This window comes from Kosakonia sp. S57 (assembly GCF_016516575.1).
GTDB classification, from domain to species: Bacteria; Pseudomonadota; Gammaproteobacteria; order Enterobacterales; family Enterobacteriaceae; genus Kosakonia; species Kosakonia cowanii.
Genome location: NZ_JACVUL010000012.1, coordinates 1 through 115,343 on the forward strand (window position 1 = coordinate 1; position 115,343 = coordinate 115,343).

Consider the following 115,343-nt stretch of genomic DNA (forward strand, 5'->3'; position numbering starts at 1 on the left):
CAAGGGGAGCGCGGCCGCTCCCCTTGTCCCGTTCACCGCACCGGTGATAAACAAATCCCGCCGCACGCATGGTGAACGGAACCCTTCCCCCCATCCAACATGTAAGCCCCATTGCCGGATGGCGCTAACGCTTATGCGGCCTACGAACCTGATCCTGCTGAAGGTTATAACGGCGCGGTCTGCGCCTCGACCACCGCTAACGCCACCATATTGACGATCCGCCGCACGGAGGCGATCGGCGTCAACACATGCACCGGCTTCGCCACCCCCATCAACACCGGCCCAACGGTCACCCCTTCGGCGCTGGAAACCCGCAGCAGGTTGTAACTGATTCGCGCGGCTTCTACGTTCGGCATAATCAGGATATTCGCCGTTCCCTTCAGCGGGCTGTCGGGCATTCTGTCCTGACGAATCGACTCATCCAGCGCCGCATCGCCATGCATCTCCCCGTCTATCATCAACTCCGGTGCCCGCTCGCGCACCAGCGCTAAGGTCTCACGCATCTTCACCGCCGCTGGCGCATTGGATGAGCCGTACTGGGAGTGCGAAAGCAGCGCCACGCGCGGTTCAATACCGAAACGACGCACCGTCTCCGCCGCCAGCAGGGTGATCTCTGCCAGTTGATCGGCGCTCGGATCTTCATTCACGTAGGTGTCGGCGATAAAGGTGTTGCCGCTTGGCAGCAGCAGCGCATTCATCGCGCCTGCGGCATGCACGCTGTCGCGATAACCAAAGATGTCGCGCACCACGCTGAAGTGCTCATGGTATTCACCAATGGTGCCGCAGATCATCGCATCCGCTTCACCGCGATGCACCATGATGGCACCAATCACCGTGGTGTTAGCAATCACCGCGCGCTGCGCCTGCTCCTGCGTTACGCCCCGGCGCTTCATAATGTTGAAGTACTCCGTCCAGTACTCTTTAAAGCGCGGATCGGACTCGTTATTCACAATCTCAAAATCCGCCCCGGCGCGGATTTGCAGCCCCAACTTCTGAATGCGCATCTCAATTACGCTCGGGCGACCAATCAGGATCGGCTTCGCCAGCCCCAGCGTCACCAGCTCCTGGGTGGCATGCAGCACGCGCGGCTCCTCCCCTTCCGTCAGCACCACGCGCTTCGGCGCGCTGCGGGCCTGGGAGAAGATCGGCTTCATAAACAGGTTCGTTTTATAGACAAACTCGGCGAGCTTATCGACATAGGCGTCGAAATCGCTAATCGGGCGCGTCGCCACGCCGGACTCCATCGCCGCTTTTGCCACCGCTGGCGCGATTTTGACAATCAAACGCGGGTCGAAAGGTTTCGGGATCAGATAATCAGGCCCAAAGCTGAGATCCTGATCGCCATAGGCCGAGGCCACCACTTCGCTCTGCTCAGCGTGTGCCAGCTCGGCAATGGCATGCACCGCCGCCAGCTTCATCTCTTCGTTGATCGCCGTTGCGCCAACATCCAGCGCGCCACGGAAGATGAAGGGGAAGCAGAGCACGTTGTTGACCTGGTTGGGGTAGTCCGAGCGGCCGGTGCAGATGATCGCATCCGGGCGCACCGATTTTGCCAGATCCGGCAGGATCTCCGGCTCCGGATTGGCCAGCGCAAGGATCAGCGGCTGGCGCGCCATCTCTTTCACCATCTCCGGGGTCAGCACTTTTGGCCCCGAGCAGCCGAGGAAGATATCCGCGCCCGCCACCACTTCTGCCAGCGTACGTTTGCCGTTGTCCTCCACCGCATAGGCGGCTTTGGTCTCTGCCATGTTTGGCTCGCGGTCTTTGTAGATCACCCCTTTCGAGTCACAGACCACAATATTGTGTTTCTGCATACCCAGCGCCACCAGCAGGTTCATACAGGCGATAGCCGCTGCGCCCGCGCCGGAAACCACCATGCGCACGTCAGAGAGGTTCTTTTCCACTACCCGCAGGCCGTTGAGAATAGCGGCAGTGCTGATGATCGCCGTGCCGTGCTGGTCGTCGTGGAACACCGGAATGTTCATGCGCTCGCGCAGTTTCGCCTCAATGTAGAAGCACTCCGGCGCTTTAATATCTTCCAGGTTAATGCCGCCGAAGGTCGGCTCCAGCGCAGCGACCACATCGATCAGTTTGTCGGGATCCTGCTCGTCAACTTCGATATCGAACACATCAATACCGGCGAATTTCTTAAACAGAACGCCTTTGCCCTCCATCACCGGCTTACCGGCGAGCGCGCCGATATTGCCAAGGCCGAGCACGGCGGTGCCGTTGGAGATAACGGCCACCAGATTGCCGCGCGCGGTGTATTTGTAGGCTGCCAGCGGGTCTTTCTCAATTTCCAGACAGGGAGCGGCAACACCGGGCGAGTACGCCAGCGCCAGGTCGCGCTGCGTCGCCAGCGGTTTGATAGGGGAAACCTGAATCTTACCCGGGCGGGGAAACTCGTGAAAATCGAGGGCACTCTGTTTTAATTGGTCGTCCATTAGATGTTCCTTTCACGTTGCTTTCAGCGTCAAGAGTGTTAACGCGTGATGACACTCCAATGCACCGACCAGTATGGCCTTTGTCAGCGGCGTAAACTTTGAAGGTCGCCATACTCTGACCATCGCATCAACAAAACCGTTACGTATATCTCCCATCTTTGTTACCTACCGCAAAACCCCGTAAAGGGCTGCGTCTGCTATGCTTTTTTGTTATGCAGCTCTCATCCTGACAACAGCGCGATGCGACGCGCGTAAATAACACACTGCTTTTTAAGGAGTTATCTTCATGAATTATTTAGACGGCCTGAAACAGTTCACCACCGTAGTGGCGGACAGCGGCGACATCGAATCCATTCGCCATTACCAGCCGGAAGATGCCACCACCAACCCCTCTCTACTGCTGAAGGCCGCAGGGCTGGGGCACTTTTCCCATCTGGTCGACGACGCGCTGGAGTATGGCAAAGCGCGCGGCAAAACCCAGGAGCAGCAGGTCGCGGAAGCGAGCGACAAACTGGCGGTCAATATCGGTGCGGAAATTCTGAAAAGCATTCCGGGCCGCGTCTCCACCGAAGTCGATGCGCGTCTCTCCTACGACAAAGAGAAGAGCATTGCTAAAGCACGCCGTATCGTTGAGCTCTACCAGGAGCAGGGAATCGATAAGTCACGCATTCTGATCAAACTCGCCTCCACCTGGGAAGGTATCCGCGCGGCGGAAGAGCTGCAAAAAGAGGGTATCGACTGCAACCTGACGCTGCTCTTCTCCTTTGCGCAGGCGCGCGCCTGTGCCGAAGCGGGCGTCTATCTGATTTCGCCGTTCGTTGGGCGCATCTACGACTGGTACAACGACCGCAAACCGATGGATCCCTACGTGGTAGATGAAGATCCGGGCGTGAAATCGGTACGCAATATCTATGACTACTACAAACAGCACCGCTACGAGACCATCGTGATGGGCGCCAGCTTCCGCCGCGTCGAGCAGATACTCGCCCTCGCCGGCTGCGACCGTCTCACCATCTCGCCTGCCCTGCTGCAAGAGTTGCAGGAGCATGAAGGCACCGTCGAGCGCAAACTGGTGCCGTCGTCCCAGACCTTCTCGCGCCAGGCGAAGATGACCGAAGCGGAGTTCCGCTGGGAACATAACCTCGACCCGATGGCGGTTGAGAAACTCTCTGACGGCATCCGCCAGTTCGCCGTCGACCAGCGCAAACTCGAAGATCTGCTTGCTGCCAAACTTTAACCTTTTGCCACGGAGTGAACTATGTCCCGTAAAGAGCTTGCTAACGCCATTCGCGCCCTAAGTATGGACGCGGTGCAAAAAGCCAATTCCGGCCACCCCGGTGCGCCAATGGGGATGGCGGATATCGCGGAAGTGTTGTGGAACGACTTTCTGCAACACAACCCGGCCGACCCGACCTGGTACAACCGCGACCGCTTTATTCTCTCCAACGGTCACGCCTCGATGCTGCTCTACAGCCTGCTGCACCTCAGCGGCTATGACCTGCCGATCGAAGAGCTGAAGAACTTCCGTCAGTTGCACTCTAAAACGCCGGGCCACCCGGAAATTGGCTATACGCCGGGCGTCGAAACCACCACCGGCCCGCTGGGCCAGGGGCTGGCGAACGCCGTCGGTCTGGCGATTGCCGAGCGCACGCTGGCGGCGCAGTTTAACCGTCCGGGCCACGACATTGTCGATCACTATACCTATGTCTTTATGGGCGACGGCTGTCTGATGGAGGGGATCTCCCACGAAGTCTGCTCGCTGGCGGGCACGCTGGGGCTGGGTAAACTGATTGGCTTCTACGATCACAACGGCATCTCCATTGATGGCGAAACCGAAGGCTGGTTTACCGATGACACCGCCAAACGCTTTGAAGCCTACAACTGGCATGTGATCAGCGAAGTGGATGGTCACTCTGCGGAAGCAGTGAAAAAGGCCATTGAAGAAGCGCAGCAGGTGAAAGATAAGCCGACGCTGATTATTTGCCGCACGGTGATTGGTTTTGGCTCGCCGAACAAAGCGGGCAAAGAGGAGTCCCACGGTGCGGCGCTTGGCGATGAAGAGGTGGCGCTGACCCGCAAACAGCTGGGCTGGAACTACGGCCCGTTCGAGATCCCGCAAGAGATCTATCAGGCGTGGGACGCCCACGATCGCGGTGCGAAAGCCCAGCAGTCGTGGAATGAGAAACTGGCAGCATGGGAGAAAGCGTACCCGGATCTGGCGGCCGAGTTCAAACGCCGCATGAGCGGTGGACTGCCGGAGAATTGGGAGCAAATCACCTCCGAGTACATCAATAACCTGCAGGCCAACCCGGCGAAAATCGCCAGCCGTAAGGCGTCGCAAAACACCCTGAACAGCTATGGCCCGGTGCTGCCGGAACTGCTTGGCGGCTCGGCGGATCTGGCACCTAGCAACCTCACCATCTGGTCAGGCTCCACCTCGATTAAAGAGGACGCGGCCGGGAACTATATTCACTACGGTGTGCGTGAGTTCGGTATGACGGCGATTGCTAACGGCATCGCTCACCACGGTGGTTTCGTGCCCTACACTGCCACCTTCCTGATGTTCGTTGAGTATGCCCGTAACGCGGCGCGTATGGCGGCGCTGATGAAAGCGCGGCAGATCATGGTCTATACCCATGACTCTATCGGTCTTGGCGAAGATGGCCCAACCCACCAGGCGGTTGAGCAGATTGCCAGCCTGCGTCTGACGCCAAACTTCAGCACCTGGCGCCCCTGTGACCAGGTGGAAGCGGCAGTCGGCTGGAAACTGGCGATTGAGCGCCACAACGGCCCGACAGCGCTGATCCTCTCGCGTCAGAACCTGGCGCAGATGGAGCGAACCCCGGAGCAGGTCAAGGCGATCAGCAAAGGCGGTTATATCCTGAAAGATAGCGACGGCAAGCCGGATCTGATCCTGATTGCTACCGGCTCTGAAATGGAGATCACCATGAAGGCCGCTGAGCAACTGAGCAGCGAAGGCGTGAAGGTGCGTGTGGTATCGCTGCCTTCCACGGATATCTTTGATGCTCAGGATGAAGCATGGCGCGAATCAGTGCTGCCATCGGATGTCAGCGCGCGCGTGGCGGTGGAAGCCGGGATTGCCGATTACTGGTACAAGTATGTTGGCCTGAAGGGCGCGATTGTCGGCATGACCGGCTATGGCGAGTCCGCTCCGGCGGAGAAACTCTTCCCTTACTTCGGCTTTACCGTTGAGAACATCGTGGCGAAAGCCAAAGCGGTTCTTAAGAAGTAATCTTCAGGCGCGCCCGCTTCGGCAGGCGCGCTTTCTCTTATTTCACTACCTGCAACGCTTCGCTCTCTTGCGGCGTGACAATCTCTTCCTGCTTCTCATCCCACAGCGCTTTTTTCACCAGCACAAAGCCCGGATGCTGCGGATCGCGCTTCACCAGCGCGGCAGCGTCGTCATCTTCCTGCACATTGCTGTTATAGGGGAAGGAGGGCACAGATTTAACCCACTCTCCCTGCTGGATATCGTAGACGTAGACCACGCTCCACGCGCTGGTCCACCACTGCGGGAAGATCACCACCCGATCGCGACCGCTGTCGTCAAGGCCGGAGAGCGTCTCCACGGTGGCGCCAATACACTGCGGCAGCGTGGCAGGTTTTATCGCCGGGTTGCTGCTCCACAGCGAGCAGTCGCAGTCGCCCTCTTCTGTACAGCTGCCGCCGGAGTGCGGATCGCGGGCGCTGACCCACACAGTCTCTTTGTTGATACCGTCAAATTTGCCCCTGGTCAGCGCGCCCTGCACCGCCGACTCTTTCTGATTCAGCCGCGTGAGCAGATCCGTTTCACCGCTGATGCGCCAGCCTGCTGGCTGATGGAGGAAGGTTAACTGCGCGGGGTAATTTTTACGCTTGTCCGCTTCCAGCCCGGCCTGTTTGACAAAGTCGACCTCGACATCGCCCGCGCTGTTTTCGTTGATATCAAGCGTGGAGATAATGCTCTGGCTAAAGTGCGGCGCGCGGTCAGCAAACGCCTGCTGTTTGTGCAGCACCGCGTCGCGGGAGAGGTTTTCGCCAAACCAGCGCACCTGGTCGGCATAGAGATCGCCCGCGTCGGCCTTGCCGTTAAGGTGGCTGTTCCAGCGCTCAACCTGCGCGGCGATGGCCTTATTGTCGGCGGCGGTAAGTTCAGCTCTGGCAGGCAGAGCGGCGATAAAAGCCAGGCTTAAGGCAAGCCATGGCGTAAACAGAGGTTTCATTATTCCCTTCCCGATTGCGGTGTGCGGGCGGATTATAATGAGCGCGGGGCGGTTTCGTCACTCGCTTATCGCGTGACCCACAAAGTTGGCCATGAATCGGGGCCGTGCCAGCTGTCGCAGGTTGGCTCCTGGGCGTAACGCACGAGGCGGAAATTCTGCCCGTCGAAACGCCAGCGGCTGGCAACGCCGCAGTCTGCGAGGCCTCGCCCTTTCGCCAGCGTCGTCAGCTCGCGGCTCTTCTCATCAAACGAAGCATTCATTAGCTCCATCTCGCTGTTGCCATTATCCGGGGAGAACGGCAGGCGCAGGCGCACCAGGCGGGAGATAAAGGGTTTTTGTCGCGAGACAAGCCAGGCGAGATCGACCACGTTGTAAGCGCCCGCTTCGCAATCAATCATCAGCAGCGCTTTGTCGTTGGTCAGGGCGTAGACCCGTACCTGGCGGCGCGCCGGGTCGAGGGAGCACTGGGTATTGCTCATTCGCCAGTTGCCGTAATCAAGCAGATCGTTGAGTTGCTGGTGGGTTAAGGGCGCGGGTGCCACATTGGGGTGAACAACCTCTTTTAAGGCGGGCGCGGGCGGCACGCTCAGCGGCGGGCTGCCCCCTTTTTTGATCCACGCGGTTTTACTGCCGACGCGTTTTTGCTGCGCGTCAATAAACAGCAGCGCGGCTTTCAGCCCGGCGAGCGAAATTCGGCCCTGGCCGCTTTGCAGGGTGATGGCCTGCCCATCCTGGATGGTCTCCAGCAGCGCGGCAACGGTTTGCGGGTTGCTGGTCATCAGATGCCACGGCGCGATCTTCCACTCCGTATTGATCATTTTCAGCGGTTGCCCATCAAGCAGCAGACGCCCGGCAATCGGCGGCGCTTTGCCCGCCGGAATACCGATGCCGCCAAGATCGATGCGCAGTGCAGCATCGGCGCGTGCCCCGGCGCTGCGCTCAAGGCTCATCACCAGCCCGGCGTGTTCGCCGGTATTGCGCGCTACGCAAAAATTCTGGTTATTACAGGTTACTTGCCAGTCGGAGAAGGTTTTCTGTGCGGGCGCGGCCCATAGAGCGGGTGCGGTGCAAAGACCGAAAAGGAGAGTGAGTACGCTGCGATAACGCATGAATGGTGCAACCCCGGAAGAATAGACGCAAAACTGGCGTATCTTTACTCCCGCGGTTGACCGGCTCAATCGGATTTATCGGATAGCTTCATGCGAAAGTTGGTAGGGGGTAGCAAAAGTGCGTCACGCCATCAGACCGGAAGTTTGCAGATACTGCAACAAAATGACCGCTTTACCGTCGCGGATCTCACCGCTTGCCACCATCGCCAGCGCCTGTTCAAAGGGCAGTTCCAGCACTTCGATATCTTCATCTTCCACGCCGCCGCCGTTGTTAGTGCGCTGCGCATCGCTATATTCGGCGACAAAAAAGTGCACGATTTCGGTTACGCCGCCTGGCGACATATAGAGTTCGAACACTTTACGCACCTCACCCACCTGATAGCCGGTCTCTTCAACCGCCTCTTTGCGAATGCACACTTCCGGCTCGTCGTCGTCCAGCAGACCGGCGCAGGCTTCGATCAGCATGCCGCTCTCGTTGCCATTCACCCAGCTGGCGATGCGGAACTGGCGGATAAGCACCACGCTCTGTTTTTCACGGTTATAGAGCAGAATGGTCGCGCCATTACCACGATCATACACTTCGCGTTTATGGCGGATGACCTCGCCGTTCTGGCGCGTCAAATCGTAGGTGATATTGCGCAGGACAAAGTAGTTTTCGGAGAGGATTTTATCTTTAATCACATTGATTTTTAGCGACATAGCAGGCTCCAGAAGAGAAACAGAATGGCGCTATAGTACGCGTCCGGGCCTGCTTTGTCGCCGTGCGGTTACTGTTTCTCCGGCGGGTTAATCCCGAGCCACGCCATCATCCCCTGCGCGGCATGACGCCCCTCCGCCATTGCCGTAACCACCAGATCGGCACCGCGCACCGCATCGCCACCGGCAAAAATCTGCGGGTGAGTGGTCTGATAGCGGTAAGGGGTGTTGACGCTTGCGGCGATGCGCCCCCACTCATCCACCTGCACCCCAAGGCGCGACAACCAGGGCATCGAATGGGGGTTGAAACCAAAGGCCATAATTACCGCATCGGCGGGCATAATAAACTCGCTGCCCGCGATCGCCACCGGGCGACGGCGGCCTTTCGCATCCGGCTCGCCGAGCTGCGTGCGCTGCAAGCGTATGCCGCTCACTTTGCCCAAATCATCCACTTCAATGTTGAGCGGCTGGACGTTGAACTCGAAGTTCGCCCCTTCGTCGCGGGCATTTTTTACCTCTTTTTTCGAGCCGGGCATATTGGCTTCATCCCGGCGATAGGCGCAGGTGACCTGTGCCGCGCCGTGACGCAGCGCGGTGCGCACGCAGTCCATCGCCGTATCGCCGCCGCCCAGCACCACCACGTTCAGCCCGGCGGTGTCGACAAACGGCTCATCCGCCGTGGTCTTAAGCCCCATCAGCTGTTTGGTGTTGGCAATCAGAAACGGTAACGCATCGTAGACGCCGGGCGCATCCTCATTAGGCAGGTTGGCTTTCATCGAGCGGTAAGTGCCGACGCCGACGAACACCGCGTCAAACTCTTCCAGTAGCTGCTCCATGGGGCGATCTTTGCCGATTTCGCAATTAAGCTCGAAACGGATGCCCATCGCGCTGAAGATTTCGCGCCGCCGCATCAGCAGGGATTTGTCGAGCTTAAAGGCCGGAATGCCGAAAGTGAGCAGGCCGCCGATTTCCGGGTGGCGATCGAAGACGGTGGCACTGACGCCGTGACGGGCCAGCACGTCGGCGCACGCCAGCCCCGCAGGCCCTGCGCCAATAATCGCCACGCGTTTATCAACGGGCTTTACTTGCCTCAGGTCGGGCCGCCAGCCCTGCGCCAGCGCCTGATCGGAGATGTAGCGCTCAATATTACCGATGGTGACCGCGCCGGAAGTATCGCGCAGGGTACACGACCCTTCGCAGAGGCGATCCTGCGGGCAGACGCGGCCAGTGATCTCCGGCAGGCAGTTGGTCTGGTGCGACAGCTCCACCGCCGCGGCGATATCGCCCGCTTTTACGCGCTCAATCCACTGGGGAATATGGTTGTGCAGCGGGCAGCGCCATTCGCAGATACTGTGCTCGCCGCAGGTTAAGCAGCGCCGCGCCTCTTGCTGCGCCTGCGCGGGTCGAAACGGCAGGTAGATCTCATCAAAGCCGCTTTTCCGCGCCGCGATCGCCAGCTTATCCGGCTCGCCGCGCGCGGCGGTACTGCGCAACTGGCGCATTTTGCTGTCGTTCTGCGCCGGAACATTGTGCCACGGCAGCGCCTGCTGGCTGGCGGTGCGCAATCGCCGCGCTTTCGCCATATTTGCCAGCGCTTCAGCGTTAACTAAGGTGAGCGCATCCGCCGGGCAGTTCTCCACGCAGGCCGGGCCTGCTGCGCGCTGCGCGCAGAGATCGCATTTATGAGCGGTGGCTTTTACCTGCCCTTTTACCGAGGTGACCAGCACCTGCATCGTGCCGAACGGGCAGGCGACAACGCAGGATTTGCAGCCGATGCATCTCTGCTGATTCACCTGCACGGTGTCATCGACGCGGGTGATGGCACCGTTTGGGCAGTTGCGCGCGCAGGGAGCCGCTTCACAGTGGTGGCAGGTCACCGCGCTGTTCTGCTGGGGGTGTTTGACGACGGTAATACGTGGGTAGAACGCATCAGGGGTAAGGGGATGTTGCTCGTCGTTGTGCGACATAACGCAGGCCACTTCGCAGGCATGACATCCAATACAGTGTTGGCTATTCGCCATAATAAAACGGTTCATGGCACCCTTCTTGATTGGCTGGATAAACCTTATCTTTTATATGACTACTCTATTTACCGGGGTGCCTGCGGGCAGGCAATGTCCATTTGCCCAGAAAGGTTATCTATTTGTCACGAACATGTAGCAGATCAATTTATCTCTGCTTTTCAGAAAAGTAGTAGCCCTGCGCATTTGCGCCGGATGGTCTACAGTCCCTGTAACCGTTTCTCCGCCGACGGGGTTGGTGGCGAAAGCTGGATGAAGGTAAAGAATTGACGCTGAGAGCGGGTCCGCGCAGAAGAAAATTTGGCTTAAATGCCGATCTGCCTCGTGATGCCTCAATCGGGCATGATAATTTACACTTTCTCCTTTATTTCTCCACGATTGGTGTCGCTATTACCGCTACATTGAGGCGGTTATTCTCACCCTAATCATGCGCAGCAATATGAGGTCCTGTTTCTGATGGCGAACTTTTTTATCGATCGCCCCATTTTCGCGTGGGTGCTGGCGATCCTGATCTGTCTGACCGGGGCGCTCGCCATTAGCTCACTGCCCGTTGAGCAATACCCCGATTTAGCGCCGCCAAATGTGCGCATCACCGCCAACTACCCCGGTGCGTCGGCGCAGACGCTGGAAAACACCGTCACGCAGGTGATTGAGCAGAATATGACCGGGCTCGATAACCTGATGTATATGTCCTCGCAAAGCAGCGCCACGGGCCAGGCGTCGATCACCCTGAACTTCCGTGCCGGTACCGATCCCGATGAAGCGGTGCAGCAGGTGCAAAACCAGTTGCAGTCCGCGATGCGCAAGCTGCCGCAGACCGTGCAGAACCAGGGGGTGACGGTGCGCAAAACCGGCGATACCAACATCCTCACCATCGCGTTTGTCTCCACCGACGGGTCGATGGATAAGCAGGATATTGCCGACTATGTGGCGAGTAACATTCAGGACCCGTTAAGCCGCGTCAACGGCGTCGGCGATATCGACGCCTACGGCTCGCAGTACGCCATGCGCATCTGGCTCGACCCGTCGAAGCTCACCAGTTATCAACTCACCACCGGCGATGTGACCCGCGCTATCGCCTCACAGAATGCGCAGATTGCCGTTGGTCAACTGGGTGGTACGCCCTCCGTTGACCGCCAGGCGCTGAATGCCACCATTAATGCGCAGTCGCTGTTACAAACACCGGAGCAGTTCCGCGCTATCACCTTGCGCGTCAATCCTGACGGGTCAGAAGTGCGTCTCGGCGACGTGGCAACCGTTGAACTGGGCGCAGAGAAGTATGACTATCTCAGCCGTTATAACGGCAAAGCCGCCTCCGGGCTTGGCGTGAAGCTGGCCTCCGGGGCGAATGAGATGGAGACGGCAGAGCTGGCACTCCAGCGGCTTGATGAGCTGTCGCACTACTTCCCTCACGGCCTTGAGTACAAAGTGGCCTATGAAACCGCCTCGTTTGTTAAAGCCTCAATCATCGATGTGGTGAAGACGCTGCTCGAAGCGATTGTGCTGGTGTTTGTAGTGATGTACCTCTTTTTGCAGAACTTCCGCGCCACGCTGATCCCGACTATCGCCGTGCCGGTGGTGCTGCTGGGCACCTTTGGCGTGCTCTACTCCTTTGGCTACAGCATCAACACCCTGACGATGTTTGCGATGGTGCTCGCCATCGGCCTGCTGGTGGATGATGCGATTGTGGTGGTGGAGAACGTCGAGCGCATTATGAGCGAAGAGGGTCTTTCGCCGCGCGAGGCGACGCGCAAGTCGATGGGGCAGATTCAGGGTGCGCTGGTCGGCATTGCGATGGTGCTCTCCGCCGTGTTTGTACCGATGGCCTTCTTCGGCGGCACCACCGGGGCCATCTATCGCCAGTTCTCCATCACCATTGTTTCTGCGATGGTGCTCTCGGTGCTGGTGGCGATGATCCTGACACCTGCCCTCTGCGCCACGCTGCTTAAGCCGTTGCATAAAGGCGAGCAGCACGGGCAGAAAGGCTTCTTCGGTGCCTTTAACCGCGTCTTCAACCGTAATGCCGACCGCTATCAAAATGCGGTGGGTAAAATCCTGCACCACGCTCTGCGCTGGATCCTGCTCTATCTGCTGCTGATTGGCGTGATGGTGCTGCTGTTTATGCGCCTGCCGACCTCGTTTCTGCCGCTGGAGGATCGCGGCATGTTTACCACCTCCATTCAGTTGCCGAGCGGTTCAACGCAGCAGCAGACGCTGAAGGTGGTGCAGAAGGTCGAAAAGTACTTCTTCACTCATGAAAAAGAGAATGTGCAGTCGGTGTTCGCCACCGTCGGCTCCGGCCCCGGCGGCAACGGGCAAAACGTTGCCCGGCTGTTTATTCGCCTGAAGGACTGGGAGTCGCGCGATACCACGGACGGCAGCGCTTTTGCCATTATCGAGCGCGCCACCAAAGCCTTTAGCCGCATTAAAGAGGCGCGCGTCTTTGCCGGTAGCCCGCCGGCGATCAGCGGCATGGGCAGTTCCGCCGGGTTTGATATGGAGTTGCAGGATCACGCCGGTGCCGGTCACGACGCATTGATGGCAGCGCGCGACCAGCTGATCCAGCTAGCTTCGCAGGATCCAGCTCTGACCCGCGTTCGCCACAACGGCCTGGATGACAGCGCGCAGTTGCAGATTGATATCGACCAGCGCAAAGCGCAGGCGCTGGGCGTCTCGATTGATGATATCAACGACACGCTGAAGACCGCCTGGGGCTCCAGCTACGTTAACGACTTTATGGATCGCGGCCGCGTGAAGAAGGTCTATGTGCAGTCGGCGGCGAAATTCCGCATGCTGCCGGATGACATTAATCTCTGGTATGTCCGCAATAGCAGCGGCGGAATGGTGCCCTTCTCCGCCTTTGCAACCTCGCACTGGCAAACCGGCTCGCCGCGTCTTGAGCGCTACAACGGTTATGCGGCGGTAGAGATCGTTGGCGAAGCCGCACCGGGCGTCAGTACCGGTACGGCGATGGATGTGATGGAAAAATTAGTGCGTCAGCTGCCGACCGGCTTTGGTCTTGAGTGGACGGCGATGTCCTATCAGGAGCGGCTCTCCGGCGCGCAGGCGCCTGCGCTTTACGCCGTCTCGTTGCTGGTGGTCTTCCTCTGTCTGGCCGCGCTGTATGAGAGCTGGTCGGTGCCCTTCTCGGTGATGCTGGTGGTGCCGCTGGGCGTGATTGGCGCGCTGGTAGCAACCTGGATGCGCGGGCTGGAGAATGACGTCTACTTCCAGGTGGGGCTGCTGACGGTGATTGGCCTCTCGGCGAAGAACGCGATTCTGATCGTTGAGTTCGCCAACGAGATGAATGCCCGCGGCGAAGATCTGCTCGCCTCGACGCTGCACGCCTGTCGCCAGCGTCTGCGGCCCATCCTGATGACCTCGCTGGCATTTGTGTTTGGCGTGCTGCCGATGGCGACCAGCACCGGTGCTGGCTCAAGCAGCCAGCACGCGGTCGGCACCGGGGTGATGGGCGGGATGATTTCCGCCACGGTGCTGGCGATCTTCTTTGTCCCGCTCTTCTTTGTGCTGGTGCGCCGCCGCTTCCCGCTGAAGGCGAAACCGCGCTAATCGCGGGCAACAAAAAAGGCGACTGGATTCAGGTCGCCTTTTTTACGTGGATATTATTATTAAGCCGTCACTGCTCAATCATTCGTCTGAAATTATTTACGAAGCATGCCTTCGATAAAATCTTTCCAGTTCCCCATTTCGTGTTCAATCATAACTACCTCTCTTATTATTACGGCCATTCTACTCAATGCCCGGATGCGCTGTGAAGCTATTTAAACCAATCGAATCAATCGCTCTTTACCGGGCATTTCTCTTTGGCTTGGGCTTACTATGCGCCGCTCTGCGGCCTCATACTGTGATTAACGGCAATATTTCCCAAAAACTTGAGGGCTAAATGAAATGGCGATCACATTGTCAGATAAATCTTTAGTTTTGTTATTAGGCGATGAGCTAGCACCGTTCAAAAGTTAATTAACTAAAATTACTCAACTCACCGTTAAGTGAATTATTATTACCACGCGAATGATATTCGAATTAGATTCCGTTATTCTAATTTTCTGTTCGAATAAGGCAAAAAAGAGACAAAAGGATTCAACATGATCACCATGTACGGCATCAAAAATTGCGACACCATCAAGAAAGCCCGCCGCTGGCTGGAGGCTGAGCAGGTGGAGTACCGCTTTCATGATTACCGCGTCGACGGGATTGATGCAGATCTACTGCGCCCCGCAGTCGCAGAGCTTGGCTGGGAAGCGCTGCTGAATACGCGCGGAACCACCTGGCGCAAGCTGGATGAAGCGCAGCGCGCGGCAGTCGTTGACGCCGAAACGGCGATTACCTTAATGGTTGAAATGCCAGCAATTATCAAACGCCCATTGCTCTGCGCGCCCGGTAAGCCTATGCTGCTGGGTTTCAATGAATCCAGTTATGGGAAGTTTATTCACGAGGTGTAGTTTATGTCATGCCCGGTTATTGAGCTGACGCAGCAGCTTATTCGTCGCCCTTCTCTGAGTCCCGATGATGCGGGATGCCAGGCGCTGATGATTGAACGCCTGCGCGCTATCGGTTTCACCGTTGAGCCGATGGATTTTGGCGACACGCAGAACTTCTGGGCATGGCGCGGCCAGGGAGAGACGCTGGCGTTTGCCGGTCATACGGACGTTGTTCCGGCGGGCGATGTCGATCGCTGGATCAATCCGCCTTTCGAACCCACCATTCGCGACGGCCTGCTGTTTGGCCGCGGCGCGGCGGATATGAAAGGCTCGCTGGCAGCGATGGTGGTTGCCGCCGAGCGTTTCGTGGCGCAGCACCCGCAGCATAAAGGCCGCCTCGCCTTTCTTATTACCTCTGATGAAGAGGCCAGCGCCACCAACGGCACGGTGAAAGTGGTTGAAGCGCTGATGGCGCGCAACGAACGTCTCGATTACTGCCTGGTGGGCGAGCCGTCGAGCACCGAAGTGGTGGGCGACGTGGTGAAAAATGGCCGTCGCGGCTCAATGACCTGTAACCTGACCATTCACGGCGTGCAGGGACACGTAGCCTATCCGCATCTGGCGGACAACCCGGTTCACCGCGCGGTACCGATGTTAACCGAACTGGTGGGCATCGAGTGGGATCGCGGCAATGACTACTTCCCGCCGACCAGTATGCAGATCGCCAACGTTCAGGCCGGCACCGGCAGCAATAACGTCATTCCCGGCGAGCTGTTTGTGCAGTTTAACTTCCGCTTCAGTACCGAACTGACGGACGAGATGATCAAAGCGAAGGTGCAGGCGCTGCTTGAGAAGCATCAGCTGCGCTACTCCGTGGAGTGGTGGGTTTCAGGCCAGCCGTTCCTCACCGGACGCGGCAAGCTGGTGGATGCGGTGGTTAACGCCATTGAGCACTATAATGAGATTAAACCGCAGTTGCTGACCACCGGCGGCACTTCCGATGGCCGTTTTATCGCGCGGATGGGCGCACAGGTTGTCGAGCTTGGGCCGGTGAACGCAACGATTCACAAAATTAACGAATGCGTAAACGCCGCAGATCTGCAACTGCTGGCGCGGATGTACCAGCGCATTATGGAACAACTCATCGCCTGACGGGCTGGAGGTTCGCATGGATTGGCTGTCAAAATATTGGTGGATTCTGGTGCTGGTTTTTTTAGTCGGCGTCTTGATAAACGTGATCAAAGATCTTAGCCGCGTCGATCATAAAAAGTTTCTCGCCAACAAGCCGGATCTGCCGCCGCATCGTGATTTCAACGATAAGTGGGATGACGAGGATGACTGGCCGAATAAGGACCAGCCGAAGAAGTAACCTTTCACCCCCGTTTGGGGGTGAATCTTTTATAGCAGCTCAATGATGTCATCATCGTTCGGCTTGCCGCCGCTTAACGCCTCATCAAAGTAGTGCTTCGGCACGGTGTACTGCAAATGATGCAGCGCCAGCGCCATGCTGCGATCGTCAATCGCGTGCCCCAAATCCTCAACGATATCGAGCGTGATATCGCCGCCTAACGCCGCAACCGCCTCTTCCGCTTTCACCGCCCAGGCCAGATCGATCACCGGATCGTCGCCGCCGTGGATCAGGTGAATGGTATTGGTGGTGGCAACCCGTTGCGGCAGGCTGGCGTAACGACCGTTAAAGGCAATGACGCGCGAGGCGAGATCCGGCTGCGCTTTGATCCCCTCCAGCGCCATAATCGCCCCCTGCGAAAAGCCAATCAGCGCCGTGGCAAGCGGGCTGATACCGCTCTGCTGCTGCCAGTAGCGGACCACCTCAATAAACTGCGGCATCACCGCATCGACGCGCTGCTGGCGGTTCTCTTCACTGATATTGCCGACGGAGAACCACTGGCGACCGGGAGCAGCACCGCTCGCTTCAACGCCGCCAATGCTGACAATCAGCGCGTCGGGAAAGGCTGGCGCAAACCAGCGGCCAATCTCGCCCATTGAAACCGGGTTATCGCCGACGCCGTGGAACAGCAACAGCAGTTGCTTAGCAGGGCTTGTCGGGCGTTGCACAACAAAATGGGCATCTTTCATCAGGATCTCCTTAACGTGTCAGGTGCAGTCTACGCCGGACGAAAAGAGTGACAATGCCATTTAACTGATGGAGATCGTTAAAAAAACTGTCTGGCCTGCACCTGCTTTTTCAGGGTGTCTGTACGCACTTCATCACTTGCCCGTAGCGCCAGACCGGCTTCGGTGCGCTGCTGCGCCAGTAGCGCTTTGCGCCCCGGTAAGCCTAAACGCGCGCAGAGCTGCGCCTCGCGCTCAGAGTGGACAAGCTGGCCACGCAGCGCCGGGAGCGGTAAACCGCTTGCGGCAAGCAGGCGTGAAAGTGCGCCAGTGGCGGCCGAGAGCGGGCGATGGGCAAAAGCAAACCCGGCCAGCTCCAGCCAGTCCTCATCATTAAGGGTAGACCCCAGGGCCGGTGGCAGGTCTAACTTTTCCCCCTGCCAGTGAGAAAGCCACGGGAGATCGCGCGCCAGACGCTGCTGCTCATGCTCCGCCAGCGCCTGCCCGGCCTCGCTTAACGGCAACAGCGCCATGGCGGTAAAGCAGCCGCTGCTCGCCTCTCGCTGGCTGCCAAGGCGCACCAGCATAAAGCCGCAGCGCTGCCAGAAGTGCCACAACGCCTGGGTAAAGCCAAAGCTGACCGACAGATAGTCGCAGTTGCTGTCACGCGCCTGCGCCACCAGCGCGCGACCAATGCCTTCCCGCTGGCAGTGAGGATGCACGGCAATGCGGCTGATGCGCCGCCCGCGCAGCGTCGCGGCCAGCGGGCTGCCGCCGTGCGCAGCGAGTGATTGCGCCACCAGGTTGCCGCGCGGGCGGCGAAAACCGGCCCATATCGCCTGGCTTAATTCAGGCGATAAACCGCCCTCCTCCACCAGCCAGAGCGCGCCGACGATATTCTGCGCTTTTTTCGCCAGCCAGAAGTGCTGGCCTGGCGCATCCATCATGCGCCGCAGATCGAGCGGCGAGGTGCGATAGTGGGCGCTCGCCAGCAGGCGATAAAGTGCCGCAGGCTGTGCGGGATCGCGCTGCCAGGCGCTGGCGGGCAGCGGCGCCACCGTGAGCGGGCCGGTGGGTTTATCCGTCGTAACATCGTCATCAAGCAGCAGCAGGTCGGCCACCGCGCGCTCAAGGGGGCAACCCGCTGCCCAGCGCAGAGGCGTGGTTAACGCACGGTGGCGCAAGTACGGGAAACCGGCACAAAACTTGAGTAAAAAGCCCTGTCCGGTGCCTTCGTACCCCTGCACGGTGGTGGTTAACAGCACATGGCTAAAGGCGGCGGTCAGGGTATGCAGCAGCGGGCCAGGGATCGCCGCGGCTTCATCGACAATCAGCCAGCCGGGCTGGCTTCCCTGCTGTTTTATCCGCCCGGCCAGTGCATCAGGGGCGATAAAATCAAACTTTTCGCCCGCGTAGTGCGCAAGCACATCGGTGGCGGCGCGCGTCGGCGCAGTCACTACAGCGGGTGAAGTTAAGGTTGCGATATGCATTCCGGCGAGCGCGGACTTACCGCGTCCGCGCGGCGCGGTTACCACCATCACGCCAGGCGGCATCTCAGCCAGTTCGGCCAGGATCGCCGCCTGCTCGCGCTGCGGCGCACCGCTGGCGGGATGCCAGCCAGCGCGGGGTGGAAAATCAGGAATGGGTTGCTCGTCCCCTTCACGCCAGAGCAGCGTCTGCCCGTCGTGAAAAAGGGTGCGGCTGAAGTGGTCAACAAAAACCGGCGTGGGGATGGGATCGGCGGTGTCGCTCCAGCGGCGGCTGTCAGCGTCCGACTGCTGCGCCCAGCGATCGAGCGGCGGAACCAGCAGCAGCAGCCAGCTTCCCGCTTTGAGCGTGCCGCTGAGGGCGGCAAAAGCGGCAACATCAAAGCCGTCGCGCGCATCAAACACCGCATGGCTAAACTCGCGCCCGAGCAAAGTGGTGAGCGCGCGCGGCGAGCAGTGCGGCGGCTCGTCGCCCTCTTCACCCACCCACAGCCAGTCACCGGGGAGCGCATCGCGCAGTTTTTCTGCCCGATCGGCACACCACGCCGCGCTGCCGGAGAGCACCAGCAGGCGGCGGATCCCTTCCCGCGCCATCTGCGCGCTCAGTGTAACCAGCGATTGCATAGTGAGGGCTTACAGACGCCCGCTAAAGGTGTCGCACTGCGCCGGATCGCCGCTATCCATGCCGCGTTTGAACCAGCTGTAGCGTTGCGCCGAGGTGCCGTGCGTAAAGCTGTCCGGGATCACGCGACCCTGGCTGCGCTGCTGCAAACGGTCATCGCCAATTGCCTGCGCCGCGTTCAGCGCCTCTGCGAGATCGCCCTCTTCCAGCACGCCCTGCTGCTGCATGCTGTGGCCCCAGACACCGGCATAACAGTCGGCCTGCAACTCCATGCGAACTGAGAGTGCATTGACCTCTTTCTCGCTGGCGTTCTGCTGCAACTGGCGCACTTTCGCCTCGGTGCCGAGCAGTTTTTGCACGTGGTGACCCACTTCATGGGCGATGACGTAGCCCTGAGCGAAATCGCCACCCGCGCCGAGTTTGTTTTTCATCTCATCGTAGAAGGAGAGATCGATATAGACCTTGCTGTCTGCCGGGCAGTAGAACGGCCCCATGATTGACTGACCCATGCCGCAGCCGGTATTGAACTGATTACGGTAGAGCACCAGCTTTGGCTGCTGGTATTGACGCCCCATTTTCTGGAACAGCTGCCCCCAGGTATCTTCGGTTGAGGCGAAAATCACGCTGGAGAAGCGCGCGGCCTCATCCTCTTTCGGATTAACCGCCGCCTGCTGTGACGACGGCGCGCTGACGGGTTGCCCGGTCAACATGCCGGTTAAATCCACGCCGTAATAACTTGCTACTACCACAATCACCAGCAGGACTAACCCGCCTTTGCCCCGCGGCAGGCGGAACCCCCCGCCGCCCATTGAGGGGCCGCCCGACTGGCTCCGTCGGTCTTCTACGTTGTCACTCTCTCGTCGCCCTTGCCAGCGCATACTGCCTCCCTATGCCAATAATGGACTCTGTGTATATATGATCGTAGGCGGTTAGGGAAGGATTACCACTGGGAAAAAGACGTAAAAAAACCAGAGGATGCAGGCACCCTCTGGCTGAGACGTTAATTTAGGGGATCAGTCCAGTTTCACGCCCAGGCGGTGCGCGACGGCTTCATAGGCTTCGATCAGCCCGCCGAGGCTCTGGCGGAAGCGGTCTTTGTCCATTTTATCCAGCGTCTCTTTGTCCCACAGGCGGCTGCCGTCCGGGGAGAACTCATCGCCCAGCACCACTTCGCCGTTGAACAGGCCAAACTCCAGTTTGAAGTCGACGAGGATCAGGCCTGCGTCATCAAACAGCTTTTTCAGCACGTCGTTGGCTTTGTAAGAGAGCTCCTTCATGCGCGCCAGGTTCTCTTTATTCACCCAGTTGAAGGTTTCGCAGTAGGATTCGTTGACCATCGGATCGTGCATGGCGTCGTTTTTCAAAAACAGGTCAAACAGCGGCGGATTAAGCTCAATGCCTTCTTCAATGCCCAGACGTTTCACCAGCGAACCCGCGGCGCGGTTGCGGATCACGCACTCGACCGGCACCATATCCAGCTTTTTCACCAGACATTCGGTATCCGAGAGCAGTGCTTCCATCTGGGTCGGGATGCCAGCTTCGGCAAGTTTGGTCATAATGAAGTGGTTAAACTTGTTGTTCACCATCCCTTTACGATCAAACTGTTCAATGCGCGCGCCATCCCCTGCTGACGTATCGTTACGGAATTCGAGCACCAACAGATCCGGGTTTTCGGTACTGTAGACGGTTTTCGCTTTGCCGCGATACAACTCAGCTTGCTTTTGCATTTTATTACTCCAGGTGTGATTACAAGGCTAATTGCACTATCTTACGCCGACGCACACGTTTGCGTCACGCTGATAAAAAAAGGCCGGAGGTATTCCGGCCCTGGATCTTACTGGTTAAACGCGGCCTGGAAGGCAGCGACTAACGCGTCGTTCTGAGATTGCGTCAGGGTATGCCCCTTCGGATCGATAAACTGGAGGCTGCTGCGGTTATCAAGGTCGCCGACCTGCAGTTTATAGTCGCCGGAGCTTAGACCCGGATCGCGCGCGCCGAGTGCCTGCCAGCCGCTGTCGGAGAGCGGTTTGTAGGTCACGGCCATGCTACCGGTAGAACGGGTGCTGTCGGTCACTTTCATGCCCACTTTTTCCAGCACGTTCGGCAGGCGCTGCCAGACGATATTGAACGGACCGCGCACCACCAGCATCGGCAGACCGGTATCATCCGCGCCGCTCTGCACATCGAGCGTAGTCACGCTGCGCTTCTCAGCGGCGTTCTGCGCATCGGTGGCGGTTTTATCGAGGCCAGCGGAGATAACGTTCAGCATTTCGGTGCTGTAGCGCTGCAGCGATGCGGTATCAGCAACCGGTTTACCCGCCTGCTCCAGGTTCACCAGCTTGACGACAACCGCCTGCTGATAGCCCTGCGGTTTCACCGCGATTTGATAGCGACCGCGATACTGTTGATCTTCATCCTGACGGTTCCACTCAACCCAATCGGTAGTCAGGGTCTGTGCGGCATCGTCGCGTTTGGCGATGGTGAAGTTTTTCGCCTGAATCAGGCTAACAACCTGCGGCCATAAGGTATTGCCGCGACCATTTTCTACCATCAGCGTGGCGGTATCGCCGTTGAACTGGGTACGCGCACCGGTCACCAGCGCCAGCGGCTGTGCCGGCGGGCGAATGTCCAGCGCTTTACCAACGGCACCGCTGCCGCTGGCGGAAGGGACATTGTAGTCCCCAGTCTGCACCGGCAGGATCAGCCCGGCTGGCGCATGAAGCTCAGCAAGCGGCGTAGCATCCAGATAGGATTCATCTCCGCTGACCTGACGCTTGTAACGTGAATCGGAATTGCAGGCGGCGAGCAACATCACAAGTGAAACACTCGCTACCTTCGCCAGGCGCGACTTCTGTACTGAGTAAGCCATCAAATCTCCCTAAACTTTACAGCAGACCGGCATGCTTAAGCGCCGCACGAACCACCTCACGACCGTGGTCGGTAATCGGTGTCATCGGCAAACGCAGCGTATCGGTTGCCACAAGTCCCAACTCCTTACATGCCCATTTGACCGGGATCGGATTGGGTTCGACAAATAGTTTGTTGTGTAACGGCATCAGACGCTGGTTAATCGCGCGGGCATCGGCAAACTGCCCTTCAGCGGCCAGTTTGCACATCTCGGCCATTTCGCGCGCCGCCACGTTAGTGGTGACGGAAATTACACCGTGACCGCCGAGCTGCATGAAGTCCATCGCAGTGGCATCATCGCCGCTCAGCAGGATAAAGTCGTCTGAAACCAGCTCTTTGATCTGGTGAACGCGACTTAAGTTCCCGGTCGCTTCTTTAATACCGATAATATTTTTGACTTCCGCCAGACGGCCCACGGTTTCCGGCAGCATATCGCAGCCGGTGCGCGACGGCACATTATACAGAATCTGCGGCAGGTCAGTATGTTCGGCGATGGCTTTGAAGTGCTGGAACAGACCTTCCTGCGTCGGGCGGTTGTAATAGGGGGTAACGGTGAGGCAGCCAACGATGCCGCTGTTATTGAAACGCTGCGTCAGGCTGATGGCTTCGGCGGTGGCGTTTGCGCCCGTGCCGGCAATAACAGGAATGCGCCCGTCAGCCAGCTCAACCGTCAGTTCAACCACATCGGCATGCTCGTCGTGGCTAAGGGTTGCGGATTCGCCGGTAGTCCCTACCGAAACGATCGCCGAGGTTCCACTGGCGACATGATAATCAATCAGTTTCTTCAGGCTTGACCGGCAGACTTTACCTTGCGAATCCATCGGCGTAATAAGCGCAACAATACTTCCCGTGAACATGGGCCATCCTCTGTGCAAACAAGAGCCTCAATGGTACGTGCGGTGCCGTAAGAAAAGCAAGAGACCTGACGGTCTGTGGCGGTTGTATGCCGGTTTTTTTTATGCTTTCCTTATGATTACCTCATGTTTGACAGGAAGCTCAGGTTTGACAACCTCATCACAACACTTTTTGGTTATCACTGCGCTGGGGGCCGACCGGCCTGGCATTGTGAATACGATCACACGCCACGTCAGCAGCTACGGCTGTAATATCGAAGACAGCCGGCTGGCGATGCTGGGAGAAGAGTTCACGTTTATCATGCTGCTTTCAGGGTCGTGGAACGCCATCACCCTTATCGAATCGACCCTGCCGCTGAAAGGCGCCGAACTGGATCTGTTGATTGTGATGAAGCGCACCGAGGCTCGCCCGCGTCCTGATATGCCCGCCACCGTTTGGGTGCAGGTTGACGTACCGGATTCGCCCCATTTAATTGAACGCTTTACGGCGTTATTCGACGCTCACGAGATGAATATTGCCGAGCTGGTTTCCCGTACCCAGCCCGCCAGCGTCGATGGTGTTCCGCAACTCTTTATTCAGATTACCGCCCACAGCCCCGCCTCGCGGGATGCATCAAATATTGAGCAGGCGTTTCGGGCGCTCTGTACAGAATTGAATGCGCAAGGCAGTATAAACGTCGTCAACTATTCTCAGCATGATGAACAGGATGGAGTGAAGCAATGAATCCACTGAAAGCCGGTGATATCGCACCGAAATTTAGCTTGCCCGATCAGGACGGTGAACAAGTAAATTTAGCCGACTTCCAGGGACAGCGTGTTCTGGTCTATTTCTACCCGAAAGCCATGACACCGGGTTGTACCGTCCAGGCCTGCGGCCTGCGCGATAATATGGATGAGCTAAAAAAAGCAGGCGTAGAAGTTCTCGGTATCAGCACTGATAAACCGGAAAAACTCTCCCGCTTCGCCGAGAAAGAGCTGCTCAACTTTACCCTGCTGTCCGATGAAAGCCATGAAGTGTGCCAGCAGTTTGGCGTCTGGGGTGAGAAGACCTTTATGGGTAAAACCTACGACGGCATTCACCGCATCAGTTTTCTGATTGATGCCGCTGGCACCATCGAACATGTGTTTGATGATTTCAAAACCAGCAATCACCACGATATCGTCGTGAACTGGTTAAAAGAGAACGCCTAAACGTCCCCTCTTCTGCTGCGGGCAACCCGTCAGGGTCGCCCTCCTCTCTTGCTCTTCCTGCCGTCTTATCCGCTTATCACTTCATCTTCGCTGGCCAGCGAATCCGGCCACGCGTGGATCACCGCTTTGATCAACGTTGCCAGCGGAATGGCGAAGAAGACGCCCCAGAAGCCCCACAGGCCGCCGAAAATCACCACTGACAGAATGATCACCAGCGGATGCAGGTTGACCGCTTCCGAGAAGAGCACCGGCACCAGCAGGTTGCCATCCAGCCCCTGGATAATCAGGTAGACCGCAAAGCAGCTCCAGAACTCGGTGCCCAGCCCGAACTGAAACAGCGCGACGCCAACCACCGGAATGGTCACCACAAACGCGCCGATATAGGGAATCAACACCGAGAAGCCCACCAGCACCGCCAGCAGCAGCGAGTAGTTGAGGCCAAAGAGAATGAAGCCAATCCAGGTGGCAACGCCGACCACCACCATCTCCAGCACTTTGCCGCGAATATAGTTGGTGATCTGCTGATTCATCTCTTTCCACACCTGGCCTGCCAGCCCGCGATTGCGCGGCAGCACGCGGCGCACGGCGCTCAGCATCTGCTCTTTATCCTTCACCAGGAAGAAGACCATCAGCGGCACCAGCACCAGATAGACTGCAAGGGTAAGCAGCCCGACCAGCGAGGCGAGGGAGTATTTCACCACCGAGTCACCCATCGATAGCATGCGCGAGCGCATATTCTCAGCCATCGCATCGATGATGCCCGCATCCATCAGCGCGGGATAACGGCGCGGCAGGGTGGCAGCAAAACCGGAGAGCTTGTTTAACATGCCGGGCATATCACGGATCAGGTTGATCCCCTGCTGCCACGCAATCGGCATCACCACAAAAGCCATCACCAGCAGAATGCCGACGAACAGCACCAGCACGATGCTTGCCGCCCAACTGCGCGAGCAGCCAATGCGCTGCAGGCGGGCCGTTGGCCACTCCAGCAGATAGGCAATCACCAGCGCAACAAGCAGCGGCGCGAGCAGGCCGCTAAAGAAGAAAAGAATGGTAAAACCGGCAAGCAGAATAACCAGCAGGGCAATCGCTTCGGGATCGCTGAAGCGACGGCGATACCACTGCGTCAACATTTCGAGCATAACGTTCCTTATTTCGCCTCACTGGCGGACGTTCAGAACGGGAAGTTTATCGAAATGTCACAAAAAAGACTTCGCTTTTCGTTCCCTTTGCGGGAAACATATCATTGCCGTGAATAAGATTTTCAATGACCATTAACGCGGCTACACTCGCAGGGCGGGTAAGCCGAATGGAACCCGGTTATCGTTGTGTCACCTCCAACACAGGAAAGAGGTTATGTTCAGGCAGTTGAAACGAACGCTGGTCGCAACCCTTATCGCCGCCCTTACCGCAGGCCAGGCTGCGCCGGTTTTTGCAGACTCGGCAGATAGCCTGCCGGATATGGGCACCTCGGCTGGCAGCACGCTCTCCATCGGCCAGGAGATGCAGATGGGCGACTTCTATGTGCGCCAGCTGCGCGGCAGCGCGCCGTTGATTAACGATCCGCTGCTGGTGCAGTACATCAATTCCCTCGGTATGCGGCTGGTCGCGCATGCCTACTCAGTGAAAACCCCTTTCCACTTCTATCTGGTGAATAACGACGAAATTAACGCCTTCGCCTTCTTTGGCGGCAACGTGGTGCTGCACTCTGCCCTCTTCCGTTACACGGATAATGAGAGCCAGCTCGCCTCGGTGATGGCGCACGAAATTTCCCACGTTACCCAGCGCCACCTTGCGCGGGCGATGGAAGATCAGAAAAGCAGCGCGCCGCTCACCTGGGCAGGCGCGCTGGGGTCGATTCTGCTGGCGATGGCCAGCCCGCAGGCGGGGATGGCGGCGCTGACCGGTACACTGGCCGGCACGCGGCAGGGGATGATCAGCTTTACGCAGCAGAACGAGCAGGAGGCGGACCGCATCGGCATTCAGGTGCTGCAACGCGCTGGTTTTGATCCGCAGGCGATGCCGACCTTCCTCGAAAAATTGCTCGATCAGTCCCGCTACTCCAGCCGTCCGCCGGAAATTTTGCTGACGCACCCCCTGCCGGAGAGCCGCCTGTCGGACGCCCGCAACCGCGCCAACCAGATGCGCCCGGTGGTGGTGCAATCTTCTGAGTCGTTCTATATGGCAAAGGCCCGCACCCTGGGCATGTATAACTCCGGCCGTAACCAGCTGACCGACGATCTGCTCGATAGCTGGGCGAAAGGCAACGTGCGCGAGCAGCGCGCCGCGCAGTATGGCCGGGCGCTGAAAGCGATGGAGGCGAAAGATTTTGCCGGGGCGCAGAAACTGTTGCAGCCGCTACTGAGCGCGGATGCGAACAATGCCTGGTATCTCGATCTGGCGACGGATATCGATCTTGGCCTGAATAAAAGCGGCGAGGCGATTAAACGCCTGAATGGTGCCAGCGGGCTTAAGAACAGCCCGGTGCTGCAACTCAACCTGGCGAATGCTTACTTACAGGGCGGCCAGCCGGCGCAGGCGGCGCAGATCCTCAATCGCTACACCTTCACCAACAAAGACGATATCAACGGCTGGGATCTGCTGGCGCAAACGGAAGCGGCGCTCGGCAACCGCGATCAGGAGCTGGCGGCTCGCGCCGAAGGCCAGGCGCTGATCGGCAGGCTCGACCAGGCGATTACGCTGCTGAGCAGTGCCAGCGCGCAGGTGAAGCTTGGCAGCCTGCAACAGGCACGCTATGACGCGCGAATCGATCAGCTGCGCCAGATGCAGCAGCGCTTCCGCCCGTATGAAAAGATGTAATCAGGAGAGAAGATGTCAGACGCAGTAAAAATCTACCATAACCCCCGCTGCTCCAAGAGCCGCGAAACCCTCAGTCTGCTGCAAGCCAACGGTGTTGAACCGGAGGTGGTGCTCTATCTGGAGACACCGCCGGATGCGGCAACGATCAAACAGCTGTTGCAGTGGCTTGGTATGTCGAGCGCGCGGGAGTTGATGCGCACGAAAGAGGATCTCTATAAATCGCTCAATCTCGGCGACAGCGCGTTGTCCGAAGCGGCGCTGGTGCAGGCGATGGTGGAGAACCCGAAATTGATCGAGCGGCCCATCGTGGTCGCCAACGGTCAGGCGCGCATTGGCCGCCCGCCGGAAAGCGTAATGGAGATCGTCGGGAAAGTGTAATTGCCAGGCCGTAGGCCACATGCTTTTGTACGCCGGATAAGGCGGTACGCCGCCATCCGGCAGAGGAAGCCACAGTGCAGTGCCGGATGGCGCTCACGCTTATCCGGCCTACGCATCAGACCACAAGCCCTGGTAGGCCGGATAAGGCGGGCACGCCGCCATCCGGCAGAAAAAGCCACAGTGCAGTGCCGGATGGCGCTCACGCTTATCCGGCCTACGCAACAGACCGCAAGACCTTGTAGGCCGGATAAGGCGGCACGCCGCCATCCGGCAGAAGAAGCCATCGTGCAGTGCCGGATGGCGCTCACGCTTATCCGGCCTACGCAACAGACCACAAGCCCTTGTAGGCCGGATAAGGCGGTACGCCGCCATCCGGCAGAAGAAGCAACTACAGCTGCAGAATATCTTTCACAAACGGGATGGTGAGCTTGCGCTGGGCGGTGATCGAAGCGCGATCCAGCTGATCGAGGGTGTCGAACAGCGTGCGCATCTCGCGATCCAATCTTTTCAGCAGAAAACGGCCGACATCTTCCGGCAGCTCAAAGCCGCGAATGCGCGCGCGCAGTTGCAGCGCCTGCAGTTTGTCCTCATCGGAGAGCGGCTGCAGCTTGTAGATCTGCCCCCAGTCGAGACGCGAAGCCAGATCCGGCAAGCCGAGATTGAGCTGGCGCGGCGGCCTGTCACCGGTGATCAGCAGGCGGGTTTTGCCCTGCTCCAGAATGCGGTTGTAGAGGTTAAAGATCGCCATCTCCCACGGCTCATCGCCAGCGATGCATTCGATATTATCGATGCAGACCAGCGAGAGATGCTCCATCCCTTCCAGCACTTCCGGGACAAACCAGGTGCGTTTATCGAGCGGCACATAGCCCACGGCATCGCCGCGCTGGGAGAGTTCGGCGCAGGCGGCATGCAGCAGATGGCTGCGCCCGGCGCCTTCGCGTGACCAGAAATAGATATAACCGCTGTGCGCCTCGCGCAAAACGTTTTGTAACGCCGCCAGTAAGGAGGGGTTATCACCCGGCCAGAAACTCGCAAAGGTTTCATCATCGGGTAAAAATAATGGCAGGGAGAGCTGTGCCGGCGTGTTCAGAGGTACCTCAACAGGGCTTACAAAAAACGCAGTGAGTCTATCATAAAAATCGACGCCGTTTGAACCGGGCGCGAGGCCCGGTTCAATTCTGTGCGCTACTTACGGTTTCGCCTGCTCATTTTCTGGCGCATCCAGTATCACCTCTTCCGGACGCAGCACGCTAATCAGCTTGAAGATCAGGCTCAGGCCAACGCCGACAATGGTCGCCAGCGCCATCCCTTTCAGCTCTGCCGCGCCGATATGCACCTTCGCACCGCTAACGCCGATAATCAGGATCACCGAGGTGAGGATCAGGTTTTGCGCTTTGCTGTAGTCCACTTTCGACTCAATCAGCACGCGGATCCCCGAAGCCCCGATCACCCCGTAGAGCAGCAGCGACACGCCGCCCATTACCGGCACCGGAATGATCTGGATCGCCGCCGCCAGCTTGCCGACGCAGGAGAGCAGAATGGCGATAATCGCCGCGCCGCCAATTACCCAGGTGCTATAGACGCGGGTAATCGCCATCACGCCGATATTCTCACCGTAAGTGGTGTTGGGCGTCGAACCGAAGAAGCCGGAGATCATCGTCGACAGGCCATTGGCAAACATCGAACGGTGCAGGCCCGGGTCGCGGATCAGATCGCGTTTGACGATATTGGCCGTCACCACCAGATGCCCGACGTGCTCGGCAATTACCACCAGCGCCGCTGGCAGAATGGTGAAGATAGCGAACCACTCAAAGCGCGGAGTGTAAAAAGTTGGCAGCGCGAACCAGTGCGCCTGGGCGATAGGTGTGGTATCGACCACGCCCATGGCGAAAGAGAGCGCATAGCCCGCCAGCACGCCGATCAGAATCGGGATAATCGCCAGAAAACCGCGGAACAGCACCGAACCAAAGACCGTCACCGCCAGGGTCACCAGCGAAATGGTGATGGTTTTGCTGTCAGCGCTCTGTCCGTCTGCGGGCAGCAAGCCGGCCATATTCGCCGCCACGCCCGCTAACTCGAGGCCGATCACCGCCACAATGGCACCCATTGCCGCAGGCGGGAACATCACATCCAGCCAGCCGGTGCCCGCTTTTTTGACAATCAGCGCCACCAGGCAGAAGAGCACGCCGCACATAATGAAGCCGCCCAGCGCCACTTCATAACCCAGCGGCAACAGCAGCAACACCGGCGAAATAAAAGCAAAGCTGGAGCCGAGGTAAGCGGGGATTTTCCCTTTACAGATAAAGATATAGAGCAGCGTGCCGACACCGTTAAACAGCAGCACGGTGGCCGGGTTGATATGAAACAGGATTGGCACCAGCACGGTTGCGCCAAACATAGCGAACAAGTGCTGCAAACTAAGCGGGATCGTCTGCAAAAGCGGCGGTCTTTCACTCACCCCGATAGCACGGCGCGTCATAGTGTTTTCCTCTGAGTGTTGTTGTTAATCTCCCCGTCCGGTGCGGCGGGCAGTGTTCTGTTTCCCAAAAAAAAGCCGACTATCAAAGTCGGCTTTCATTGTGTTATCAGTTACTTCGTCCCAAAAATCTTATCGCCGGCATCGCCGAGCCCCGGGATGATGTACCCCTGCTCGTTAAGACCCTGGTCGATAGATGCGGTATAAAGTTCGACATCCGGGTGCGCTTTCTCAAGCGCGGCGACGCCTTCCGGTGCAGCTACCAGCACCAGCACTTTAATAGTAGTGCAGCCGGCGTTTTTCAGCAGATCGATGGTGGCGATCATTGAACCACCGGTCGCCAGCATCGGGTCAACTACCAGCGCCATACGCTCGTCGATGTTCGATACCAGTTTCTGGAAGTAAGGCACCGGCTCCAGCGTCTCTTCGTTGCGGTAGATACCGACAACGCTGATGCGCGCGCTTGGCACGTGCTCCAGCACGCCTTCCATCATCCCCAGACCGGCACGCAGGATCGGCACCACGGTAATTTTCTTACCCTTGATCTGGTCGATCTCTACCGGGCCGTTCCAGCCTTCGATAGTCACTTTCTCGGTTTCCAGATCCGCAGTAGCTTCATAAGTCAGCAGGCTGCCTACTTCTGAGGCGAGTTCACGAAAGCGTTTGGTGCTGATGTCGTTCTCTCGCATCAGGCCCAGCTTGTGTTTGACGAGTGGGTGTTTTACTTCCACGACCTTCATACTCTTCTCCTTCCGCTGACAGGTGGCAACCACAAAAAAAATCGCCGGATTATACCGCTTTTTTCCCGTTTCGCTACAGGCAGCCGCTTGATCGCGATCAATTCAGCTGGAGAAGAGTATAAAACAATAATCGACGGCGCCCTGCAACAATGGACTCGCAAACGTTTGCCTTGGCTGTTAGAATTGCGCCGAATTTTTATTGCTACCGCTAGAAAACGCGTGGGGACAGAAGCAGTGACCGATAAAACCTCTCTCAGCTATAAAGATGCCGGTGTTGATATTGACGCGGGCAATGCTCTGGTAGACCGAATCAAAGGCGTGGTGAAGAAGACCCGTCGCCCGGAAGTGATGGGCGGGCTGGGCGGCTTCGGCGCGCTGTGCGCGTTGCCGCAAAAATATCGTGAGCCAGTTCTGGTTTCCGGCACTGATGGCGTAGGCACCAAACTGCGTCTGGCGATGGATCTGAAACGTCACGACACTATCGGCATCGACCTTGTCGCGATGTGTGTTAACGATCTGGTGGTACAGGGCGCAGAGCCCCTCTTCTTCCTCGACTACTACGCCACCGGCAAACTGGATGTCGATACTGCTGCCAGCGTGATTAACGGTATCGCCGAAGGGTGTTTGCAGTCCGGCTGCGCGCTGGTCGGCGGTGAAACGGCAGAGATGCCGGGCATGTATCACGGCGACGATTATGATGTGGCTGGTTTCTGCGTCGGCGTAGTAGAAAAATCAGAGATTATCGACGGTAGCAAAGTCGCCGATGGCGATGTGCTGGTTGCCCTTGGCTCCAGCGGCCCGCACTCCAACGGCTACTCGCTGGTGCGCAAAGTCCTCGAAGTGAGCGGCACCGATCCGCTGACCACGCAGCTGGAAGGCAAATCACTGGCCGATCACCTGCTGGAGCCGACCCGCATTTACGTTAAATCCGTGCTGGAGCTGATCGAAAAGGTTGAGGTTCATGCGGTTGCGCACCTCACCGGCGGCGGTTTCTGGGAGAACATTCCGCGCGTACTGCCGGATAACACCCAGGCCGTGATCGACGAATCCTCCTGGCAGTGGCCGGCGGTGTTTGACTGGCTGCAGAGCGCCGGTAACGTCAGCCGTCACGAAATGTACCGCACCTTTAACTGCGGCGTTGGCATGGTGATCGCCCTGCCCGCGCAGGAAGTGGATAAAGCGATTGAGCTGATGAATGCCAAAGGTGAAAAGGCATGGAAAATCGGTATGATCAAAGCTTCTGATTCCAGCGAGCGTGTGGTCATTGAATGAAAAACATTGTGGTGCTGATTTCCGGCAACGGCAGTAATTTGCAGGCGATTATCGACGCCTGCAAACAGAAAAGAATCAACGGCACCCTGCGGGCAGTTTTCAGTAATAAGGCCGACGCGTTCGGCCTTCAGCGTGCGCGGGAAGCGAATATTCCCGCTCATGCGCTGAGCGCAGATCAGTTTGCCAACCGCGACGCGTTCGATCGTGAGCTGATGCAGGAGATTGACGCCTACGCGCCGGATGTTGTGGTGCTGGCGGGTTATATGCGCATCCTCAGCCCGGCGTTTGTTGCCCACTACGCCGGTCGCCTGCTCAATATCCACCCCTCCCTGTTACCGAAATACCCCGGTTTGCATACCCACCGCCAGGTGCTGGAAAACGGCGATGAGGAGCACGGCACCAGCGTGCACTTTGTCACTGATGAACTGGATGGCGGCCCGGTAATTTTGCAGGCGAAAGTGCCGGTGTTTGCGGGTGACAGCGAAGAGGATATTACTGCCCGCGTGCAGGCGCAGGAGCATGCGATCTATCCGCTGGTGGTGAGCTGGTTTGTCGAGGGCCGCCTGACCATGCAGGAGGGCGGTGCCTGGCTTGATGGCCTGCGTCTACCGCCTGAAGGGTATGCAGCAGACGAATAATTGCGCGTTTCCCCGGCTGCGGCTTTCGCAGCCTGGCTCTATTCTGTGCCGGAGAGGCGAAACCATCTCCGGCACCTCCCCCTTCCCTCACCACTCCGCACTATTTTTCATCACGTTAAGCAATAAAACTGATTACTGTCATACTTTTTTGCCACAGTTGGACATCTGCTAACAAAGCTCGCCATAATAAGTTGTCTTATACGAAGGAACGCCAGCAACGTTCACCTGCAAGTCGAAGCACCGCATGTGCGAGCGGGAGTGGCCGTGCTTCGAGAAAGAACCGGAGTGTAAACAGGAATGGGTCAGGAAAAGTTATATCTCGAAAAAGAACTAAGCTGGTTGTGCTTTAACGAACGCGTGCTTCAGGAAGCCGCGGACAAAAGTAACCCCCTTATCGAACGCATGCGTTTTCTGGGGATCTATTCCAATAACCTTGATGAGTTCTATAAGGTCCGTTTCGCCGAGCTTAAGCGGCGGCTGATCATCAGCGAAGAACAGGGCGTGGCGACCAATTCACGTCATCTGCTGGGCAAAATTCAGTCTCGCGTATTGAAAGCCGACCAGGAGTTCGACGGGCTCTATAACGACCTGCTGCTGGAGATGGCACGTAATCAGATCTTCCTGATTAACGAACGCCAGCTCTCGCAAAACCAGCAAAGCTGGCTGCGCAGCTACTTTAAACAGTACCTGCGCCAGCACATCACGCCGACGCTTATCACCCGCGAAACCAATCTGGTGCGCTTCCTGAAGGATGATTACACCTATCTGGCGGTAGAGATCATTCGCGGCGACGATATCCGCTACGCGCTGCTGGAAATTCCCTCAGACAAAGTGCCGCGCTTCGTCAACCTGCCGCCGGAGACGCCGCGCCGCCGCAAGCCAATGATTCTGCTGGATAACATTCTGCGCTACTGCCTGGATGATATCTTTAAAGGCTTCTTCGATTACGACTCGCTCAACGCCTACTCAATGAAAATGACCCGTGACGCCGAATATGACCTGGTGCACGAGATGGAGTCGAGCCTGATGGAGCTGATGTCCTCAAGCCTGAAACAGCGCCTGACCGCCGAGCCGGTGCGGTTTGTTTACCAGCGCGATATGCCGGATGCGATGGTTGAGATGCTGCGCGAGAAGCTGACCATCTCCCGCTACGACTCGATTATTCCCGGCGGGCGTTACCACAACTTTAAAGACTTTATTGGTTTCCCGAATGTCGGCAAAGCCAATCTGGTCAACAAACCGCTGCCGCGCCTGCGTCACGTCTGGTTTGATAAATTCCGCAACGGTTTCGACGCCATCCGCGAGCGCGATGTGCTGCTCTACTATCCCTACCACACCTTTGAGCATGTGCTGGAGATGCTGCGCCAGGCGTCGTTCGACCCGAACGTGCTGGCGATCAAAATCAACATCTACCGCGTGGCAAAAGATTCGCGCATCATCGACTCGATGATCCACGCCGCACACAACGGCAAAAAAGTGACCGTGGTGGTGGAGCTGCAGGCGCGTTTTGATGAAGAGGCCAATATTCACTGGGCCAAACGGCTGACGGAAGCGGGCGTGCAGGTGATCTTCTCCGCGCCAGGCTTAAAAATTCACGCCAAGCTGTTCCTCATCTCGCGTATGGAAGGCGAAGAGATCGTGCGCTATGCCCATATCGGCACCGGTAACTTCAACGAGAAAACCGCGCGCATCTACTCCGATTACTCGCTGCTGACCGCCGATGCGCGTATTACTAACGAAGTGCGCCGGGTGTTTAACTTTATTGAGAACCCCTATCGACCAGTGCAGTTTGACTATCTGCTGGTATCGCCGCAAAACTCGCGCCGCCTGCTTTATGACATGATCGACGCGGAAATCGCCAACGCGCAGAACGGTAACCCGTCCGGCATTACGCTGAAGCTAAATAACCTCGTCGATAAAGGGCTGGTGGACAGGCTCTATGCGGCGTCCTGCTCCGGTGTGCCGGTGAACTTGCTGGTGCGCGGCATGTGCTCGCTGATCCCCAATCTTGAAGGCATCAGCGACAATATTCGGGTGATCAGTATCGTTGACCGCTATCTTGAGCACGATCGCATCTATATTTTCGAACATGGTGGCGAAAAGCGCGTCTGGCTCTCCTCTGCCGACTGGATGACGCGTAATATTGATTACCGTATTGAAGTGGCCGCGCCCATTCTCGATCCGCGCCTGAAACAGCGGGTGCTGGATATTATGGAGCTGCAATTCAGTGATACGGTGAAAGCCCGTTATATCGACAAAGAACTGAGTAATCGCTATGTGCCGCGCGGGAATCGTCGTAAAGTACGCTCCCAACTAGCGATTTACGACTATATCAAATCCCTCGAACAGTCCGAATAATCTATGCCGATACAAGAGAAGATGCCACGACCGGAGGAGTTCGCCGCGGTCGATTTGGGTTCCAACAGTTTCCACATGGTGATTGCCCGTGTGGTGGATGGCGCGATGCAAATCATCGGGCGCCTTAAGCAGCGCGTGCATCTGGCTGACGGGCTGGACAGCAATAACATGCTGAGCGAAGAGGCGATGGAGCGCGGGATTGCCTGCCTGTCGCTGTTTGCCGAACGCTTGCAGGGCTTCGATCCGGCCAGCGTCTGCATCGTCGGTACGCATACGCTGCGCCAGGCATCGAACGCGACAGAGTTCCTCAAACGCGCCGAAAAAGTGATCCCCTACCCGATTGAGATCATCCCCGGCAACGAAGAGGCGCGCCTGATTTTTATGGGCGTTGAGCACACGCAGCCGGAGAAAGGCCGCAAGCTGGTGGTCGATATCGGCGGTGGCTCGACGGAGCTGGTAATCGGCGAAGATTTTCAGCCACAGCTGGTTGAGAGCCGTCGGATGGGCTGCGTCAGCTTTGCCCAGCTCTACTTTGCGGGCAGCACCATTAACGGTGAAAACTTCCGCCGCGCGCGCATGGCAGCAACGCAGAAGCTGGAGTCGCTTGCCTGGCAGTACCGCATTCAGGGCTGGAACGTGGCGCTTGGCGCCTCCGGCACGATAAAAGCGGTGCATGAAGTGCTGATCGCACTGGGCGAGAAGGATGGCATTATCACTCCGGAGCGGCTGGAGAGAGTGGTCGCGGAAGTGCTGAAATTTAAGAGCTTCAGCGATCTTACCCTGCCGGGCCTCTCCGATGAGCGCAAAGTGGTATTCGTGCCGGGTCTGGCCATTCTGTGCGGTGTCTTCGACGCGCTGGCGATCCGCGAACTGCGGCTCTCCGACGGCGCGCTGCGTGAAGGGGTGCTGTATGAGATGGAGGGGCGTTTCCGCCATCAGGACATCCGTAGCCGCACCGCGCAGAGCCTGGCAAGCCAGTACAATATCGACCGCGATCAGGCGCGTCGCGTGCTGGATACCACCACGCTGATTTACGATCAGTGGCAGGCGCAGAACCCGAAACTCGGCAACCCGCAGCTGGCGGCGCTGCTGAAATGGGCGGCGATGCTGCATGAAGTGGGGCTGAATATTAACCACAGCGGCATGCACCGCCACTCGGCCTATATTCTGCAAAACAGCGATCTGCCCGGTTTTAATCAGGAGCAGCAGCTGATGATGGCGACGATGGTGCGCTACCACCGCAAAGCTATCAAGCTCGATGAGATCCCGCGCTTTACGCTATTTAAAAAGAAACAGTTTTTACCGCTGGTACAGATCTTGCGTCTCGGCGTGCTGTTGAATAACCAGCGCCAGGCGACCACCACGCCGCCGACGCTGCGGCTGAAAACCGATGACAACCACTGGACGCTGAGCTTCCCCCATGACTGGTTTAGCCAGAATGCGCTGGTGCTGCTGGATCTGGAAAAAGAGCAGGAGTACTGGGAAGCGGTAACCGGCTGGCGGCTGAAGATCGAAGAGGAGCAGTCCCCGACCGTGGCGGCGTAAACCGCCACATTCGCTACTCTTCGACCAGCGTCTCCAACGGCGCGGGTTTGCCAATCAGATACCCCTGAAGATAATCGATACCCAGCGCGACCGCCGCGCTGCGTATCTCTTCACTCTCCACATACTCCGCCACCACCTGCATCTTCTTCATCCGCGCCAGATGGCAGATCGAGGCCACAATCTGGTAATCGAGACTGCTGGCGACAATGTTGCGGATAAAACTCCCATCAATCTTCAGAATATCCGCCGACACGGTTTTCAGCCTCGCATAGCTGGCATAGCCGGTGCCAAAATCATCAATCGCCACCCGGCAGCCCATCTGTTGCAGCTGCGATAAGGTATTGATCGCCTGCGCCAGGCTCGGCAAAGCATTGCTTTCGGTGATCTCAAAAATAAGCTGCCACGGCTCAACGCCGTACCTCTCAAGCAGGCTGAGCACCTCTTGGGCGAAGTGCGTGCGGCAGAGGGAGGAGGGAGAGAGGTTAATGGCGAAACGCTGGCCGGGAAGCGCCTCGTGGTGCTGCGCCATAAAGCGCAGGACATGCTCCGTCACCCACAGGTCAATGCGCGATGAGAGGCCAAACTCATGAGCCACCGGCAAAAAGAGATCGGGCTTGATGATCTCGCCGCTCTCCTCGCGCATCCGCAGCAGGATTTCATGATAATCGTCGCCGCGCACGCCCTGGATCCGCTGTGCCATCAGCACAAAATGGTCCTGCTCCAGCGCCAGTTGCAGGCGGTTCATCATCTCCACTTTGCTTTTCACCCCGCGCTGCACGTTCGCTGCTCCGCGGTTTTGCAGGCTTTCCGGGTGGTGGGTCGCCAGCGACAGATCGGCAATCGTGCTCAGCTCCCCCAGCAACATATAGAGATGTTTGACCGGCGAGCGCACATAACAGTAGCTAAAGCCGACCTGCGGCTGGAGCGGCATCTCATCCCAGACGAAACGAAACTGTTTGACCCGCGCATCCAGCGCCTCGATGCGCGTCTGGTGTGATTGGGTATTCAGGCGAATCACCAGATCGTGGCCGGAGAGCTGGTGGACACTCTCTTCTGCCGAGAGCAGCGGCTTAAGCCAGTCCGCCATGTGCTGTTTGTACTGAATACGCAGCCAGACGCCATAGTTGCGCCCGAGCAGCTCCAGCTCCGGCACGCGTAAAAAACAGAGCACCGACCAGGGGGTATCGGCAAGCGATCGGCTCAGGGCGCGCAGGTTCGGCATATGGGTGACGGGGTCGATATAGGCCAGCCGCCGGGCGCGATCGTGCACCTGCCGCTGGCGGGTCGCCATAATCGCCATCGCGAGGATCATAAAAGAGAAGACCAGATAGCTGGAGGAGGCAATCGCCAGTTGCACATCCCAGGTTGGCGAATTGGGCAGATAGTGATAGTAAAAGTGAACCGAGAGCACCAGCAGCGGTGTCCAGATAAAGAGCATAAAGCGAAAGCCGTAACGCATTGAGCCCCACAGCATCACCGGCAGCAGCAGCGACAGCGTGTAGTTAGTGCTGAATATCGAGCTGTTATTATTCAGCGGGCGCAGCAACAGCAGCAAAATGGCGGTGATAATGCCTAACCAGATCAGCAGCTCTATACGCGTAACTTTTCGGTCGAACTCGGCGCGCAGCTGTGAGAACCAGGCAATCGCATAGCGCGGATGGCGCAAAATACGGATCACTAAATAGCTAAAGGGCACGCCGGTGATGGCCCCCACCAGCAGCGCCTGGTAGTTAATCAACGTGGGCACATTGAGCGCCAGCGCCCCGCCCTCATTAACCGCAACATCAAGATTCAGCCAGACCCCCAGCTCAAGCAGGATCAGGTAGAGCGTGGCGGGGCTGAGCACCTGCCAGAAGACCCGCTGCGTCATCTGCCGCGTCGAACCATAGGCAATTTGATGGCGACGGGCGACAAAAAGCCGGTAGCCGAACCAGCTTAGCAGCAGCGGAATCAGCATATGCACGCATCGCTCCACCACGACGAACGGGCCAGCAGAGGCATAATGCCAGGTTAAGGCGATGATCACACCCGGCAATGCGGCCCAGCCAAAGAATGTCATCATGGTGGTGAACAGTGCCATCGGCAGGTAATAGAGCATCACCTCCTGACCTGAAATAATGGTGAACGTATTTGCCAGATTAACGAGCGGGTAGAAAACGGGGGTGATGATAAGCGGCAGCGCCCACCATCTGTCTTTGTATCTGTTGTAACTTCTTATCAATGACATAATCACTCAGCAAACCCGCATAACGCGAGAGAGGTGGTTAAGACAGGTTTCCAGTCTCACTACACGAAGCCCAAACAGCGTGGCAGTGCGCAAATGATAAGAAATTTAAGAGGTCAATGCGGAGTGACAATTGTTTTAGATCAAGTAATCCGCCTCGACGCGGTTATATTCGGCTGATTATTACCAATCTCGCGCTTTTTTATTTAAGGTGTAAATAATTAATTTATCTTATATAAAGTGTGGTGATATTTTATTCACACTGTTTTTGCGGCAAGCATGATTGATCTTAATAAGAGAGTGTGACTTAATGTCCCCGTCGCCCGTTGTTCGGGTATTCCTAAGGAACCATTGTGAGTCAGGCAACCAGTATGCGAAAACGACATCGATTTGACAGTCGCATGACCCGTATCGTACTTCTTATCAGCTTCCTCTTCTTCTTCGGCCGTTTTGTCTATTCCTCTGTTGGCGCCTGGTATCATCATCAGGAAAAAAGCCAGTTACAACCTGTTAGCCAGACTATCGACCCCACCGCACAACGTTAACGATTTCCGTTTTTTTTGCCTGCACGCTTTCGCGTGGAGTCACGCACGCTTATTTCCCCTCGTCAGGCGTAATGCGTAAACCGCTCGCCAGCGCGGTAAAGGCGTCGATCATCCTGGGCAACGCCTGCTCTGGCTCGTCGCTGGCCGCGACCCACAGGGCGGCATTCAACGCCGCACCGTTTAACAGGCGTGCGGCGGCGTCGGCATCAACCGGCTTGAGTTCTCCACGTTCAATCATGGCGATCACCGTCTGGCGCGTGGCTTCGAGGCAGCTATTCTGGCTTGGCCACTGAGCCGGATCGCCGAGAAACGCCGGGCCATCAAGCAGGACAATGCGCCGCACCTCTTCATCCAGCGCCATTTTAATGTAGGTAATGCCTTCGGCTAACAGTTGCTGCCATGCGTTGGCGGCCTTCGCGGCCTCGGCCTTCGCCCGCTGCGCCATCTCACCATCGATCTCGGCAACCACGGCAGCCAGCAGCCCTTTTTTATCGCCAAAATTGTGGTACAGCGCGCCGCGCGTCAGGCCGACGCTGGCGGTTAGCTCATCCATCGAAGCGGCGGCAAACCCTTTTTCAGCAAAGGCACGTCGCGCTGCCGCCAGCAATTTCGCGCGGTTCTCTTCCATCGTTTCACTGCGGCGTTTACCGGCCATCATCCTCTCCTTTTCACATACGGTGTGTATCTCATTTGACATACATCGCGTATGTGATATTAATTTCATATACGCGGCGTATATTAAACCTTTTTCCTGCGCCGCGCACTCCTCTCACTTACATTGCCAAAAGGAACCACTATGATCCGTCGCGAAGCTGTTTTCCCTGCCAATCGTCATGCGCTTTATGAGGCGCACGGCTACTCCGCCGCCATCCGCTCCGGCGATCTGCTCTTTGTCTCCGGCCAGGTCGGCAGCCGGGAAGATGGCACACCAGAGCCCGATTTTGCCCGCCAGGTTGAGCTTGCCTTTGCGAACCTCAGCGCAACCCTTGCCGCTGCTGGCTGTAACTTTGATGATCTTATTGATGTCACCACTTTCCATACCGACCCGGAAGCGCAATTCCCGACCATCATGCAGGTGAAAGAAGCGATTTTTCCGCAGCAGCCCTACCCCAACTGGACGGCAGTGGGCGTCAACTGGCTGGCAGGTTTCGACTTCGAAATCAAAGTGATTGCCCGCATTCCCGACGCGCAGCCGTAACGCGCGACGCACGAACCATCACACCGCTGTGGCGCGATGTGCCAGGCTGATCCTGTCCTTACTGCACAACGGAGAAGTGATGATGATGACCTTATGCCGCGCCTGCGGCACCTCGTATGAGACCGCAGGCGAACACCCGCAGCAGTGCAAAATCTGTGTTGATGAGCGGCAATTTGTGCCGCCCGGCGGGCAACAGTGGGTCGATCCTGCCGAGCTGCTGGCTTCCCATGCCAATAAGTGGGCGCAGCACGAGGCGGATCTCTTCAGCCTGCAAACGGTGCCGGATTTTGCCATCGGCCAGCGTGCCTTTCTGGTGAGAACGCCGGAGGGGAATATTTTATGGGACTGCATCGCCACGCTCGACGCGGCGACAAAAACGCTGATTGCCGCGCTGGGCGGGCTGAAAGCGATTGCCATCTCTCACCCGCACTACTACACCACCATGCAGGAGTGGGCCGCCGAGTTTGACGCGCCGATCTATCTTCACGCCAGCGATCGCGAGTGGATCATGCGCGACAGCCCCTGGCTGAATTTATGGGAGGGCGATACGCTTCAGTTGACCCGCGACGTGAGCGTGATGCGCCTCGGCGGCCACTTCGCCGGCGGTGCGGTGCTCTACTGGGCGCGGGATGATGGCATTATGCTGTCGGGAGATATTGTGCAGGTCGCGCCGGGCAATGACGCGGTCTCGTTTATGTGGAGCTACCCGAATATGCTGCCACTCTCAGCCGACACGGTGAGCGACATGCTGCGCCGCCTGAGCGCGATAAACTTCACCCGGCTCTACGGCGCGTTTGAAGGCCGGGAGATTACACACAATGCCGCAGCGATCGTGCGGCGTTCCGCCGAGAAGTATCTGGCCTGTCTGCGCTAACGCGCTCAGCCTGGTCCTTCGCTGGCGGCCGCCAGCAGCGGCACCAGCACATCGCTGATCGGCACCGCAATGCCGTGCGCGTGGCCGAGCCGCTGGATCACGCCGTTGCGGATATTCCACTCCAGCGGGCGGTTCGCCTGGCGGTCAGCCAGAATAGAGGTGCCCAGATCGGCAGGCGCGCGCTGGAAGTTGCCAACAATCTCCTGCGGCACGTCATCTTTCAGCACCGCCCCTTCGGCGCGCGCAACGGCCAGGCACTCACGCAAATAGGCCAGCGCTAAATCGGTAATATCGTCGCGGGAAAACATACCGGCACGGCGATTGGCCAGCACCATCAGCCCGGCCGCCGCATTCTGCAACAGCTTGCGCCAGGCGATAGAGAGAAAATCCGCAGAGAGATCGACCGCGCAGCGCGTGCCGCTTAATGCTTCGACCACCCGCTGTGCCTGCGGCACATCCGGCAGAGTCAGACGCGGTTTCGCCCGCAGCCAGACGGAGGCATCCGGCTCGCGCTGCGCCGGAAACCAGACCACGGAAGGGAGCACCGTCGCGCCATTGACCAGCGGCGCGAGCTGCGCTTTCTGCTCCACGCCGTTTTGCAGCGCGCACACCACCGTCTTTTCATCGCACAGTGCGGCGAGCCAGCCCGCACTTTCGGCAACCTGGGTGGTTTTCACCGCCACAAACAGTAAATCGACCGGCTGCTGGATCGCCGTTGGCTCGGTGAGAACCGGGCCGGGGACGACGATCTCGCCCTCATCGTGGCGCAGCGTTAACTGCGAATGTGCAGTGCGCCCGCATAGCAGCGGCGCGCGGTCAACTTCATGCAGCGCGGCGGCAATGGTGGTGCCAATCGCGCCCGGGCCAATCAGCGCAATCGTAAGATTTTCAGACATCAAACGTTCTCCTGCTGTGATTATCGGTTATCAGTGCCCATCAGGCGAGATTGACGCATAAGCCTGTTTTCGCCTGCATAACACCATAAGCCCGTTGCGGAATGAAAGACAGCCGATTTCATCTCACGCCTCTTTTGCCCGTCGCGTAGCCCACTCGCAAAGCCGCATGATGACAACAAAAAAGACCGGCACAAAAAATAGCGACAGCACGGTGGCGCTGATCATGCCGCCAAACACCCCGGTGCCAATCGCATGCTGCGTACTGGCGCTGGCGCCGCTGGCAATCATCAATGGCACCACGCCGAGCGTAAAGGCGAGCGAAGTCATCAAAATGGGGCGTAGCCGCTGCCGCGATGCCATCAGCGTCGCCTCGAGGGTGCTTTTGCCCTGCAAACGCAGCTGGCGGGCAAACTCAATAATCAGAATGGCGTTTTTCGCCGACAGGCCAATCAGCGTGATAAGCCCGACTTTGAAAAAGACATCATTGCTCATACCGGCGACGATCACCGCGATAAGCGCACCGATAAGCCCCAGCGGCACCACCAGCATCACCGCAAAGGGGATCGACCAGCTCTCATACAGCGCGGCAAGCACCAGAAACACCACCAGCACCGATAGCGCAATCAATCCCGGCAACTGCGCGGCGGAGGCTTTCTCCTGTAGCGAACTGCCCGCCCACTCGCCGCCAAACCCCTCTGGCAGTTCGCGCGCCAGCTGCTCCATCGTCGCCATCCCGGTGCCGCTCGAGTGCCCCGGCGCGGCGCTGCCGGTAATGCGTATTGCCGGGTAGCCCTGATAGCGGTTGAGCTGCTGCGGCGACTGGGTCCACGTCGCGCTAACCACGCTTGAGAGTAAAACCATCTCCCCGCTTCTGTTTTTCAGCGGGATGTTAAGCAGCGTCTCTGGCTGCATCCGGTATGCGGCATCGGCCTGCACAATCACCTGCTGTAAGCGACCATTCTGCGTGTAGTCATTAACGTAATTCGAGCCGGAGGCGACGGAGATCGCCTGGTTAATCTCCTCAAACGAGACGCCCATCGCCTCGGCTTTCTCACGGTCGATAGTCAGCGAGATAGAGGTGCCCTGCGGCAAACCGTCGATATAGACATCAGAGAGCGCACCGCTTTCATACGCTTTCTCCACCAGCGTATCCGCCGCCTGTTTCAGCGCGTTATATCCCTTTCCTGCCCGATCCTGAATATAAAAGGTAAACCCGGATGAGGTGCCCATATCGGAGATGGCAGGCGGCAGCAGGCTCATGGTCGTCGCGCCCGGCACGGACTCCATCTTTTGCTGAATAAGATCGGCTTCACTCTGCGCCGTCGCACCGTGGCGCTCCTGCCACCCTTTCAGGGTGGTAAAGGCCATCGCCGAGTTCTGCCCGGAGCCTGAAAAGCCAAAGCCGAGGATCATCAGGTTGCTGTCGATGGCCGGGCGATCGACCAGCGCCTGCTCAAACTGCTCCACTACTTCCGTGGTGCGCTGCATGGTGGCGTCCGAGGGAAGCTGAATGGAGGACATAAAGTAGCCCTGATCCTCCTCGGGTAAAAAGGAGGATGGCAGCGCCACCAGACCGGCAAACAGCGCGATGCAGAGCGCGGCGTAGATCAGCAGCATGCGGCCGCTGCGCCTCAATACCCATAAAAGCCCCGATTCATAACGCGCTGACAGCCCGTTAAAGGCGCGATTAAAGCGGGCGGAGAATCCGCGTGCAGCGCCCGTGTGCGGCTTCAGCACCGTTGCGCAGAGCGCGGGCGTCAGGGTAAGCGCCAGGAAGGCGGAAAAGAGGATCGACACCGCCATCGCAATGGCGAATTGTCGGTAGATCAGGCCAACAGAGCCGCTGGCGAAGCCCATCGGGATAAACACTGCGGTCAGTACCAGCGTGATACCGATAATCGCCGGGGTGATTTCGTGCATCGCCTGCCGGGTGGCGTCGGCGGGCGTCATCCCCTGCTCCTCCATCAGGCGCTCGACGTTCTCAACCACCACAATCGCGTCATCGACGATAATGCCAATCGCCAGCACCATGCCAAACATAGTGAGGATATTGATGGAGTAACCGCTTAGCAGCATCACGGTAAAGGTACCAAGCAGCGCAATAGGCGCGACAATCGCCGGGATCAGCGTACAGCGCACTTTATGCAGGAAGAGCAGCATCACCAGGAACACCAGCACCATCGCTTCGATAAAGGTCTGCACCACTTTGTAGATGGAGAGTTTAACGAAGGGCGCGGTATCAAAAGGCACCGTGAAGACCACTCCTTCCGGCAGCACACTTTTCAGCTCTGCCAGACGCTGATGCACCGCCGCTGCGGTATTAATGGCATTCGCCCCGGTGGAGAGCTGGATCGCCGCAGCCGTTGCCGGCACGCCATTCTCGCGAATACCAAAGGCGTAGCTCTGTAAACCGCTCTCAACGCGTGCGATATCCGCCAGCCGCAAACGCGCGCCGGTGGTGTTCGACTTCAGCGTGATATTGCGAAACTCCTCAATGGAGGAGAGCTGGCCTTTGACGGTCAGCGGATAGGTCACGCGCTGCCCCGCCAGCGCAGGCTCATCCCCCACACGTCCCGGTGAGACCAGCACGTTTTGCTGCGCAATCGCCGTGGTGACATCGCTGACCGAGAGCTGATAGCTGTGCATCTTGAGCGGATCGAGCCAGATACGCATCGCCTTCTCGCCGCCAAAGAGCTGCACCTTGCCGACGCCGGGAAGACGGCGCAGCTCATCGGTCACATTGCGGGCAAAGTAGTCGCTGAGATCCGCCTCCTGGTACTTACCGTTCGTCGATTTCAGCCCGACCATCATCAAAAAACCAGTCTCTGCCGCATCGACGCTGATCCCGTTTTGCCGCACCACCTGCGGCAGCCGTGGCTCGACAATTTTGATCTGGTTTTGCAGATCGATCTGCGCAAGCTTTACATCGGTACCCGGTTTGAAGGTGACGGTAATCGACGCCGTGCCGCTGGTATCGCTGGTGGCCTCAAAATAGAGGATGTTATCTACGCCGGAGATCTCGCGCTCAATCAGCGAAATAACCGAAGTGTTCATCATCTCCGGCGTCGCACCGGGAAAGGTGACGGAAATAATCACCCCCGGCGGAGCCACCGCCGGATATTGTGATACGGGCAGCTTTGGAATGGCGAGCAGCCCGCCGAGGATAATAAATAACGCAATAACCCAGGCAAAAACGGGGCGTGCAATAAAAAAGTGCGGCATGGTTTTATTTTGTCATGTTGTCCAGAGGATCAGGCGCGGGCATGATTATGACTCGCCATTTTTTGCGCCTGGTTAATCAATAATCGTAAGGTTTATCTGTTTAGCCTTAATGCATGGTTGATGGAGCCTGTGTGGAGAGCGGGATAAGATCAGAATCGCCGGACGAGTAAAAACAGCGGCGTCACACCAAAAAAGGCGGTCAGAAAGCACTCATAGTAGAAAGTGAGATCGTAAATCGTCGGTACGCGATAGCGTAAAACGTTAAAAATAACGATCAGGCTAATAAAGAGTGAGGCAATAATCAGAAAGATAAGCGTTAATTCCTGTAATACGCCACTTTTCTGCTGCACTACCAATAAAAACGTACAGGCGCAGAGGTTGATATAGAGCAACGGCGAGGCGAGCAGCGTTAGCGCGACTTTCTCACCAATATGGTGTATTAACAGCAGCCATATATAGAGCAGGCCCCAGCAGACCAGCAGAAAAACAGCCAGCGAGGGAAAATTCTCAGCCCTGGGTTTTATATCCAGTTTCATCATTGCTTCATTCCTGATGAATAAACACGGCCCGGCAGCCGTGATATTTACTCTGCACGTAAGGCAGCACACACCGGCTGTTTGCACCGATGGCAAAACAGTGAGCGACTATTGTTATTCCGCTGCGTGTACATTTTTTAACGTGAATGTGGAGTCTGTGTGGAAGCCGTAATGAGGGGTTAAGAAAGAGCGCATTACGGCATGCAACTTTTGCCGTCGGGTCTGGTCTGACTGTGGCAAATTGCTGGCAGGACACCACCGTGTTTCATTCAGAAAGAACTAAATTAATACGCACTGACATCGTCAACGGTAGCGGGAGAGAAGATGGACAATAAGCACCTTATTCTGGTTGCTGAAGATGATGATGAAATCGCCGATATTCTGCAAAGCTATATCCATCGCGCCGGTATGCGTACGCTGCGCGCGGCCGACGGCGAGCAGGCGATTAGCCTTTGTTATCTGCATAAACCCGATTTGGTTTTACTTGATATTCAGCTGCCCATCCATGATGGCTGGAGCGTTCTGAGCGCGGTGCGCAAAGAGAGCACGGTGCCGGTCATCATGGTCACCGCACTGGATCAGGACATCGATAAACTGATGGGGCTGCGGCTTGGCGCGGATGATTACGTGGTGAAGCCCTTCAACCCGTCGGAAGTGGTGGCGCGCATCGAAGCCGTGCTGCGCCGTACCAAAGCGGGCGGCGTGCCGCCTTGCGATAAACCGATTCGCACCCAGCATGTGACGGTCTATCCCGAGGAGTTTTATGTCGAGGTGCATGTTGATGGTCAAACGGTCACCCCGCTGCTGACCACCACCGAATTTAAGCTGCTGGCGCACCTGGCGAAAAACCCGCGCAAAGTCTGCTCCCGCGAAGAGCTGCTCAATGCCTGCCTGCCGGAGGGCGATACGCTGGATCGCACGGTCGACAGCCATATGAGTAAGCTGCGCAAAAAGCTGGAGCAGTGCGGCCTGAAGGGGATGCCGGAGAGCATTCGCGGCATGGGCTACCGTCTGGGGCAGATGAAATGAGCCGCCAGCAGACATTAGATCGGCAGATCCTGTGGTTTATGATCTCCCTGACGCTGATCGTGATTGCCATCGCTATCATTGGCTCTTATCTCTTTTATGCCTTTCTGATCGACTACATCCCTGGCGGTGCGGAGATCGGCAATGAGGAGCAGATGACGATTGTCGACTGGGCGTGGATCCTGATGGTCACCCTAGTGTCGCTCGCCATCTCGCTCTTTTTCGCCGTCAGGCTGTCATCAAAAATCCTGCGCCCGTTAACCTCTGTCGCCACCAGCCTGCGGCGGATTGCCGAGGGCGATCTCGGTGCGCGCGCCGCCTGTTCCAGTTCGCACCTTGGCGAGGTCAATAACCTCGTTAATGACTTCAATACCATGGCGGAAAAACTGCAAACCCTCGAGGCGCAGCGGAAATCGTGGAATGCGGCGATTGCCCACGAGTTGCGCACGCCGGTGACGATCCTGCGCGGCAGGCTGCAAGGGCTGGTCGATGGCGTATTCGACGCCGATCCAGCGCTTTTTGCCAACCTGCTTAAGCAGACCGAAGGGTTAACCAACCTGATTGAGGATATGCGGGTAGTAAGTTCTTCCGGCGCGGCGCAATTTTCATTAACCCTTGAGGAGGTCGATTTACAGTCGACGTTGCAGAGCGCGATTGACGCCTTCTCGCTGGAGTTCGCGCGCCATCACGTCAACGTGATCGCGGAGCTGCGCCCGCAGGCCTGCATATGCGATCCGCTTCGCATTATTCAGTGCCTGACGGTGCTGTTCGATAACGCCATCAAATATGCCACCTCGAAAACCCTGGTGATCAAAAATGGCGTTACCGATAAAGAGGTGTACGTGCTGGTGCAGGATCATGGCCCCGGCATTCCTGAAGGGCTGCATAAATTCCTGTTTCAGCCTTTTCAGCGCGGAGCCGACGCGCGCGAGGCGCACCCGGAGGGCTGCGGGCTGGGCTTATCCGTGGTGAAAGCGATCATGCTTGCCCACGGCGGCGATGTAACCTACACCCTGACGGCCAACCGCCATTCGCTGTTCAGGCTGAGCTGGCCGTTATGCCCAACGCGCTAAGTTAAGTTGAGGTGCCACATCTCACCCAGCCGGGCATCCCACTCGGCCGGGACGATCTTCAGTTTTCCCCGGCGCGGGCTGAGGGTGATTTCACTAAAATAGATCACCTCCTCCGCCGGCATCAGATCGATGCGGCAGTAATCGATCCCTTTGGCTAACCGTTCCGACGCGCCGATCGCTCGCGGCAATAAGTCAGGTTCGGGGATCGCACCAGGCGTATTGGGATACTCCATCTGGTAGGGCTGCAACTGCCATGCGCGGTTATAGACGTTGATATAACCATTCCCCTCTTCATCGGTAAAATCTGCCTCAATCACCTCGGCGACACCGTGGAAACAGTGGAGGCGCAGCATCTCTGGCGTCTGGTTTTGATTGCCGCGGGTAAAGACGTCGATATATTTCTCGCACAGAATAACGGGCGCAATATCTTTGTACTGCCACTCGCGGGTCGAGTAATACATATTCTTTTTCAGGGCCAGCGACAGCTTATTAATGGCTGCACCAACGTTAAGCTTATCCTTATCAAGACAGACCACCGCGCTGCCGCTGTCGTGATTACACTTCAGCACAAAGCGCTCTGGCAGGCTGTTGAAGTCAATATCCTCGACTCGTCGGTAAACGCCTAATAGCGGCACGACGTGTAATTGATCTGTGCGGGCATGAACGTAGTCACGCACCGCCAGCTTATCCGCCAGCAGGGTGTAGAGCGGGTTTCGGTCATACAGCATGCGGTGGCAGATCTTTTCGCTGAGCGTCACCGGGTGGCGCAAATCATGTTCGCGTCCGGAAATTCTTTTTAGCCTGCTGGCATGAAAATGGCTGTCCGCCACGGCGCAGGCAGTCATTTTTTTCGCTAAATAAGAGATGTATCTACGGAAATAGTCGAGTTTGTTCATTGCCCCCTCCTGAGAACAATGAAGATTGTGAACAGCTTTTATTGCGCGATATTGCGCGAATTATGGAGAGAAAATGGAGGTCAATAAACGACCTGTCTTGCCGTTTTAAATAATTCAGCCCTTCTCTTTTTTCCGGTAATAAACTCTCTATCGCTAAACGCACAAAGCGGGCTACCAGAATTGGCGGCGCGGGGTGTTTGAAGGGAGAGGGAAAGTTCTTTACTCTCGAAGAGCAGACACATATCCATCCCATTGATGATAAAAATCATCTCCAGATAACTAAAAAATGATAAGGGAAAACCATGACCATTGAGATCGCCACCCAGGTGACGGAGCAGGACAAAGAGGAGCTGCTGAGCGGCTTACGGCGCTATAACCAGCAGTTTATTGATGCTTCAGGTTGGGGTCAGGTCGGTGTCTACAGCCGAAACGACGCGGGGGTAATGACCGGCGGATTAATCGGTACGCAAAAAGGGTTATGGCTGTGCATCGATTTTTTATGGGTCAGCGAAGAAGCGCGAGGTGCCAGGCTTGGCAGCACGCTTATCCGCACGGCAGAAGAGCAAGCTCAGCGTATGGGCTGCCAACACGCGCAGGTGGATACCGTCAGTTTTCAGGCGCTGCCCTTTTACCTTAAACAGGGTTACGAACTGAAATTCAGCCTGCCGGACTATCCCGAAGAGGGGATGCAGCGCCACTACCTGATCAAGTTAAACCTGAATGATCCGCGCTGAGGCCAAAATGGATATTGCCTTGCAGGAACTGGATGAGTCGCATATCGCGCCCTGCGCGCAACTTTACTGTCGCACCTACCAGCAAGCGCCGTGGAATGAGAGCTGGCCGTCACCGCAGCCGATTGTCGAGTTTATTCAGGCGCATTTGGGCAATAACTATTTCCGCGGCTATATCGCCAAATACGGCGATGAGGTAATCGCGGTGAGCATCGGCTTTAAAAAACCGTGGCCCGGCGGCATGGAGTATTACATTGATGAGTTCTTTATCGATCCGGAGTATCAAAGAAAGGGAATCGGAACCCAGCTGATGAGTTTTATCGAGGCGCGCTGCCTTGATGAAGGGCTGAATGCGATAATCCTCAACACGCAAAAAGGGTATGCTTCAGATGATTTCTACACGCGTAATGGCTTTAAAGAGCATCAGGGCTTAATTGTTCTCTCTAAATCGTTAGCCAATCACCAGGAGGCTGCCTTGCCCCTTTATACCTCACGCTTACTCCTGCGCCCCGTTGCGCAGGACGATCTCGGCGATCTGTTCGCGATTTATGGCGATCCGGCGACCAACACCTTCAACCCGGCGGGGCCCTATCCCGATATTGCATACACGAAAACGGTGCTGGATCGCTGGCTGGCGCACTGGGAAGAGCACGGGTTTGGCAGTTGGGCGATTGCGCTGCGCGATGCGCCTGAAAAGATCATCGGTTTTGGTGGCCTGAGCCTGCGCAGCTTTGCCGATATCCCGATGAATAATTTGGGTTACCGCTTTGCCACCAGCGCCTGGGGCAAGGGGCTGGCGAGTGAGTTATCGCAGCTCGCGGTGAAATATGGCTTTGAGACGCTGAACATGGGGGAGATTTGTGGCGTGGTGCGTGCTAACCATCTGGCGTCGCGAAAGGTACTGGAAAAAGCGGGACTGAAGTTTGTCCGCGAAATTGCGGATATTGAGAATGCGCCGCCGAGCCTGCTCTACGCCCTGAGCAGGGATGAGTGGCAGAAAGGCGCCTCCCATCCCTTAGCCTGAAACGCGAGGTGGATCTGCCACCTCGCCCCTCATCAGAAGCCCGGCGTGCGGGTCTGTTTGCTGTCCATAAATTTGATACGCGCCTCTCTCCAGACAGGATCGTCCAGTTCAAGAGAGGTGTTAGAGAGTTTCAGCACGGCTTGTTGCGTAGTGGAAGAGCACGCCATCCCGGCCTGTTTGCCAGGCTCTTTGCACCATACCATCGGCGTCGAATAAGGAGCATTTGATGCCGGGCCATACTTCTCGACCGCCGCTTTTTCCATCGCCTCTTTGTTGGCAGTCGACCACGGCAGCTCGTAAGTGATCATTGACGCCGCCAGCGGATGTTTCGCATCCACCGGAACGCGGCCTTCGAAATAGACCTGCAGTTTCACACCCTCTTTTTCATACCCGACAAATTTCGGCTGCTTATTACCGGTGACCGGGTTGTCTTGCGGGTATTTATCCACCTCCAGCGCAGAGGCGGGCACGTTAAAGTGGGTGGTAATAGCCTTGACGACCTCATCGTAATCCATGCCGGTTTTCACCCCGGCAACGTCAAATTTTGTCACATCAACGGCACGCAGCTCTTCCGCCTGAACCACAGAGGCACCCATCAACGATACGAAAACAATCGCGCTTAAACGCTTAAACATCCTGAACTCCTGTTCCTGAAAAAGTAAGCCATTGAGCGCTTTACATTACGTCCAATGTCGATGGGCATTAAGATAGCAGCGCGTGATGAGATGGCAACCGCATCGCCCTACCAGGGTTGATAGGTTTTTCTGCAATAGTGCGTTTATGCGCCTCGTCACAGATTAGAGAGGTCATTTTTTGCCCTGGCAAACAGAGCAACTGAAGCCTGGAATCATGTTAATAGCATGTTGCAATTGATTTAGGGTAAATGTTAACGGCGATTAATGCGCGTCACGCATCAGACGATGAGTTTAATGCGCTTATTCAGCTACTTTTCCTGATCCACTCTTCAGAGAGGCGCGTTACAAGCGTCCCTGTATAACTGGAGATGACATGCAAACATTGACCCCTATGGCACGAACCAGCGCGATACTGCGCGTTACCTCAGGCAACTTTCTCGAGCAGTTTGACTTCTTTCTCTTCGGCTTTTATGCCACCTATATTGCGCATAACTTCTTCCCGGCCAGCAGCGAGTTCGCCTCGCTGATGATGACCTTCGCGGTCTTTGGCGCGGGCTTTTTAATGCGCCCTATTGGTGCCATTGTGCTTGGGGCCTACATCGATAAAGTGGGCCGCCGTAAAGGGCTTATCGTCACGCTGTCGATCATGGCGGCAGGCACCTTTCTGATCGTGCTGATCCCCTCTTACCAGACCATCGGTATCTGGGCGCCGCTGCTGGTGCTGAGCGGGCGCTTACTGCAAGGTTTCTCCGCCGGGGCCGAGCTGGGCGGGGTCTCCGTTTACCTGGCTGAGATCGCCACGCCGGGCCGCAAAGGGTTTTACACCAGCTGGCAGTCCGGTAGCCAGCAGGTCGCCATTATGGTCGCCGCCGCGATGGGCTTCGCCCTTAACGCAGTGCTGGAAGAGTCGGCAATCCGTGAATGGGGCTGGCGGTTGCCGTTCCTGTTTGGCTGCCTGATTGTGCCGTTCATCTTTATCCTGCGCCGCAAGCTGGAAGAGACCCAGGAGTTTAACGCTCGCCATAAAAAGCTGGCGATGCGCGAGGTCTTTACCACCCTGCTGGCGAACTGGCCGGTGGTGATCGCCGGTATGTTAATGGTGGCGATGACTACAACCGCCTTTTACCTCATCACCGTTTACGCGCCGACCTTCGGCAAAAAAGTGCTGATGCTCAGCGCTTCAGATAGCCTGCTGGTGACGCTGCTGGTTGCGATCTCTAACTTTATCTGGCTGCCGATTGGCGGGGCGTTATCCGATCGCTTTGGCCGCAAAGCGGTGCTGGTGACCATGACACTGCTGGCGCTGTTCACCTCCTACCCGGCCCTCAGCCTGCTGGCGCAGAACCCCACTTTTACCATGATGCTGACGGTGCTGCTGTGGCTGTCGTTTATCTATGGCCTCTATAACGGCGCGATGATCCCGGCACTCACAGAGATTATGCCCACCGAAGTGCGTGTCGCCGGTTTCTCGCTGGCCTACAGCCTGGCAACCGCGGTATTTGGCGGCTTTACGCCGGTGATCTCCACCGCGCTGATTGAGTACTCTGGCGATAAAGCCTCCCCCGGCTACTGGATGAGTTTTGCAGCCATCTGTGCCCTGCTCGCCACGCTCTATATGTACCGCCGCAGCAGTTTAACCCTGCAAACCGCACGTTAAGGAGTGACGATAATGAAGACTATGTTGCGTTCCCTGTTCGCCACGCTGCTGCTCTGCACGCTGAGCCTGGGCGCCACGGCGAAAGAGATCACGGTAATGATTTCCGGCGGCTTTAAACCGGCGTTGCAGAAGCTGATCCCACAATTTGAAGCGAAAACCGGCGATACCATTGTGGTGGTCGCCGGGCCGTCGATGGGCAAAACGCCGCAGGCGATCCCCGCGCGGCTGGCGCGTGGCGAAGCGGCGGATGTGGTGATTATGGTCGGCGACGCGCTGACAACACTCTCAAAAGAGGGATGGATTGCGCCCGGCTCCCGCGTCGAGCTGGCGGACTCACCGATTGGGATGGTGGTGAAAGAGGGTGACGCGGTTCCCGCGATCAAAACGAACGAGGAGCTGCGCGCGACGTTGCTGAAAGCCAAATCGATTGCCTATTCGGACAGCGCCAGCGGCGTCTACGTCAGCAGCCAGTTATTCAAAAAACTCGGTATCGACGAGGCGGTGGCGCAGAAGGCGCACAAAGTGGAGCGCATTCCGGTCGCTGGCGAGGTGGCAAAAGGCCATTACGCCGTCGGCTTCCAGCAGGTGAGCGAACTGCTGCCAGAGCATGGCGTGACATTTGTGGGCGAACTGCCGGCCGATCTTCAGTACATCACCCGTTTTGCCGGGGCGGTGACGGCGAAAGCGCAACATGCGCAGGAGGGCAAAGCGCTGCTGGCGTTCCTCTCCGCCCCCGAGGCGCAATCGACCATCCACCTTACCGGGATGCACTCCGTTGCGGCGGCACCGCGTGATACTGCTCGGTGATCAGCTTCTCCAGTTCGGCGGCGATATAGGACTGCACGCGCCCGCTGCGGCGGATCAGCCCCAGCGTGCGTTTGACTACCGGGTCGGTCAGCGGCAGATGCGTCAGCACCGAATGGGCTGACGCGGGCATCGACATCGCCGGTATCGCCGCAATGCCCACCCCCGCTTCCACCATGCCAATCATGGTGGTGACATGGCGGGTTTCACAGATGCTCGGGCGCTCAGGCGTGATGTGCCCCAGCATCTGGTCAATCAAATTGCGGTTGCCAGAGGTTTTATCCAGCCCGATATAGTCATACTGATAAAACTCGCGCCAGGTGAGGCTCTTCTTGCTGGCAATCGGGTGATCGTGGCGGCAGGCCGCGACATAGGTGTCCACCACCAGCGGGCGAAACTCGATATCTGCCAGCAGGCTACCGGCAAAGCAGATGCCGAAGTCGGCCTGGCCGCTGGCAACGGTGTCGATCACGTTGCCCGCGCTGCTATCAATCAACTTCACGCGCACCCGGGGAAAGCGCGCTTTGAAAGTGCGGATCACATCAGGCATGAAGTAGCACGCGGCAGAAGGCACGGCGGCGACCGTCACCACACCGACGCGATCCTGGCTCACTTTATCGATATCCGCTAACACTGCTTCCACATTCATCAACAGCTGTTCAGAACGCTCGGCGAAGGTCTGCCCGTAGAGGGTCAGCGCAACCCGGCGCGTGGTTCTGTCGAACAGCTTAATGCCCAGCGCGTTCTCAAGCTTCTCTATGCGGCGGCTCAATGCTGACTGCGACAGGCAGATTGACTCGGCGGCAAGGCGAAAATTGCCATATTCCACCAGGGCGCGGAAAGCATAGAGATCGTTGAGATCGAAATTCACGGGCATGATGAGAGGCGATCCTTCTCGGGCGGTTAACAGAGGGATAAGAGCATAACCGCCCGACAGACAAGATCAAATATTTAACAACGTTACAACACCGGGCTGCGCGTTATCAACAACACCATTAGCGCAATCAGCGCCGGAAGCGCCTGAACATAGAGGATTTTCCGGCTGGCGGTGATCGCGCCAAAAATCCCCGCTATCAGCACGCAGACGAGGAAGAAAACCTTAACCTGAAAGCCGCTATCGCCAAGCCATAACCCCCACAGCAAACCGGCGGCTAAAAAGCCGTTATAGAGCCCCTGGTTGGCGGCCATCACACGGCTGTCGCGGGCAAAGTCGGGGCTGAGGTTAAACGCCTTGCGACCTGTCTCTGTATTCCAGAGAAACATTTCGAGCACAAGAATGTAGAGGTGAATAACGGCGACAAGCGCAATCAGGATATTTGCTGGCATAGCAAGCCTCAAAAATTAATGTGCGGGTTAAGAAACAGCTTAACCCATTTTTTGTTAATTTTGCGGCTGGCACAAGAGAGGCAGGTATTAATAAAGCGAAGCGCGGACGTGCAGCCAGATTATTGCCACTGCACGTTGCGCCCGGTAAGACTATAACTCGTTTTCGGCAGCCGCAGGCGCGGTCAGCGTTGCCCTTACCTGCGGCAGGCCGTGTGGATAGTTTTGCTGAATGAACTCAATCATTTTTTCACGCACGTAACAGCGTAAATCAAAGGCCGTTGGCGAGTTCTGTGCCGTCATCAACATCCTGATGGTCATGGTTTTTTCCGTGGTATCGGTCACCTGCAGCACCTGCGTTTCCTGATCCCAGAGCTTGGTTTCACTGAGCACTTTTTCAAAATGCTGGCGCAGCGGCTCTAAAGGCATCGAGTAATCAACGTAGAGAAAAACCGAGCCTAAAATTTGCGCATTATTACGCGTCCAGTTCTGGAACGGATTTTCGGTGAAGTAGGTGATCGGCAGCACCAGCCGACGCAGATCCCACAGACGCACCACCACATAGGTCAGGTTGATCTCCTCAATCCAGCCCCACTCTTTTTCCACCACCACCGCATCATCAATTTTAATAGGCTGCGTAAAGGCAATCTGAATACCGGCAAAGAGATTGACCAGCGATTTTTGCAAAGCAAAACCGATGATAATACCGGCAACCCCGGCACCGGCAAGAATCGTGGTACCGAATTTTCGCACGCCCGGAAAGCTGAGCAAAATCAGTGAAAGGCAGAGCGTCACGAGGATAACGATAGCGACTTTCTTCACGTACATTATCTGCGTGCGAATTTTGCGCGCACGAAGATTGTTCGAAATATTAATGTCATAGCGGATGAAAAGCATATCCTGAGCAACGTTAATTAAGCGGATCAGGACCGAGCAGAATGACAAAATAATAAATATATTAATTGTTGTGGTAATAAACCCCATCGATTCTGGCTGGATGTGGACATAATTCACACCGACGCGGATTAACAGCAGCGGAATGAAAAGAAACATCGAACCGCGCAGGTGTTTCTCAAGTGATTTAAAAAGCTTTCTGTCGCGACTCTGCCAGTAACGGATAAATTGCAGCAGGATAAATCTCGCGAGAAAACCGATCGCGAGTGAGAGCGTGACGAGCAATACCGCAGGCACCCATGCCGGAGCGCCAGATAACTCACCAAATAAAAAAGGCATGCTTTCCCCTTATTTTCTGCCAACAACCCTGCGTTGCCAGTACGGTTAAACGGATCGGTAACCCTTCCCTTGCAGATAACCCGCAGATTGCCTGATTCCCGCGCCTTATTATATGAAAAATATGAAAACAGCCTTATCCGTTGATAACAATATCAGGCAATTCTGATAACGATTTTCAGGGATGAAGCGCCCTCAAGTTAGCCCGATATATTAAGAACTCTAACGTATTAAGCTTGTAAAAAATGCGTATCCACTATACTGACCACTGCAGTTGTCATTTACCTACGAGGCTGCTGACGATTACAGAATTCATAAAACCTGTACCCATGACCATCAGGAGAACAACATGCAAAAGAGTAAAACTTTAAAAGGACTGCTGGCCGTATCGGCCGCCGTCGCGATGTTCACCACGGTTGGCGTGCAAGCCCAGACTCCGGCGAGCGCCGCGCAGAGTAGCGCGACCGCAACCAGCACCAAACTCAGCTCCGGCGATGAAAAAGCGTTAAAAGATATGGCGCAGGCCAATATCAATGAGGTCGCCGCCGCGAAAATCGCGCTGGAAAAAGCCAAAAGCAGCGAAGTGAAAGCCTATGCGCAGAAGATGGTCGATGACCATGGCGCAGCGTTGACCAAAGTTCAGGACGTCGCTAAGCAAAAAGGCGTTGAACTGCCGACCGAGCCGGATGCTAAGCACAAAACGATGGCTGCCAAGCTCGAAAAGGAGAGCGGCGACAAGTTTGACAAGCTCTATATGGAAAATGCCGGCACCAAAGATCACAAAATGGTGCTCGATAAACTGCAGAGCGACGCTAAAGAGATCAAAGATCCAGACGTTAAAACGCTGGCCGATGCCCATACCCCGGTGGTTGAGCAGCACCTGAAGTCTGCCGAGCAGATGTCTGCAAGTAAGTAACAAAGCGTAAAAAAGTACACGAGCCTGCAAGCAGAATGACGCAGACTTAACGTGTTACAGACCGGGGCCGCGCCGCTGCCAGACGCCGTGGCGCGGCCCTTCAGGTCATCTATCCCGCTTCGCTCACGGTTAACCATTGATTAAATAATATCCTGCAACTATCGCACTGATACATAATGCTGCTGGTGAGTTTGCCGATAACCAGATCAATTCTTACTCGATCCGGTAAATCTGATGCGTATGCCTTTCCTTAAACACCTTTTTTCCCTGAGCCGCCTGCGTTCATCCGCGTCTTATAACGCACTTTGCCAGAATAAACCTGTCATTGAATTCAGTCCGGAAGGGATCATCCATAGCGCCAGCCCGCAGTTTCTCTCCGCGATGGGGTATCGCGCGGATGAGATCATCGGCCAGCACCACCGCATTTTCTGCCCGCCGTCGCTGGTGAACTCAGCGGAGTACGCGCAGTTCTGGCAACGCCTTTCGCGCGGCGAAAGCTTTAGCGGCAAATATCTGCGCCTCGCTAAGGGCAATCGCCCTGTCTGGCTTGAGGCCAGCTATATCCCCGTCACCAACCGTCACGGCGCGGTGACCCGAGTGATAAAAATTGCGGCCGATATTTCTGAGCGCATCCATGTTGCGCTTGAGAAGGAGGCGATCGTTAACGCCATCGGTCGCTCAATGGCCATCATCGCCTTCAGCCCGGAAGGGATCGTGCTGGAAGCGAATGACAACTTCCTGAGCACCACCGGTTATAAACGAGAAGAGGTTATCGGTAAGCACCATCGTCTCTTCTGCTCGGAGACGCTGCATAAAAGCGACGAATACCGCCAGTTCTGGGAGAGGCTGAATCAGGGCGAGTTCTTTTCCGGTCAGTTTCCACGCCTGAACCGCCGGGGCGAGCCTTTATGGCTGCGGGCAACCTATAACCCTGTGTTTAACAGCGACGGGCAGCTCTATAAGATTGTGAAATTCGCCACCGATGTCACGGCAGATGTGCTGCGCAACCAGCGGGAGCAGGAGGCGGCTGTCCACGCATGGGATATGGCGGTGCAAACTCGTGGCAGCGCGCAGAATGGCGCGACGGTTATCGAAAACAGCATCCGCATGATTGACACCATTGCCCAGAGAATGAGCACGGTCTCCAGCGATGTCTCGCGGCTCAACGATCAATCTGACAGCATCGACGGGATGGTTGAGACCATTCGCAGCTTTGCCATGCAGACAAGATTGATTGCACTGAACGCCGCGATTGAAGCTGCGCGAGCGGGCGCGTCCGGGCGAAGTTTTGCCGTGGTTGCCGCAGAAGTGCGGACGCTTGCAGCGAGCGTCAGTAGCGCGACGGAAGAGATTGAGCGGGTTGTGGCCAGCAATAATCAGCTGGCTAAAGAGGTGCTGAGCGGCATTGAGAACAACCTGATGAGCACCCGCGAAGGTGTGACGCTGATGCGTGAAGCGGGCGAGGTAATTGCCAGCATCCAGAAAAATGCAGCCGGGGTTGAGGCCGCGGTGAAAGATGTCGCCCTTTCCGTCAAAGCTGACTGACTTCAACAAACAGAAATGCGCCACGCCGTAACCTAAATTTCCCGTCCAGACCAGGAGAGGGCAGAGCACCCAGCGCGCTGCCCTCTCCCCTCTTTCCCGGCTTTTAACCACCGTACGCACCTATTAGTATGCAAGGAACAATCAATTAAAGCCGGCGGTTAATAGCGATTATGCCTATTAAACAAGCCGTTACGCCTGAGCTTAGCCGCCCCGCTTCACGTCGACTGTTTCATCACGAAATTATTTACCTCTCTCCCCCTATCTTTCCGTAAAAATCCTGCCACAATTCACTCAATAAAATCGCGCGTAATTAGTTAATGCGCTACTTATATAACGTAACGACAACACACTTTGCCACCGCTACCAAACAGGACGCGACTATGAACACATTGAAAAACTACACTATCCGCCGCGTCGTGTTATGGATCCTCCTGACAGCGCTGGCGCTGATTACCGCCACCGGCGGTTATGCGGCCTTTGCCGTACGCGATATGAACAAGCAGGCGGATCAGAGCACAGCCCTGACTCAGCAGGCGATCTTCCTCTCCCACGCCACGCAGGTGTTGCAACAGGGAAGCGCAGCCGAAAAAGCGGCCTTGATTAATGAAATCCCGCCGGGCGCGGAGTGGGCCACAGAGGCGTTATCCGGCTCCGCCAGCGCGTGGAGAATGCAGGCCAGCGAGCATCTGGCGGCGTTAACCCGTAAGTCTCATGACAATAGCGCGCAGATTGCCGCCGATCGCACTCAACTTGATATCGTACTGATTGTTGCCCTGCTGGCGGCCGCCGGGCTGGTGCTGTTTTGCGACTGCTACCTGGTTATCCATCTGGTGAGGCCGGTTGGCGATATCCGCGCCCATTTCCGCCTGATTGCGCAGGGTGATTTAACCTACCAGGCGCAGGATATTGGCCGTAACTGTGTAGGCCAGATGATCCCGCTGGTGCGTGAGATGCAGAACAGCCTGCTGACCACCGTAAGCGCGATCAGCGAGAACAGCGATGCGCTTCACCGTGAAGCACGTGAGATTGCCGCCGGTAACAGCGATCTGGCAAACCGTACAACCCAGCAGGCGGCAGCCCTTGAACAGGCGGCATCCAGCATGGAAGAGTTGACCTCAACGGTCAGCCACAACGCCGACAATGCGCGTCAGGTTCGCGATCTGTCGGTAATGACCGCCCACACCACCGAGAAAGCCAGCAACCTGGTGGAAACCCTCGCCAGCACCATGAACCGCATTGCCGATGGTTCCGAACAGATCCGCCAGTTCACCTCCACCATCAACAGTATTGCTTTCCAGACCAATATCCTCGCGCTAAATGCCGCTGTGGAAGCAGCGCGTGCTGGCGAGCAGGGCCGCGGTTTCGCCGTGGTGGCGACAGAAGTACGCTCCCTCGCCCAACGCAGTGCGGCGGCGGCGCGTGAAATTGAGTCGCTGATCAAATCCGCTATTACCTCGGTTCATGAGGGCAAAGATGTGGCGGAAGATGCCGGTGAGGCGATGAGCGAAGTGAAAGGTAATGTCGCCAGCGTCAATGCGCTGATCGGTGAAATCGCGCTCGCCTCCGATGAGCAGAGTAAAGGCATCTCTCTGGTGACTCACGCAGTTGCCGAGCTGGATCGCGTGACTCAGCAGAACGCGGCGCTGGTACATCAGATTACGGCGTCAGCCAGCAACCTTAATGGCAGAACAGAAACCCTGCGCGGCGTGGTGCAGCACTTTACGCTGCCGCACGCCGTGAGCTGAGCTTCCTGAAGCAACGTGTTATACGGGACGAGGCTACGCACCGGAGAAGTCGCCGGACGTAGTAATAAAAAAGCATACGTCTTTTATCCTCTTCGTCTTATTTATAACGGGCAGTGCCGGTGTCGCGGCTGCCCGTTTTTTTTATCTCTTTTTGGCGCCCTGAAATATTCTTCTTATTTATTAATGGTGTTGTTATGAAATCTAACCATCCCCTTCCACTTTATGCTCTCCCTCCCCGGCTGGCGGGCGCTGATGGCGTAAATCAAATTGTGAAATAAATGTGAGACCGCACCTTTTACAGGCATCAGTTGCGCTCCGTTACTGCTACTATCAATACAAATCATATTTGCATTGGGCTGACGTTGCCTGCCGGTATGCTTCCATCCCGCTGTAACAACTAAAAAGCGTTTTCAGCACCCTTTATCTCTTATTTTTACCCACCGTCCACAGCCGGTTGGGAGGCAACAATGTTACTCAATATCGGCGACGACAAAGAACGCCATTTTCTGGCGTTACAGGCCCTGCTGAACCCGGATGACAGTCGCGATGATGTGCTGCGTAAAATTACCCAGCTCGCCGCCAGAATGTTAAAAATACCCGGCAGCTTTATTTCCGTACTCGATGATGAGAATCAGTATGTACGGGCCGCGATTAACTTCCAGCTGGAGACCTCGTCGCGGGTTAACTCCTTTTGCCGCTATGCCGTCGACAGCGGTAATCCGTTTATTGTGCCGGACACTTTGCAGGACGCCCGTTTTGTCACGCATCCGCTGACCGTTGCCAGCCCTTTTATTCGCTTCTATGCGGGCGTGCCGCTGACCACCCGCGATGGCATTACGCTCGGTACGCTCTGCGTGGTGGATACCAACCCCCATACCGTAACCAAAGAGCAGATTGATACGCTGCGGCTGCTGGGTGAGCTAGCGATGTCGTTTCTGGAAGCCTGGCACTACGCTGGCCTGACGGATGTTATTACCGGTCTGCCGAACAAGCTGCATCTGCTGCGCGATATCCAGTTGCTGAACGCGGCGAATGATACCGCCGAGCGTAACCTGATCCTGATTGACTGTATCGACATGCCCCGTGCTTTCGAGCTGGCGCGCACCCGCGGAATGGCCCCGGTTGAAAACCTGCTGCGCGATATGGCGATTATGCTGCCTCTGCGCCTGCGCCCGCTGAAGTGCGGCAAACTCTATATGGTGGCGACGGGCCGCTTTGCCCTGCTGACGCGTGCGTCGGATAACATTACGGCCTGCGCCATCGCCAGCCGGTTGCAGGGCGTCAGCGCCGAGCTGGAGCCGGGCATTACCGTCGAGTTCCGCGTTCACACCGCAGGCAAAAACTTTATCCCCGGCGATGTATCCGCCAGAGAGGTGCTCAATAAAGCCGTGCATGCCCTGCATGAGCGCATCCGCCAGAACACCTTCCAGTTGCCGGAAACCATTATTGATGAGGATGCAGCGGCCATGCCGGTGCTGATGAAGGAGCTGTCGCAGGCCATTGATGGCAAATTGTCGGGACTCTACCTCGTCTACCAGCCGAAAATGTGTCTGCAAACCGATGCACCGGTTGGCATTGAAGCGCTGATCCGCTGGCGGCATCCGCAAAAAGGCGAACTCTCGCCGGGGATGTTTATTCCCTTTGCTGAGCAGGCCGGTCTGCTACAGGATCTGACAGGCTGGGTTATCGCCAATGTGATTACCCAACTTGCAGCCTGGCATGCGCTCGGGCTTGCGCTGCCGGTCTCCGTTAACGTGAGTATTCAGGATATCTCCGCGCCAGGCTTTGCCGACAGCCTCGAAGCACGCATGATCCGCGCCCGCCTGCCCACCAGCCTGCTCGGCATTGAGTGTCTGGAAACCGAGCGCATTATTGAGAGCGCGGCGGCACTGAAAGGGCTGGAGATGCTGAAACTGCGCGGCTTCCCCATTTCGCTCGATGATTTCGGCACTGGCTATAGCAACATCAGCTATCTGCGCCGTATGCCGATCGACATCATCAAACTGGATCAGAGCCTGATCTCCAAACTGTCGGAAGATACCGCCTCGCGCATTATCGCCCGCAGTATTATCGGCATGCTGAAAGAGCTCGATTACGTTGTGCTGGCGGAAGGGGTGGAGAATGCCCAGACCGGCGAAACGTTGCAGAAGTATGGCTGCGACCAGGCGCAGGGGTATCTCTATGCCCGCCCGCTTCCAGCCCAGGAGATGAGTAGTTGGCTGGAGTGGAAGATCCGTACCTAATATAGCAACGCGTTGACAGGTTACCGTCAGGCGAGGGAGCGCCTCAGAAGCGATAATTATCAAAGCGTTAGTGAAAAATCCTCACGCATATATACATTTAATGTATACAAGATCGCGTATTCACAAATAGTGTGATTGAATTCATCCCATCCCGGAGTAATATTCGTCTGAATAATGACTTCAGATGGGTAGGCCATGAAAAACGTCATACTGAGTATGCTAATTAAAATGTCCAGGATGGATGCGCAGATGAAAGAGCTGACCGCCCAGATTGAGGCGCAGTCGCTTATCGTTGCCGCCCTGACGCTGACCGTCGGCAAAGGTGGTGGGCTGGATGAAATGGTGGCGAGCATTAATAAGTCGATCAACTCTGTGCTGGAGACGCCCGACGCCGCGCTGCAATCCGACGCCGAGCTGCTGCTGGTGAAATTTCATGAGCAGGTCGAATTAACGCGCGCCGTCAGCAAAGAGTCGGACGAGACGCCCGCGGTGGTCACAGGTGATGACCTGACAACCGATCGGCCAGAGCAGAGCTAATCTGCCGTTTTTTATTCAGCGTTAACCCACGCCTGATTCTGTATCACCACCCGGTAGCCATCGGCATCGGCAAAGGTGCGCCCGTTACGATCCCAGTAGGGGTTAAACGACGCCACCGGAATAAAACCGGCATCCAGCATCGTTGCGCAGGCCGCCTCCCACTCCGCTTTGTCGGGGTAGTAGAGCACCAGCAAATCCTCGTCCGTCTGTGAAGGCTGCACCGGATGATGGTGGCAGAGGGTTAATTCCATATGCCAGCCCAATCCTTCCCGGCCTAGCATCACGCCGCTGAAACCTTCATGATCGCTGAAGTCCGCAATACGCTTCAGCCCTAATCCTTTGCTGTACTGCTGATAAGCCTGCTCAAGGTTGGTCACCGGCCTGGCAATTCGCATATGAGAAAACATTCCGCGCTCCTGTCATCGGATTGATTAATTGCCTTTAGCCTACACAGAATTCGCGGGTGGATTTGTCGGTAAGAGCCTGCCGATGGCAGCCAAATAAAAAAGCCCGCCATATGGCGAGCTTCGGCATCCGTTCAACTCAAATTACTCTTCTGCCAGCATTTTCTCTAACCGCGCACGCACGTTATCATCCGGCTCCGCGTGGAAGGCGGTTTCCAGCATGCCGTGCAGCTCGGCCGGGAGCTGCTCTTCCGGCCAGCCCTCCAGCGCGTTGAGCGCCATCAGGCGGTTACGCACCACCGGGCTGCGCAGGCCGGTTTTAATCAGCGACCAGCCCATACCGGGAAAACGGTTGAGATCCTGGAGGATAAAATCGAGCGCGCCGTGCTGGCGATACTCGGCGCCAAGACCCATCAGCGTATCCGGTCCGCTGGCAATCGCCGCAAGATCGAGCTGCTGCTCAGCGAGTTGCAGAATGCGCTCCATGCGCTGCGGGCTTTCGGTCTGCATCAGTTCGTACCAGTTCGCTTCATTGGGCACCGTTTGTTGACGGGCAAAAACCTGCTCCCAGGTATCGATGCCTAATAGCTTCGCTGCGCGCAGGGGGAGGTAAAAATCGCCGTTATCGCAGGCGGTTAAATCCTGCTGCACGCGCATCAGCCACTTCTCCTGTGCGACGATCGCCTCTACATCCTCTGCAATCTGCTGACGGATCTCATCGCTCCAGCCTTCCACCTGCAGCGTCTCCCAGTTGTTATCTTCATCACCGGCAAACGCGCCAATGGCGCTGGTGTTGAGCAAGTTGCGCAGATCGTCGTTTTGACTGCGGCGCAGCAGCGTGAGGTAACGATGGCAGGCCTGCGCGCCTTCCGGGTAGTCATGAATATCGCGCGCCGGGCCGCCGGCAATCAGCGCCGCAAGAATATCGCCCGCGCCGGTCAGCACGCCATCATCCACCGCGTCGACCGAAAGCGCCGCCAGCAAGCGCCCTTTGGTGGCGCAGTCCCAGGCGGTGTACTCATCCATCACCGAATTGGAGTAGCCCTCGCGCAGCAGCCACTCTCGTGTGGCGGGCGAGACCTCATCCGGCAGGCGCTCAATAAGCTGAATACGCCCCCAGCCAGTTACGCGTTTCGCCAGCGCCGTCAGCGTTGCATCAAATGCCTCTTCCGGCAGCATGTTGCGCAGGGCGACGGCGGTAAAAAGCGTAAACTCCTCATGCAGCCCAAGCGTGGTCACCAGCGCCCGATTTTCGTCGGAGGGGAAAAAGGCCAGCAGTGCAATGGCGCATTTGACCGCGTTGCGATCCGGGCTGTTGGTCGCCAGCCATACCATCAGGTCGTGAACCTGCTGCGGCGAGAGCGAAGGCACTTCCGGCAGTTTGTCGGTCAAAATATCGATGTAATCGAGCGGCGGGCGCGCTTTCAGCAGCGCATAGAAGGTGTTCATATTGGCCGGGGAGGGTTTGCGCAGCACGGCGCTTAACGCGCTGATAATCTCATCTGCCGCCTCTTCTGCGTCTGCGCCGCCGCCGTGGTGACCGAACGCACCGTCCATGCCGCCCGCGACCCAGCGCAGCTCGCCTTCAAGGGTATCTTCATCCGGCAGGGTCTGCGCCTGCTCCGGCAACGGCGCGCTGCCGTCTGCATAAGGGGAGATAAAGTGGTAGATGCTCTGCCTGTCCCCCGGCCAGGGAAGCGGGAAAGGTGCGTCCTGCTCTGCAGCCCCTTGTTTACCGAGGATTTTTGCTAACCATCGCTGCATACTCATATTCCTTGTATTGAATTCCTGATGTTTGCCGGATGCGCAAAACGCCGACCTTTACGCCTGTTTATAGCTGATTATGCCTCTGCCGCACAGAGTCGCCCCCCTGATCAAGTAGGTGATCGTACCTTTCAGAGCAGTAACAATCCCTGTACAACGAGATAAATCTAAGGGTAACGCGTGCGCTATGAATGCAATGAAGTGCTGAACGATCTGGTGAACTACTTTCTGCTTGCCGATATCCGCCTGCTGAAAAAGTTCAAAGATGACAACGAGCTCGCTGACGACCTGGCAACGGAGTTTACCCGCAATGAGAGCGGCGATAAGGCGGTGCTGGAAGGCGTGCTGATCCCGATGACGGGCGTTGAAAACTACCCCTACACCATTATATTCACCCTGCCGCCCGAGACGCCGGAACTGCTGAAAGCGAAAAACAATCTCCAGCACCGCCGCCCAGGTTACACGCTGCGCGTCGAGCATGGGCAGGTGCAGCTCTTTACCTGGCGCATTCTCGACGACTTCAACGATAAAAGTATCAGCGCGTTATTGCAGCGCTATGAAGCGCCGAACCGCCCGCATATCACGCTCGAAAACGGCACCTATTCGGTGGAGATCCTTGCGGGTGAAGTGTTCCGCGAGGATGACTATCAGCCAGCATTTGAGTTTGTGCTGGAGAAAAACGACGATGCGAAGCCCGCAGCCGACCTTGATATCAACTATCTTTTTAGCGTCGACAGCCAGAGCTATTAATTGAGAGCGCCTAACAATGAGTAATGAGAGCGATAACTGCCCGCTTCCGCCGCTGGTTTGGCCGGAGTTTACCGATCAGCACGCCCGCCTTGCCTGGTGGCGCGACTGTGTGCACGCCTGGCGCGATCAGTGGGATAATCCTGCGCCCTCAACACCCGCCAGCGACGCGGAGCTTGCTGACCTTGAGCAGCGCATCGGCTGCCCGCTGCCGCTGGTGCTGCGCACCTATCATCAGCAGATTGGTGAACTAAACCTCGCCGAAACGCTGTGCAGCGTGACGCCTGCGCAATACGCTGCGATTGAACCACTGCTGGCAGCCTATCCCGGTATTAGCGATATCCTTGAAGATGTGCCGCAGGATGACCCGCAGTGGAAGCTGGTTAATAACCTGATCGCCTTTGGCGACTATCTCGGCAACGGTAATTTGTGGTGCTTTCACCGCGAAACCGGCGAAGTGTGGTATTTCGACCACGACACTTCACCGATGCTGACGCAGATATTCCGCGATGCCGGGCAGTATCTCGACGCGCTGATGTTCAAATGCCTGCTCGAAGCCCACGGCGAGGAGGAGAATGAGGAACTGCTGCGCGAACGGCTCGGGGATGAGGTGGTGGAGAAGTGGATGTATTAATTCGTACCTTAAAACATTTCAAACAATTAAAGAGCATCAATAATCTGAAAAAGGGTAGAAAGAAGGTCAAACGAAAATAACTTTCTCATTAATTTAAACGCATGGCGGGTTCTTAAGCCGCCATGCGTAATATCATCTATCGTATTTAAACTTCACGAATTTATTAATGTACGCATTTAGCCCTTCGCCAGCGATAGCTAGCTTTTTCATTTCTCCAACATGTGTAGGGCCAGCGACAGCATAGCTATATGTGTAGCTTTTATTAGTCCCACTAAACCATACTGTAATATATTCCTCACCTATCTCATAACCAATCACGCCTGAATCATGATCTATGTCTTTATAGCGTTGCATTTTAATCTCCAAATAAAAAGACACATTTATAATCTCAGTAAAAACCAAAGTTATTTTGACCAAGATCAATTTATCCATTTATTTTTTGAATACACATCACAGAATTGAAACATAAGCCCCGGATAAGATAATCCTAACAACGAATAAAAAAGGTTTTCATATTTTTATTCAGCTCCACTCTTGAGAGGGTTTAGGTATAAATGAAAATAAAATCTGTAAGAATCCAAAACTTTAGATCATTTAAGGATGAAACTATTTGTTTAAATGACTACACATGCTTCGTTGGCTGCAATGGAGCTGGTAAATCAACCCTTCAAAATGCTTTAAATGTCTTTTTTAGGCAGTACAAGGATTGTAAAACCGACTTAAGTAATTTGTCGGCTGATGATTTTCACCACAAAGATACATCTAACCCGATTCAAATAACCGTCGAGTTCACCGATCTTTCAGAAGCGGCGAAACAAGAATTATCAGCGTATGTTCGCCAGGGCAGATTAATTATTACGGCAAAAGCAGTATATGATGAAATAACAAAAAGGGCTGAAGTAAGACAGTATGGGAACAGACTTGTTATGAATGATTTTAAAATCTGGTTCGAAGCAGAAAAAGCTGGCGAGAAAGTTTCAAAACTAAAAGAAATATATAACAATCTTCGTACTCTACACAATGAACTTCCCGCTTCGAAAACGAAAGCATTAATGCAAAATTCATTAAATGAATTTGAGGAAAACAAACCAGAATTATGTTCATTGGTTGCTAGTGAAGATCAGTTTTATGGCGTATCCAAAGGAGCAAACAAATTAGCGAGATATATACAATGGGTTTTTGTTCCTGCATCAAAAGATATAGTTGAGGAAGGTTGCGAGTCGAAAGACTCCGCGCTTGGACAACTTCTTCTTCGAGCCGTTAGAGGTAAAGTAAAGTTTACCGAGGCCATTGATGGTATGAAAAGAAAACTCATAGATGAATATCAAGAAATGCTTGAGAAAGAACAAGAAGCATTGACGGAGCTTTCAAATTCTATTGAAGACAAATTAAAGCTATGGTCTACGCCTACAGCAAGCGCACAAATAGTATGGAGAAAAGATATTGAGAGGTCCGTAAGGGTTGAAGAACCGACTGCGTCGATCCAGATAGGAGAGAATGGTTTTTTAAGTGAGTTGTGCAGGTTCGGCCATGGTATGCAGCGTTCGTATATGCTCTCTTTACTTCAAGAGTTAGCAAGCAGTAAAGATGAATATGCGCCAACATTAGTAATGGCTATTGAGGAACCAGAACTATATCAACACCCACCTCAGTCAAGATATCTTTCTGAATTACTTCAGCAATTATCACTTTCAAATAATCAAATTTTGGTATGCTCACATAGTCCGCACTTTATACCAAGTGACAATTTCTCATATATCCGGCTAGTTCGTATGGACGGTCATCCACACAAAAGCAGAATAAAAAGCATTACCTACGATAAAATTTGCGATCTTCTAAAATCAGTCGGTGAAAAGCATATACTTGAAAAAGGTATGCAGGCTAAAATGTTTCCTAGCTTACGGCCTGAATTAAGCGAAATGTTCTTTTCTCGGCGTCTTGTCTTTGTTGAAGGCATAGAGGATGTCGCTTACATAACTACATATTTACATTTACTCGAAAAACATACAAAATTTCGAGAAAGAGGTCATCATATTATACCAGTCCATGGAAAAAGCGAATTAATAAAGCCTATTGCCTTAGCTAAATTGCTTGAAATTCCATATTACGTTATCTGTGATGCTGATACAGATAAAACAAAAGAGCATGAGATTAACTCAGCAAAAAAAGAAAATAAAATAATTTTATCTTTAAATGGTATTAAATCCGAGGGATGGCCTGATCAAACCATTTACGATGACAACTTAACTCTCTGGAAAACGAATCTCACTGATGTCGTAGGTACAGAACTTGGTGAGAACTATAAAAAACATGAAGATGCAGCAGCAGCTTTTTATAATAACGCAGGTGGTCTCAAGAAAAACCCACTAGCTATCTCTCGCGCACTTGAATACGCATGGAAAGATAATTTACGCTCACAAAGCTTGACAGATTTGGTTAATAGAATACTAAATCAACCTTAATTGATTAAATCGCAACACCATCGCACGAGATATATTAATGCATTTAAATGAACAGAGTGAAATAATATAAATAAGAATTAAATGTGATATTTTTTATTTAACATGAATAATTAAACTGCTCACAAGAGATTTTTATTTGGTCGACGTGCTTTTTATGAAAGTGTATTGCAAAACACAATGATTAATAACAAACACCAAGTACCGCAGTACTTGGTGTTTGTTTATATCAGATAGTATTAGCAGAGACTAAGACTTATTCCCACTCAATCGTCGCCGGCGGCTTCCCGCTGATGTCATATACGACACGGGAAATACCGTTCACTTCGTTGATAATGCGGTTGGAGACGCGGCCCAGGAAGTCATACGGCAGGTGCGCCCAGTGGGCGGTCATAAAGTCGATGGTTTCGACCGCGCGCAGGGAGACAACCCAGTCATACTTACGGCCATCGCCCATCACGCCAACGGAACGCACTGGCAGGAAGACGGTGAACGCCTGGCTCACTTTGTTGTAGAGATCGGCTTTGCGCAGCTCTTCGATAAAGATATGGTCAGCGCGGCGCAGCAGGTCGCAGTACTCTTTCTTCACTTCGCCGAGGACGCGAACGCCGAGGCCCGGGCCCGGGAACGGATGGCGGAACAGCATGTCGTACGGCAGGCCAAGTTCGAGGCCGATTTTACGCACTTCATCTTTGAACAGCTCTTTCAGCGGCTCAACCAGACCCATCTTCATCTCTTTCGGCAGGCCGCCAACGTTATGGTGAGACTTAATAACGTGCGCTTTACCGGTTGCAGAGGCTGCGGATTCAATCACGTCCGGGTAGATAGTGCCCTGAGCCAGCCACTTCACATCCTGCAGCTTCAGCGCTTCTTCATCGAACACTTCCACAAAGACGCGGCCGATGATTTTACGTTTCGCTTCCGGATCGTTCTCGCCCGCCAGCGCGCCGAGGAAGCGCTCTTCTGCCGGAACGTGAACAATGTTCAGACCAAAGTGGTCGCCGAACATATCCAGCACCTGCTCGGCTTCGTTCAGGCGCAGCAGGCCGTTGTCGACGAAGACGCAGGTCAGGTTTTTGCCAATCGCGCGGTGCAGCAGCATCGCGGTGACGGAGGAGTCCACGCCGCCGGAGAGGCCGAGGATAACCTTATCGTTACCAACCTGCTGGCGGATACGCTCAACGGCGTCATCAATGATTTTTGCCGGCGTCCACAGTGCTTCGCACTCGCAGATATCGCGCACAAAGCGCTCCAGCATACGCAGCCCCTGGCGGGTGTGCGTCACTTCCGGGTGGAACTGCACGCCGTAGAAGCGCTTCTCTTCGTTAGCCATAATGGCGAACGGGCAGGTTTCAGTGCTGGCAACGGTCACAAAGCCGGACGGGATCGCCGTCACTTTATCGCCGTGGCTCATCCATACATCCAGCAGCGCTTTGCCGTCTGCGGTCAGGGCATCTTCAATCCCACGGATCAGCGCGCTCTCGGTCTGCACTTCAACCTGCGCATAACCAAATTCACGCTCGTTAGAGCCTTCAACGTGGCCGCCAAGCTGCATCGCCATGGTCTGCATGCCGTAGCAGACGCCGAGCACCGGCACACCAGCGTCGAAAACGTACTGCGGCGCGCGCGGGCTGTTCTCTTCGGTAGTGCTTTCCGGGCCGCCGGAAAGGATGATGCCGCTTGGGTTGAAGTCGCGGATCTGCGCTTCAGTGACATCCCACGCCCACAGTTCGCAGTAGACGCCGAGTTCACGCACGCGGCGTGCGACTAACTGAGTGTATTGCGAGCCAAAGTCGAGGATAAGAATGCGATGTTTATGAATATTGTCCGTCATTGACGTTAGTTCCGAGGCAAAGAGCGAGATTGAAAAGTCAACGCCCGGCAAAAACCGGGCGCGAATTGCATTAAGAACCCATGCGGTAGTTCGGGGATTCCTTGGTGATGGTCACGTCGTGGACGTGGCTCTCCTGGACGCCCGCGCCGCTGATGCGCACGAACTCCGCTTTGGTGCGCAGGGCGTCGATGGTACCACAGCCGGTCAGACCCATACAGGAACGCAGGCCGCCCATCTGCTGGTGAATGATCTCTTTCAGACGGCCTTTGTAGGCCACGCGGCCTTCGATACCTTCCGGCACCAGTTTGTCGGCGGCGTTGTCGGTCTGGAAGTAGCGATCGGAGGAGCCTTTGGACATCGCGCCCAGCGAGCCCATCCCGCGATAGGATTTGTAAGAGCGGCCCTGGTAGAGTTCGATTTCGCCCGGGGACTCTTCGGTACCCGCCAGCATAGAGCCGACCATTACCGCGCTTGCGCCAGCAGCGATCGCTTTAGCGATATCGCCAGAGAAGCGGATGCCGCCATCGGCGATAACCGGGATGTCCATCCCTTCCAGCGCTTCAACCGCGTCGGAAACGGCCGTGATCTGCGGAACACCCACGCCGGTCACAATACGGGTGGTACAAATAGAGCCAGGACCGATACCCACTTTCACCGCGCTGACGCCAGCTTCAGCCAGCGCGCGAGCGCCTGCGCCGGTAGCGACGTTACCGCCGATGATTTGCAGATCCGGGTATTTGGCGCGCGTTTCGCGAATACGCTGTAACACGCCTTCAGAGTGGCCATGGGAGGAGTCAATCAGCAGCACGTCAACACCGGCGGCGACCAGCGCATCAACGCGCTCTTCGTTGCCCGCGCCCGCGCCGACCGCTGCGCCAACGCGCAGACGACCCTGCTCATCTTTACAGGCGTTCGGTTTACGTTCTGCTTTCTGGAAATCTTTTACGGTGATCATGCCGAGCAGATGGAAGCTGTCGTCCACCACCAGCGCTTTTTCGACGCGCTTTTCATGCATTTTGGCGAAGACGACTTCGCGCGCTTCACCTTCACGTACCGTTACCAGGCGCTCTTTCGGCGTCATATAAACGCTTACCGGCTGGTTGAGATCGGTAACAAAACGCACGTCACGACCGGTGATGATGCCAACCAGTTCGTTCTCTTCGTTAACAACCGGGTAGCCGGCGAAGCCGTTACGCTCGGTTAGCTCTTTCACTTCGCGAAGAGTTGTCGTCGGAAGCACGGTCTGCGGCTCTTTTACCACGCCAGACTCATGTTTCTTCACGCGGCGGACTTCATCTGCCTGGCGCTCGATAGACATGTTTTTATGAATAAAGCCAATGCCGCCTTCCTGTGCGAGGGCGATCGCCAGACGCGCTTCCGTTACGGTGTCCATTGCCGCAGAGAGCATAGGAATGTTCAGGCGAATGGTTTTCGTCAGCTGAGTGCTTAAATCGGCGGTATTCGGCAGAACAGTGGAGTGGGCGGGAACGAGGAGGACGTCGTCAAACGTCAAAGCTTCTTTAGCGATACGTAGCATGGGCAATATCTCTGACCTGGGTGGTTAAATATTGCCGTGGCATTATACAGAGCGTAACCGATTGCATCTACACTTTTTTGGAAAAATACTTGTAATTGGGTGGCATCAAGCTACTATCGACCGAATAACTTGCTGATTTAGAATTTGATCTGGCTCACATGTCCTCATTGCAAACTCCCTCCATTTATACTGTCAGCCGCCTTAACCAGACGGTGCGATCGCTACTGGAACGCGAGCTGGGCCAGGTGTGGATCAGCGGCGAAATCTCCAACTTTACCCAGCCTGCTTCCGGTCACTGGTACTTCACCTTAAAAGATGACACCGCCCAGGTGCGCTGTGCGATGTTCCGCAACAGCAACCGCCGCGTCACCTTCCGCCCGCAGCATGGGCAGCAGGTGCTGGTGCGCGCCAACATCACGATGTATGAGCCGCGCGGTGAATACCAAATCATCGTCGAGAGCATGCAACCGGCGGGTGAAGGGCTGTTACAGCAGAAGTATGAGCAGCTGAAAGCGAAGCTGGCGGCGGAAGGGCTGTTCGATCAGCAATTTAAACATCCCCTCCCCTCACCGGCGCACTGCGTTGGGGTGATCACCTCAAAAACCGGCGCCGCGCTGCACGATATTTTGCATGTGCTGAAACGCCGCGATCCGTCGCTCCCCGTGGTGATCTACCCGACCGCCGTACAGGGCGAAGATGCACCGGCGCAAATCGTGCGCGCCATTGCCCTTGCTAACAGCCGTAACGAATGTGATGTGCTGATTGTTGGGCGCGGCGGCGGCTCGCTGGAAGATCTCTGGAGCTTTAACGACGAACGCGTCGCACGCGCCATTTTTGCCAGCCGTATTCCGGTAGTCAGTGCCGTCGGCCATGAAACGGATGTCACCATTGCCGATTTCGTCGCCGACCTGCGCGCGCCAACCCCGTCGGCAGCGGCGGAGATTGTCAGCCTTAACCAGCTTGAACTGCTGCGCCAGGTGCAGGCGATGCAGCAGCGTCTGGAGATGGGGATGGATTACTATCTGGCAGGGCGCAACCGCCGCTTTGCCCAGCTTCATCACCGACTGCAACAGCAGCACCCGCAGCTGCGCCTGGCGCGTCAGCAGACGGTGCTCGACCGCTTGCAGCAGCGCATGCACAACGCGCTGGATACGCAGCTTAAGCGCGCGAACACGCGTCAGCAGCGCGTGCTGCAACGACTCAATCATCACAACCCGCAGCCGCGCATTCACCGGGCGCAAACGCGGGTGCAGCAGCTTGAGTATCGCCTGAGCCAGTCGATTCGCGATCGTCTTGGCAGCACGCGCGAGCGCTTCGGCACCGCCCTCACCCATCTGGAAGCCGTCAGTCCGCTGGCGACACTGGCGCGTGGCTACAGCGTCACGACCGCCACCGACGGGAAAGTGCTGAAACAGACTAAGCAGGTGAAAGCGGGCGATACGCTCACCACTCGCCTGAATGATGGCTGGGTCGAGAGCGAAGTGCGCATTGTCACACCGGTGAAACAACCGAGAAAACGAAAAACCCCGTAGTTAAAACTCTTAATGCGGTGAGGCGACCTATACTTTTGTTGTTCTTTTGATTTTATCAAGGAGATCAACATGACCACTCGCTTCCCGCACACCGTTATTCCCCCCTACATTCTCCGTCGCATCATTGACCAGGGCTCTGAGGTTCAGAAGCGCTGCGCGAAACAAACCCTGATGCATGTCCAGACGCTAATGGCGCACAGCCACGGTAAACCGAGCGCTCCGCAGGCGAACTCGCCGGGCGAACTGGTGCGCGATATCTACGATGCGCAACACAAAGAGAGCCTGCCAGGTAAGCAGGTGCGTTATGAAGGGCAGCCTTCTAATGGCGATGTCGCCGTTGATGAGGCCTACGACTATCTTGGCGTCACCCACGACTTTTTCTGGAAAGAGTGGAAACGCAACTCGCTGGATAACAAGGGTCTGGTGCTGAGCGGCACGGTGCATTACGGCCAGGAGTACCAGAACGCCTTCTGGAATGGTCAGCAGATGGTGTTTGGCGATGGCGATGGTGAAATCTTTAACCGTTTCACTATCGCCATTGATGTGGTGGCGCACGAGCTAAGCCACGGCGTCACCGAGTCGGAAGCGGCGCTGATCTACTTTGAACAATCGGGCGCGCTGAACGAATCGCTGTCCGATGTCTTCGGTTCGCTGGTCAAGCAGTACCACCTCAAACAGACCGCAGAGCAGGCAGACTGGATTATCGGTGAAGGGCTATTAGCCGAAGGGATCAACGGCAAAGGGCTGCGTTCGATGTCCGAGCCGGGCACCGCCTATAACGATCCGCTGCTCGGCAAGGATCCGCAGCCCGCGCACATGAAGGACTTTATTAAAACCCGCGAAGATAACGGCGGCGTGCACCTTAACTCCGGTATCCCTAACCGCGCCTTTTATCTTGCGGCCACGGAAATTGGTGGTTATGCCTGGGAAAAAGCGGGCTACGCCTGGTACGATACGGTCTGCGATCGCCAGCTGGCGCAAAACGCCGATTTTGCCGCCTTCGCAAAACTGACCATTCATCACGGCGAAAAGCGTTCCGGTAAAGCGGTGGCAGCGGCCATTGAACAGGCGTGGAAAGATGTCGGAGTCATATAATGAACGAACCCGAACTGACCGACGATGCGGTTGTCGAGCTGGCCCGTGAAGGCGGCGTGGCTTATATCCCGATGCTCGCCGGACGAAGGCGGATTGTTATCGCCCAGTTGACCGACGAGCAGCGTCAGCGGCTGATCGAGATCCTGCACCAGGCGTTACCGCTGGCGCAGCCTCCCGGTCAGGCTGACTCCCCGGGGCGCGGCGACCAGCGCTTTTACCGTTTGCAGATTACCTGGACCACGCGGCAGACGGATATGCTGCTGCTGATCCCGGAGAGCAAAGCGCCGCCGTCGTTCGTTGAGCTGTGGCGCGAAGGCGAAGGCTGTATCTGCAAGCCTTAACGCAGGGTGAATTCGACTCGTTTTTTGGAAATCAGCCCGTGGCAGTGCTGGCAGAAGTAGTCCACCGCGCCACAGGCTTTTAACACCTCAAGCGGCTGGTGACACTCCGGGCAGGCGGCATTCACCTCCATATCTTTATTGCACGTGGCGCAGTGCGCCATGGTTCCGGCGAGTTCAAGCTCACCGTGGCAAGTCGGGCAGTTCAGTTGCATCACGCACTCCTCACAATCGCTTAAGATTGACCTAATGATACACCCTCAGAAACAAAACACCCGCCAGCGGCGGGTGAAGTGAACGGTTACTTACCTTTCTTAAGGTGCTTAATCAGGCGCTTACGCTTACGTAACTGGTTCGGCGTCAGGGTGTTGCGCTTGTCAGCAAACGGGTTCTCGCCCTCTTTGAACTGGATACGGATCGGAGTACCCATCACTTCCAGCGATTTGCGGAAGTAGTTCATCAGATAGCGCTTGTAAGAGTCCGGCAGGTCTTTCACCTGGTTGCCGTGGATCACCACAATCGGCGGGTTGTAACCACCGGCGTGGGCATATTTCAGCTTCACGCGACGGCCACGCACCAGCGGCGGCTGGTGATCTTCTGCCGCCATGTTCATGATGCGGGTCAGCAGCGCAGTGCTGACGCGGCGGGTGGAGCTGTCATAGGCTTCACGTACGGATTCGAACAGGTTACCGACGCCGCTGCCGTGCAGAGCAGAGATAAAGTGCACGCGCGCAAAGTCGATAAAGCCGAGGCGGTAATCGAGCGTCTCTTTCACCTGCTCTCTCACTTCCTGGCTCAGACCGTCCCATTTGTTGACGACAATCACCAGCGAGCGGCCGCTGTTGAGGATAAAGCCCAGCAGGGAGAGATCCTGATCGGAGATGCCTTCGCGGGCATCAATCACCAGCATCACTACGTTGGCGTCTTCAATCGCCTGCAACGTTTTGATAACCGAGAACTTCTCGACCACGTCGGTGATCTTGCCGCGCTTACGCACGCCCGCGGTGTCGATCAGAACATATTCGCGCTCATCGCGCTGCATCGGAATGTAGATGCTGTCGCGGGTGGTGCCCGGCATGTCATACACCACGACGCGGTCTTCACCGAGAATGCGGTTAGTGAGCGTTGACTTACCGACGTTAGGACGCCCGACAATCGCCAGCTTGATCGGCAGATCCTGAGGGTTGAAATCGTCTTCCGGCTCTTCGGCTTCACCGTTCGCCGCGGCTTCAAACTTCGCCCAGTACTCAGCCTCTTCATCCACCTCTTCCGGCGGGTTCAGCTCGTCCATCCACGGCATCAGCACATGCTCAAGCAGGCTGGTGACGCCGCGTCCGTGTGAAGCGGCGATGGCGTGAATTTCGCCAAGGCCAAGGGAGTAGAAGTCAGAAACCGCCTGATCCGGGTCGAGACCATCAGTTTTGTTGGCGACGAGGAAGGTAGCCTTCTCGCGCGAGCGCAGATGCTTGGCGATAGCGATATCGGCCGGCATCAGCCCGGCGCGGGCATCGACCATAAACAGCACGACGTCAGCTTCTTCAATCGCCAGCAGCGACTGCTCCGCCATGCGCGTCTCAACGCCATCTTCGGTGCCATCGATACCGCCGGTATCGATACAGATAAATTCGCGGCCTTCTACTTCAGCACGACCGTACTTACGGTCACGAGTCAGACCCGGAAAATCCGCTACAAGCGCATCACGGGTGCGAGTAAGACGGTTAAATAGCGTGGATTTCCCAACGTTAGGGCGCCCGACAAGCGCGACCACAGGTACCATGTTTAAAGCCTCATTGCAGAAAATTCATTAGCAAAACGTCACGATTTACGCGGCGTTTTAAAAACAGGAAAACGGCTCCTGCAACAGGAGCCGTCTTTCAGATACGACACTCTCAGCGCGCTTAGCGCGTGAGGGCGTACAGCGTGCCGTCTTTCGCCTGGATAAGCAGTTTGCCGCCAGCCACAACCGGCTCGGTCAGGAAGCCGGAACTATCGACTTTCTGCTGGGCAACAAAACGACCATCTTCGACGTTAATCCAGTGGAGATAGCCTTCGCTATCGCCGGTCACAATATAACCATTATAGAGCGCCGGAGAGGTCAGGTTGCGGTGCAGCAGATCGCTCTGCGTCCACAGCGTTACGCCGCCGTCGGTGCTCAGGGCCAGCACGCGATCGTTCTGATCGATGATGTAGATACGGTTGCCATCAATCACAAAATCGCTTACCGAGCCGAGATCGCGTTTCCACATGATCTGGCCGCTGCGCAGATCCAGCGCCGTCATATTACCGTTATACGCCAGCGCGTAAACCACCCCATTGACCACTACCGGCGTGGTATCGACGTCGCTCAGGCGGTCGATCTCGGTCGGGCCATTCGCCTGGGAGATGCGCTGCTGCCAGATCAACTGGCCCTGCTGCATCAGCACGGCGCTGACGCGTCCGTTATCACCGCCAACAATGGCAGCGCCAAACGCGGTGGTCGGCGCAGATTCACCGCGCAGGGAGAGCGACGGCATATCGAGGTTAACGGTCCACTTCACCGCGCCATCCGCTTCGTTCAGCGCCTGCAACTGACCGTTGCTGGTGTGAATCAGCACCAGACCATCGCTGACTACCGGGCGAGAGAGGGCTTCACCCACTACGCCGGTTTTCCAGGCAACGGAACCATCGCTGGCGTTCAGCGCATAGACCTGCGCCTGCTCGGTACCGATATAGACTTTACCGCCGGAAACGGTCACACCGCCGGAAAGCAGCGCGGCGCGGGTGGAGAACCAGCCATCTTTCTCAGCCAGGTTTACCGACCAGATTTCACGGCCATCATCAATGCTGAGCGCTTTCACCACGCCATGACGATCGGCGGCGTAGACCACGCCATCGGCAAAGGCCGGGTGCAGGGTGGAGTAGTACTTGCCGATACCGTTACCGACGGAAGTGCTCCACGACGTTGTCGGCGTGAACTGGTTTTCAACCACCGGCAGCGGCGACATTTTGACAACATCTTCTTCGCTGTTGAAGAGGGAACAGCCGCTCAATAACGTGACGGAAAGCAGCCCTGGCAGTAGTAATTTACGCAATTGCATCGGGTCCCTCTTAGATGGACAAATTATTAATTTTCATCTGCATCATTTCACTCAGCGCAGGAGAAGCATTGTTTTTAATGCCGTTTTCCCATGCGGTGCGCGCACCTTTTTTGTCGCCTTTGCTCAGCAACGCTTCGCCGCGCAGATCCGCAACGATGGCCGACCAGCTTTCACCTTTCACGGCATCCAGCGTTTTCAGCGCCGCGTCCTGCTGCTTCAGTTGTACCTGAATGCGCGCCAGACGGACATTGATCATCGACTTCAGATTCTCATCATCGGTCGCAGCCAGACCCTGTTGCAGCTGTGCAGCGGCTTTTTGCAGATCGTTCTTCTCAACGTAACGCTGAGCCAGCTCAAGCGAAGCCAGCGCACCGTAGCTGTTTTTGTTATCAGCAGCGAATTTTTCCGCCGCGGCATAGGAGTCCTGTTTGCCGGCCTGCAGCGCGCTTACCGCGCTCTCATACGCCTGCGAGGTCTCGCGCGCATTGTCCGCCTGATGGCTGTTCCAGAAACGCCAGCCCACCAGCGCGCCGATACCCAGTACAACCCCAACGGCCAGCGCTTTGCCATTCTCGGCAAAGAAGCGCTTAATCGCGTCTACCTGGTCGTTTTCGTTTTCGTAAATTTCCACGCAGTCCTTCTCCTTAACGATAAATCACCGGGGAGATTAGCCCAGTAGTGTGCGCAAATGCGCCGCAACGCTATCCTGCGTTACCGTACTCTGCTCACCAGAGCGTAAATCCTTCACCACAACATTTCCGTCGGCAATTTCAGACTCGCCGAGCACCAGCGCGACGCGAGCGCCCCACTTATCTGCCCGGGCAAACTGCTTCTTAAAGTTGCCGCCGCCGTGGTTCATCATCAGCCGCACGCCAGGCAGCGCATCGCGCACCTGCTCACCCAGCAGCATCGCTGCGGATTGCGTGTTAGCGCCAGACGCCACCAGGTAAATATCGACAACGGATTCGGCTTTAAATTCCGGATTAACTGCCTGAACCAGCAAAACAAGTCGCTCAAGACCCATCGCGAAGCCAACCGCTGGCGTCGCGCGACCGCCGAGTTGCTCAACCAGGCCATCGTAACGGCCACCGGCGCAGACGGTACCCTGCGCGCCGAGGCTGCTGGTCACCCACTCAAACACGGTGCGGTTGTAGTAATCGAGACCGCGCACCAGGCGCTGGTTAACGGTGTAGGCGATGCCCGCTGCGTCAAGGAAAGCGCAGAGACCGGCAAAGTGCTCGCGTGACTCATCGTCAAGATAATCGCCCAGCTTCGGCGCATCGTTCAGCAGCGCCTGAATATCCGGGTTTTTGGTATCCAGCACGCGCAGCGGGTTGCTGTACATGCGGCGCAGGCAATCTTCGTCGAGCTTATCTTTATGCTGCTCCAGGAACGCCACCAGCGCGTCGCGATAGGTCGCGCGGGCTTCCAGCGAACCGATGGAGTTAAGCTCAAGCGCAACGTGCGAAGCGATACCCAGCTCGCGCCACCAGCGCGCGGTGAGCATAATCAGCTCGGCGTCGATATCCGGCCCCTGCAGGCCAAACACTTCCACACCCAGCTGATGGAACTGACGGTAGCGCCCTTTCTGCGGACGCTCGTAGCGGAACATCGGCCCGACGTACCACAAGCGCTGTTCCTGATTGTACAGAAGACCATGTTCGATGCCGGCGCGTACGCAGCCCGCGGTACCTTCCGGACGCAGCGTCAGGCTGTCGCCATTGCGGTCGTCGAAGGTATACATCTCTTTTTCAACCACGTCGGTCACTTCGCCGATCGCGCGTTTGAATAACGGGGTCTGCTCTACAATCGGCAAACGGATTTCACTGTAACCGTAGCTGCCGAGCACGTTCTTCAGGCTGCTTTCAATGCGCTGCCAGATGGCGGTCTCGCCAGGCAGATAATCGTTCATGCCGCGAATGGCTTGAATATTTTTTGCCACGTTTATTCTCTTTATTAATACAAAAAATGAACCCTCAGGGCGGCGACAAAAGCGGTCGCGCCGGGCGGGCTCATGATACACGGGATGCCAGCCTTGGCGGCACCCTTATTTTTCTACCTGCATGACGTCGATACGGCGCGTCTCATCCAGCATCGCGGCTTTCGCACGAATACGCGCCTCAAGCTGGCTGATCATATCGCCGTTATCGAGGCGATCTTTACGTACGCCATCTTCATACAGGCCGCTTTTCTTATTCCCGCCGGTCACGCCAAGGGTCGAGACCAGCGCTTCGCCCGGCCCGTTCACCACGCAGCCGATAATCGAAACATCCATCGGGGTAATGATATCTTCCAACCGCTGCTCCAGCGCGTTGACCGTACCAATCACGTCAAACTCCTGACGGGAGCAGGTCGGGCAGGCGATAAAGTTGATGCCGCGCGCGCGGATGCGCAGGGATTTGAGGATATCGAAACCGACTTTGATCTCTTCAACCGGATCCGCCGCCAGCGAAATACGCAGCGTATCGCCGATCCCTTCCGAGAGCAGCAGGCCTAAGCCAATCGCCGATTTCACTGAGCCTGCGCGTGCGCCGCCCGCTTCAGTGATCCCAAGATGCAGCGGCTGATCGATCTGCTTCGCCAGCAGACGATAGGACTCAACGGCAAGGAAGACGTCAGAGGCTTTCACGCTCACTTTGAACTGGTCGAAGTTGAGACGATCGAGATGATCCACATGGCGCATGGCCGATTCGAGCAGCGCCTGCGGCGTCGGCTCGCCATACTTCTCCTGCAGATCTTTTTCCAGCGAACCGGCGTTAACGCCGATGCGGATCGGAATGTTTTTATCGCGCGCGCAGTCGACAACGCTGCGAATACGCTCTTCGTTACCGATATTGCCGGGGTTGATGCGCAGGCAATCGACGCCGTACTCGGCGACTTTCAGCGCAATGCGATAGTCAAAGTGGATGTCCGCCACCAGCGGGACACTCACCTGCTGTTTGATAAGCCTGAACGCTTCTGCCGCGTCCATCGTCGGCACCGAGACACGCACGATGTCTGCGCCGACGCGCTCTAATGCTTTGATTTGGTTGACCGTTGCTTCAACATCCGTGGTGCGGGTGTTTGTCATAGACTGCACGGCGATGGGAGCCCCATCGCCGATCGGCACATTACCAACATAAATCCGTTTTGATTTCCGCCGTTGGATCGGCGACTGGTTATGCATGAATGATCTCCCGCGTTGCCCGTCTGTTACTGTGCTGCTGATTGTTCGGCATTGAGGGTCAGACGCGCAACCTGGTTAGTTCTGATAAAACGACTCAGATCGACAGGTTTCCCCTGGAACTGGATCTGCACAGCCGACGGCGCGCCAATTTTCAGTTTATAGGGTGCCTGGCCGGTGAGATTCAGGGTGGCATCTTTACGCTGCATACCGCTAAAGAGTTTTTTACCGGTCGCGTCGCTCACTTCCAGCCAGCAGTCGGCATTAAAGTTCATTACCAGCGCGTTCGCGTCGGCAGATGCGCCCGCTACGCCAGCCTGATCGGTTGGCAGCTGAGAGGCGTTATTGGCGGTAGCAGCAGGCTGCTGGGCAGAAGGTTCAACGTTCGCCTGCGAAGGCGGAACCACGCTGTTCTGGTTAGCGGTGGTGGCAGGCGAGGTGGTTGCAGGTGCCTGCGTGCTGTTGGTCGGAGCCGGGGTTTCAACCGGGGTGGAACCGTTGTCCACCGGGGTAGAGGCAGCCTGGTTATCCAGCGGCACGCTCTGGCCGTTGCTGGCATTAAGCTCGGCGGAGGATTGATCGGCCATGGTGCTGATCTCTTCCTGCTGCGCTTTGTGGTTTTGCCACCACCAGGCGCCCGTCAGGCCGACGACTACAAACAGCACCAGCCAGGTGACGCTCATCAGCCAGCCGTCGCGTTTTTTGCGCGGTTTACCCAGCGCAAAGCCCTGCATCGGTGCGACTTTAGCCGCGCGAATCGGCGCTTGTTTCTCAAGGATCGGCAGCAGCTCTTCTTCGGGAATGTGCACCAGGCGAGCATAGGAGCGGATATAACCGCGCACAAAGGTGGATGCCAGATCGGCAGGCGACCTGTCCTCTTCGATATCGCGTACCGTGGAGACCTTCAGGCACAAGCGTTCGGCAACCGCTTGCTGGCTGAGTCCAAGTTGCTCACGAGCATTGCGCAGACGAACGCCCGTGGATTGTGCTTCGTTTTGGTCTTGAGTGGCTTCAGTATTCATTCGCTACAACTACTGGTACGTGAAAAGTAAACACACAGGCGCGCGTAACCGCATAACCTACACACGCCGCGAAAAATCCGGGTCAGTTAAACGTAGACCCACAGTATAAGACTGTCAGGTTCGTGATAACAGGACGGCTTTCAGCACTATTTGCTAAGCCGTTGTTCCAGCATTACATACTGCCTCAAAGTAAGAGGAAACGCACCGTAATTATTAACGGCCTCTATATAAGCAGGCCAAATATTCAACATATTCCAAACCTGCGGCACCAACTTCGCGCCGCAGTCACGCTTACAGTGCTTTAACCGCGATCGGCTCGCCCTGCAGACGTTTACGCATCGTGCGCTTGGTACGGTCGATCACCTCGCCCGCCAGCTGACCACAGGCGGCGTCGATATCGTCGCCACGGGTTTTACGCACAATGGTGGTGAAACCGTAGCTCATCAGCACCTTGCAGAAACGGTCGATACGGCTGTTGGAGCTGCGGCCATACGGCGCGCCCGGGAAGGGGTTCCACGGGATCAGGTTGATCTTGCACGGCGTATCTTTCAGCAGCTCGGCCAGCTCATGGGCGTGTTCGGTGCCGTCATTGACGTGATCCAGCATCACATACTCAATGGTCACGCGGCCCTGGTTGGCATTGGACTTCTCCAGGTAGCGGCGCACCGACCCGAGGAAGGTTTCGATATTGTACTTTTTGTTGATCGGCACAATTTCATCGCGAATGGCGTCATTCGGCGCATGCAGTGAGATCGCCAGCGCAACGTCAATCATATCGCCGAGCTTGTCGAGCGCCGGAACAACGCCGGAGGTCGAGAGCGTCACGCGGCGTTTGGAGAGACCAAAGCCGAAATCATCCAGCATGATCTCCATCGCTGGCACCACGTTGGTGAGGTTCAGCAGCGGTTCGCCCATGCCCATCATCACCACGTTGGTGATCGGGCGGTTGCCGGTCACACGGGCAGCGCCGATGATTTTCGCCGCGCGCCACACCTGGCCGATGATTTCCGATACGCGCAGGTTGCGGTTAAAGCCCTGCTGCGCCGTGGAGCAGAATTTGCACTCCAGCGCACAACCCACCTGGGAGGAGACGCAGAGCGTCGCGCGATCTTCTTCCGGGATATAGACGGTTTCAACGCGCTGATCGCCGACGGCGATAGCCCATTTGATGGTGCCATCAGAAGAGCGCTGCTCCTCGACGACTTCAGGGGCGCGGATCTCCGCGACCTCTTTTAACTTGCCGCGCAGCACTTTGTTGATGTCGGTCATCTCATCAAAGTCGTCGCAGCAGTAGTGATACATCCACTTCATCACCTGGTCGGCGCGGAAGGGTTTTTCGCCTAAGTTTTTGAAAAACTCACGCATCTGCTGACGGTTAAGATCCAGCAGGTTAATTTTTGCATCTTTGTTTGGAACCGTGAGAGCGCCGCTCTCAGACATGGCAATTTGTTCAGACATATTTTATTCCGGCCTCGTTATTACACGTTGTGGCCCGTGGAGGGTTAAAAAGAAGCGCCCCAGGCAAGCTTCAGCTCATCCTGGGGCGCAACATTGTACAAATTCTGTCGCACAGATACCACGCCTGGACGCGGCATTTACCAATTAAAGTGTAAATCTCGTTACACAGTTAACCGGAAATTAACGGGTGCGCGGGCAAACTTCGCCTTCAGCGAAGAAGTAAGCGATTTCGCGAGCGGCAGATTCAACGGAGTCGGAACCGTGGGTGCCGTTCTCGGTGAAGCTGTCTGCGTAATCTGCGCGCAGGGTACCGGCCAGTGCGTTGTCCGGGTTGGTTGCGCCCAGCAGGTCGCGGTGACGCTGAACGGCGTTTTCGCCTTCCAGTACGGAAACCACGATCGGGCCGGAGGTCATGAACTCAACCAGGCCATCAAAGAACGGGCGACCTTCGTGCTCAGCGTAGAAGCCGCGCGCCTGCTCAACGGTCAGGTGCAGCATTTTGGTGCCAACGATTTTAAAACCTGCCGCTTCAAAGCGAGAGAAGATGTTACCAATAACGTTTTTTGCCACCGCGTTCGGCTTGATGATGGAAAAAGTACGTTCAATAGCCATGATTACCTCAGTAAGTTGTTCTGTTGCCCTGAATAGGTGTGGCGCGGATTATAAAGAGCAACACCGGTCTTGCCTATGGATTAAGGTAACATTTTTTTAAAATAAGACGAGTTTGAGCAACACCAACAGCCCGGTGCGCCCTTTCTCACCCTATTGCACCGTAAACTGCACGGCGGCAACCTGCCCCGCCTCATCCATTACCACCAGTTGATAGTCGCCGGCTTTATCAAGCTTCAGGCTCAATAGCGTGCCGCGCGCCGTCAACGGTTCCCCGTTCAAAAACCACCAGCGCCCCCCTTCCCCACCGCTGCTTTGCAGAGGAAGAATCGCAAAATCCTGACCGGGCACGCGCTTGATCACTGCCCCTTCGCGCACACCGTTTAACAACAGCGGCGGCGGGGCGTTCTCATCCCGCGGCGGGCAAACATGGTCCGCAGGCGGTAAGCGTGCGGCGCGACGCTCGCCGGGCGGCAGCCACGGCTCAAGCGGCAGCGGCCAGACGATCCAGTTTTTCTGCTGCGCATCCGGGCAATCCGCCGCCACGCGCCGCCCCTGATGGTTCAGCCACAGCGGAAAACTGATGCCGTGTAGCCCTTCCTGCTCCGGCATTAACAGCGTCGGCGGCTGGCTGCCATCAAGTAACCAGGTAGCAAGGCGGCGGCGGCAGTTACTGTCTCCGGCAGGCAGGCTCTGCCCGCCCGGCCAGCAGATCACCCCGCTGCTTACCGACGCCGGACGCGGGTCGCGCGGCAAACGCGCCTGATCCAGCGCGGAGCGCGGTTGCAGCAGATTGTTCACCTGATTGAGCAGCGGCACGGCGCTGGCAAAACCAAACTGCCCGGCAACCGGCGTGCCGTCCGGGCGACCGGTCCAGATACCGATCACATACCGGGAGTTGAGGCCGATGGCCCAGGCATCCCGGTAGCCATAGCTGGTGCCGGTTTTCCACGCCAGCGGCACCACCTGCGGCAGCGCGCTGTCCGGCACCGGCTGCGCTTCATTCGCCAGGATCCGGCGGATAATCCACGCCGCGCCCGGCGACATCAGGCGGCGTTCAGCCAGCGGCTCATCGGGCGTCAGCCTTAACTTGCCCGCTTTACCTTCGCGGGCAAAAGCGCTGTAGGCAGCAGCGATATCCTCCAGCCGCGCGCCCGCGCCGCCGAGGATCAGCGACAGGTTTGGCTCAGCACCGGCGGGGAGCATCAGCGGCAGCCCGATATTGCGCAAATTAGCGGCAAATTTTTTCGGCCCGTAGGCCTCCAGTACCTGTACCGCAGGCAGATTGAGCGAGCGTACCAGCGCCTCGTTCATGCTCACCGGGCCATGAAAACCGCTGTCGAAGTTACCGGGGCGATAATCCCCGACGCGCCGCGGTACATCCTGCAACAGCGATGCGGGGTGGATCAGCCCTTCGTCCAGCGCCAGGCCGTAGATAAAGGGTTTCAGCACCGATCCCGGCGAGCGCACGGCGCTGACCATATCAACATGGCTGAAACGGCTGTCGTCGTTGATATCCACCGACCCCACCCAGCCGCGCACTTTCATATCCGTATGGTCGACCACGATGATCGCCAGCGAACTGCGCATCGGCAGCCGGGATTTAACGCTCAGCGCCAGCTCCTCCAGTTGCCTTTGCAGGCTGGCGTCCAGCGTGGTGGTCACCTTCAGCTTTTTGTTCGCGCCCAGCATGCGGCGGGCAAAGAGCGGTGCCAGCTGCGGCATCTGCCGCGGCGCTAGCCACACCGGCTCCTCGCGTGACTCTTTCACCTGCGCCACTGGCCACACCTGCTGCGTCACCATGCGATCCAGCACTTTATCGCGCGCCGCCTGCGCCCGCTGCGGCCAGCGGTCCGGGCGTAAACGGCTCGGCGCCTGCGGCAGCACGGCAAGCAGTGCCGCTTCCGCATAGCTCAGTTTTGAGGGCGGCTTGCCGAGATAGGCCCAGCTCGCTGCGCCGACACCTTGCAGAGTGCCACCAAAGGGCGCGCGGTTGAGGTAGATGGTCAAAATGTCGCGCTTGGAGAGATGCCACTCCAGCTGCATCGCCCGCCACAGCTGGCGAACTTTGCCACCAAAGGTACGCGGATGCGGGTCAAGCAGACGCGCTACCTGCATGGTGAGCGTACTGCCGCCGGAAACCACGCGCCCGTAGCGCAGATCCTGCCAGGCCGCACGCGCAATAGAGAAGGGGTTAACGCCGGGATGGTCCCAGAACCAGCGATCTTCATACTGGATAAGCGCCTGCAAATAGCGCGGCGAGACCTCTTCAATAGTGACCGGATAGCGCCAGATGCCGTCGGCATCAGCAAAACGCCACAGCGGCGTGCCATCTTCAGCCACCACCACCCGCGCGGGTGACACCTCGTTCAGGGGCAGTGGCCAGATTTTATCGGCGGCGATAACCAGCAGCACAAAGAGAAGAGGCACACCCGCCAGCCAGCGCCAGCGGGTGCGTATCAGAGAGACGATCTTCACGTTATGGCGTGATGATCAACGGGCCGCTGGCCGCGCCGGTTGCCCGCCACTGCGGAACATACATTGATTCCACCTGCGGAGCCGGAACCTGGTAGGTGCCAGGCGTCACCGCACGTGCCAGATAGACCAGCGTGACCGGCTGCCCTTCGCTCACAGGTACGGCGGCGACAAAGCGATCGTCACGGAACTCCATATGCTGAATATCGGCCTGCTGCATGCGGTTGAGCAGCTCCTGCACTTCGCTGCCGCTCTCCTGCAGGCTGGCACTGCTGCTGGCCAGGTTCTGGTTTTCCAGCTCCAGACCGGCAGGCAGCAGATCGACCACCAGCGCGTCCGGGACGTTCTGGCTGGCCGTCACTTCCAGCCATACCAGCACCAGCTCACCGCTCTTCAGGGAAGAGAGCGGCTTGCTGCGCCCGTCGGTGCCGAGCACGTTGCGCTCGATATGCAGGACTTTGCCCGAAGGTGCCGGAGCCTGCTCCGGGTAGCCTGTCGTGTCGAGACGCAGCCACAGCGGTGTGGTGCCGCTGTTGGTCACCTGCAATGCACTCAGCTGGTCAGCCTCAAGGTTACGGCTCTGCGCGGTGTTACCGGCCAGCATCGCGGTATCAAGCGAGGTTTGCGCCTGCCAGTTACCGGTGCTGTTTTGCAGATTGCGGCCTGCCATAAACAGCGCGTTGCTCTCCTGGGTTGAGAGCCAGCGCTGGCTGTAGGCCTGCTCGGAGAGCGTAGCCAGCAGGTGCGCCTGCGCATCCGGCAGCAGCTTGTTGTCTTCCAGCAGCGCCAGCATCAGCGCGTTATCACGCAGGTTGCTGCCGTAATCCGCCAGCCAGCGGTTTTCCGCAATGCGATCGGTTTTCAGCGCCAGCGCGATAGCCTGATCGCCGCGCTGTGCATCGCCCATCAGCTTCAGCGCAACGCCAAGCTGCATTAACGGCAGCCCCGCTTTCGCCTGCTCGTGGCGCTGCCAGATTTCACGCAGCGCGCCCAGCGGCGCTTTCTGCTGACGTGCCAGCACCAGCCCGGCGTAGCTCTGCACGGCAAACTTGGTCGCTGGCAGATCGTCGCTGTAGCGCACCGCCATCGCCGCCGGATCCTGCAAATAGCGCAGCAAGCGGTTGTTGGCGTTGTTCAGCGCTTCAGCCGGAACGCTGTAGCCCTGCGCCGAGGCGCTGACGAGGAAATCGGTCACGTAGGCGGTCAGCCAGTACTCTTCCGAGCCGCTCTTATCCCACAGAGAGAACCCGCCGTCGTCACGCTGCATCTGCAACAGGCGGGAGATGCCGATATCCACCGCCGCGCGGCGCTGCTCATCGCTCTCGCCTTTGATGCCGAGCGCTTTAAGCTGTGCAGCGTTGGTGTAGAGCGACGGGAAAAGCCCGCTGGCGGTCTGCTCCAGGCAGCCGTACGGGTAGGCGCGCAGCTCCTGAATGTAACGGGCGATATTGAGCGGCGGTTTACCGCTCAGCAGCAAGCGACCCTGCAGCGTAGCAGGCGAGATGCCCGCCAGATGCTGGCCCGGCACCTGCCAGCTTTCGCCCGGATTGAGCATCGCACCGGTGTTGATGGTCTGCGCGGCGAAAGGTGGGCGTACGCCAATCTTCCACTGCTTCTGCTGCGGTGCAAAGGTTTCGCCCGGCAGCGCAAGGCCGCTGATTTGCGCGGCAATCTCGCCGTCACCGAAGCCATCCAGCGCGCGCACCGGAATAAAGAGCGTGGTGCGTTTACCGGCCGCGAGCGTCACGCTCTGGGTAGCAGCACCCTCAAGTGAGAGCAGACCGCTTGCCGTCAGATCGACATTCAGGGTTTGCGGCTTGTCCGTCAGGTTGCTGAGATCCAGCGTCAGGCGTGAGGTGTCACCGCTGCCAAGGAAGCGCGGCGTGTTCAGCTCGGCAATCACCGGGGCTGCGACTACCACTTTGCTTTCGCTGCTGCCAAAATCGTCTGCCGTCCAGGCCTGCGCCATGACACGCAGTTCCCCGTTGAAGTCACCAATCGGCATCGTTACGGTGCCTTCGCCGTTTTCATCCAGCGTCACCGGCTGCGCCTGCTGGGCAATGATGGTGACGTGGTTAACCGGCGGTTTGCCGCCGCGGTTCAGCTCATCGCCATCACCACCGAAGCGCAGCGCCGCAAGACGACCCTGGCCTTCAATCACCTGGCCGTAGATATCATAGATATCGGCGCCATAGCGTTTCTGGCCAAAGAAGGCCTGCCACGGATCCGGCGTTACGTAATCAGTAATGTTCAGCACCCCGCTGTCGACGGCAGAGAGCAGGACGTTAACCTGTTTCGGCGTCGCGCCATCTTTCATTGAGGCTTTGACTTTGACCTTCAGCGGCTGGTTAGGACGCATTTTTTGCGGGGCGTCGAGGGCAATCTCCAGGCGGCGGTTCTCATCACCCATCGGCAGATGCAGCAGGCCGACCGCGCGTTTTGGCGTGGCGGATTTCGACTTATCGCCAGGGCGCACCACCAGCGTGCTGATATAGAGATCGTGGCGCTGCCACTTCTGATCGACCGGGATCGAGAGATCCAGCCCGTCAGCAGGCACGTCAATCTCCTGCCACCAGAGCGGGCCTTCGCTGGATTCGATCATCGCATAGCCTTTACCGGCGGCTGGGGCGGTGACGTGCAGCTTAACGGTATCGCCCGCTTTGTAAGAGGGTTTATCGAGCTTCATGGTGACGCGATCCGGGCGTGCCGCACCGGCGCCGTCGCTGTTATCCTGCCAGCTGTAGCCAGCCCAGAAACGCACGCTGCTGACGGTCTCATCCGGGCCTTTGACCTCCAGACGATAGGAGCCCCAGTCCACCGGGAAGGTGACTTTGCCGGTCTCATCGGCCTTCAGCGTCAGGCTCTGCTCGCCTTCCACCAGATCTTTCTGGTTGAACTGCGACTGCCAGCCGTCATTTTCTGACCAGTTCCAGAAGTAGTCGCGGCGCTCGCGGATCAGGCGCACCTGCAGATCGCTGACCGCTTTTTTGTTGCCCTGCGCGTCGGCATAGACGATATCGAACGCGGCGTTACCGCCCTCATCGACAATCGGCTGATTGACGGTGGTGTCGGTGCGGTAGTCATAGACCGCTTTTGAAGCAAACTGCGGGCGAATCCCTGGCAGAGCGGGCGCAGGCCAGATTGCCTGCTCCGCGCGGCGGGTCACCGGACGACCGCCCGACTCCAGCAGGCTGGCCTGCAGAATCACTTCCAGCGGCGAGTGGGAATCCTGCCACTGGCTCGGCGTGGTCACTTCGCCTTTGCCCTCATCATCAAGGGTCAGATGGGTCTCATCGAGGCTGCGGCTCAGGTTCTCTTCGGCGATATCGCCAAACTGGAAGCCCGGCAGCGCGGCAACCGCTTCACGCAGCGGGCGCAGGAACAGCTGACCCTGCAGGGCGTTGCCGCTGGCAGGCGCGCCATAGAGATAGTGGCCTTCAATGCTAAACACCACGTCTGCTGCGGGAGCCAGTGGCGTCGGCTGCGGCGTAACGTTCAGCGCCATGCGCTCCGGCATAAAGTCTTCTACATGGAAGCTCCACTCGCGCGACAGGTTGTCACCGGTATTGGCGCGAATATGCCACATACCGGTCTGCGCGCTGGCGTCCAGCGCATAAGTGAAGTGATAGAGGCCGTTCTGCGGCTGGCTCACCACCGAGCGAACCACCTGCCCGTCCGGTTTTACCACTTCCAGCTTCACCGGCTGTGCGGCAATCGGCTTGCCGTCGCTGTCGCGCAGCAGGCCGTTGAGGATCACCGTTTCGCCAGGGCGATAGAGATCGCGCGGGCCAAACATAAAGAACTGTTTGCTGTAGCCGGGATCGCCGGTAATGGCGAACTCGGCGAGATCCAGCGCCGGGAGGTTAAGGTCGAGCAGCGTAGTCTCGCCCTCTTTACGCGCCAGCAGCAGCGCGCCCTCTTTATCGGTGCTTAAGGTGGCGTGACCATCGCTGTCGGTCTTCGCCTGCGCCAGGCTCTGCCCCTTATCATTGAGCAGCATCACGTCGATACCGCCAAGCGCTGCGCCACTTTCCAGCCCCTGGGTGAAGATATCCAGGCGGTTATGGTAACGGTGCGCAGAGAGGCCAATGTTGCTGAGCGTGAAGAGCGTCGCGGCATTGCTGTAGTTGTAGTGCCCCGCCTGGTTCATCACGGCGATATAGACGCCCGCCTGCTGCAGCGGTTTGATGCTGCTCAGCGGCAGCATCAGTTTTTCGCGGGTGTTGCGCGCCGGGTTAAGATCAAAACGCCCGGTATAGACCAGATCCGCCATCTTCAGCAGCGTATCGGACTCCCAGTTGGAGAGCGAACTGCGGTACTCCCACTGGCTAATGAATGAGGCCAGCGATTCCGGCTTTACGCGGTAGAAGTTGATGTCGACATTTTCGACGTTGAGCGCCATCACCGGCAACCCTTCAACCACTTTGCCCGGCAGCAGCGAGCCGCGGCTGGCAAAGCCTACGCTCGGCTGAATATCCTGGGTGGTGATCGACTTCTCGAAACTCTTGCCGAAGGTGGCTTTATTAAGCGCTACCAGCCCGCTCTCCACCGACACCAGCAGTTCGCGGTTCGGCTCAAGGTGGCGCAGGCGCAGCTCTTTCAGGTTCGGAGCCAGTTCCCAGGCACCGTCGACCTTGCCGCTCTTCTTATCGACCAGATGCACCACCTGGGCGAAGTTCTGATCCGGATCGAGCGGCACCGAGAAGGTCAGCACCAGCGTGGCGCTGCCGTCGAGCTGCACTTCGGACGCATCCAGCAAGTTTAAGGGTTTGCCTTCGCTACGCGCGGCAAGTTCATCGCGTTTGGCTTTATCCGGCATGGCTGCTGCCGCAGGCGTTTGCGCGGCGGATGAGGCGGACGCGGGTTCAGGCGCGCTGGCGCTCTTCGGTTTATCGTTATTGTCACAGCCTGCAAGCGTGAAGGCGGTGAGGAGCGCGAAAGTCAGCGCCGCGTAACGTAGCGGTTTCATTCTGTATCCCTGAGTGATTGACCCGTTGTGAGAGGCGTCGTCATTATCATTCGCAACGGTTAGAAATACAAAATATCTGATGGATTCTGGAAAGCATCTCGCAAAGCGCATTTTTTGCGCGACGCCCGTGATGTTAGGCCGATCACACCCCGTGACGTAACATGTAACGTTGCGCGTCATTTGTTTTTAAAACAATAAGATAGATAGCGACAACACCCGACCGACTGCTAACGTTATGCGGTCTGTGTCCCTTACTACGCGGTGCTAATAAGCGAGAACACTATGTCCAGAGCCGTGAATGCCCTACAAAATTTTGGTAAGTCCCTTTTTGGCCCGGTGCTCATTTTGCCGATCGTTGGCCTGTTTATTGCTTTCGGTAATATCTTCGGCAATGGCAATCTGGCCGAATACCTCCCCTTTCTTGGCCACCCTCTTATTCAGCATACGGGTCAGTTGATCGCCAAATCCGCCGTTTCGGTGCTCGCCAACCTTGCGCTGGTGTTTGCCGTCGGGATCCCGGTCGGGCTGGCTTCGCGTGATAAAGGCTATGCCGCGCTGATTGGCCTGGTGACCTTTATCGTTTTCATTAATGCCATGAATGTCACGCTGCAATTGCAGGGCGCGCTGGCACCGGCCGATCAGATGAAAGCCGCAGGCCAGGGGATGGTGCTGGGCGTGCAGGTGCTGGAGATGGGCGTTTTCGCCGGGATCCTCACCGGCGCGCTGTCGGGTTATCTCTACGACCGCTACTCCCGCGTGCAGTTTTCCGGTGCGATGGCGATCTACTCCGGGCACTGCTTTGTCGCGATTATTATGTTGCCGGTCTCAATGGTGCTTGGCGTAGTAATGAGCGAGCTGTGGCCCTTCGCCCAGCACGGCATCAGCGCGCTGGCGCTGGCGATTAAAGGCGCAGGCCCGTTCGGCGTGGCGATTTACGGTTTCCTGGAGCGCATTCTGGTGCCGACCGGGCTGCATCATCTGGTCTATACGCCGTTTTTGTATACCGAACTCGGCGGCACGGCTGAGGTGTGCGGCAGCAGCTATCAGGGCGCGCGCAACATCTACTTTGCCGAAATGGCCTGCCCGGGTGTGACCAAACTGAGCAGCACCGTGGTGTGGGATGCGCGCGGCATCAGCAAGATGTTTGGCCTGCCCGCAGCGGCGCTGGCGATGTATGTGACGGCGAAACCGGAACGCAAAGCCGCAGCAAAAGCGATTTTGATCCCCGCCGCGCTCACCTCGCTGCTGGTTGGCGTCACCGAGCCGATTGAGTTCTCTTTCCTCTTTATCGCCCCGCTGCTGTTCGTGGTGCATGCGGTGCTGACCGGCATCGGCATGATGCTCTTCTCACTCTTCGGCGTTCATGCCATCGGCGCGAACGGCATTATCGACTTCATTCTCTACAACCTGCCGCTCGGCACCGAAAAGTCCAACTGGCCGATGTATCTGCTGGTCGGGCTGATTATGTTCGCCCTCTACTTCGTCACCTTCCGCTTCCTTATTTTGCGCTTCAACATGAAAACGCCGGGGCGCGAAGAGGAGAGCGAAGAGACGCGCCTCTACAGCAAGCAAGAGTACCAGGCGAAGGGGAATAACGACGCGGTGGGCGAGGCGATTATTAACGGCCTCGGCGGGCGCGAAAATATCGAGGTGGTCGACAACTGCTACACCCGCCTGCGCGTGACGGTAAAAGATGTGGCGGCTATCAATGAGCCGCAGCTGAAAGCTACCGGCGCGAAAGGCGTGATTAAACAAGGTAATAACGTTCAGGTGGTCTACGGGCTGCATGTCAAAAAAATGCGAGAAGCTGTTGAGATGTTTCTCTGAAGGAGTCCAGAAATGGTTAAACCCCCGTTTATCTTATCCATTGCCGGTGGTGGCAGCACGTATACGCCGGGCATCGTCAAAAGCCTGATGGTGCGGCTGGAGGATTTCCCGCTGGCGGAAATTCGCCTCTATGACATTGATGCCGAGCGGCAGAACACCATTGCGCCGGTAGTCGAGAAGGTGATTCGCGACCACAGCGAGAGCATCAAATTTACCGTCACCAATGATGCCGAAACCGCCTTTCGCGGCGCGCACTTTGTCTTCGCCCAGATGCGCGTCGGCCAGTACAAGATGCGCGAGCAGGATGAGAAGATCCCGCTGCGCCACGGTGTGGTCGGCCAGGAGACCTGCGGGCCAGGCGGGCTGGCTTACGGCCTGCGCACCATTTTGCCGATGATCGAGCTGATCGACCTGGTCGAGCGCTACGCGGATAAAAAAGCCTGGATCGTTAACTACTCCAACCCGGCAGCGATTGTCGCTGAAGGGGTGCGCCGTCTGCGCCCGAACGCGCGGGTGCTCAATATTTGCGATATGCCGGTGGCGGCGATGCGCAATATGGGCGCGATCCTCGGCGTCGATCGCCACCAGCTTGAGGTCGACTATTTTGGCCTTAACCACTTCGGCTGGTTTACCCAGGTGCGCGTCGATGGCGAAGATCGCCTCCCCGCCCTGCGCGAGCACGTCGCGCGCTTTGGCCTGCTGACGGAAGATGCCGCCCAGACCGATCCGCAGCACGCCGATCCGTCATGGGTGAAAACCTGGCGCAACATCAAGCCGATTATGGATCACTTCCCGGAGTATCTGCCGAACCCCTATTTGCAGTACTACCTGATGCCGAACGAGATTGTCGATCATCAGGATCCTAACTACACCCGCGCCAATGAGGTGATGGACGGACGTGAGAAAAAACTCTTTGCCGCGGCGGCTGAGTATAAGCAGACCGGCATTCTGCCTGATGTGTTCCACGTCGGCGTTCACGGCGCGTTTATTGTCGATGTCGCCTGCTCGCTGGCCTTCAACCTGCGCCAGCGTCACCTGGTGATTGTTGAAAACAAGGGCGCGATTGCCAACCTGCCTTACGACGCGATGGTGGAAGTGCCTGCTTACATCACCAGTAACGGGCCGGAGCCGGTGCGCATGGGCGCGGTGCCACTGTTCCACCAGACGCTGCTGATGCAGCAGCTGGCCTCGGAGCAGTTGCTGGTGGAAGCGACGATGGAGGGGAGTTACGAGAAGGCATTGCAGGCCTTTACCCTTAACCGCACCGTGCCGACCATGCAGCATGCGAAGGCGATCCTCGATGAGATGATTACCGCCAACCAGGATTACTGGCCGGCGCTGCAAAAAGCCTGGGAAAACGGCAAAGCGGTGTAATTTTCCGAGGTGGCTCGCGGCGCGAGAGATGGTAGCTTGTCGGGTAGTGAAAAAACGTTAACAATTCAGATAACTGTTGATGACCCGGAGGCACCATGTCCACCTCTTTTTTTGTCGCGGCCGACTGGCTGATAGAGCACAGCGATGATCCTGAAATCCAATTGATTGACGCCAGAATGGCGCCGGTTGGCCAGGAGCATCGCGATATGAAAGCGGAGTACCGCGCCGGACACCTGCCCGGTGCGGTCTTTTTTGATATTGAAGCCCTCTCCGATCACACCTCTCCCCTGCCCCATATGCTCTCTCGCCCGGAGACCTTTGCCGTCGCCATGCGCGAGTCAGGCGTCTGCCAGGATAAACACCTGGTGGTGTATGACGAAGGCAACCTCTTCTCCGCGCCGCGCGCCTGGTGGATGCTGCGCAAGGTTGGCGTTGAGAAGGTCTCTATTCTGGCCGGTGGGCTGGCGGGCTGGCAGCGTGATGCCCTGCCGTTACAGCAGGGCGATGTTGCGCTGCCGGAGTCTGATTTCACCGCCAATTTCGATCCCTCCGGGGTGAAAAAAGTGACCGATGTGCTGCTGGCGAGCCACGAAGGCACCGCGCAGCTGGTCGATGCCCGCCCGGCGCCGCGTTTCAGTGGCGAAGTGGACGAGCCGCGCCCTGGACTTAAGCGCGGCCATATTCCCGGCGCGCTGAATGTGCCGTGGGTCGATCTGGTGGCGGATGGTGAGCTGAAAACCACCGATGAGTTGCTGCGCATTTTCCAGCAACAGGGTGTTGATCTGCATAAGCCGATTATCGCCAGCTGCGGCTCCGGCGTGACCGCCGCAGTGGTGCTGCTGGCGCTGGAGACGCTCGGTGTCAATACGGCAACGCTCTATGACGGCTCGTGGAGTGAATGGGGCGCGCGCGACGACCTGCCTGTCGAAAGCGTGTAGATGGATAACCGACTTGCGCCTCTGCTGACGCGCGGGGAGTCACTCTCCCGCGCTGAATACCGCGTGCTGGCTCATCTTACGGAGCACCCGCTGCTGGTGGGCAACATTACCGTGCGCGCGCTGGCGCAGGCGACCTATGTCTCGACAGCGACGATTATTCGTCTCTGTCAGAAGCTGGGGTTTAGCGGTTTTAGCGAGTTTATCTGGCACTGCAAGCAACTGCTGGCGGATACGCCGCACCTGGCGGAGCAGCACCATGACGGCGTCGGCGAGCTGCCCGCTCTGTTCCAGCAGTTTATGGTCAATTATCAGCACACCTTTCAGTGGGTGACCGAGGAGAAGCGGCGGCAGTTTGCCAGCCTGCTGCGCGAGCGGGAGAGCTTTTTTCTCTACGGCGCGGGGTTCTCCTATCTGTTTGCCGAGTACCTGACCAAAAAGTTACAGGTGCTGGGCAAAACGGCGTTTATCTCCGGCCCCGGCGACAGCCGCAATATCTTTCTCAGCAACGCCGCGCGTTATCAGGTGTTTATTGCCGTTTCGCGCAGCGGAGAGACCGAGCAGGTGCTGGATAAAGCGCGGATTGCGCGCACGGTGGGGATGACGGTGGTGGCCTTTACCCGCGCGTCGGCCAATTCGCTGGCGGCGCTGGCGGATGTGCATTTCGCCCTTTACGACGAGGCGGTGCATTTCGCCGCCGAAGCGGCGGGGATCACCTCGTTTGAGTCCAACCTGGTGCTGCTGATGGATCTGCTGTTGCTGGAAGCAACGCAGGCCGGGTGACGGTGCGGTGAAATGCCTGATGGCGCTGCGCTTATCAGGCCTACAAAGGCAGCCCATGCGATCCCTGGGCTGGATAAGGCGTTTATGCCGCCATCCGGCATTCACACGGTACCGAAAACGTAGGCCGGATAAGGCGTTTACGCCGCCATCCGGCATTAACACGGCACCGAAACCGTAGGCCGGATAAGGCGTTTACGCCGCCATCCGGCATTCACACGGCACCGAAACCGTAGGCCGGATAAGGCATTTATGCCGCCATCCGGCATTCACACGGCGCCGAAACCGTGAATCGCCATCGGCAGATCACGCCGAATGTTTCGACAACTCCCGGCGCGCCCACGCGCTTTCCACATACTCATTGAGCGCGACGTAAAACTCCTCGATGGACAACTTCTCGCGCTGCTCGCCTTTCAACAGACCGCCGGGCAGGCTCAGCACCACTTTGCGGTTTTTCGGCTCGAAGATGAAGTTGCGCACCAGCCGGCTGACAAGCAGCTTCGGCGGCTGATAGCCTTCGCGCCAGAAGAGATCGATAAACACCCAATCATTGATGCTGCGAATGCCAATATTCTCGATCGCGTCGAGCATAAACGGCGCGCTGAGCTGATAGCTCTCAATCCCCTGCGCCGTCAACGTAAAGAGCGGCTGGCGCACGCGGGTGTACATCGTCCAGCTTGCCAGCGCAAAGAGCAGTGAACCAGCCACAAGGCCGAAGGTAATCATATCCATCGGACTGTTGGCCGAAGAGTTCCACTGAATGCTCAGCGTAAACACCATCACCGCGGCCGCCGCACAGAGCACCGTCAGCCCAACGAAGATCCACAGATTTTTCTTGCGCAGTGAGACCACCAGCGTATCGGTGGCGCGGGAAGCGAGATCCTTTAGCTCAGAGTGATAAGCCTCGTAATGGGCGTCAACTTCGCTGGCCATGCCGCTGGTCAGCGCCTTAGAGAGCGCAGAGGCATCGCGAAACAGGCTCTGCATCCAGAAATAATCCGCTTCCCCGACCGGGCGCGACGCTTGCGCCATCAGCGCATCATCCAGCGGAACGTTAAGCTGTTCAATACGCGCACGGGTGGGCGGATGGCTGTCGGTCGGGTGCGCCAGCGCCTCTTCCAGTGATGCGGAGAGATCGAACCGTTCGCCGCTGCGCAGTTCAGTAAAGAGGCTATGCACCAGATCGTCAGTCTCCAGTTTGCGCTGGAAGAACTGCTCCATCGGCCCCTGAAAACGCTCATTGAGGGCGGAGAAACGCAGCAGCGACGCGGCAAGCGCCATCGATGAGCTGGTGCGCGCCCCGGCGGCATCCGCTGCGAGTTCACGCACGCGGCTCCAGCCACTCACCGTTTCGTGGAACTGGCGGAAAAACCACATGCCAAGATGGATGGTCGGGTTGAGCGCCAGACGCTCCAGCCAGCCGCTGCCGCCAACATCACGATAAAAGTAGTTGAGGCTGTTCTCCATCCCGGCGTAAAGCCCGGCAAAGTGCAGCGTATAGAGGGTGTCATTACCGGAGAAGTGCCCCAGTTCATGACCGATGACCGCTGCCACCTCCTCTTTATTCATAAACGCCGCATAGCTGAGCGGGAAGTAGAGGGTGTTGCCGGTAAGCCGTTCGCCCTTCTCGATCTGCACCGGGCTTGCGGTAACGTAGAAGCCTTCGAACAGGCCCACCACAATATTATCCGGCACGATCGCCTGCCCGCGCTGTGCAAGCTCCCTGACCCAGCGCCACAGTTCAGGCGCATCGTTTTCGCGCACGGCGGTGCCATGCACCTCCATATCCTGCGGCTCAAACAGGGTGAAACATTTTTTCAGCAGGAAAAGGCTCTTCAACACCATAATCAGCAGGGAGCCAATCACCAGCAGAATGAACAGCACCAGCTTGATGTTTAACGCGCTCGCGGGCCCCAGGGTGTAGAGCCAGCAGATTTCATACAGGAAGACCGCGATCAGCGCAAAACCGATGCAGGACATCACGGTGACCATGATAAAAGGCAGCAGTTTACGACAGAGGTTAAAGGCGACAATCAGATGGTCGGCTGAGAGGCGCGCCCTGCGCACGCTATAGAAACAGAGCGCCACCGCGCTGGTGCTGGCAAGCAGCGCCATCAGTGACAGAAAGATGCCGGCTTTCGACAGAAAGTGGCGCAGCAGATCGGCCGCTGCGCTGTGCCCGACGGTGCCATACCGCGTGACCTGGTAGACATAGCCATCATCGATACGAATGTTTTGCCAGCAGGCATAAACCAGCAATAAGAGGGGCACGCCGAAGCAGTAGAGCAGAGTTTTTCTGTCCATAACCTTAACCGTAAAGAAACGTAAAAGCGCACCCTACCACAGGGATGGGCTGAATACATTCCCCACGAATTTAGGGGTAAGCGGTACGGGGCGTACCGCCTGAGACGTTAGATAATGCGGTTGGTTTTGAAATCGCGCAGGAAGCTGCCCCAGCGGCGCTCGTAGAACGGGGTGATGTGCGCCAGCATAAAGTGGCTGATGCCCTTCTCGCCTTCGGCGACCTGGCAGATATCAACTGGCTCATCGCCCGGCAGCGTATCGGTCGCCACGCTGCCCGCGGCATGGATGATCTCTTCAATATCGCCTTCGGCTTCGATGCCAATTAACAGGTTCGCCTGCGCATCGGCCTGCTCTTTGATGGAGCAGATAAAGGCGCGTTTAACGGTTTTAATGCTTTTGAACAGCGTGGTCAGGGAGTCAACCATCTGCGCGGGCGGCTCGGCAACTTCCGAGAGCAGCAGCGCGGTACCGCCTTCAAGCACCTCTTGCTGGCTGAGCGGGCTGCCCTCTTCGCCAACCAGATGGCTGATTTCTCGCGGGGTGAACTCTTTCCCGGTTGGCAGCTTAGCGTTAAGGAACAGAGTTTCTCCGAGCGTCATTTCAAACAGCGTGCGCGCGGGCATCACCACAAAGGCCTGCTCGTCGTCGATTGCCTGTTGCAGGGCGGCAAGGGAGGTGAAAAAGGGGATCACCGAGGTGCCGTCATCTTTTTCCCAGTGCTGGATATCGAGCGCGCGCTCTTCCACCACCGCTTCGCCTTCTGCGGCATTGCCTGGCACCCAAACGGTAGAGTCGAGCAGCGTGCGGAAAAAAGCCGGACGGTAAGCGGGTTCGGTCGCCGCCTGCTCAAGCAGGGTTTCTAATTCGTTTTTCGTTTCGGACATAGGATCTCTGGTTCGTTTTCGTGCGTCATCGCGCCCGGGTTTTGCGCATTGCCGGATGGCGGCGTTGCCTTATCCGGCCTACGTTTTCGGGCGCAACCCGTGGCTACGGGGCGCTTTATTGCCGGATGGCGGCGAAACGCCTTATCCGGCCTACGTTTCGGGCGCAACCCGTGGCTACGGAGCCGCTTTATTGCCGGATGGTGGCGTTGCCTTATCCGGCCTACATTTTGCAGCGTGTTGCTTTTGTAGGCCTGATAAGCGTAAGCGCCATCAGGCACGCCGCTTACTCGGCGGTCAACAGATTGGCAACGGTGCGCACACCCAACCCTGTCGCACCGGCGGCCCACTGCTCAACCGCCGATTTACGGTAGGTCGCCGAGCAGTCGATATGCAGCCAGCCCTGCTGATAGTTTTCAACAAAGTGCGAGAGGAAACCGGCGGCGGTGCTCGCCCCTGCCGGGAAGGCCACGCTGGCGGTGTTATTCAGCTCGGCAAAGTTGGACGGAAGCTGGTGACGGTGGAACTCTGCCAGCGGCAGACGCCAGAACGGCTCGTTTTCCGCCGCTGCGCTGTTAAGCAGGCGGCCCGCCAGCCCGTCATCAAAGCTGAACAGCGCATGGTAATCATTGCCCAGCGCGGTTTTCGCCGCACCGGTCAGCGTCGCGGCATCGATAATCAGCTGCGGTTTTTGCGCAGAGGCGTCAATCAGGCCATCTGCCAGCACCAGACGCCCTTCCGCGTCGGTGTTCATCACCTCAACTTTTTTGCCATTGCGGTAGTGAATAATATCGCCCAGCTTAAACGCATTGCCGCTGACCATATTGTCAGCGCAGCAGAGCCAGAGCTTAACGCGCTTGTTCAGACCACGGTTGATGGCAAATGCCAGCGCACCGGTAACCAGCGCCGCGCCGCCCATATCGGATTTCATCGAATCCATAAATGCGCTCTGCTTCAGGCTGTAACCGCCGGTATCAAAGGTGATGCCTTTGCCCACCAGCGCGGCGTAGACCGGCGCATCCGGGTTACCGGTCGGGTTGTAATCGAGCGCCAGCAGCACTGGCGGGCGCTCGGAGCCGCGCCCTACGGTATGCAGCCCCATATAATTCTGCTCGCGCAGATCTTCGCCTTTGGTGATGCGGTAAGAGACATTGTCGCCGCCAACGCTGAAGAGCAGATCGACCGCACGCTGCGCCAGCTGCTCCGGCCCTACCTCTTCCGCCGAGGCATTGATGGTGTCGCGCACCCAGTCGATCACCTTCAGGCGGCTATCCAGCTCTTTCTGCTGAGCTTCATCAAGCTGCGCCCACTCGACTTTACGCGTCCCTTTTGGCCCTTTATAGCCAGACCAGAACGCCCAGCTGCGATCCGCATCCCACCCTTCGCCGCTCAGGGCGACATTTTTGATGCCGAGGCCGTCGATTTTGCGCGCCGCACGCTGAATAAGGCCGAGATCGTCGTTGCCGGTTAAGTGCAGTGCGATGCCGTCGTTGTTGATGCTGTAGGCTGCTTTTTCACCCCAGCGCGCGTCAGCGGGCTGCGTGGTGAGGGTGACTTTCATAGCTTCTGTCATTCTTTTTATCCTTTTCACAATCGCCGGAGGGCAAATGCCTGCTCCGGCCAACGGTTGTGTCCATAAAAACGGGCCACCCGAAGGCAGCCCGTTTGATGATTATGCTGCTTCGTCTAACCAGACTAGCAGAATCGCTTCAAGAATTTTTTCATTCGATGCAGCCGGATCGTCATCAAACTCTTCCAGCTCGCAGATCCACTGATGCATATCGGTGAAACGTACGGTGGTCGGGTCAACGTCCGGGCGGCTGTCATACAGCGCTTCGCCGATTTCACGGCTGTCGGTCCACTTCAGCCCCATCTTAGTGCTCCCGCGCGTGGTTGATGGTGTAACGCGGGATCTCGACCACCAGATCTTCATCGGTGATGCGCGCCTGGCAGCCTAAACGGCTCTCCGGCTCCAGACCCCAGGCTTTATCCAGCATGTCATCTTCGTCTTCGCTGCTTTCAGGCAGCGAGTCAAACCCTTCACGCACCACGCAGTGGCAGGTGGTGCAGGCGCAGGATTTCTCACAGGCGTGTTCAATCTCAATGCCGCCGCGCAGGGCGACATCCAGAATTGTTTCACCGCTCTTTGCTTCCAGAACTGCGCCATCCGGACAGAGGTCCTGATGAGGCAGAAAAACAATTTTAGGCATATTAAACCTCGTCGACGGAATGGCCTTTTAATGCGCTGCGTACGGACTGATCCATACGACGCGCGGCGAATTCCTGGGTTTGTTTATCTACATTTTTAATGGCGTGTTCGATGGCGTCGGTATCATCGGTTTCGGCAACCGCGCGCAACTGCGCGACCGCCTCGTCGATCTCCGCCCGCTCTGCGGCGCTTAGCAGCGCGGCATCCGCGGCGATCGCGCTGGTGACACTCTCCAGCACGCGCGCGGCTTCCACTTTCTGCTCCGCCAGCATGCGCGCTTTCACGTCCTGCTCGGCGAAACTCATGGAGTCTTTAATCATGTCGGCGATTTCGCCGTCGGTCAGCCCGTACGAGGGTTTCACCTGGATGGAGGCTTCCACGCCGGTCGATTTTTCCATCGCCGTGACGCTCAGCAGACCATCGGCATCCACCTGGAAGGTGACGCGAATATGCGCCCCGCCCGCCGGCATTGCCGGAATGCCGCGCAGGGAGAAACGCGCCAGCGAACGGCAGTCGCTCACCAGTTCACGCTCGCCCTGCATCACGTGGATCGACATCGCGGTTTGCCCATCTTTGAAGGTGGTGAACTCCTGCGCGCGCGCCACCGGAATGGTGGTGTTACGCGGGATCACCTTCTCAACCAGGCCGCCCATCGTCTCCAGCCCTAACGACAGCGGGATGACATCCAGCAGCAGCATTTCGCTGTCCGGCTTGTTGCCGACCAGAATATCAGCCTGGATAGCCGCGCCAATGGCGACCACTTTATCCGGGTCGATGGAGGTCAGCGGCGTGCGGCCAAAAAACTCGCCCACATGTTCGCGCACCAGCGGCACGCGGGTCGAACCGCCGACCATCACCACTTCCAGCACCTCGTCAGCGTCGACGCCCGCATCTTTCAGGGCGCGGCGGCAGGAAAGCAGCGTGCGTTTTACTAGCGGCGTAATCAGCGCGTCGAACTGTTCACGAGTGATTTCACCCTGCCAGCCCGCCACATTGACCGCCACGCGGTCGGCATCGCTCAGGGCGATTTTGGCGGCAATCGCCGCGTCCAGCAGTTCGCGCTGCTGGCGGGCGTCGCTGCGTTCGGAGATGCCCGCCTGCTGGCAGATAAAGTCCGCCAGCAGGTGGTCGAAATCGTCGCCGCCGAGAGCGGAATCGCCGCCGGTGGCCAGCACTTCAAACACGCCGCGGCTCAGGCGAAGGATCGAGATATCAAAGGTGCCGCCGCCGAGATCGTAGACGGCAATGACGCCCTCTTTACCGGAGTCGAGACCGTAGGCGATCGCCGCCGCCGTTGGTTCGTTCAGCAGGCGCAGCACGTGCAGACCCGCCAGACGCGCGGCGTCTTTGGTGCCCTGGCGCTGAGCGTCATCGAAATAGGCGGGCACGGTGATCACTACGCCATCCAGCTCGCCCGCCAGCGATTCTTGTGCACGAGCAGCAAGGGCTTTGAGGATATCGGCGGAGACGCGGATCGGGTTAACCAGACCAGCGCGGGTGACAATCATCGGCAGCCCGTTTTCGCTCGCCTGGAACTGCCATGGCAGGTGCGGATAGCGCGCCTGGATATCCGCAAGGCTGCGGCCCATCAGACGTTTTACCGAGCTGATGGTGTTGACCGAATCGAGCGCGGCGTTGTTGCGCGCATCAAAGCCAACCACGTGGCTTTCGGCCTGATAGTGGACGACAGAGGGGAGCAGATGGCGCCCGGCGCTGTCGGCCAGCGTTTCCGCCTGGCCGCTACGTACCGTCGCCACCAGCGAGTTGGTGGTCCCGAGGTCGATGCCTGCCGCCAGCCGACGCTGGTGCGGTGCGGCGCTCAGACCCGGTTCACTGATTTGTAATAAGGCCATGATGTGCTTCCAGAAATTTAAAAACCGAGCAGTTTTTCTTCGAGTTGTTCTGTTGAGCTGCGCAGTTTATCGAGAAAACGTAGTTTACGCACGGTATCCGCCGCCGTCTCCCACGCTTGTGCATCAAGTTGTTCAACCATCTGCTGGTGACGGGCGTCATACATGCCTTTGATGCGCGCCTGAAAAGCTTCCAGACGGGCGGCGTCTTCAGCCTGGGCAATCTCATCCAGCTCTTCGCGCAGCTCCAGCTGTTCCATCAGGAAAGCGGTGTCGCGCACGGTGTGCTGCTCAGAGGCCAGATCGAAGCCGTGCAGCGAGAGCAGATACTCTGCGCGCAGCAGCGGATGGCGCAACGTTTGCCATGCCTGGTTGATGGTCGCGGATTGCTGTACGGCGGCCAGTTGCTCAGACTGCGGCTGGCTGGCGAAGCGATCGGGGTGGAACTGCCGTTGCAGATCCTGGAAACGCGTGGCCAGCGCCTGGGTGTCGAGTGGGTACTGGGCCGGCAACCCAAAGAGGGTGAAGTAATCCATAACAATTCCGGGTATGCAATCGTAACAAACCCCACGCGCAGGCGACTGCGGTGGGGTCATCGTCAGAGGCGATTAGACGTGGAAGCTTTCGCCGCAACCGCACTCATCTTTCACGTTCGGGTTGGTGAACTTAAACCCTTCGTTGAGGCCTTCTTTTACGAAGTCCAGCTGAGTGCCGTCGAGGAACTGCAGGCTTTTGCCGTCAACCACTACCTTCACGCCTTTGTCTTCGAACACCGTATCTTCATCGTTCGGTGCGTCGACAAATTCCAGCACGTAAGCCATACCAGAACAACCGGAGGTTCTCACCCCCAGGCGCAGGCCAAACCCTTTACCACGGTTGGCCAGGAAGGCATTTACTCGCGCGGCGGCACTGTCGCTGAGGCTAATGGACATGACAACAACCTCCTGCCTTATTTCGCGTCTTGTTTACTTTTGTAATCCGCAATCGCGGCTTTAATCGCATCTTCTGCCAGGATAGAGCAGTGGATTTTAACCGGCGGCAGTTCCAGCTCTTCGGCGATATCGGTGTTCTTGATCGCCTGCGCTTCGTCCAGAGACTTGCCCTTCACCCACTCGGTGACCAGCGAGCTGGACGCGATGGCAGAGCCACAGCCGTAGGTTTTGAAACGCGCGTCTTCGATAATGCCTTTATCGTTAACTTTGATCTGCAGTTTCATCACGTCGCCACACGCCGGTGCGCCAACCATGCCGCTACCGATGCTGTTGTCGCCGTTGTCGAACGAGCCAACGTTGCGCGGGTTTTCGTAGTGATCGATTACTTTTTCGCTATAAGCCATTTTTTATTCTCCTGTTTGCGCAACCTAAAATTAATGATGAGCCCATTCGATGGATTCGAGATCCACGCCCTGCTTGAACATCTCCCACAGCGGAGAGAGATCGCGCAGACGGCCGATGGATTTGCGGACCAGCTCGATGGTGTAGTCAATCTCTTCTTCAGTGGTGAAACGCCCTAAAGAGAAACGGATGGAGCTGTGCGCCAGTTCATCATTCATGCCCAACGCGCGCAGCACGTAGGACGGTTCCAGGCTTGCAGAGGTACAGGCTGAACCAGAAGAGACAGCCAGATCTTTCAGCGCCATGATCAGCGACTCGCCTTCAACGTAGTTAAAGCTGACGTTGAGGATGTTCGGTGCGCCGTGCTCAAGATCGCCGTTCAGATAGACTTCTTCGATATCGTTGATGCCGTTCCACAGACGGTTGCGCAGCACGCGCAGACGCGCCATTTCGCTCTCCATCTCTTCTTTCGCGATACGGTAAGCTTCGCCCATGCCAACGATCTGGTGAACAGGCAGGGTACCGGAACGCATGCCGCGCTCGTGACCGCCGCCGTGCATCTGCGCTTCGATACGGATACGCGGTTTACGCTGTACGTAGAGTGCGCCGATACCTTTCGGGCCGTAGATTTTATGGCCGGAGAAGGACATCAGATCGACTTTCAGCTGGCTCAGATCGATCGGCAGTTTGCCGACGCTCTGGGTGGCGTCAACGTGGTAGATAATGCCGCGTGCACGGCACATTTCGCCGATAGCCGCGATATCCTGCACCACGCCGATTTCGTTATTCACGTGCATGATAGAGACGATGATGGTGTCGTCACGCATCGCCGCTTCGAGTTCTTTCAGATCGATAATGCCGTTGCGCTGCGGGGCGAGGTAAGTCACTTCAAACCCTTCGCGCTCAAGCTGGCGACAGGTGTCCAGCACGGCTTTGTGTTCGGTTTTGCTGGTGATGATGTGCTTGCCTTTTTTCTGGTAGAAATTGGCAGCGCCTTTAATCGCCAGGTTGTCGGATTCGGTTGCACCGGAGGTGAAGACGATTTCGCGCGGGTCAGCGCCGACCAGTTCAGCAATCTGGTTGCGGGCGATATCTACCGCCTCTTCAGCCTGCCAGCCAAAACGGTGCGAACGGGAAGCAGGGTTACCAAAGGTCCCGTCCAGGGTGAGAAACTGCATCATTTTCTCGGCAACACGCGGATCCACCGGCGTGGTTGCGGAGTAGTCGAGATAGATCGGTAATTTCATTGCTCTTTAAACTCCGTACATCGCTCTAATGCAAGGAATCAGGCAACCGGCTGGATGTACGACCGTGTTAACAGGGCATCAGACGATGCCCTGGCCCGATTCTGAATTCAGTTTAATTATTATGCGCGCAGCTTAACGTCGATCGCGTCCTGGCCACGGGTGTTACGATGGGATTCGTTGCTGTGCTGACGGTCAGAGACGTCGAGGATCTCCTGATTATTCACCAGCTCACCGAGGGTGATGTTGTTCAGGAAACCGGTCAGGCGATCGCTCAGATCGCGCCACAGCGCGTGGGTCAGGCACTTATCGCCGCCCTGGCAGCCACCTTTACCCTGGCAACGGGTCGCATCGACAGATTCGTCAACGGCGCTAATCACTTCGCCGACGGCGATGCTGTTCGCATCTTTGCCCAGCAGATAACCACCGCCGGGACCACGTACGCTGGAAACCAGGCCGTTTTTACGCAGGCGCGAAAAGAGCTGCTCCAGGTAGGAGAGGGAAATTCCCTGACGCTCGGAAATATCAGCCAACGGCACCGGGCCCGATTCGGAGTTGAGCGCAACGTCCAGCATTGCGGTCACGGCATAACGCCCTTTAGATGTCAGTCTCATGTCTTACAAGCCTCAAACTCGCCCCTGCCCGGGGTTTATTATTAAAATGTTAACGTTGCATAGCAGACGCAAGTCTGACATTCCTGACTAAAATGGTCAACTATTTAGTTGACTGTTTTAGTCAAGTATTCGCCGCTTCGCTTAACCACCCGCCAGGACAGGGTTTGTTGCCTGAATTACCCTTTTTGCTTCTGCTCAATCGAGGCCAGAATGCCGCGCAGAATGTTCAATTCCTGGCTCTCCGGACGGGCGCGAGTGAAGAGGCGGCGCAGTTTATTCATCACCTGGCCGGGGTGGCTTTCACGGATAAAACCGGTGGAGAGCAGCGTCTGCTCCAGGTGACCGTAGAAGCGCTCGAGATCGTCGACCAGCGGGTAAGGCGTCTCTTCCTGCTCAGCGGTCGGCGCATCGCTCTCCTGCTTTGCCAGCCACGCCATACGCACTTCATAGGCGATCACCTGCACCGCCATCGCCAGGTTCAGCGAGCTGTACTCCGGGTTGGCGGCAATCGCCACGTGATAGTGGCACTTCTGCAACTCTTCATTGGTAAGCCCAACGCGCTCGCGGCCAAACACCAGCGCTACCGGTGCGTGTTCCGCTTCGGCAATACTTTTCAGGCCGCATTCGCGCGGATCGAGCATTGGCCACGGCAGCGTGCGTGAGCGCGCGCTGGTGCCAACCACCAGGCTACAACCGGCTAAGGCTTCATCTAAGGTGTCGACGATCTGCGCATTGCCAATCACATCGCTGGCACCGGCGGCCAGCGCAATGGCTTGCGAATCGGGTTTGACCAGCGGGTTAACCAGCCAGAGATTGGTTAAGCCCATGGTTTTCATGGCACGGGCAACGGAGCCCATGTTGCCGGTATGGGAGGTTTCAACTAAGACAATACGGATATTTTGCAGCATAGGTTTTCTACGGCTAAAGAATATTGCCGGATACTATCATAAAGCTGAGACATAATTCGAATTGGCTGGTATGATACGCGCCGTTTTCCGTTCTTTAACATCCAGTGAGAGATATCGATGCATCCGATGCTGAATATCGCCGTGCGTGCTGCGCGCAAGGCGGGTAATTTAATTGCCAAAAACTACGAAACACCTGACACCGTAGAGACCAGCCAGAAAGGCAGCAATGATTTCGTGACCAACGTTGATAAAGCTGCTGAAGCGGTAATTATCGACACCATCCGCAAATCTTACCCGCAACACACCATCATCACCGAAGAGAGTGGCGAGCACGAAGGCACCGACCCGGATGTACAATGGGTTATCGATCCTCTGGATGGCACTACTAACTTCATCAAACGCCTGCCGCACTTCGCGGTATCAATCGCCGTTCGTATTAAAGGTCGCACCGAAGTGGCGGTCGTTTACGATCCGATGCGTAACGAACTCTTCACTGCCACTCGTGGCCAGGGCGCACAGCTCAACGGTTACCGCCTGCGCGGCAGCACCGCTCGCGATCTGGATGGCACCATTCTGGCGACCGGCTTCCCGTTCAAGGCGAAGCAGCACGCAACCACCTATATCAACATCATTGGCAAACTCTTTACCGAATGCGCGGACTTCCGCCGCACCGGTTCTGCCGCGCTGGATCTGGCCTATGTTGCCGCCGGTCGCGTTGATGGTTTCTTTGAGATTGGCCTGAAGCCGTGGGATTTCGCCGCAGGTGAACTGCTGGTTCGCGAAGCGGGCGGTCTGGTATGCGATTTCACCGGCGGTCATAACTATATGATGACCGGTAACCTCGTCGCCGGTAACCCGCGCGTGGTTAAAGCGATGCTGGCAAATATGCGTGAAGAGCTGAGCGACGCGCTGAAGCGTTAATCCTCTCGCTGGCCGGGTTTTGTGAATTGCCTGATGGCGCTGCGCTTATCAGGCCTACAAAAGCAGGCCCATCAGGCCGGATAAGGCGTTTACGCCGCCATCCGGCAACAAAAGCCGCACCCGCAGTACGTAGGCCGGATAAGGCGTTTCGCCGCCATACGGCAACAAAAGCCGCACCCGCAGTTCGTAGGCCGGATAAGGCGTTTTCGCCGCATCCGGCAACAAAAGCAGTACCCCGCAGTTCGTAGGCCGGATAAGGCGTTTCGCCGCCATCCGGCAACAAAAGCAGAACCCGCAGTTCGTAGGCCGGATAAGGCGTTTCGCCGCCATCCGGCAACTAATGCCGCACTTCGTATCCGTCCTCGATTAAAAGGGGCGTAATCCGCCGCCCGGCGGGAGCGCGCTCATCCACATCACCACTGCCGCACTCACCAGCACCACGCCACCCGCTAAGGCTAATGTCGTCCAGCCAATCTGCCGCCACAGCACCGGCGCGCGCTTACCGCTTATTTTCACCGCCAACTGGCGAAAGCCGTGCACCAGCAACGCCAGCCCGCTGATGGTCAGCGAGGTTCCGGCAGCCATCGCCAGCGCAGAGGCCACGCCCCAGGCGAAGACGCCAATCACTTTACTGAACAGCAGCACCATAATGGCGCCGGAACAGGGCCGCATCCCCATCGATAAAACAATCACCAGCCGTGCGCGCCAGTCGCCGCCGTTCTGCAACTGCGACTGCGTTGGCAGGTGCTGATGACCGCATCCGCAATTATCGTGATGAACATGATGCGGCGTGAACGCGCGAAACCTGGGCGCTTGTAGCAGCTGACGCAGGCGTTTCAGCGCGCGCCAGCAGAGCAGCAGCCCCAGCACGCCGACCAGCAGATAACTCCCCTTCTCCAGCCAGTAACCGCTAAGGTGCAACTGCCGGGCGGGCAACGCCAGCAGGCTCAGCACCACAACTACCAGTAAAATCGCCACCAGCCCCTGTAGCAGAGAGGATGCCAGCGTCAGGCCAATAGCGGGTTTTAATTTTGAGGGATGGGTCGCAAGCCAGGTGGTGATCACCACTTTGCCATGCCCTGGCCCCAGCGCATGCAGCACGCCATAGACAAAGCTAAACAGCAGTAGCGTGCCGCCCGCTTTGGTCGGGTTTTCGGCCACCGCTTTCAGCAGCGTGCTCATCTGTATATTCACTTCGCGCTGCCAGAGCGCGCTTCTCATCACCACCTGCGGCCACGCCTGCCAGAGCCAGAGTGCGCCGAGCACGGCCATCACCATAAACAGCAGCAGCGGCCACCACTGCAATACGCGCCGTTTGCGCGCCATCTGTTGGCTGATTACTGACATAGCAGCGTCACCCTTTGAGCAAACTGTTTACCCAGTTCCATATCCTCCTCCGGGGCGTCGGTCTTATCCAGCGACTGCGCATAGCTCAGCACCTCTTCGCCGGGTTTCGGTGTATGTAGCGTCGTTTTACAGCTCGATTGCAGCGCCGCGGGCAGCGTGACGTCGCTCTCCTTGTCGTAGCGCATATCCACATAATAAGTGGGATCGAAGGTCGAGAAGGTGTATTTCTGCCCCTTCAGCGGCTGCGGCTCCGCCAGCGGCAGCACAAAGGTGAGCACCGCCTGGTGCGCCTCACGCGCGAGGCCATACTCGCTCGGGCGGTTGAGGAACTTCACCTTCTGCCCGTTATGCCACACTTCGGTGAAGTAGTGCTGGCCGAGCACGTTTGCCATCACCTCCGCCGCCAGCTTTTTCCAGATCTCCTCGCCGGGCTTTGCGTTACCAGCGTCATAGAGCAGGTCTGCGGAGGTGATCTCATCCATCGTCCAGCGCATTTTCAGGCCGGTAAACTGACCGTTTGCGCTAACCAGTTGCGTCTTCATCACGATAAAGCTGTGCGGGTGCGCCATAAGAGAAAACGATAAAAGCGCGAGAAAAAGCCCCAATACCCACTGTTTAACTAATTGCATCTCTTCCTCACGTGAAAAATTCTGTGATGCTCCCCGGCATTCCTGGTCGAAAATGCGGCGGCTGCGCTGTCGCTCAAGATACCTTTAACTACGCTTATCAAATAGCCCTTTTTCCCAACCCTAACTGGACCCTGACAGATGACCATGACGCTGACCCCACCATCTGTGCTCTCCAGCCCGCAGCGTCGCTGCCAGGTGCTACTGCTGCTTGCCCTGCCGGGACAAGGTATCACCATGAAAAACATCAGCGCCATTAATGGCGTGGATGATACCGTAGCCCTGCAGGATATCGCGGAGACGCAAAACGAGATCCAACTTTACCACCGGCTTTCCATCGTGCCCTACGGTGAAGGCGGTTACCGCATCGAAGGCACGCCGCTCGATCAGCGCCTGTGCCTGCTGCACTGGCTGCGTCGCGCCCTGCGCCTCTGCCCGGAATTTATTACTGAACACTTTACGCCCGCATTAAAAACGGCGCTTAAACAGCAGGGCATTGCGCGCACACTCTATGACGATATTAATCTGCATGCGTTGATCAACCTCTGCTCGCGCCGCCTGAAACGCTCGTTTGAGTGTCGCGATCGCCAGTTTTTGGGTCTCTATTTGCAGTACTGCCTGTTGCAGCATCATAGCGGCCACTCGCCGGAATTTAACCCCGTTCAGCAAGCATGGGCGCAGATGCGCGCCGAGTATCTGGTGGCGCAGGATATCGTTCGCCACTGGCATCGCCGCGTCGCCGCTACTGCCCATGAGAATGAGCACCTCTTTTTAACCCTGCTGTTTATGCTGGTACGTACGCCCGATCCGAGCCAGGACGATCATCAGCAGGATCACCGCCTGCGCCTGGCTATCAGCCAGATGATTGCTCACTTCCATCAGCTCTCCGGCATGCATTTCAGCGACGAGCAGGGTCTGACCAATCAGCTCTATATTCACCTCGCCCAGGCACTGGATCGCAGTTTGTTCGGTATCGGCATCGATAACACGTTGCCGGCAGAGATTAATCAGCTCTACCCGCGCCTGATGCGCACCACGCGCACGGTATTAGAGGGGCTGGAGACGGAGTATGGGCTGCGCTTTAGCGATGAGGAAGCGGGACTGGTGGCGGTGATTTTCGGTGCCTGGCTGATGCAGGAGAGCGATCTGCATGAGAAGCAACTAATGCTGATTACCGGCGACGACAGCGCCAGAGAGCAGGAGATTGAGCAGCAGCTGCGCGAGTTAACGCTGCTGCCGCTCACCATTCGTTACTTGCCGCTGGAGAGCTTCCGCGAAGAGGGCGCGCCGAAAGATGTGACGCTTATCATCACCCCTTACACCACGCCGCTGCCGCTCTTCTCTGCGCCGCTGATCCACACCGACGGGCTGCTGAGCGAGCAGCAGCAGGAGCATATTCGCATTATGCTTGAGGGCTCCCCTTCTGCGCGGCGACCGTTGGACGCAGGACCAGCGCTGGCAGTGCCAGCAACGCCATAATAAAGAACAGCCCCTGATGCAGGTGTTCGAAGAGGAAACCGGCGATCATCGTCATCAGGGCAATACTTCCGCCCATCGCCACGGCGGAGTAGACCGCCTGTAACCGGATCACCTCACTGCCCTGCCGGGCGGAGATGTAGCGCATGGCCGCCAGGTGGCAAACGGTGAAGGTGCCGCAGTGCAGGATCTGCGCGACAACCAGCCACGGCAGCGCAATGGTCCAGCCCATCAAACTCCAGCGAACCAGCCCGCATACCGCCGAGAGCAGCAGCAGATCGCGCGCGCTGAAGCGGCGGAACAGACGGTTGCTGAGGGTAAAAATCACCACTTCCGCCACCACGCCCAGTGACCACAAATAGCCCACCGTTGAGGCGGAGTAGCCCACCGACTGCCAGTAAATCGCGCTGAAGCCGTAATAGGCCGCGTGCGCACCCTGTAACAACGAAACGCAGGCGAGAAAGCGCCAGTTCTGCACAATCAACGTGCGCCAGGCGGGCCAGCCTGCGCCATCCTGCTGGCGGTTTTCACCCTGAGGCAGAATCGTCGGGCGCAGCAGCATACCAAGCAGCATTGAGGCCGTGCCCAGCGACAGCATCACCAGAATCGCCCGGTAGTCGTAGAGGCTGACCAGTTTGCCGGTCAGCGCCGAGCCAATCACGAAGGCGATCGATCCCCACACCCTGACGCGGCCATAATCCATCGGAAACTGTTTTTGCCACGTGCCCGCCAGCGCATCCGTCAGCGGCACCAGCGGCGAGAAGAAGAGGTTAAATCCGACAATCACCACCGCCAGCCAGGCGACATGGCTTCCGGCGTAAAAGGCCATCGCAAAGATAAGCGTAGCCAGCGCCAGCACGCGCAGGGCGGTGATTAATCGGGAAGGGTCGCTTACGCGCGGGGCAATCAACAGGCTACCGAGAAAACGGGCAACGAGACCGGCGCCAAGCAGCATACCGATGATCTCCGGGGTTAACCCGATGCCTTTGAGCCAGACGCCCCAGAAGGGTAAGAAGATGCCGTAACTGAAAAAGTAGGTGAAATAAGCGAGCGCCAGCCAGCGCGTTGACTGCAGAACCATGATTTCCTCCTGAATCGAAGCGTTAGTCTGGCGGCAAACGCCAGGCCTGGCAAGCAACAATCAGGTAACAAATTTGCCTAAGCGCAGGTTTTGCAACATTAAAACGCGCCGGGCGGAGTGCAGGACTGGCGAGCAGGCAAAAAAAAGCCCGCTTCACAGGAAGCGGGCTTGTTTGAGGTCGGAATCTTATGCGTAAACCGGGAAACGGGCGCAGATATCCAGCACTTTCTGTTTGGTGCGCTCGATTACCGCTTCGTCGTTGATGCTGTCCAGCACGTCACACATCCAGCCTGCCAGCTCTTTGACTTCCGCTTCTTTGAAGCCGCGACGGGTCACAGCCGGCGTACCGACGCGGATACCGGAGGTGACAAACGGGCTCTTCGGATCGTTCGGCACGCTGTTTTTGTTAACCGTGATGTTGGCACGGCCCAGCGCGGCGTCTGCTTCTTTACCGGTCAGGTTTTTATCAACCAGATCCAGCAGGAACAGGTGGTTATCGGTACCGCCGGAAACGACGTTGTAGCCACGTGCAAGGAACACTTCCACCATTGCTTTGGCGTTTTTCGCAACCTGCTGCTGGTAGGTTTTGAACTCTGGCTCCATCGCCTCTTTCAGCGCCACCGCTTTACCGGCGATAACGTGCATCAGCGGGCCGCCCTGGCCGCCAGGGAAGACGGCAGAGTTCAGTTTTTTGTACAGCTCTTCGCTGCCGCCCTTCGCCAGGATCAGGCCGCCGCGCGGACCCGCCAGGGTTTTGTGGGTAGTAGTGGTAACAACGTGAGCATGCGGAACCGGGTTCGGGTAGACGCCTGCGGCAATCAGACCGGCAACGTGCGCCATATCGACAAACAGGTACGCGCCGATGCTGTCAGCGATTTCGCGCATTTTGGCCCAGTCAACCACGCCGGAGTAAGCAGAGAAGCCGCCGATGATCATTTTCGGCTTATGTTTTTGCGCCTGCTCATTGAGTTCGTTGTAATCAATGTGGCCCGTTTCATCGATGCCGTAAGGGACGATGTTGTAGAGTTTGCCGGAGAAGTTAACCGGGGAGCCGTGAGTCAGATGGCCGCCGTGCGCCAGGTTCATACCGAGAACGGTATCGCCCGGCTCCAGCAGCGTGGTGTAGACGGCGAAGTTAGCCTGTGAGCCAGAGTGCGGCTGAACGTTGGCGTAATCCGCGCCAAACAGCTCTTTCGCGCGGTCAATCGCCAGCTGTTCAACGATATCGACATACTCACAGCCGCCGTAGTAACGCTTGCCCGGGTAGCCCTCGGCATATTTGTTCGTCAGCTGAGATCCCTGCGCCTGCATAACGCGCGGGCTGGTGTAGTTTTCGGAG

The 115,343-nt window shown here is 57.1% G+C and carries 99 protein-coding genes and 2 pseudogenes (1 of these 101 running past the window's edge); 41 read left to right on the plus strand and 60 right to left on the minus strand.

Going from position 1 to position 115,343, the window contains the following annotated elements; genetic code table 11:
• Positions 1-164 precede the first annotated feature (164 nt).
• Entirely contained in the window at positions 165-2,444 is a 2,280-nt protein-coding gene (gene maeB / locus IAE48_RS13110; RefSeq protein WP_200134663.1) for an NADP-dependent oxaloacetate-decarboxylating malate dehydrogenase, read from the minus strand.
• A 286-nt stretch (positions 2,445-2,730) separates the two neighbouring features.
• Here maeB and tal point away from each other — a divergent pair, with 286 nt between their 5' ends.
• Entirely contained in the window at positions 2,731-3,681 is a 951-nt protein-coding gene (gene tal / locus IAE48_RS13115; protein WP_023481168.1) for a transaldolase, read from the plus strand.
• A 21-nt stretch (positions 3,682-3,702) separates the two neighbouring features.
• The gene (tkt, locus tag IAE48_RS13120; protein WP_200134664.1) at positions 3,703-5,697 is read left to right on the plus strand and encodes a transketolase; all 1,995 of its coding nucleotides are present in this window, start codon (positions 3,703-3,705) and stop codon (positions 5,695-5,697) included.
• A gap of 37 nt (positions 5,698-5,734) precedes the next feature.
• On the opposite strand, the gene IAE48_RS13125 is transcribed toward tkt, so the two are convergent.
• The 4 genes from IAE48_RS13125 to aegA form a co-directional block, all read right to left on the minus strand.
• On the minus strand, positions 5,735-6,667 hold the full coding sequence (locus IAE48_RS13125; RefSeq protein WP_200134665.1) for a hypothetical protein: 933 nt from the start codon (positions 6,665-6,667) through the stop codon (positions 5,735-5,737).
• A gap of 65 nt (positions 6,668-6,732) precedes the next feature.
• Complete coding sequence (locus tag IAE48_RS13130; RefSeq protein ID WP_124967638.1) at positions 6,733-7,776, minus strand: DUF1176 domain-containing protein; 1,044 nt, start codon at positions 7,774-7,776, stop codon at positions 6,733-6,735.
• A gap of 123 nt (positions 7,777-7,899) precedes the next feature.
• Positions 7,900-8,475, minus strand: a complete 576-nt coding sequence (gene nudK, locus IAE48_RS13135) for a GDP-mannose pyrophosphatase NudK (protein ID WP_200134666.1) — start codon at positions 8,473-8,475, stop codon at positions 7,900-7,902.
• 68 nt (positions 8,476-8,543) lie between these two features.
• The gene (gene aegA, locus IAE48_RS13140) at positions 8,544-10,508 is read right to left on the minus strand and encodes a formate-dependent uric acid utilization protein AegA (protein ID WP_200134667.1); all 1,965 of its coding nucleotides are present in this window, start codon (positions 10,506-10,508) and stop codon (positions 8,544-8,546) included.
• 441 nt (positions 10,509-10,949) lie between these two features.
• Between aegA and acrD the strand changes: the two genes are divergently transcribed.
• A complete protein-coding gene (gene acrD, locus IAE48_RS13145; protein WP_200134668.1) occupies positions 10,950-14,063 on the plus strand; it encodes a multidrug efflux RND transporter permease AcrD in 3,114 nt (1,037 codons plus the stop codon).
• A gap of 92 nt (positions 14,064-14,155) precedes the next feature.
• Here the strand turns inward: acrD and ypfM are convergent, their stop codons facing one another.
• A complete protein-coding gene (gene ypfM, locus IAE48_RS13150) occupies positions 14,156-14,215 on the minus strand; it encodes a protein YpfM (RefSeq protein WP_124971302.1) in 60 nt (19 codons plus the stop codon).
• Positions 14,216-14,599: 384 nt separating this feature from the next.
• Here ypfM and IAE48_RS13155 point away from each other — a divergent pair, with 384 nt between their 5' ends.
• Genes IAE48_RS13155 through IAE48_RS13165 form a run of 3 tightly spaced genes read left to right on the plus strand, consistent with a single transcriptional unit; the run spans position 14,600 to position 16,304 of the window.
• Positions 14,600-14,956, plus strand: coding sequence for an ArsC family reductase (locus tag IAE48_RS13155; protein WP_200134669.1), 357 nt, complete (start codon positions 14,600-14,602; stop codon positions 14,954-14,956).
• Positions 14,957-14,959: 3 nt separating this feature from the next.
• Positions 14,960-16,087, plus strand: coding sequence for a succinyl-diaminopimelate desuccinylase (dapE, locus tag IAE48_RS13160; protein ID WP_200134670.1), 1,128 nt, complete (start codon positions 14,960-14,962; stop codon positions 16,085-16,087).
• Positions 16,088-16,103: 16 nt separating this feature from the next.
• Positions 16,104-16,304: a YpfN family protein gene (locus tag IAE48_RS13165; RefSeq protein ID WP_023481257.1), complete on the plus strand. Its 201-nt coding sequence runs from the start codon at positions 16,104-16,106 to the stop codon at positions 16,302-16,304.
• Between the two features lie 29 nt (positions 16,305-16,333).
• On the opposite strand, the gene ypfH is transcribed toward IAE48_RS13165, so the two are convergent.
• From ypfH to dapA, 6 genes are all read right to left on the minus strand, one after another.
• Positions 16,334-17,032 carry an esterase gene (gene ypfH, locus IAE48_RS13170; protein WP_094421489.1) on the minus strand — a complete coding sequence of 233 codons (699 nt, stop codon included), beginning with the start codon at positions 17,030-17,032 and terminating at the stop codon, positions 16,334-16,336.
• Positions 17,033-17,109: 77 nt separating this feature from the next.
• Positions 17,110-19,119, minus strand: a complete 2,010-nt coding sequence (locus IAE48_RS13175; RefSeq protein ID WP_200134671.1) for a tRNA(Met) cytidine acetyltransferase TmcA — start codon at positions 19,117-19,119, stop codon at positions 17,110-17,112.
• Between the two features lie 9 nt (positions 19,120-19,128).
• The gene (locus IAE48_RS13180) at positions 19,129-19,995 is read right to left on the minus strand and encodes a neutral zinc metallopeptidase (protein ID WP_042717307.1); all 867 of its coding nucleotides are present in this window, start codon (positions 19,993-19,995) and stop codon (positions 19,129-19,131) included.
• Positions 19,996-20,130: 135 nt separating this feature from the next.
• Entirely contained in the window at positions 20,131-20,844 is a 714-nt protein-coding gene (gene purC, locus IAE48_RS13185; RefSeq protein WP_054803517.1) for a phosphoribosylaminoimidazolesuccinocarboxamide synthase, read from the minus strand.
• A gap of 107 nt (positions 20,845-20,951) precedes the next feature.
• Positions 20,952-21,986 (minus strand): outer membrane protein assembly factor BamC, encoded by a 1,035-nt coding sequence (gene bamC / locus IAE48_RS13190; protein ID WP_076768801.1) that lies wholly within the window; start codon positions 21,984-21,986, stop codon positions 20,952-20,954.
• A gap of 16 nt (positions 21,987-22,002) precedes the next feature.
• Positions 22,003-22,881 (minus strand): 4-hydroxy-tetrahydrodipicolinate synthase, encoded by an 879-nt coding sequence (dapA, locus tag IAE48_RS13195; protein ID WP_023481177.1) that lies wholly within the window; start codon positions 22,879-22,881, stop codon positions 22,003-22,005.
• Positions 22,882-23,026: 145 nt separating this feature from the next.
• On the opposite strand from dapA, the gene IAE48_RS13200 reads away from it, so the two are divergent.
• Together IAE48_RS13200 and bcp are read left to right on the plus strand one after the other, a co-directional pair.
• The gene (locus tag IAE48_RS13200; protein WP_054803516.1) at positions 23,027-23,602 is read left to right on the plus strand and encodes a glycine cleavage system transcriptional repressor; all 576 of its coding nucleotides are present in this window, start codon (positions 23,027-23,029) and stop codon (positions 23,600-23,602) included.
• Positions 23,599-24,069 (plus strand): thioredoxin-dependent thiol peroxidase, encoded by a 471-nt coding sequence (gene bcp, locus IAE48_RS13205; RefSeq protein WP_023481155.1) that lies wholly within the window; start codon positions 23,599-23,601, stop codon positions 24,067-24,069. The genes IAE48_RS13200 and bcp overlap by 4 nt, the downstream gene beginning before the upstream one ends.
• 65 nt (positions 24,070-24,134) lie before the next feature.
• On the opposite strand, the gene IAE48_RS13210 is transcribed toward bcp, so the two are convergent.
• Complete coding sequence (locus IAE48_RS13210) at positions 24,135-25,211, minus strand: AI-2E family transporter (protein ID WP_023481206.1); 1,077 nt, start codon at positions 25,209-25,211, stop codon at positions 24,135-24,137.
• Between the two features lie 214 nt (positions 25,212-25,425).
• On the opposite strand from IAE48_RS13210, the gene bepA reads away from it, so the two are divergent.
• Complete coding sequence (gene bepA / locus IAE48_RS13215; RefSeq protein ID WP_139568401.1) at positions 25,426-26,889, plus strand: beta-barrel assembly-enhancing protease; 1,464 nt, start codon at positions 25,426-25,428, stop codon at positions 26,887-26,889.
• A 12-nt stretch (positions 26,890-26,901) separates the two neighbouring features.
• Complete coding sequence (gene arsC, locus IAE48_RS13220; protein ID WP_200134672.1) at positions 26,902-27,267, plus strand: arsenate reductase (glutaredoxin); 366 nt, start codon at positions 26,902-26,904, stop codon at positions 27,265-27,267.
• Between the two features lie 388 nt (positions 27,268-27,655).
• On the opposite strand, the gene IAE48_RS13225 is transcribed toward arsC, so the two are convergent.
• From IAE48_RS13225 to upp, 3 genes are all read right to left on the minus strand, one after another.
• A complete protein-coding gene (locus IAE48_RS13225; protein WP_034813832.1) occupies positions 27,656-28,357 on the minus strand; it encodes a DnaA inactivator Hda in 702 nt (233 codons plus the stop codon).
• A 99-nt stretch (positions 28,358-28,456) separates the two neighbouring features.
• Positions 28,457-29,746 carry a uracil permease gene (gene uraA, locus IAE48_RS13230; protein ID WP_076768803.1) on the minus strand — a complete coding sequence of 430 codons (1,290 nt, stop codon included), beginning with the start codon at positions 29,744-29,746 and terminating at the stop codon, positions 28,457-28,459.
• 110 nt (positions 29,747-29,856) lie between these two features.
• The gene (upp, locus tag IAE48_RS13235; protein ID WP_023481179.1) at positions 29,857-30,483 is read right to left on the minus strand and encodes a uracil phosphoribosyltransferase; all 627 of its coding nucleotides are present in this window, start codon (positions 30,481-30,483) and stop codon (positions 29,857-29,859) included.
• Positions 30,484-30,717: 234 nt separating this feature from the next.
• Between upp and purM the strand changes: the two genes are divergently transcribed.
• The 4 genes from purM to ppx all read left to right on the plus strand — a co-directional run bounded on the left by purM (position 30,718) and on the right by ppx (position 36,296).
• On the plus strand, positions 30,718-31,755 hold the full coding sequence (gene purM / locus IAE48_RS13240; protein WP_042713694.1) for a phosphoribosylformylglycinamidine cyclo-ligase: 1,038 nt from the start codon (positions 30,718-30,720) through the stop codon (positions 31,753-31,755).
• A complete protein-coding gene (purN, locus tag IAE48_RS13245; RefSeq protein ID WP_042713692.1) occupies positions 31,752-32,393 on the plus strand; it encodes a phosphoribosylglycinamide formyltransferase in 642 nt (213 codons plus the stop codon). The genes purM and purN overlap by 4 nt, the downstream gene beginning before the upstream one ends.
• 297 nt (positions 32,394-32,690) lie before the next feature.
• Positions 32,691-34,751 carry a polyphosphate kinase 1 gene (ppk1, locus tag IAE48_RS13250; RefSeq protein ID WP_042713690.1) on the plus strand — a complete coding sequence of 687 codons (2,061 nt, stop codon included), beginning with the start codon at positions 32,691-32,693 and terminating at the stop codon, positions 34,749-34,751.
• Positions 34,752-34,754: 3 nt separating this feature from the next.
• Positions 34,755-36,296 (plus strand): exopolyphosphatase, encoded by a 1,542-nt coding sequence (ppx, locus tag IAE48_RS13255; RefSeq protein WP_094421502.1) that lies wholly within the window; start codon positions 34,755-34,757, stop codon positions 36,294-36,296.
• Between the two features lie 13 nt (positions 36,297-36,309).
• Here ppx and IAE48_RS13260 read toward each other — a convergent pair whose 3' ends face one another.
• Positions 36,310-38,523 carry an EAL domain-containing protein gene (locus tag IAE48_RS13260; RefSeq protein ID WP_200134673.1) on the minus strand — a complete coding sequence of 738 codons (2,214 nt, stop codon included), beginning with the start codon at positions 38,521-38,523 and terminating at the stop codon, positions 36,310-36,312.
• A 350-nt stretch (positions 38,524-38,873) separates the two neighbouring features.
• On the opposite strand from IAE48_RS13260, the gene IAE48_RS13265 reads away from it, so the two are divergent.
• A complete protein-coding gene (locus IAE48_RS13265; RefSeq protein WP_071789562.1) occupies positions 38,874-39,065 on the plus strand; it encodes a YfgG family protein in 192 nt (63 codons plus the stop codon).
• A gap of 49 nt (positions 39,066-39,114) precedes the next feature.
• Here IAE48_RS13265 and IAE48_RS13270 read toward each other — a convergent pair whose 3' ends face one another.
• Positions 39,115-39,720 (minus strand): TetR/AcrR family transcriptional regulator, encoded by a 606-nt coding sequence (locus IAE48_RS13270; RefSeq protein ID WP_200134724.1) that lies wholly within the window; start codon positions 39,718-39,720, stop codon positions 39,115-39,117.
• A 141-nt stretch (positions 39,721-39,861) separates the two neighbouring features.
• On the opposite strand from IAE48_RS13270, the gene IAE48_RS13275 reads away from it, so the two are divergent.
• Entirely contained in the window at positions 39,862-40,263 is a 402-nt protein-coding gene (locus IAE48_RS13275; protein WP_200134674.1) for a RidA family protein, read from the plus strand.
• 82 nt (positions 40,264-40,345) lie between these two features.
• A complete protein-coding gene (locus tag IAE48_RS13280) occupies positions 40,346-41,137 on the plus strand; it encodes an MBL fold metallo-hydrolase (protein ID WP_200134725.1) in 792 nt (263 codons plus the stop codon).
• A 5-nt stretch (positions 41,138-41,142) separates the two neighbouring features.
• Here IAE48_RS13280 and IAE48_RS13285 read toward each other — a convergent pair whose 3' ends face one another.
• The 3 genes from IAE48_RS13285 to IAE48_RS13295 all read right to left on the minus strand — a co-directional run bounded on the left by IAE48_RS13285 (position 41,143) and on the right by IAE48_RS13295 (position 45,794).
• Positions 41,143-42,033, minus strand: coding sequence for an oxidoreductase (locus IAE48_RS13285; RefSeq protein ID WP_200134675.1), 891 nt, complete (start codon positions 42,031-42,033; stop codon positions 41,143-41,145).
• 123 nt (positions 42,034-42,156) lie between these two features.
• On the minus strand, positions 42,157-45,255 hold the full coding sequence (locus tag IAE48_RS13290) for a multidrug efflux RND transporter permease subunit (RefSeq protein WP_200134676.1): 3,099 nt from the start codon (positions 45,253-45,255) through the stop codon (positions 42,157-42,159).
• Positions 45,256-45,404: 149 nt separating this feature from the next.
• Positions 45,405-45,794, minus strand: coding sequence for a transporter (locus IAE48_RS13295; protein ID WP_232045295.1), 390 nt, complete (start codon positions 45,792-45,794; stop codon positions 45,405-45,407).
• Between the two features lie 321 nt (positions 45,795-46,115).
• Between IAE48_RS13295 and IAE48_RS13300 the strand changes: the two genes are divergently transcribed.
• Both IAE48_RS13300 and IAE48_RS13305 read left to right on the plus strand, forming a co-directional pair.
• Positions 46,116-46,820 carry a response regulator gene (locus IAE48_RS13300; protein WP_200134677.1) on the plus strand — a complete coding sequence of 235 codons (705 nt, stop codon included), beginning with the start codon at positions 46,116-46,118 and terminating at the stop codon, positions 46,818-46,820.
• The gene (locus IAE48_RS13305) at positions 46,817-47,890 is read left to right on the plus strand and encodes an ATP-binding protein (RefSeq protein WP_200134678.1); all 1,074 of its coding nucleotides are present in this window, start codon (positions 46,817-46,819) and stop codon (positions 47,888-47,890) included. The genes IAE48_RS13300 and IAE48_RS13305 overlap by 4 nt, the downstream gene beginning before the upstream one ends.
• Here IAE48_RS13305 and IAE48_RS13310 read toward each other — a convergent pair.
• A complete protein-coding gene (locus IAE48_RS13310) occupies positions 47,887-48,786 on the minus strand; it encodes an ATP-grasp fold amidoligase family protein (RefSeq protein WP_200134679.1) in 900 nt (299 codons plus the stop codon). The genes IAE48_RS13305 and IAE48_RS13310 overlap by 4 nt on opposite strands.
• An 80-nt stretch (positions 48,787-48,866) precedes the next feature.
• Positions 48,867-49,055 carry a hypothetical protein gene (locus tag IAE48_RS13315; protein WP_094421517.1) on the minus strand — a complete coding sequence of 63 codons (189 nt, stop codon included), beginning with the start codon at positions 49,053-49,055 and terminating at the stop codon, positions 48,867-48,869.
• A gap of 33 nt (positions 49,056-49,088) precedes the next feature.
• Between IAE48_RS13315 and IAE48_RS13320 the strand changes: the two genes are divergently transcribed.
• From IAE48_RS13320 to IAE48_RS13330, 3 genes and pseudogenes are all read left to right on the plus strand, one after another.
• Positions 49,089-49,520: a GNAT family N-acetyltransferase gene (locus tag IAE48_RS13320; RefSeq protein WP_094421519.1), complete on the plus strand. Its 432-nt coding sequence runs from the start codon at positions 49,089-49,091 to the stop codon at positions 49,518-49,520.
• 7 nt (positions 49,521-49,527) lie between these two features.
• Positions 49,528-49,929, plus strand: a pseudogene (locus IAE48_RS13325) (GNAT family N-acetyltransferase); the annotation flags it as partial.
• Between the two features lie 63 nt (positions 49,930-49,992).
• Complete coding sequence (locus tag IAE48_RS13330; RefSeq protein WP_200134727.1) at positions 49,993-50,541, plus strand: GNAT family N-acetyltransferase; 549 nt, start codon at positions 49,993-49,995, stop codon at positions 50,539-50,541.
• A 32-nt stretch (positions 50,542-50,573) separates the two neighbouring features.
• Here the strand turns inward: IAE48_RS13330 and IAE48_RS13335 are convergent, their stop codons facing one another.
• Complete coding sequence (locus IAE48_RS13335) at positions 50,574-51,176, minus strand: hypothetical protein (protein ID WP_094421521.1); 603 nt, start codon at positions 51,174-51,176, stop codon at positions 50,574-50,576.
• Between the two features lie 373 nt (positions 51,177-51,549).
• Here IAE48_RS13335 and IAE48_RS13340 point away from each other — a divergent pair, with 373 nt between their 5' ends.
• Both IAE48_RS13340 and IAE48_RS13345 read left to right on the plus strand, forming a co-directional pair.
• Positions 51,550-52,833 carry an MFS transporter gene (locus IAE48_RS13340; protein WP_200134680.1) on the plus strand — a complete coding sequence of 428 codons (1,284 nt, stop codon included), beginning with the start codon at positions 51,550-51,552 and terminating at the stop codon, positions 52,831-52,833.
• 12 nt (positions 52,834-52,845) lie between these two features.
• Positions 52,846-53,640 carry an extracellular solute-binding protein gene (locus IAE48_RS13345; RefSeq protein WP_200134681.1) on the plus strand — a complete coding sequence of 265 codons (795 nt, stop codon included), beginning with the start codon at positions 52,846-52,848 and terminating at the stop codon, positions 53,638-53,640.
• Here IAE48_RS13345 and IAE48_RS13350 read toward each other — a convergent pair.
• The 3 genes from IAE48_RS13350 to IAE48_RS13360 form a co-directional block, all read right to left on the minus strand.
• On the minus strand, positions 53,591-54,514 hold the full coding sequence (locus IAE48_RS13350) for a LysR family transcriptional regulator (protein WP_023481259.1): 924 nt from the start codon (positions 54,512-54,514) through the stop codon (positions 53,591-53,593). The genes IAE48_RS13345 and IAE48_RS13350 overlap by 50 nt on opposite strands.
• A gap of 83 nt (positions 54,515-54,597) precedes the next feature.
• Positions 54,598-54,963, minus strand: a complete 366-nt coding sequence (locus IAE48_RS13355; RefSeq protein WP_094421527.1) for a DUF1304 domain-containing protein — start codon at positions 54,961-54,963, stop codon at positions 54,598-54,600.
• Between the two features lie 150 nt (positions 54,964-55,113).
• A complete protein-coding gene (locus IAE48_RS13360) occupies positions 55,114-56,193 on the minus strand; it encodes a mechanosensitive ion channel family protein (protein ID WP_094421529.1) in 1,080 nt (359 codons plus the stop codon).
• A gap of 346 nt (positions 56,194-56,539) precedes the next feature.
• Between IAE48_RS13360 and IAE48_RS13365 the strand changes: the two genes are divergently transcribed.
• The 5 genes from IAE48_RS13365 (at position 56,540) to iraP (ending at position 63,176) form a co-directional block, all read left to right on the plus strand.
• Complete coding sequence (locus IAE48_RS13365; RefSeq protein WP_200134682.1) at positions 56,540-57,106, plus strand: DUF4142 domain-containing protein; 567 nt, start codon at positions 56,540-56,542, stop codon at positions 57,104-57,106.
• A 240-nt stretch (positions 57,107-57,346) separates the two neighbouring features.
• The gene (locus IAE48_RS13370; protein WP_370569025.1) at positions 57,347-58,651 is read left to right on the plus strand and encodes a methyl-accepting chemotaxis protein; all 1,305 of its coding nucleotides are present in this window, start codon (positions 57,347-57,349) and stop codon (positions 58,649-58,651) included.
• A 380-nt stretch (positions 58,652-59,031) separates the two neighbouring features.
• Positions 59,032-60,396, plus strand: a complete 1,365-nt coding sequence (locus tag IAE48_RS13375) for a methyl-accepting chemotaxis protein (RefSeq protein ID WP_200134684.1) — start codon at positions 59,032-59,034, stop codon at positions 60,394-60,396.
• Positions 60,397-60,863: 467 nt separating this feature from the next.
• Positions 60,864-62,639 carry a GGDEF domain-containing phosphodiesterase gene (locus IAE48_RS13380; protein WP_200134685.1) on the plus strand — a complete coding sequence of 592 codons (1,776 nt, stop codon included), beginning with the start codon at positions 60,864-60,866 and terminating at the stop codon, positions 62,637-62,639.
• A 195-nt stretch (positions 62,640-62,834) separates the two neighbouring features.
• Positions 62,835-63,176, plus strand: coding sequence for an anti-adapter protein IraP (gene iraP / locus IAE48_RS13385; protein ID WP_200134686.1), 342 nt, complete (start codon positions 62,835-62,837; stop codon positions 63,174-63,176).
• A gap of 11 nt (positions 63,177-63,187) precedes the next feature.
• Here the strand turns inward: iraP and IAE48_RS13390 are convergent, their stop codons facing one another.
• A complete protein-coding gene (locus tag IAE48_RS13390) occupies positions 63,188-63,583 on the minus strand; it encodes a VOC family protein (RefSeq protein WP_200134687.1) in 396 nt (131 codons plus the stop codon).
• 141 nt (positions 63,584-63,724) lie between these two features.
• Positions 63,725-65,344 (minus strand): hypothetical protein, encoded by a 1,620-nt coding sequence (locus tag IAE48_RS13395; protein WP_200134688.1) that lies wholly within the window; start codon positions 65,342-65,344, stop codon positions 63,725-63,727.
• Between the two features lie 180 nt (positions 65,345-65,524).
• Here IAE48_RS13395 and IAE48_RS13400 point away from each other — a divergent pair, with 180 nt between their 5' ends.
• Both IAE48_RS13400 and IAE48_RS13405 read left to right on the plus strand, forming a co-directional pair.
• Entirely contained in the window at positions 65,525-66,094 is a 570-nt protein-coding gene (locus tag IAE48_RS13400; protein ID WP_200134689.1) for a hypothetical protein, read from the plus strand.
• Between the two features lie 16 nt (positions 66,095-66,110).
• The gene (locus IAE48_RS13405) at positions 66,111-66,725 is read left to right on the plus strand and encodes an SMI1/KNR4 family protein (RefSeq protein ID WP_200134690.1); all 615 of its coding nucleotides are present in this window, start codon (positions 66,111-66,113) and stop codon (positions 66,723-66,725) included.
• 132 nt (positions 66,726-66,857) lie between these two features.
• On the opposite strand, the gene IAE48_RS13410 is transcribed toward IAE48_RS13405, so the two are convergent.
• Complete coding sequence (locus tag IAE48_RS13410; RefSeq protein WP_233631587.1) at positions 66,858-67,157, minus strand: hypothetical protein; 300 nt, start codon at positions 67,155-67,157, stop codon at positions 66,858-66,860.
• 122 nt (positions 67,158-67,279) lie between these two features.
• On the opposite strand from IAE48_RS13410, the gene IAE48_RS13415 reads away from it, so the two are divergent.
• Positions 67,280-69,187, plus strand: coding sequence for an ATP-dependent endonuclease (locus IAE48_RS13415; RefSeq protein WP_200134691.1), 1,908 nt, complete (start codon positions 67,280-67,282; stop codon positions 69,185-69,187).
• A 253-nt stretch (positions 69,188-69,440) separates the two neighbouring features.
• On the opposite strand, the gene guaA is transcribed toward IAE48_RS13415, so the two are convergent.
• A complete protein-coding gene (gene guaA / locus IAE48_RS13420) occupies positions 69,441-71,018 on the minus strand; it encodes a glutamine-hydrolyzing GMP synthase (RefSeq protein ID WP_042716372.1) in 1,578 nt (525 codons plus the stop codon).
• A 70-nt stretch (positions 71,019-71,088) separates the two neighbouring features.
• Complete coding sequence (gene guaB / locus IAE48_RS13425) at positions 71,089-72,555, minus strand: IMP dehydrogenase (protein ID WP_200134692.1); 1,467 nt, start codon at positions 72,553-72,555, stop codon at positions 71,089-71,091.
• 158 nt (positions 72,556-72,713) lie between these two features.
• On the opposite strand from guaB, the gene xseA reads away from it, so the two are divergent.
• The 3 genes from xseA to IAE48_RS13440 all read left to right on the plus strand — a co-directional run bounded on the left by xseA (position 72,714) and on the right by IAE48_RS13440 (position 75,523).
• A complete protein-coding gene (xseA, locus tag IAE48_RS13430) occupies positions 72,714-74,087 on the plus strand; it encodes an exodeoxyribonuclease VII large subunit (RefSeq protein ID WP_200134693.1) in 1,374 nt (457 codons plus the stop codon).
• Between the two features lie 69 nt (positions 74,088-74,156).
• On the plus strand, positions 74,157-75,182 hold the full coding sequence (locus IAE48_RS13435) for a M4 family metallopeptidase (RefSeq protein ID WP_200134694.1): 1,026 nt from the start codon (positions 74,157-74,159) through the stop codon (positions 75,180-75,182).
• Positions 75,182-75,523 carry a protealysin inhibitor emfourin gene (locus IAE48_RS13440; protein ID WP_042713916.1) on the plus strand — a complete coding sequence of 114 codons (342 nt, stop codon included), beginning with the start codon at positions 75,182-75,184 and terminating at the stop codon, positions 75,521-75,523. The genes IAE48_RS13435 and IAE48_RS13440 overlap by 1 nt, the downstream gene beginning before the upstream one ends.
• Here IAE48_RS13440 and IAE48_RS13445 read toward each other — a convergent pair.
• The 11 genes from IAE48_RS13445 to IAE48_RS13495 form a co-directional block, all read right to left on the minus strand.
• On the minus strand, positions 75,520-75,735 hold the full coding sequence (locus IAE48_RS13445) for a zinc ribbon domain-containing protein (RefSeq protein ID WP_200134695.1): 216 nt from the start codon (positions 75,733-75,735) through the stop codon (positions 75,520-75,522). The genes IAE48_RS13440 and IAE48_RS13445 overlap by 4 nt on opposite strands.
• Positions 75,736-75,821: 86 nt before the next feature.
• Entirely contained in the window at positions 75,822-77,297 is a 1,476-nt protein-coding gene (der, locus tag IAE48_RS13450; protein WP_023481267.1) for a ribosome biogenesis GTPase Der, read from the minus strand.
• A 121-nt stretch (positions 77,298-77,418) separates the two neighbouring features.
• Positions 77,419-78,597, minus strand: coding sequence for an outer membrane protein assembly factor BamB (gene bamB, locus IAE48_RS13455; protein ID WP_042713913.1), 1,179 nt, complete (start codon positions 78,595-78,597; stop codon positions 77,419-77,421).
• A gap of 10 nt (positions 78,598-78,607) precedes the next feature.
• The gene (locus IAE48_RS13460; RefSeq protein ID WP_023481162.1) at positions 78,608-79,228 is read right to left on the minus strand and encodes a YfgM family protein; all 621 of its coding nucleotides are present in this window, start codon (positions 79,226-79,228) and stop codon (positions 78,608-78,610) included.
• 36 nt (positions 79,229-79,264) lie between these two features.
• The gene (hisS, locus tag IAE48_RS13465; RefSeq protein ID WP_023481178.1) at positions 79,265-80,539 is read right to left on the minus strand and encodes a histidine--tRNA ligase; all 1,275 of its coding nucleotides are present in this window, start codon (positions 80,537-80,539) and stop codon (positions 79,265-79,267) included.
• A gap of 105 nt (positions 80,540-80,644) precedes the next feature.
• Positions 80,645-81,763 (minus strand): flavodoxin-dependent (E)-4-hydroxy-3-methylbut-2-enyl-diphosphate synthase, encoded by a 1,119-nt coding sequence (ispG, locus tag IAE48_RS13470; RefSeq protein ID WP_023481201.1) that lies wholly within the window; start codon positions 81,761-81,763, stop codon positions 80,645-80,647.
• 26 nt (positions 81,764-81,789) lie between these two features.
• On the minus strand, positions 81,790-82,782 hold the full coding sequence (gene rodZ / locus IAE48_RS13475) for a cytoskeleton protein RodZ (RefSeq protein WP_200134696.1): 993 nt from the start codon (positions 82,780-82,782) through the stop codon (positions 81,790-81,792).
• A gap of 291 nt (positions 82,783-83,073) precedes the next feature.
• The gene (locus IAE48_RS13480) at positions 83,074-84,240 is read right to left on the minus strand and encodes a bifunctional tRNA (adenosine(37)-C2)-methyltransferase TrmG/ribosomal RNA large subunit methyltransferase RlmN (RefSeq protein ID WP_200134697.1); all 1,167 of its coding nucleotides are present in this window, start codon (positions 84,238-84,240) and stop codon (positions 83,074-83,076) included.
• Positions 84,241-84,420: 180 nt separating this feature from the next.
• Positions 84,421-84,852, minus strand: coding sequence for a nucleoside-diphosphate kinase (ndk, locus tag IAE48_RS13485; protein WP_023481239.1), 432 nt, complete (start codon positions 84,850-84,852; stop codon positions 84,421-84,423).
• Positions 84,853-85,002: 150 nt separating this feature from the next.
• On the minus strand, positions 85,003-87,327 hold the full coding sequence (gene pbpC / locus IAE48_RS13490) for a peptidoglycan glycosyltransferase PbpC (protein WP_200134698.1): 2,325 nt from the start codon (positions 87,325-87,327) through the stop codon (positions 85,003-85,005).
• A 1-nt stretch (position 87,328) separates the two neighbouring features.
• Entirely contained in the window at positions 87,329-92,293 is a 4,965-nt protein-coding gene (locus tag IAE48_RS13495; RefSeq protein ID WP_200134699.1) for an alpha-2-macroglobulin, read from the minus strand.
• Between the two features lie 282 nt (positions 92,294-92,575).
• Between IAE48_RS13495 and IAE48_RS13500 the strand changes: the two genes are divergently transcribed.
• The 4 genes from IAE48_RS13500 to IAE48_RS13515 all read left to right on the plus strand — a co-directional run bounded on the left by IAE48_RS13500 (position 92,576) and on the right by IAE48_RS13515 (position 97,212).
• Positions 92,576-94,120: a PTS transporter subunit EIIC gene (locus IAE48_RS13500; protein ID WP_200134700.1), complete on the plus strand. Its 1,545-nt coding sequence runs from the start codon at positions 92,576-92,578 to the stop codon at positions 94,118-94,120.
• A gap of 12 nt (positions 94,121-94,132) precedes the next feature.
• Positions 94,133-95,494 carry a 6-phospho-alpha-glucosidase gene (locus tag IAE48_RS13505; protein ID WP_200134701.1) on the plus strand — a complete coding sequence of 454 codons (1,362 nt, stop codon included), beginning with the start codon at positions 94,133-94,135 and terminating at the stop codon, positions 95,492-95,494.
• 95 nt (positions 95,495-95,589) lie between these two features.
• A complete protein-coding gene (gene sseA, locus IAE48_RS13510) occupies positions 95,590-96,432 on the plus strand; it encodes a 3-mercaptopyruvate sulfurtransferase (protein ID WP_200134702.1) in 843 nt (280 codons plus the stop codon).
• Positions 96,433-97,212, plus strand: a complete 780-nt coding sequence (locus IAE48_RS13515) for a MurR/RpiR family transcriptional regulator (protein WP_023481216.1) — start codon at positions 96,433-96,435, stop codon at positions 97,210-97,212.
• A 303-nt stretch (positions 97,213-97,515) separates the two neighbouring features.
• Here IAE48_RS13515 and IAE48_RS13520 read toward each other — a convergent pair whose 3' ends face one another.
• From IAE48_RS13520 to trmJ, 12 genes are all read right to left on the minus strand, one after another.
• Positions 97,516-99,513, minus strand: coding sequence for a M48 family metallopeptidase (locus IAE48_RS13520; protein WP_200134703.1), 1,998 nt, complete (start codon positions 99,511-99,513; stop codon positions 97,516-97,518).
• Positions 99,514-99,620: 107 nt separating this feature from the next.
• Positions 99,621-100,397 (minus strand): enhanced serine sensitivity protein SseB, encoded by a 777-nt coding sequence (gene sseB, locus IAE48_RS13525; protein WP_200134704.1) that lies wholly within the window; start codon positions 100,395-100,397, stop codon positions 99,621-99,623.
• A gap of 283 nt (positions 100,398-100,680) precedes the next feature.
• On the minus strand, positions 100,681-101,967 hold the full coding sequence (gene pepB, locus IAE48_RS13530) for an aminopeptidase PepB (protein ID WP_200134705.1): 1,287 nt from the start codon (positions 101,965-101,967) through the stop codon (positions 100,681-100,683).
• A gap of 99 nt (positions 101,968-102,066) precedes the next feature.
• Positions 102,067-102,267 (minus strand): Fe-S cluster assembly protein IscX, encoded by a 201-nt coding sequence (gene iscX / locus IAE48_RS13535; protein ID WP_023481246.1) that lies wholly within the window; start codon positions 102,265-102,267, stop codon positions 102,067-102,069.
• 1 nt (position 102,268) lies between these two features.
• Complete coding sequence (fdx, locus tag IAE48_RS13540) at positions 102,269-102,604, minus strand: ISC system 2Fe-2S type ferredoxin (RefSeq protein ID WP_023481163.1); 336 nt, start codon at positions 102,602-102,604, stop codon at positions 102,269-102,271.
• A 1-nt stretch (position 102,605) separates the two neighbouring features.
• Positions 102,606-104,456, minus strand: a complete 1,851-nt coding sequence (hscA, locus tag IAE48_RS13545; protein ID WP_200134706.1) for a Fe-S protein assembly chaperone HscA — start codon at positions 104,454-104,456, stop codon at positions 102,606-102,608.
• A 17-nt stretch (positions 104,457-104,473) separates the two neighbouring features.
• Positions 104,474-104,989, minus strand: a complete 516-nt coding sequence (gene hscB / locus IAE48_RS13550) for a co-chaperone HscB (protein ID WP_124967581.1) — start codon at positions 104,987-104,989, stop codon at positions 104,474-104,476.
• A gap of 72 nt (positions 104,990-105,061) precedes the next feature.
• Entirely contained in the window at positions 105,062-105,385 is a 324-nt protein-coding gene (gene iscA, locus IAE48_RS13555; protein ID WP_023481184.1) for an iron-sulfur cluster assembly protein IscA, read from the minus strand.
• Between the two features lie 17 nt (positions 105,386-105,402).
• Complete coding sequence (iscU, locus tag IAE48_RS13560) at positions 105,403-105,789, minus strand: Fe-S cluster assembly scaffold IscU (protein ID WP_023481244.1); 387 nt, start codon at positions 105,787-105,789, stop codon at positions 105,403-105,405.
• Between the two features lie 30 nt (positions 105,790-105,819).
• A complete protein-coding gene (iscS, locus tag IAE48_RS13565; RefSeq protein WP_023481252.1) occupies positions 105,820-107,034 on the minus strand; it encodes a cysteine desulfurase in 1,215 nt (404 codons plus the stop codon).
• Positions 107,035-107,153: 119 nt separating this feature from the next.
• Positions 107,154-107,645 (minus strand): Fe-S cluster assembly transcriptional regulator IscR, encoded by a 492-nt coding sequence (gene iscR, locus IAE48_RS13570; protein WP_023481145.1) that lies wholly within the window; start codon positions 107,643-107,645, stop codon positions 107,154-107,156.
• Positions 107,646-107,821: 176 nt separating this feature from the next.
• On the minus strand, positions 107,822-108,553 hold the full coding sequence (gene trmJ, locus IAE48_RS13575; RefSeq protein WP_128482348.1) for a tRNA (cytosine(32)/uridine(32)-2'-O)-methyltransferase TrmJ: 732 nt from the start codon (positions 108,551-108,553) through the stop codon (positions 107,822-107,824).
• 117 nt (positions 108,554-108,670) lie between these two features.
• Here trmJ and suhB point away from each other — a divergent pair, with 117 nt between their 5' ends.
• Positions 108,671-109,474: an inositol-1-monophosphatase gene (suhB, locus tag IAE48_RS13580; RefSeq protein WP_023481152.1), complete on the plus strand. Its 804-nt coding sequence runs from the start codon at positions 108,671-108,673 to the stop codon at positions 109,472-109,474.
• A gap of 54 nt (positions 109,475-109,528) precedes the next feature.
• Here the strand turns inward: suhB and IAE48_RS13585 are convergent, their stop codons facing one another.
• The 3 genes from IAE48_RS13585 to IAE48_RS13595 form a co-directional block, all read right to left on the minus strand.
• Positions 109,529-109,699, minus strand: coding sequence for a hypothetical protein (locus IAE48_RS13585; RefSeq protein ID WP_200134707.1), 171 nt, complete (start codon positions 109,697-109,699; stop codon positions 109,529-109,531).
• Between the two features lie 141 nt (positions 109,700-109,840).
• On the minus strand, positions 109,841-110,821 hold the full coding sequence (locus IAE48_RS13590) for a nickel/cobalt transporter (RefSeq protein WP_200134708.1): 981 nt from the start codon (positions 110,819-110,821) through the stop codon (positions 109,841-109,843).
• Entirely contained in the window at positions 110,812-111,450 is a 639-nt protein-coding gene (locus tag IAE48_RS13595; protein ID WP_200134709.1) for a DUF1007 family protein, read from the minus strand. Before IAE48_RS13595 ends, IAE48_RS13590 begins: the two co-directional genes overlap by 10 nt.
• Positions 111,451-111,588: 138 nt before the next feature.
• On the opposite strand from IAE48_RS13595, the pseudogene csiE reads away from it, so the two are divergent.
• Positions 111,589-112,860 (plus strand): annotated as a pseudogene (gene csiE, locus IAE48_RS13600) (stationary phase inducible protein CsiE); the annotation flags it as partial.
• Here the strand turns inward: csiE and IAE48_RS13605 are convergent.
• Together IAE48_RS13605 and glyA are read right to left on the minus strand one after the other, a co-directional pair.
• Complete coding sequence (locus tag IAE48_RS13605) at positions 112,850-114,004, minus strand: 3-phenylpropionate MFS transporter (RefSeq protein WP_200134711.1); 1,155 nt, start codon at positions 114,002-114,004, stop codon at positions 112,850-112,852. The pseudogene csiE and the gene IAE48_RS13605 overlap by 11 nt on opposite strands.
• Before the next feature lie 186 nt (positions 114,005-114,190).
• Positions 114,191-115,343, minus strand: the 3' portion of a protein-coding gene (gene glyA, locus IAE48_RS13610) for a serine hydroxymethyltransferase (RefSeq protein ID WP_023481167.1). It continues 101 nt past the right edge of the window; 1,153 of the gene's 1,254 nt are visible here — the last part of the coding sequence; the start codon falls outside the window, past its right edge — the gene reads right to left on this strand; it ends in the stop codon at positions 114,191-114,193.

Excerpts from the sequence above, each read along its gene's own strand:
- IAE48_RS13270 (WP_200134724.1), bottom strand. The coding sequence starts at position 39,720 with ATGGCCGGTAAACGCCGCAGTGAAACGATGGAAGAGAACCGCGCGAAA.
- acrD (WP_200134668.1), top strand. The coding sequence starts at position 10,950 with ATGGCGAACTTTTTTATCGATCGCCCCATTTTCGCGTGGGTGCTGGCG.
- IAE48_RS13340 (WP_200134680.1), top strand. The coding sequence starts at position 51,550 with ATGCAAACATTGACCCCTATGGCACGAACCAGCGCGATACTGCGCGTT.
- IAE48_RS13285 (WP_200134675.1), bottom strand. The coding sequence starts at position 42,033 with ATGTCTGAAAATCTTACGATTGCGCTGATTGGCCCGGGCGCGATTGGC.
- upp (WP_023481179.1), bottom strand. The coding sequence starts at position 30,483 with ATGAAGGTCGTGGAAGTAAAACACCCACTCGTCAAACACAAGCTGGGC.
- IAE48_RS13130 (WP_124967638.1), bottom strand. The coding sequence starts at position 7,776 with ATGCGTTATCGCAGCGTACTCACTCTCCTTTTCGGTCTTTGCACCGCA.
- iscS (WP_023481252.1), bottom strand. The coding sequence starts at position 107,034 with ATGAAATTACCGATCTATCTCGACTACTCCGCAACCACGCCGGTGGAT.
- fdx (WP_023481163.1), bottom strand. The coding sequence starts at position 102,604 with ATGCCTAAAATTGTTTTTCTGCCTCATCAGGACCTCTGTCCGGATGGC.
- IAE48_RS13360 (WP_094421529.1), bottom strand. The coding sequence starts at position 56,193 with ATGCCTTTTTTATTTGGTGAGTTATCTGGCGCTCCGGCATGGGTGCCT.
- IAE48_RS13390 (WP_200134687.1), bottom strand. The coding sequence starts at position 63,583 with ATGTTTTCTCATATGCGAATTGCCAGGCCGGTGACCAACCTTGAGCAG.
- ppk1 (WP_042713690.1), top strand. The coding sequence starts at position 32,691 with ATGGGTCAGGAAAAGTTATATCTCGAAAAAGAACTAAGCTGGTTGTGC.
- IAE48_RS13315 (WP_094421517.1), bottom strand. The coding sequence starts at position 49,055 with ATGATTTTTATCATCAATGGGATGGATATGTGTCTGCTCTTCGAGAGT.
- bepA (WP_139568401.1), top strand. The coding sequence starts at position 25,426 with ATGTTCAGGCAGTTGAAACGAACGCTGGTCGCAACCCTTATCGCCGCC.
- IAE48_RS13500 (WP_200134700.1), top strand. The coding sequence starts at position 92,576 with ATGTCCAGAGCCGTGAATGCCCTACAAAATTTTGGTAAGTCCCTTTTT.
- IAE48_RS13350 (WP_023481259.1), bottom strand. The coding sequence starts at position 54,514 with ATGCCCGTGAATTTCGATCTCAACGATCTCTATGCTTTCCGCGCCCTG.
- uraA (WP_076768803.1), bottom strand. The coding sequence starts at position 29,746 with ATGACGCGCCGTGCTATCGGGGTGAGTGAAAGACCGCCGCTTTTGCAG.
- trmJ (WP_128482348.1), bottom strand. The coding sequence starts at position 108,553 with ATGCTGCAAAATATCCGTATTGTCTTAGTTGAAACCTCCCATACCGGC.
- tkt (WP_200134664.1), top strand. The coding sequence starts at position 3,703 with ATGTCCCGTAAAGAGCTTGCTAACGCCATTCGCGCCCTAAGTATGGAC.
- IAE48_RS13380 (WP_200134685.1), top strand. The coding sequence starts at position 60,864 with ATGTTACTCAATATCGGCGACGACAAAGAACGCCATTTTCTGGCGTTA.
- IAE48_RS13435 (WP_200134694.1), top strand. The coding sequence starts at position 74,157 with ATGACCACTCGCTTCCCGCACACCGTTATTCCCCCCTACATTCTCCGT.
- IAE48_RS13125 (WP_200134665.1), bottom strand. The coding sequence starts at position 6,667 with ATGAAACCTCTGTTTACGCCATGGCTTGCCTTAAGCCTGGCTTTTATC.
- purN (WP_042713692.1), top strand. The coding sequence starts at position 31,752 with ATGAAAAACATTGTGGTGCTGATTTCCGGCAACGGCAGTAATTTGCAG.
- IAE48_RS13395 (WP_200134688.1), bottom strand. The coding sequence starts at position 65,344 with ATGCAGCGATGGTTAGCAAAAATCCTCGGTAAACAAGGGGCTGCAGAG.
- IAE48_RS13290 (WP_200134676.1), bottom strand. The coding sequence starts at position 45,255 with ATGCCGCACTTTTTTATTGCACGCCCCGTTTTTGCCTGGGTTATTGCG.
- IAE48_RS13305 (WP_200134678.1), top strand. The coding sequence starts at position 46,817 with ATGAGCCGCCAGCAGACATTAGATCGGCAGATCCTGTGGTTTATGATC.
- ispG (WP_023481201.1), bottom strand. The coding sequence starts at position 81,763 with ATGCATAACCAGTCGCCGATCCAACGGCGGAAATCAAAACGGATTTAT.
- IAE48_RS13590 (WP_200134708.1), bottom strand. The coding sequence starts at position 110,821 with ATGTCAGTAATCAGCCAACAGATGGCGCGCAAACGGCGCGTATTGCAG.
- IAE48_RS13515 (WP_023481216.1), top strand. The coding sequence starts at position 96,433 with ATGGATAACCGACTTGCGCCTCTGCTGACGCGCGGGGAGTCACTCTCC.
- tal (WP_023481168.1), top strand. The coding sequence starts at position 2,731 with ATGAATTATTTAGACGGCCTGAAACAGTTCACCACCGTAGTGGCGGAC.
- iscX (WP_023481246.1), bottom strand. The coding sequence starts at position 102,267 with ATGGGGCTGAAGTGGACCGACAGCCGTGAAATCGGCGAAGCGCTGTAT.
- hscA (WP_200134706.1), bottom strand. The coding sequence starts at position 104,456 with ATGGCCTTATTACAAATCAGTGAACCGGGTCTGAGCGCCGCACCGCAC.
- IAE48_RS13505 (WP_200134701.1), top strand. The coding sequence starts at position 94,133 with ATGGTTAAACCCCCGTTTATCTTATCCATTGCCGGTGGTGGCAGCACG.
- IAE48_RS13605 (WP_200134711.1), bottom strand. The coding sequence starts at position 114,004 with ATGGTTCTGCAGTCAACGCGCTGGCTGGCGCTCGCTTATTTCACCTAC.
- IAE48_RS13595 (WP_200134709.1), bottom strand. The coding sequence starts at position 111,450 with ATGCAATTAGTTAAACAGTGGGTATTGGGGCTTTTTCTCGCGCTTTTA.
- guaA (WP_042716372.1), bottom strand. The coding sequence starts at position 71,018 with ATGACGGACAATATTCATAAACATCGCATTCTTATCCTCGACTTTGGC.
- iscU (WP_023481244.1), bottom strand. The coding sequence starts at position 105,789 with ATGGCTTATAGCGAAAAAGTAATCGATCACTACGAAAACCCGCGCAAC.
- IAE48_RS13210 (WP_023481206.1), bottom strand. The coding sequence starts at position 25,211 with ATGCTCGAAATGTTGACGCAGTGGTATCGCCGTCGCTTCAGCGATCCC.
- IAE48_RS13310 (WP_200134679.1), bottom strand. The coding sequence starts at position 48,786 with ATGAACAAACTCGACTATTTCCGTAGATACATCTCTTATTTAGCGAAA.
- xseA (WP_200134693.1), top strand. The coding sequence starts at position 72,714 with ATGTCCTCATTGCAAACTCCCTCCATTTATACTGTCAGCCGCCTTAAC.
- IAE48_RS13260 (WP_200134673.1), bottom strand. The coding sequence starts at position 38,523 with ATGTCATTGATAAGAAGTTACAACAGATACAAAGACAGATGGTGGGCG.
- ppx (WP_094421502.1), top strand. The coding sequence starts at position 34,755 with ATGCCGATACAAGAGAAGATGCCACGACCGGAGGAGTTCGCCGCGGTC.
- ndk (WP_023481239.1), bottom strand. The coding sequence starts at position 84,852 with ATGGCTATTGAACGTACTTTTTCCATCATCAAGCCGAACGCGGTGGCA.
- IAE48_RS13320 (WP_094421519.1), top strand. The coding sequence starts at position 49,089 with ATGACCATTGAGATCGCCACCCAGGTGACGGAGCAGGACAAAGAGGAG.
- sseA (WP_200134702.1), top strand. The coding sequence starts at position 95,590 with ATGTCCACCTCTTTTTTTGTCGCGGCCGACTGGCTGATAGAGCACAGC.
- bcp (WP_023481155.1), top strand. The coding sequence starts at position 23,599 with ATGAATCCACTGAAAGCCGGTGATATCGCACCGAAATTTAGCTTGCCC.
- arsC (WP_200134672.1), top strand. The coding sequence starts at position 26,902 with ATGTCAGACGCAGTAAAAATCTACCATAACCCCCGCTGCTCCAAGAGC.
- rodZ (WP_200134696.1), bottom strand. The coding sequence starts at position 82,782 with ATGAATACTGAAGCCACTCAAGACCAAAACGAAGCACAATCCACGGGC.
- maeB (WP_200134663.1), bottom strand. The coding sequence starts at position 2,444 with ATGGACGACCAATTAAAACAGAGTGCCCTCGATTTTCACGAGTTTCCC.
- iscA (WP_023481184.1), bottom strand. The coding sequence starts at position 105,385 with ATGTCCATTAGCCTCAGCGACAGTGCCGCCGCGCGAGTAAATGCCTTC.
- IAE48_RS13480 (WP_200134697.1), bottom strand. The coding sequence starts at position 84,240 with ATGTCTGAACAAATTGCCATGTCTGAGAGCGGCGCTCTCACGGTTCCA.
- IAE48_RS13275 (WP_200134674.1), top strand. The coding sequence starts at position 39,862 with ATGATCCGTCGCGAAGCTGTTTTCCCTGCCAATCGTCATGCGCTTTAT.
- IAE48_RS13355 (WP_094421527.1), bottom strand. The coding sequence starts at position 54,963 with ATGCCAGCAAATATCCTGATTGCGCTTGTCGCCGTTATTCACCTCTAC.
- IAE48_RS13405 (WP_200134690.1), top strand. The coding sequence starts at position 66,111 with ATGAGTAATGAGAGCGATAACTGCCCGCTTCCGCCGCTGGTTTGGCCG.
- IAE48_RS13155 (WP_200134669.1), top strand. The coding sequence starts at position 14,600 with ATGATCACCATGTACGGCATCAAAAATTGCGACACCATCAAGAAAGCC.
- IAE48_RS13440 (WP_042713916.1), top strand. The coding sequence starts at position 75,182 with ATGAACGAACCCGAACTGACCGACGATGCGGTTGTCGAGCTGGCCCGT.
- pepB (WP_200134705.1), bottom strand. The coding sequence starts at position 101,967 with ATGACAGAAGCTATGAAAGTCACCCTCACCACGCAGCCCGCTGACGCG.
- sseB (WP_200134704.1), bottom strand. The coding sequence starts at position 100,397 with ATGTCCGAAACGAAAAACGAATTAGAAACCCTGCTTGAGCAGGCGGCG.
- der (WP_023481267.1), bottom strand. The coding sequence starts at position 77,297 with ATGGTACCTGTGGTCGCGCTTGTCGGGCGCCCTAACGTTGGGAAATCC.
- aegA (WP_200134667.1), bottom strand. The coding sequence starts at position 10,508 with ATGAACCGTTTTATTATGGCGAATAGCCAACACTGTATTGGATGTCAT.
- IAE48_RS13175 (WP_200134671.1), bottom strand. The coding sequence starts at position 19,119 with ATGCAATCGCTGGTTACACTGAGCGCGCAGATGGCGCGGGAAGGGATC.
- IAE48_RS13370 (WP_370569025.1), top strand. The coding sequence starts at position 57,347 with ATGCCTTTCCTTAAACACCTTTTTTCCCTGAGCCGCCTGCGTTCATCC.
- IAE48_RS13300 (WP_200134677.1), top strand. The coding sequence starts at position 46,116 with ATGGACAATAAGCACCTTATTCTGGTTGCTGAAGATGATGATGAAATC.
- hscB (WP_124967581.1), bottom strand. The coding sequence starts at position 104,989 with ATGGATTACTTCACCCTCTTTGGGTTGCCGGCCCAGTACCCACTCGAC.
- IAE48_RS13365 (WP_200134682.1), top strand. The coding sequence starts at position 56,540 with ATGCAAAAGAGTAAAACTTTAAAAGGACTGCTGGCCGTATCGGCCGCC.
- dapA (WP_023481177.1), bottom strand. The coding sequence starts at position 22,881 with ATGTTCACGGGAAGTATTGTTGCGCTTATTACGCCGATGGATTCGCAA.
- guaB (WP_200134692.1), bottom strand. The coding sequence starts at position 72,555 with ATGCTACGTATCGCTAAAGAAGCTTTGACGTTTGACGACGTCCTCCTC.
- IAE48_RS13495 (WP_200134699.1), bottom strand. The coding sequence starts at position 92,293 with ATGAAACCGCTACGTTACGCGGCGCTGACTTTCGCGCTCCTCACCGCC.
- bamB (WP_042713913.1), bottom strand. The coding sequence starts at position 78,597 with ATGCAATTGCGTAAATTACTACTGCCAGGGCTGCTTTCCGTCACGTTA.
- IAE48_RS13415 (WP_200134691.1), top strand. The coding sequence starts at position 67,280 with ATGAAAATAAAATCTGTAAGAATCCAAAACTTTAGATCATTTAAGGAT.
- iscR (WP_023481145.1), bottom strand. The coding sequence starts at position 107,645 with ATGAGACTGACATCTAAAGGGCGTTATGCCGTGACCGCAATGCTGGAC.
- iraP (WP_200134686.1), top strand. The coding sequence starts at position 62,835 with ATGAAAAACGTCATACTGAGTATGCTAATTAAAATGTCCAGGATGGAT.
- bamC (WP_076768801.1), bottom strand. The coding sequence starts at position 21,986 with ATGGCTTACTCAGTACAGAAGTCGCGCCTGGCGAAGGTAGCGAGTGTT.
- IAE48_RS13165 (WP_023481257.1), top strand. The coding sequence starts at position 16,104 with ATGGATTGGCTGTCAAAATATTGGTGGATTCTGGTGCTGGTTTTTTTA.
- IAE48_RS13280 (WP_200134725.1), top strand. The coding sequence starts at position 40,346 with ATGATGACCTTATGCCGCGCCTGCGGCACCTCGTATGAGACCGCAGGC.
- nudK (WP_200134666.1), bottom strand. The coding sequence starts at position 8,475 with ATGTCGCTAAAAATCAATGTGATTAAAGATAAAATCCTCTCCGAAAAC.
- ypfH (WP_094421489.1), bottom strand. The coding sequence starts at position 17,032 with ATGAAAGATGCCCATTTTGTTGTGCAACGCCCGACAAGCCCTGCTAAG.
- IAE48_RS13445 (WP_200134695.1), bottom strand. The coding sequence starts at position 75,735 with ATGCAACTGAACTGCCCGACTTGCCACGGTGAGCTTGAACTCGCCGGA.
- IAE48_RS13410 (WP_233631587.1), bottom strand. The coding sequence starts at position 67,157 with ATGGATAAATTGATCTTGGTCAAAATAACTTTGGTTTTTACTGAGATT.
- IAE48_RS13520 (WP_200134703.1), bottom strand. The coding sequence starts at position 99,513 with ATGGACAGAAAAACTCTGCTCTACTGCTTCGGCGTGCCCCTCTTATTG.
- IAE48_RS13375 (WP_200134684.1), top strand. The coding sequence starts at position 59,032 with ATGAACACATTGAAAAACTACACTATCCGCCGCGTCGTGTTATGGATC.
- IAE48_RS13295 (WP_232045295.1), bottom strand. The coding sequence starts at position 45,794 with ATGATGAAACTGGATATAAAACCCAGGGCTGAGAATTTTCCCTCGCTG.
- IAE48_RS13180 (WP_042717307.1), bottom strand. The coding sequence starts at position 19,995 with ATGCGCTGGCAAGGGCGACGAGAGAGTGACAACGTAGAAGACCGACGG.
- IAE48_RS13335 (WP_094421521.1), bottom strand. The coding sequence starts at position 51,176 with ATGTTTAAGCGTTTAAGCGCGATTGTTTTCGTATCGTTGATGGGTGCC.
- purC (WP_054803517.1), bottom strand. The coding sequence starts at position 20,844 with ATGCAAAAGCAAGCTGAGTTGTATCGCGGCAAAGCGAAAACCGTCTAC.
- IAE48_RS13345 (WP_200134681.1), top strand. The coding sequence starts at position 52,846 with ATGAAGACTATGTTGCGTTCCCTGTTCGCCACGCTGCTGCTCTGCACG.
- dapE (WP_200134670.1), top strand. The coding sequence starts at position 14,960 with ATGTCATGCCCGGTTATTGAGCTGACGCAGCAGCTTATTCGTCGCCCT.
- suhB (WP_023481152.1), top strand. The coding sequence starts at position 108,671 with ATGCATCCGATGCTGAATATCGCCGTGCGTGCTGCGCGCAAGGCGGGT.